Annotated in this window: 102 protein-coding genes and 2 tRNA genes (2 of these 104 only partly in view); 60 read left to right on the forward strand and 44 right to left on the reverse strand. The window is 51.4% G+C overall.

Annotation, left to right across the window (positions count from 1 at the left end):
- The 6 genes from ACFOE0_RS06045 to ACFOE0_RS06070 all read left to right on the forward strand — a co-directional run.
- Window positions 1-871: the end of a family 20 glycosylhydrolase gene (locus ACFOE0_RS06045; RefSeq protein ID WP_248935020.1), read on the forward strand. 1775 nt of this gene lie to the left of the window's left edge; only the last 871 of its 2646 coding nucleotides appear in the window; the start codon falls outside the window, past its left edge; it ends in the stop codon at window positions 869-871.
- Window positions 872-1150: 279 nt separating this feature from the next.
- Complete coding sequence (gene nagK, locus ACFOE0_RS06050) at window positions 1151-2050, forward strand: N-acetylglucosamine kinase (RefSeq protein ID WP_248935019.1); 900 nt, start codon at window positions 1151-1153, stop codon at window positions 2048-2050.
- Window positions 2051-2075: 25 nt separating this feature from the next.
- Window positions 2076-3074 (forward strand): glucosamine-6-phosphate deaminase NagB-II, encoded by a 999-nt coding sequence (gene nagB-II, locus ACFOE0_RS06055; protein WP_248935018.1) that lies wholly within the window; start codon window positions 2076-2078, stop codon window positions 3072-3074.
- A 51-nt stretch (window positions 3075-3125) separates the two neighbouring features.
- Window positions 3126-4253, forward strand: coding sequence for an N-acetylglucosamine-6-phosphate deacetylase (gene nagA, locus ACFOE0_RS06060; protein ID WP_248935017.1), 1128 nt, complete (start codon window positions 3126-3128; stop codon window positions 4251-4253).
- A gap of 36 nt (window positions 4254-4289) precedes the next feature.
- The gene (gene nagX / locus ACFOE0_RS06065; protein ID WP_380711586.1) at window positions 4290-5456 is read left to right on the forward strand and encodes a transmembrane glucosamine N-acetyltransferase NagX; all 1167 of its coding nucleotides are present in this window, start codon (window positions 4290-4292) and stop codon (window positions 5454-5456) included.
- A gap of 256 nt (window positions 5457-5712) precedes the next feature.
- The gene (locus ACFOE0_RS06070; protein WP_380711588.1) at window positions 5713-7035 is read left to right on the forward strand and encodes a sugar MFS transporter; all 1323 of its coding nucleotides are present in this window, start codon (window positions 5713-5715) and stop codon (window positions 7033-7035) included.
- Between the two features lie 269 nt (window positions 7036-7304).
- Here ACFOE0_RS06070 and ACFOE0_RS06075 read toward each other — a convergent pair.
- The 4 genes from ACFOE0_RS06075 to mutY all read right to left on the reverse strand — a co-directional run bounded on the left by ACFOE0_RS06075 (window position 7305) and on the right by mutY (window position 9008).
- Window positions 7305-7380, reverse strand: a tRNA-Thr gene (locus ACFOE0_RS06075).
- A gap of 7 nt (window positions 7381-7387) precedes the next feature.
- A tRNA-Phe gene (locus ACFOE0_RS06080) sits at window positions 7388-7463 on the reverse strand.
- 188 nt (window positions 7464-7651) lie between these two features.
- Window positions 7652-7927: an oxidative damage protection protein gene (locus ACFOE0_RS06085; protein ID WP_115135716.1), complete on the reverse strand. Its 276-nt coding sequence runs from the start codon at window positions 7925-7927 to the stop codon at window positions 7652-7654.
- 10 nt (window positions 7928-7937) lie between these two features.
- Window positions 7938-9008 carry an A/G-specific adenine glycosylase gene (gene mutY, locus ACFOE0_RS06090; RefSeq protein WP_248935015.1) on the reverse strand — a complete coding sequence of 357 codons (1071 nt, stop codon included), beginning with the start codon at window positions 9006-9008 and terminating at the stop codon, window positions 7938-7940.
- A 265-nt stretch (window positions 9009-9273) separates the two neighbouring features.
- Here mutY and trmB point away from each other — a divergent pair, with 265 nt between their 5' ends.
- From trmB to ACFOE0_RS06115, 5 genes are all read left to right on the forward strand, one after another.
- Window positions 9274-9990, forward strand: coding sequence for a tRNA (guanosine(46)-N7)-methyltransferase TrmB (gene trmB, locus ACFOE0_RS06095; protein WP_115135714.1), 717 nt, complete (start codon window positions 9274-9276; stop codon window positions 9988-9990).
- Between the two features lie 94 nt (window positions 9991-10084).
- Window positions 10085-10411, forward strand: a complete 327-nt coding sequence (locus tag ACFOE0_RS06100; RefSeq protein ID WP_248935014.1) for a 50S ribosome-binding protein YggL — start codon at window positions 10085-10087, stop codon at window positions 10409-10411.
- A complete protein-coding gene (glsB, locus tag ACFOE0_RS06105; RefSeq protein ID WP_248935013.1) occupies window positions 10411-11325 on the forward strand; it encodes a glutaminase B in 915 nt (304 codons plus the stop codon). Before ACFOE0_RS06100 ends, glsB begins: the two co-directional genes overlap by 1 nt.
- Before the next feature lie 200 nt (window positions 11326-11525).
- A complete protein-coding gene (locus ACFOE0_RS06110; protein WP_248935012.1) occupies window positions 11526-12308 on the forward strand; it encodes a YggN family protein in 783 nt (260 codons plus the stop codon).
- 406 nt (window positions 12309-12714) lie between these two features.
- Window positions 12715-13656 carry a LysR family transcriptional regulator gene (locus tag ACFOE0_RS06115; protein WP_248935011.1) on the forward strand — a complete coding sequence of 314 codons (942 nt, stop codon included), beginning with the start codon at window positions 12715-12717 and terminating at the stop codon, window positions 13654-13656.
- Window positions 13657-13723: 67 nt separating this feature from the next.
- On the opposite strand, the gene ACFOE0_RS06120 is transcribed toward ACFOE0_RS06115, so the two are convergent.
- The 8 genes from ACFOE0_RS06120 to ACFOE0_RS06155 form a co-directional block, all read right to left on the reverse strand.
- Window positions 13724-15574 (reverse strand): DUF885 domain-containing protein, encoded by a 1851-nt coding sequence (locus ACFOE0_RS06120; protein WP_248935010.1) that lies wholly within the window; start codon window positions 15572-15574, stop codon window positions 13724-13726.
- A 185-nt stretch (window positions 15575-15759) separates the two neighbouring features.
- On the reverse strand, window positions 15760-16893 hold the full coding sequence (gene hemW / locus ACFOE0_RS06125; RefSeq protein ID WP_248935527.1) for a radical SAM family heme chaperone HemW: 1134 nt from the start codon (window positions 16891-16893) through the stop codon (window positions 15760-15762).
- Window positions 16894-16910: 17 nt separating this feature from the next.
- A complete protein-coding gene (rdgB, locus tag ACFOE0_RS06130; protein ID WP_248935009.1) occupies window positions 16911-17510 on the reverse strand; it encodes an RdgB/HAM1 family non-canonical purine NTP pyrophosphatase in 600 nt (199 codons plus the stop codon).
- Window positions 17511-17634: 124 nt separating this feature from the next.
- Window positions 17635-18066 carry a DUF4426 domain-containing protein gene (locus tag ACFOE0_RS06135; RefSeq protein WP_115135954.1) on the reverse strand — a complete coding sequence of 144 codons (432 nt, stop codon included), beginning with the start codon at window positions 18064-18066 and terminating at the stop codon, window positions 17635-17637.
- A gap of 78 nt (window positions 18067-18144) precedes the next feature.
- Window positions 18145-18432, reverse strand: a complete 288-nt coding sequence (yggU, locus tag ACFOE0_RS06140) for a DUF167 family protein YggU (protein ID WP_248935008.1) — start codon at window positions 18430-18432, stop codon at window positions 18145-18147.
- Entirely contained in the window at window positions 18433-18981 is a 549-nt protein-coding gene (locus tag ACFOE0_RS06145; protein WP_115135705.1) for a YggT family protein, read from the reverse strand.
- 45 nt (window positions 18982-19026) lie between these two features.
- Entirely contained in the window at window positions 19027-19845 is an 819-nt protein-coding gene (gene proC / locus ACFOE0_RS06150) for a pyrroline-5-carboxylate reductase (protein ID WP_248935007.1), read from the reverse strand.
- Window positions 19846-19905: 60 nt separating this feature from the next.
- Complete coding sequence (locus ACFOE0_RS06155) at window positions 19906-20604, reverse strand: YggS family pyridoxal phosphate-dependent enzyme (protein ID WP_248935006.1); 699 nt, start codon at window positions 20602-20604, stop codon at window positions 19906-19908.
- Between the two features lie 35 nt (window positions 20605-20639).
- Between ACFOE0_RS06155 and ACFOE0_RS06160 the strand changes: the two genes are divergently transcribed.
- The 4 genes from ACFOE0_RS06160 to hemH all read left to right on the forward strand — a co-directional run bounded on the left by ACFOE0_RS06160 (window position 20640) and on the right by hemH (window position 24640).
- Complete coding sequence (locus ACFOE0_RS06160; protein WP_248935005.1) at window positions 20640-21677, forward strand: type IV pilus twitching motility protein PilT; 1038 nt, start codon at window positions 20640-20642, stop codon at window positions 21675-21677.
- Between the two features lie 9 nt (window positions 21678-21686).
- Window positions 21687-22799, forward strand: a complete 1113-nt coding sequence (locus ACFOE0_RS06165; protein WP_248935004.1) for a PilT/PilU family type 4a pilus ATPase — start codon at window positions 21687-21689, stop codon at window positions 22797-22799.
- Window positions 22800-22914: 115 nt separating this feature from the next.
- Window positions 22915-23445 carry a glutathione peroxidase gene (locus ACFOE0_RS06170; RefSeq protein ID WP_248935003.1) on the forward strand — a complete coding sequence of 177 codons (531 nt, stop codon included), beginning with the start codon at window positions 22915-22917 and terminating at the stop codon, window positions 23443-23445.
- Window positions 23446-23626: 181 nt separating this feature from the next.
- Window positions 23627-24640: a ferrochelatase gene (gene hemH / locus ACFOE0_RS06175; RefSeq protein WP_248935002.1), complete on the forward strand. Its 1014-nt coding sequence runs from the start codon at window positions 23627-23629 to the stop codon at window positions 24638-24640.
- 49 nt (window positions 24641-24689) lie between these two features.
- Here the strand turns inward: hemH and ACFOE0_RS06180 are convergent, their stop codons facing one another.
- The 4 genes from ACFOE0_RS06180 to yciH form a co-directional block, all read right to left on the reverse strand.
- The gene (locus tag ACFOE0_RS06180; protein WP_248935001.1) at window positions 24690-25415 is read right to left on the reverse strand and encodes a hypothetical protein; all 726 of its coding nucleotides are present in this window, start codon (window positions 25413-25415) and stop codon (window positions 24690-24692) included.
- 214 nt (window positions 25416-25629) lie between these two features.
- Window positions 25630-26049, reverse strand: coding sequence for a Holliday junction resolvase RuvX (ruvX, locus tag ACFOE0_RS06185; protein WP_248935000.1), 420 nt, complete (start codon window positions 26047-26049; stop codon window positions 25630-25632).
- Between the two features lie 53 nt (window positions 26050-26102).
- A complete protein-coding gene (locus ACFOE0_RS06190; protein WP_248935526.1) occupies window positions 26103-26666 on the reverse strand; it encodes a YqgE/AlgH family protein in 564 nt (187 codons plus the stop codon).
- Between the two features lie 26 nt (window positions 26667-26692).
- On the reverse strand, window positions 26693-27022 hold the full coding sequence (yciH, locus tag ACFOE0_RS06195; RefSeq protein WP_248934999.1) for a stress response translation initiation inhibitor YciH: 330 nt from the start codon (window positions 27020-27022) through the stop codon (window positions 26693-26695).
- 264 nt (window positions 27023-27286) lie between these two features.
- Here yciH and ACFOE0_RS06200 point away from each other — a divergent pair, with 264 nt between their 5' ends.
- Window positions 27287-27856: a DUF4136 domain-containing protein gene (locus tag ACFOE0_RS06200; protein WP_248934998.1), complete on the forward strand. Its 570-nt coding sequence runs from the start codon at window positions 27287-27289 to the stop codon at window positions 27854-27856.
- A gap of 59 nt (window positions 27857-27915) precedes the next feature.
- On the opposite strand, the gene ACFOE0_RS06205 is transcribed toward ACFOE0_RS06200, so the two are convergent.
- The gene (locus ACFOE0_RS06205; RefSeq protein WP_248934997.1) at window positions 27916-28794 is read right to left on the reverse strand and encodes a LysR family transcriptional regulator; all 879 of its coding nucleotides are present in this window, start codon (window positions 28792-28794) and stop codon (window positions 27916-27918) included.
- A 113-nt stretch (window positions 28795-28907) separates the two neighbouring features.
- On the opposite strand from ACFOE0_RS06205, the gene ACFOE0_RS06210 reads away from it, so the two are divergent.
- From ACFOE0_RS06210 to ACFOE0_RS06220, 3 genes are all read left to right on the forward strand, one after another.
- Window positions 28908-29357, forward strand: a complete 450-nt coding sequence (locus tag ACFOE0_RS06210; protein WP_248935525.1) for a PACE efflux transporter — start codon at window positions 28908-28910, stop codon at window positions 29355-29357.
- A gap of 113 nt (window positions 29358-29470) precedes the next feature.
- A complete protein-coding gene (locus tag ACFOE0_RS06215; protein ID WP_248934996.1) occupies window positions 29471-30028 on the forward strand; it encodes an OmpA family protein in 558 nt (185 codons plus the stop codon).
- Between the two features lie 34 nt (window positions 30029-30062).
- Complete coding sequence (locus ACFOE0_RS06220; protein WP_115135692.1) at window positions 30063-30887, forward strand: mechanosensitive ion channel family protein; 825 nt, start codon at window positions 30063-30065, stop codon at window positions 30885-30887.
- Between the two features lie 75 nt (window positions 30888-30962).
- Here the strand turns inward: ACFOE0_RS06220 and ACFOE0_RS06225 are convergent, their stop codons facing one another.
- Window positions 30963-31604 carry a trimeric intracellular cation channel family protein gene (locus ACFOE0_RS06225; RefSeq protein ID WP_115135691.1) on the reverse strand — a complete coding sequence of 214 codons (642 nt, stop codon included), beginning with the start codon at window positions 31602-31604 and terminating at the stop codon, window positions 30963-30965.
- A 281-nt stretch (window positions 31605-31885) separates the two neighbouring features.
- On the opposite strand from ACFOE0_RS06225, the gene ltaE reads away from it, so the two are divergent.
- Window positions 31886-32893 carry a low-specificity L-threonine aldolase gene (gene ltaE / locus ACFOE0_RS06230; RefSeq protein ID WP_248934995.1) on the forward strand — a complete coding sequence of 336 codons (1008 nt, stop codon included), beginning with the start codon at window positions 31886-31888 and terminating at the stop codon, window positions 32891-32893.
- Between the two features lie 200 nt (window positions 32894-33093).
- Entirely contained in the window at window positions 33094-33462 is a 369-nt protein-coding gene (locus ACFOE0_RS06235; protein ID WP_248934994.1) for an acyl-CoA thioesterase, read from the forward strand.
- A 21-nt stretch (window positions 33463-33483) separates the two neighbouring features.
- Here the strand turns inward: ACFOE0_RS06235 and ACFOE0_RS06240 are convergent, their stop codons facing one another.
- The 10 genes from ACFOE0_RS06240 to ACFOE0_RS06285 form a co-directional block, all read right to left on the reverse strand.
- Window positions 33484-33687 (reverse strand): hypothetical protein, encoded by a 204-nt coding sequence (locus ACFOE0_RS06240; protein ID WP_248934993.1) that lies wholly within the window; start codon window positions 33685-33687, stop codon window positions 33484-33486.
- A gap of 97 nt (window positions 33688-33784) precedes the next feature.
- Window positions 33785-34879 (reverse strand): phosphodiester glycosidase family protein, encoded by a 1095-nt coding sequence (locus ACFOE0_RS06245; RefSeq protein WP_248934992.1) that lies wholly within the window; start codon window positions 34877-34879, stop codon window positions 33785-33787.
- Window positions 34880-35025: 146 nt separating this feature from the next.
- Window positions 35026-36303 (reverse strand): glycosyl hydrolase family 18 protein, encoded by a 1278-nt coding sequence (locus ACFOE0_RS06250; RefSeq protein WP_248934991.1) that lies wholly within the window; start codon window positions 36301-36303, stop codon window positions 35026-35028.
- A gap of 406 nt (window positions 36304-36709) precedes the next feature.
- Window positions 36710-38101, reverse strand: coding sequence for a glycosyl hydrolase family 18 protein (locus tag ACFOE0_RS06255; protein WP_248934990.1), 1392 nt, complete (start codon window positions 38099-38101; stop codon window positions 36710-36712).
- 160 nt (window positions 38102-38261) lie between these two features.
- Window positions 38262-40505, reverse strand: coding sequence for a GH92 family glycosyl hydrolase (locus ACFOE0_RS06260; RefSeq protein ID WP_248934989.1), 2244 nt, complete (start codon window positions 40503-40505; stop codon window positions 38262-38264).
- A complete protein-coding gene (locus ACFOE0_RS06265) occupies window positions 40502-42760 on the reverse strand; it encodes a GH92 family glycosyl hydrolase (protein WP_248934988.1) in 2259 nt (752 codons plus the stop codon). The genes ACFOE0_RS06260 and ACFOE0_RS06265 overlap by 4 nt, the downstream gene beginning before the upstream one ends.
- Window positions 42757-43956, reverse strand: a complete 1200-nt coding sequence (locus ACFOE0_RS06270; protein ID WP_248934987.1) for an AGE family epimerase/isomerase — start codon at window positions 43954-43956, stop codon at window positions 42757-42759. The genes ACFOE0_RS06265 and ACFOE0_RS06270 overlap by 4 nt, the downstream gene beginning before the upstream one ends.
- Window positions 43953-44951, reverse strand: a complete 999-nt coding sequence (locus ACFOE0_RS06275) for a carbohydrate kinase family protein (RefSeq protein WP_248934986.1) — start codon at window positions 44949-44951, stop codon at window positions 43953-43955. Before ACFOE0_RS06275 ends, ACFOE0_RS06270 begins: the two co-directional genes overlap by 4 nt.
- A gap of 1 nt (window position 44952) precedes the next feature.
- Window positions 44953-46194, reverse strand: a complete 1242-nt coding sequence (locus tag ACFOE0_RS06280; RefSeq protein WP_248934985.1) for a sugar MFS transporter — start codon at window positions 46192-46194, stop codon at window positions 44953-44955.
- A 19-nt stretch (window positions 46195-46213) separates the two neighbouring features.
- The gene (locus ACFOE0_RS06285; RefSeq protein WP_248934984.1) at window positions 46214-48577 is read right to left on the reverse strand and encodes a GH92 family glycosyl hydrolase; all 2364 of its coding nucleotides are present in this window, start codon (window positions 48575-48577) and stop codon (window positions 46214-46216) included.
- 261 nt (window positions 48578-48838) lie between these two features.
- On the opposite strand from ACFOE0_RS06285, the gene ACFOE0_RS06290 reads away from it, so the two are divergent.
- From ACFOE0_RS06290 to ACFOE0_RS06330, 9 genes are all read left to right on the forward strand, one after another.
- On the forward strand, window positions 48839-49846 hold the full coding sequence (locus ACFOE0_RS06290; RefSeq protein WP_248934983.1) for a LacI family DNA-binding transcriptional regulator: 1008 nt from the start codon (window positions 48839-48841) through the stop codon (window positions 49844-49846).
- A 261-nt stretch (window positions 49847-50107) separates the two neighbouring features.
- Window positions 50108-53071 (forward strand): TonB-dependent receptor, encoded by a 2964-nt coding sequence (locus tag ACFOE0_RS06295; protein WP_248934982.1) that lies wholly within the window; start codon window positions 50108-50110, stop codon window positions 53069-53071.
- A gap of 61 nt (window positions 53072-53132) precedes the next feature.
- Window positions 53133-55880, forward strand: coding sequence for a discoidin domain-containing protein (locus ACFOE0_RS06300; protein WP_248934981.1), 2748 nt, complete (start codon window positions 53133-53135; stop codon window positions 55878-55880).
- 55 nt (window positions 55881-55935) lie between these two features.
- Entirely contained in the window at window positions 55936-56889 is a 954-nt protein-coding gene (locus ACFOE0_RS06305) for a BadF/BadG/BcrA/BcrD ATPase family protein (protein ID WP_248934980.1), read from the forward strand.
- Window positions 56886-57869: a N(4)-(beta-N-acetylglucosaminyl)-L-asparaginase gene (locus ACFOE0_RS06310; RefSeq protein ID WP_248934979.1), complete on the forward strand. Its 984-nt coding sequence runs from the start codon at window positions 56886-56888 to the stop codon at window positions 57867-57869. The genes ACFOE0_RS06305 and ACFOE0_RS06310 overlap by 4 nt, the downstream gene beginning before the upstream one ends.
- Complete coding sequence (locus tag ACFOE0_RS06315; RefSeq protein ID WP_248934978.1) at window positions 57866-58642, forward strand: copper homeostasis protein CutC; 777 nt, start codon at window positions 57866-57868, stop codon at window positions 58640-58642. The genes ACFOE0_RS06310 and ACFOE0_RS06315 overlap by 4 nt, the downstream gene beginning before the upstream one ends.
- Before the next feature lie 10 nt (window positions 58643-58652).
- Window positions 58653-61220 carry a beta-mannosidase gene (locus tag ACFOE0_RS06320; protein WP_248934977.1) on the forward strand — a complete coding sequence of 856 codons (2568 nt, stop codon included), beginning with the start codon at window positions 58653-58655 and terminating at the stop codon, window positions 61218-61220.
- On the forward strand, window positions 61217-63004 hold the full coding sequence (locus ACFOE0_RS06325; RefSeq protein WP_248934976.1) for a sodium:solute symporter family protein: 1788 nt from the start codon (window positions 61217-61219) through the stop codon (window positions 63002-63004). The genes ACFOE0_RS06320 and ACFOE0_RS06325 overlap by 4 nt, the downstream gene beginning before the upstream one ends.
- Before the next feature lie 11 nt (window positions 63005-63015).
- A complete protein-coding gene (locus tag ACFOE0_RS06330; RefSeq protein ID WP_248934975.1) occupies window positions 63016-65259 on the forward strand; it encodes a GH92 family glycosyl hydrolase in 2244 nt (747 codons plus the stop codon).
- A gap of 49 nt (window positions 65260-65308) precedes the next feature.
- On the opposite strand, the gene ACFOE0_RS06335 is transcribed toward ACFOE0_RS06330, so the two are convergent.
- Window positions 65309-66610, reverse strand: coding sequence for an NAD(P)/FAD-dependent oxidoreductase (locus ACFOE0_RS06335; RefSeq protein WP_115135687.1), 1302 nt, complete (start codon window positions 66608-66610; stop codon window positions 65309-65311).
- 477 nt (window positions 66611-67087) lie between these two features.
- A complete protein-coding gene (locus ACFOE0_RS06340) occupies window positions 67088-67444 on the reverse strand; it encodes a cytoplasmic protein (protein WP_115135686.1) in 357 nt (118 codons plus the stop codon).
- 221 nt (window positions 67445-67665) lie between these two features.
- On the opposite strand from ACFOE0_RS06340, the gene ACFOE0_RS06345 reads away from it, so the two are divergent.
- Window positions 67666-68811, forward strand: coding sequence for an efflux RND transporter periplasmic adaptor subunit (locus ACFOE0_RS06345; RefSeq protein WP_248934974.1), 1146 nt, complete (start codon window positions 67666-67668; stop codon window positions 68809-68811).
- Between the two features lie 12 nt (window positions 68812-68823).
- Entirely contained in the window at window positions 68824-71964 is a 3141-nt protein-coding gene (locus ACFOE0_RS06350; protein ID WP_248934973.1) for an efflux RND transporter permease subunit, read from the forward strand.
- A gap of 70 nt (window positions 71965-72034) precedes the next feature.
- Here ACFOE0_RS06350 and yiaY read toward each other — a convergent pair whose 3' ends face one another.
- From yiaY to xseB, 4 genes are all read right to left on the reverse strand, one after another.
- Window positions 72035-73183 (reverse strand): L-threonine dehydrogenase, encoded by a 1149-nt coding sequence (gene yiaY / locus ACFOE0_RS06355; RefSeq protein ID WP_248934972.1) that lies wholly within the window; start codon window positions 73181-73183, stop codon window positions 72035-72037.
- A gap of 324 nt (window positions 73184-73507) precedes the next feature.
- Window positions 73508-75382, reverse strand: a complete 1875-nt coding sequence (gene dxs / locus ACFOE0_RS06360; RefSeq protein WP_248934971.1) for a 1-deoxy-D-xylulose-5-phosphate synthase — start codon at window positions 75380-75382, stop codon at window positions 73508-73510.
- A 21-nt stretch (window positions 75383-75403) separates the two neighbouring features.
- Window positions 75404-76285, reverse strand: coding sequence for a (2E,6E)-farnesyl diphosphate synthase (gene ispA, locus ACFOE0_RS06365; protein ID WP_115135681.1), 882 nt, complete (start codon window positions 76283-76285; stop codon window positions 75404-75406).
- A 2-nt stretch (window positions 76286-76287) separates the two neighbouring features.
- On the reverse strand, window positions 76288-76527 hold the full coding sequence (xseB, locus tag ACFOE0_RS06370; RefSeq protein WP_248934970.1) for an exodeoxyribonuclease VII small subunit: 240 nt from the start codon (window positions 76525-76527) through the stop codon (window positions 76288-76290).
- Window positions 76528-76821: 294 nt separating this feature from the next.
- Between xseB and pomA the strand changes: the two genes are divergently transcribed.
- The 9 genes from pomA to ACFOE0_RS06415 all read left to right on the forward strand — a co-directional run bounded on the left by pomA (window position 76822) and on the right by ACFOE0_RS06415 (window position 86161).
- Window positions 76822-77589: a flagellar motor protein PomA gene (gene pomA, locus ACFOE0_RS06375; RefSeq protein WP_115135679.1), complete on the forward strand. Its 768-nt coding sequence runs from the start codon at window positions 76822-76824 to the stop codon at window positions 77587-77589.
- A gap of 3 nt (window positions 77590-77592) precedes the next feature.
- Window positions 77593-78519 (forward strand): flagellar motor protein MotB, encoded by a 927-nt coding sequence (locus ACFOE0_RS06380; RefSeq protein ID WP_248934969.1) that lies wholly within the window; start codon window positions 77593-77595, stop codon window positions 78517-78519.
- 178 nt (window positions 78520-78697) lie between these two features.
- Window positions 78698-80152, forward strand: coding sequence for a tRNA uracil 4-sulfurtransferase ThiI (gene thiI / locus ACFOE0_RS06385; RefSeq protein ID WP_248934968.1), 1455 nt, complete (start codon window positions 78698-78700; stop codon window positions 80150-80152).
- A gap of 250 nt (window positions 80153-80402) precedes the next feature.
- Window positions 80403-81314: a transcriptional regulator GcvA gene (locus ACFOE0_RS06390; RefSeq protein WP_115135676.1), complete on the forward strand. Its 912-nt coding sequence runs from the start codon at window positions 80403-80405 to the stop codon at window positions 81312-81314.
- The gene (locus ACFOE0_RS06395) at window positions 81295-81975 is read left to right on the forward strand and encodes an alpha/beta fold hydrolase (protein WP_380711612.1); all 681 of its coding nucleotides are present in this window, start codon (window positions 81295-81297) and stop codon (window positions 81973-81975) included. Before ACFOE0_RS06390 ends, ACFOE0_RS06395 begins: the two co-directional genes overlap by 20 nt.
- The gene (locus ACFOE0_RS06400) at window positions 81968-82354 is read left to right on the forward strand and encodes a DUF423 domain-containing protein (protein WP_115135674.1); all 387 of its coding nucleotides are present in this window, start codon (window positions 81968-81970) and stop codon (window positions 82352-82354) included. Before ACFOE0_RS06395 ends, ACFOE0_RS06400 begins: the two co-directional genes overlap by 8 nt.
- A gap of 166 nt (window positions 82355-82520) precedes the next feature.
- Window positions 82521-83606: a 23S rRNA (cytidine(2498)-2'-O)-methyltransferase RlmM gene (rlmM, locus tag ACFOE0_RS06405; protein WP_248934967.1), complete on the forward strand. Its 1086-nt coding sequence runs from the start codon at window positions 82521-82523 to the stop codon at window positions 83604-83606.
- 257 nt (window positions 83607-83863) lie between these two features.
- Window positions 83864-85459, forward strand: a complete 1596-nt coding sequence (locus ACFOE0_RS06410) for an ABC-F family ATPase (RefSeq protein ID WP_248934966.1) — start codon at window positions 83864-83866, stop codon at window positions 85457-85459.
- A gap of 102 nt (window positions 85460-85561) precedes the next feature.
- Window positions 85562-86161, forward strand: a complete 600-nt coding sequence (locus tag ACFOE0_RS06415) for a glutathione S-transferase family protein (protein WP_248934965.1) — start codon at window positions 85562-85564, stop codon at window positions 86159-86161.
- Between the two features lie 103 nt (window positions 86162-86264).
- Here ACFOE0_RS06415 and sodC read toward each other — a convergent pair whose 3' ends face one another.
- Window positions 86265-86786 carry a superoxide dismutase [Cu-Zn] SodC gene (gene sodC / locus ACFOE0_RS06420; protein WP_248934964.1) on the reverse strand — a complete coding sequence of 174 codons (522 nt, stop codon included), beginning with the start codon at window positions 86784-86786 and terminating at the stop codon, window positions 86265-86267.
- A 244-nt stretch (window positions 86787-87030) separates the two neighbouring features.
- On the opposite strand from sodC, the gene ACFOE0_RS06425 reads away from it, so the two are divergent.
- The 11 genes from ACFOE0_RS06425 (at window position 87031) to ACFOE0_RS06475 (ending at window position 98490) form a co-directional block, all read left to right on the forward strand.
- Window positions 87031-87663, forward strand: a complete 633-nt coding sequence (locus ACFOE0_RS06425) for a DUF998 domain-containing protein (protein ID WP_248934963.1) — start codon at window positions 87031-87033, stop codon at window positions 87661-87663.
- Window positions 87664-87801: 138 nt separating this feature from the next.
- Entirely contained in the window at window positions 87802-89109 is a 1308-nt protein-coding gene (locus tag ACFOE0_RS06430) for a DUF2157 domain-containing protein (RefSeq protein WP_248934962.1), read from the forward strand.
- The gene (locus ACFOE0_RS06435) at window positions 89099-89656 is read left to right on the forward strand and encodes a GDYXXLXY domain-containing protein (protein ID WP_248934961.1); all 558 of its coding nucleotides are present in this window, start codon (window positions 89099-89101) and stop codon (window positions 89654-89656) included. Before ACFOE0_RS06430 ends, ACFOE0_RS06435 begins: the two co-directional genes overlap by 11 nt.
- A 503-nt stretch (window positions 89657-90159) precedes the next feature.
- Entirely contained in the window at window positions 90160-91683 is a 1524-nt protein-coding gene (locus tag ACFOE0_RS06440; RefSeq protein ID WP_248934960.1) for a TerC family protein, read from the forward strand.
- A gap of 249 nt (window positions 91684-91932) precedes the next feature.
- Window positions 91933-93408 (forward strand): peptidase A1, encoded by a 1476-nt coding sequence (locus ACFOE0_RS06445; protein ID WP_248934959.1) that lies wholly within the window; start codon window positions 91933-91935, stop codon window positions 93406-93408.
- Window positions 93409-93441: 33 nt separating this feature from the next.
- Complete coding sequence (locus ACFOE0_RS06450) at window positions 93442-93987, forward strand: GNAT family N-acetyltransferase (RefSeq protein ID WP_248934958.1); 546 nt, start codon at window positions 93442-93444, stop codon at window positions 93985-93987.
- 55 nt (window positions 93988-94042) lie between these two features.
- Window positions 94043-94891: an SAM-dependent methyltransferase gene (locus tag ACFOE0_RS06455; protein ID WP_248934957.1), complete on the forward strand. Its 849-nt coding sequence runs from the start codon at window positions 94043-94045 to the stop codon at window positions 94889-94891.
- A 60-nt stretch (window positions 94892-94951) separates the two neighbouring features.
- Window positions 94952-95179 (forward strand): hypothetical protein, encoded by a 228-nt coding sequence (locus ACFOE0_RS06460; RefSeq protein WP_248934956.1) that lies wholly within the window; start codon window positions 94952-94954, stop codon window positions 95177-95179.
- A 140-nt stretch (window positions 95180-95319) separates the two neighbouring features.
- On the forward strand, window positions 95320-95556 hold the full coding sequence (locus ACFOE0_RS06465) for a hypothetical protein (RefSeq protein ID WP_248934955.1): 237 nt from the start codon (window positions 95320-95322) through the stop codon (window positions 95554-95556).
- Between the two features lie 31 nt (window positions 95557-95587).
- The gene (locus tag ACFOE0_RS06470; protein ID WP_248934954.1) at window positions 95588-97345 is read left to right on the forward strand and encodes a sensor domain-containing diguanylate cyclase; all 1758 of its coding nucleotides are present in this window, start codon (window positions 95588-95590) and stop codon (window positions 97343-97345) included.
- Window positions 97346-97623: 278 nt separating this feature from the next.
- A complete protein-coding gene (locus ACFOE0_RS06475) occupies window positions 97624-98490 on the forward strand; it encodes a hypothetical protein (RefSeq protein WP_248934953.1) in 867 nt (288 codons plus the stop codon).
- 36 nt (window positions 98491-98526) lie between these two features.
- On the opposite strand, the gene ACFOE0_RS06480 is transcribed toward ACFOE0_RS06475, so the two are convergent.
- From ACFOE0_RS06480 to ACFOE0_RS06495, 4 genes are all read right to left on the reverse strand, one after another.
- Window positions 98527-99102, reverse strand: coding sequence for a DUF1415 domain-containing protein (locus ACFOE0_RS06480; RefSeq protein WP_248934952.1), 576 nt, complete (start codon window positions 99100-99102; stop codon window positions 98527-98529).
- Window positions 99103-99105: 3 nt separating this feature from the next.
- Window positions 99106-99702: a LysE family translocator gene (locus ACFOE0_RS06485; RefSeq protein WP_248934951.1), complete on the reverse strand. Its 597-nt coding sequence runs from the start codon at window positions 99700-99702 to the stop codon at window positions 99106-99108.
- Between the two features lie 64 nt (window positions 99703-99766).
- Window positions 99767-100717, reverse strand: coding sequence for a lipase chaperone (locus ACFOE0_RS06490; protein WP_248934950.1), 951 nt, complete (start codon window positions 100715-100717; stop codon window positions 99767-99769).
- 25 nt (window positions 100718-100742) lie between these two features.
- On the reverse strand, window positions 100743-101687 hold the full coding sequence (locus tag ACFOE0_RS06495; RefSeq protein ID WP_248934949.1) for an esterase/lipase family protein: 945 nt from the start codon (window positions 101685-101687) through the stop codon (window positions 100743-100745).
- A gap of 732 nt (window positions 101688-102419) precedes the next feature.
- Between ACFOE0_RS06495 and ACFOE0_RS06500 the strand changes: the two genes are divergently transcribed.
- A complete protein-coding gene (locus ACFOE0_RS06500) occupies window positions 102420-102803 on the forward strand; it encodes a cupin domain-containing protein (RefSeq protein WP_248934948.1) in 384 nt (127 codons plus the stop codon).
- Between the two features lie 105 nt (window positions 102804-102908).
- Here the strand turns inward: ACFOE0_RS06500 and ACFOE0_RS06505 are convergent, their stop codons facing one another.
- Window positions 102909-103730 carry a DUF2797 domain-containing protein gene (locus tag ACFOE0_RS06505; protein WP_248934947.1) on the reverse strand — a complete coding sequence of 274 codons (822 nt, stop codon included), beginning with the start codon at window positions 103728-103730 and terminating at the stop codon, window positions 102909-102911.
- A 274-nt stretch (window positions 103731-104004) separates the two neighbouring features.
- Between ACFOE0_RS06505 and ACFOE0_RS06510 the strand changes: the two genes are divergently transcribed.
- Together ACFOE0_RS06510 and ACFOE0_RS06515 are read left to right on the forward strand one after the other, a co-directional pair.
- Window positions 104005-104256: a hypothetical protein gene (locus ACFOE0_RS06510; RefSeq protein WP_346347853.1), complete on the forward strand. Its 252-nt coding sequence runs from the start codon at window positions 104005-104007 to the stop codon at window positions 104254-104256.
- A 187-nt stretch (window positions 104257-104443) separates the two neighbouring features.
- A complete protein-coding gene (locus ACFOE0_RS06515; RefSeq protein ID WP_248934945.1) occupies window positions 104444-104785 on the forward strand; it encodes a DUF805 domain-containing protein in 342 nt (113 codons plus the stop codon).
- Between the two features lie 64 nt (window positions 104786-104849).
- Here ACFOE0_RS06515 and ACFOE0_RS06520 read toward each other — a convergent pair whose 3' ends face one another.
- Complete coding sequence (locus ACFOE0_RS06520) at window positions 104850-105344, reverse strand: glycine cleavage system protein R (RefSeq protein WP_248934944.1); 495 nt, start codon at window positions 105342-105344, stop codon at window positions 104850-104852.
- 206 nt (window positions 105345-105550) lie between these two features.
- Between ACFOE0_RS06520 and ACFOE0_RS06525 the strand changes: the two genes are divergently transcribed.
- The 5 genes from ACFOE0_RS06525 to ACFOE0_RS06545 all read left to right on the forward strand — a co-directional run bounded on the left by ACFOE0_RS06525 (window position 105551) and on the right by ACFOE0_RS06545 (window position 111775).
- A complete protein-coding gene (locus tag ACFOE0_RS06525) occupies window positions 105551-107803 on the forward strand; it encodes an ABC transporter permease subunit (RefSeq protein WP_248934943.1) in 2253 nt (750 codons plus the stop codon).
- Between the two features lie 45 nt (window positions 107804-107848).
- Window positions 107849-109501: a phosphate ABC transporter permease PstA gene (gene pstA, locus ACFOE0_RS06530; RefSeq protein ID WP_248934942.1), complete on the forward strand. Its 1653-nt coding sequence runs from the start codon at window positions 107849-107851 to the stop codon at window positions 109499-109501.
- Window positions 109502-109534: 33 nt separating this feature from the next.
- Window positions 109535-110353 carry a phosphate ABC transporter ATP-binding protein PstB gene (pstB, locus tag ACFOE0_RS06535; protein WP_248934941.1) on the forward strand — a complete coding sequence of 273 codons (819 nt, stop codon included), beginning with the start codon at window positions 109535-109537 and terminating at the stop codon, window positions 110351-110353.
- Between the two features lie 73 nt (window positions 110354-110426).
- The gene (phoU, locus tag ACFOE0_RS06540) at window positions 110427-111137 is read left to right on the forward strand and encodes a phosphate signaling complex protein PhoU (protein ID WP_248934940.1); all 711 of its coding nucleotides are present in this window, start codon (window positions 110427-110429) and stop codon (window positions 111135-111137) included.
- Between the two features lie 158 nt (window positions 111138-111295).
- The gene (locus ACFOE0_RS06545) at window positions 111296-111775 is read left to right on the forward strand and encodes an energy transducer TonB (protein WP_248934939.1); all 480 of its coding nucleotides are present in this window, start codon (window positions 111296-111298) and stop codon (window positions 111773-111775) included.
- 117 nt (window positions 111776-111892) lie between these two features.
- On the opposite strand, the gene ACFOE0_RS06550 is transcribed toward ACFOE0_RS06545, so the two are convergent.
- The 3 genes from ACFOE0_RS06550 to ACFOE0_RS06560 all read right to left on the reverse strand — a co-directional run.
- On the reverse strand, window positions 111893-113536 hold the full coding sequence (locus ACFOE0_RS06550) for a BCCT family transporter (protein ID WP_248934938.1): 1644 nt from the start codon (window positions 113534-113536) through the stop codon (window positions 111893-111895).
- A gap of 252 nt (window positions 113537-113788) precedes the next feature.
- Entirely contained in the window at window positions 113789-114538 is a 750-nt protein-coding gene (locus tag ACFOE0_RS06555) for a 3'-5' exonuclease (RefSeq protein WP_248934937.1), read from the reverse strand.
- A protein-coding gene (locus ACFOE0_RS06560; protein WP_248934936.1) for a DUF294 nucleotidyltransferase-like domain-containing protein crosses the window boundary here: on the reverse strand, window positions 114535-115343 show its 3' portion. The gene runs 1081 nt beyond the window's last position; only the last 809 of its 1890 coding nucleotides appear in the window; the start codon falls outside the window, past its right edge — the gene reads right to left on this strand; the stop codon is at window positions 114535-114537. The genes ACFOE0_RS06555 and ACFOE0_RS06560 overlap by 4 nt, the downstream gene beginning before the upstream one ends.

Raw genomic sequence — 115343 nt, forward strand, 5'->3', positions numbered from 1 at the left:
CATTGAAGTCGCGGGCTGGAGCGATGGTATGGGCCATACCCGGGTAGAGAAGATGCCTGCTGAATCTCAAACTCACTTGTGGGACACCCTGGCCAGTGGTGGTCATAAGAACGCCCATAAGCAGGTTAACTATGGCTGGGATGCCGTGTTGTCATCGCCCGATGTGCTTTACTTTGACTTCCCTTACGAGGCAACACCCAAAGAGCATGGCTACTATTGGGCACAGCGCCGCAACAACAGCCAGCGGATATTCAACTTTATGCCGGATAATCTGCCTGCCAATGCTGAGCAGTGGACAGATCTTGAAGACCTTGCTTATGAGGCCGACGACACCTTAAAGAAGGATGAAAAGGGCAATGTGCTGTCAGCTCCTATCGCCAAAGGCAAAGGCTTTATCGGCATGCAGGGGCAGTTGTGGAGTGAGACGGTGCGCAGTGACCAGATGGTTGATTACATGTTGTTCCCCCGGACGCTGATGTTGGCAGAACGAGCCTGGCATAAGGCTTCCTGGGAAGTGCCATATCGTCATCAGGGCGCTGTTTATAACCAATCCTCAGGCTACTTTACACCTGAAATGCGAGCAGCGCAGGCTCAGGATTGGCAGCGCGTTGCCAATATCCTGGGGCAAAAGGAGCTGGCAAAGCTGGATATCGCCGGAGTCGAGTATCGATTGCCTACACCTGGGGCTGTAGTCAGGGAAGGGAAGCTGTTTGCCAACACCATTTTCCCCGGCCTGAAGGTTGAATATCGCAGTGGGGAAGGGGAGTGGCAGGTTTATACTCCCGGCACCGAGGTCAGCTTGCCTGTCGCCGTTCGTTCTGTTGCTCCGGACAATAATCGCCGCAGTCGTACAGTCTGGGTCGGCCAGTAATAGCCAAGTCGTGCTACTGAGTATTGAAGATAAAAGCCCATCTCTGGATGGGCTTTTTTGCCTCCAAAGTCATTGTTGCTGTTGTTGTGGTCAAATATTAACGTTAGGTTAAAATTATTAATGACAACGCTGTCATTTTTTCGGTAACATGCTTAATCAGGATATCTAAAGGGCTGGGTATGGTTTAAAGCCATTCCCATTGCGGGAGCGCCGCGGCGAAGGGAAGACACTGACGCCGTCAGAGCCAATAACAATAAAGCAAACCCGAAGAGGAATTTCATGGGGGCAAGCCAGACAGCATCTAAGCCGACTTATATCGGCATCGACGGCGGCGGCAGTAAGTGCCGGGCCAGTATTTACACGGAAGATCTGGTTCTGTTGGGAACCGGGGTTGCCGGACGGGCCAACCCATTGCATGGCCTGGAGCAGGCGTTCCAATCTATTGAAGAGTCAGTACAACTGGCGTTGGCTGATGCCAATCTCAAGCCAGAGGGCGCTGCAGAGCTGATCGCCGGTGCCGGCCTGGCTGGCGTAAATGTACCCAGCCTGTTTGAGAAGATGGCGGCCTGGCAGCACCCTTTCAAGGCGATGTACCTGACGTCGGATCTGCACACCGCTTGTATAGGTGCCCATGAAGGGGAAGATGGCGCCGTTATTATTACCGGTACGGGGTCATGCGGATATGCCCACGTGGGTGAAGAAACCCTGTGCCTTGGCGGTCATGGCTTCGCTTTGGGCGATAAGGGCAGCGGTGCATGGCTTGGGCTGAAGGCCGCAGAACATGTGCTGCTCAGTCTGGATGGGTTCGCACCGGAAACACAGCTGACGCCTGTACTGATGGCGCAGTTTGGGGCCAGTGATACCACCGCCATAGTGGAAAAGCTGGCCGGTAAGTCCTCTTCAGTTTATGCCACTCTCGCCAGATCTGTGCTCGAGTGCGCGGCGGCCGGAGATAAGGTAGCGCTGAATATTGTCACTGAGGGCGCTGAATATATAAGTCAAATGGCCCGTGCCCTGCTGGCGGTTAATCCTCCCAGATTCTCAATGATTGGCGGCCTTGCTGAGCCACTGCAGCCCTGGCTGGATAAAGATATCGCAGAGGCAATCGCCCCTACGCTGGCACCGCCAGAAGTGGGTGCAGCCCTGTTTGCCAAACACAGTCATGATGACAGACACTGAAATTGCCAGAGTTTAAGGTGAAGAAATGACCAATACTATTATGGAACTGGAAGCGCGCAGCGCTCCTGAAAAAATTGCCGAGCAACTGACCCATAACGCTGCTAAAGCCGAACAATTGGGCCATGCCCTGCGTGAACTCGACCCTAAGTTTGTGATGATTGTCGGTCGCGGCTCTTCCGATCATGCTGGCGTTTTCGCCAAGTATCTGTTTGAAATTGAAGCGGGTGTTCCTACTTTCGCTGCTGCACCATCTGTTGCCAGCGTCTATGGCAAGTCTTTGCGTCTCAACGATGGTCTGGTGATTGTTATCTCCCAGTCTGGTCGCAGCCCTGACATCCTGGCTCAGGCAAAAATGGCAAAAGATGCCGGTGCATATTGTGTTGCTCTGGTGAATGATGAGTCTGCACCAATCAAAGATATTGTGGATGTGGTGCTGCCGCTGAAAGCCGGTGAAGAGAAAGCCGTTGCCGCTACCAAGAGCTACCTGGCAACTCTGTCAGCCCTGTTGCAGCTGGCTGCATACTGGACCGAGAGTGACAGTCTCAAGCAAGCGTTGGCTCAGCTGCCTGCTTCTTTGCAGGCTGCAGTCGATGCGCAGCCACAACTGACTGCTGAAGCCCTGGGTGATGTTCGTAATCTGGTGGTGCTTGGCCGTGGTCTGGGGTATGCCATTTCCAAAGAGCTGGCGCTCAAGATGAAAGAGGTATGCGGCATTCACGCAGAGGCTTTCTCCAGTGCAGAATTCCTCCATGGACCTGTAACTCTGGTGGAAAGCAAGCTGACAGTGATCGACGCCTGTGTGGCGGACGAGTCCTACGCCAGCCATATTGAGCAAATTGAGAATGTGGCCGGTCGTGGCGCTGATATGATTCACCTTAATCAAACCGCCGCAGAAATCCACCCGCGTGTGGCACCTTTGGCACTGTTGCAACGTTTCTATATTGATGTAGCCGCTGTGGCAGTGGCCCGTGGCATTGACCCGGATAACCCGAAAGGGCTGAAGAAAGTTACACAGACCCTGTAATCCAATAAAATCAATAACAAGAGTAGCAGCGACAGAACAGGAATAGATGGCATGAAATATACCCTGATAGCAGACAATGTATTTGATGGTGAGCAATTCCTTGGCTCTGTCCCTGTGAATATTGAAGAGGGTCATGTGCTGGCGCTGGATGGTGAAAGTCGTTTTGCCGAGAAGCGTGTCAGTGGCACTTTGGTCCCTGGTTTTGTTGATGTACAGGTAAATGGTGGCGGTGGTGTACTGTTCAACAGTCAGACCGACAGAGCCGGTATCGAGGCCATAGGCAAGGCACATGCCGTCTATGGGACGACCGGCTACCTGCCAACCTTGATCACTGATGATGCTGAGGTGATGGCCAGGGCCGCGGATGCCGTAGCCGACGCGTTGGCTGCAGGCAGTGCTGGTGTGCTGGGTGTTCACTTTGAAGGCCCGCACCTGTCGGTGCCCAAGAAAGGTGTACATCCTCAGGGGCACATTCGCAGGATCAGTGATGCTGAACTGGCGATATTCAGCCGTCAGGATCTCGGTGTGAAAGTCGTGACTCTGGCCCCCGAAAATGTCTCCCCGGATGTGATCCGCGCCTTGGTAGACGCCGGTGTAAAAGTGTGTCTTGGCCATACCAACGCAGATTACGACACTGTGATGGCTGCCATTGATGCCGGGGCCTCAGGTTTTACCCATCTGTATAATGCCATGTCGCCGCTGACCTCCAGAGAGCCTGGTGTAGTCGGCGCCGCCATTGATGATGAGCGAACCTGGTGTGGCCTGATTGTTGATGGCCACCATGTTCACAGTGCTGCGGCCCGTATTGCGATTAAGGCCAAACCCAGAGGCAAGATGATGCTGGTGACAGATGCCATGCCGCCGGTAGGGATGCCTGAGGGTGAAAGCTTTGAATTGTTTGGCACTGAAGTGGTTCGTCGGGGCGACAGATTGAACGCAATTACCGGTGAGTTGGCCGGCTGTGTGCTGGATATGGCGAGCGCTGTGCGCAATACCGTGAATGACCTGCAGCAAAGCCGTGAAGAAGCACTGCGTATGGCATCTTTGTACCCGGCTCAGTATCTGGGATTGGACAAACAGATTGGCCGTATAGCCGCAGGGTATCGCGCAGACCTGGCATTACTGGATCAATCTCTGAGCAACAGCGCAAGCTTTATCCGCGGAGAACGTGTATTTTAACGTGCTGATAAAACAAGAATAATAATAGGAGGCATCATGCCGGAACTCAGCAAGGAAGCCCCGCCCGGGTCGCTGGACAGTGAATCAAACCGGACAAAACCGCCCAGGCTGATGTCGCTGGATGCACTGCGTGGGTTTGATATGTTCTGGATTCTGGGCGGCGAAAAGCTGTTTGCCGCTCTGTTTGCTCTGACCGCCTGGTCTGGCTGGATGGCAGCCGACGCCCAGATGAAACACACCCAGTGGCATGGCTTCACCTTTTACGACCTTATTTTCCCTCTGTTTATTTTCCTCTCCGGTGTCGCACTCGGGCTGTCACCCAAACGTCTTGATCATCTCCCCATGTCACAGCGCATGCCCAAGTACCGGCATGCAGTAAAGCGTCTGTTGCTGCTGTTGGCCTTTGGGGTACTTTACAACCATGGCTGGGGCACAGGTATCCCAGCCGACCCTGAGTCCGTTCGCTATGCCAGTGTACTGGGCCGTATCGCCTTTGCCTGGTTCTTTGCCGCCATCATTGTGTGGCACACCTCGCTGCGAACCCAAATCATCATAGCCCTGGGTATATTGCTTGGATATGCCGCCATGCACCTTTGGCTTCCTTTACCCGGCGTACCGGCAGGGAGTCTGGGCGCGGATGTGTCAATCAATGCCTGGGTAGACCAGCACCTGCTGCCCGGGATCAGTTATCAAAACCGGCCGGTGGATCCTGAAGGCATATTGTCCACACTGCCTGCTATCGTGAATGCGCTTGCCGGCGTCTTTACTGGTCATTTGATTGTGTCTCCCCGCAGTGGCTGGCAGAAGGCCGGTATCATGGCTGGGGCAGGCGCTTTGAGCCTGTTGCTGGGGTGGGGGACTGATATCGTCCTGCCGGTAAACAAAGAGCTGTGGACCAGCAGTTTTGTGCTGGTGACTGTGGGATGGAGTCTGCTGCTGTTATCCCTGTTTTATGTGCTGGTGGATCTGCTCCAGTTCAGACGCCTGGCTATGCCCTTTGTGGTTATCGGTTGTAACGCCATCATCATCTATCTGGCGTCCAGCCTGGTGAACTGGGACTATGTCTCCCTCAGCGTATTTGGCGGAATAGTCAGCACAGTGACGCCATCCTGGCAGCCTTTGCTGGCCGTTATTGCATTCTTGGCAGTACAATGGGCGCTGCTGGTGTGGATGTACCGACGCAATATCTTTATCAAGGTATAAGTCGACTCTGTTAGCGGAGTGTTTTAAAAATGACAGCGTTGTCTTTTTTGAAACCTTGCATTAACATCAAAAATCAGGGCTTGCTGAAAAAACATCAGATGCGAAGATGTCACAACCCCTGAGCGGCAGGCCCTGCTTGTCGAAATCCCGATACTTAAGCTATCGGAATCGGTTGCCTCTCCCGTTGAGAGGAAGCCAGGGAACGGCATGCACTGCCGAATAAATTCACATTATTACTATTATAAGAAGCAGGACTATGACAATGACAGTTGCGAGTAAAGTCGACGGCCAGTCACGTTCCAGCGTGTTGCCAATGACCATCATTGGGGTGTTGTTCTTCATCTTCGGTTTCGTTACCTGGTTGAACGGTTCACTCATTCCTTTTTTGAAAATTATCTGTGAACTGAATGAATTCCAGGCTTTGTTTGTTACCTTTGCCTTCTACATTGCCTACACAGTCATGGCGTTGCCCATGTCATTTATTCTGAGGCGTACCGGTTATAAAAATGGCATGGCTCTGGGCCTGGGTATCATGGTTGTTGGTTCGCTGCTGTTTATCCCGGCGGCGCAAAGTGCCAACTATATGGCATTCCTGGTTGCCCTGTTTGTGCTGGGTACTGGCCTGACCATTCTGCAAACCGCCTCCAATCCTTATGTTGTGCATATCGGCCCCCGTGAAAGTGCAGCAATGCGTATCTCCATTATGGGCCTGATCAACAAAGGCGCCGGCGTTATTGTGCCCATTATGTTTACCGCACTGGTGCTGTCCGGTCTGGAAAACTTCAACTCAGACACACTGGCAGCGCTGAGTGAAGCAGAGCGTCAGGCACAGATTTCCGAACTGTCTTCACGCCTGGTGATGCCATATGTCTACATGGCTGGCGCGTTGTTGTTCCTGGTTGGCCTGGTTAAGTTTTCCTCTCTGCCCGAGCTGGACTTCGAAGAAGAGGAAACCCAGCACAATAAGAAGGGCAGCATCATGCAGTTCCCTCAGGTGGTATTGGGTGCCATTGCCCTGTTCGCCTATGTTGGGGTAGAGGTTATCGCCGGTGACACCATTGGTCTGTTCGGTGAGAACCTTGGCGTGGCCAACTTCGCCTCGCTGACCTCTTACACCATGGTGTTTATGGTATTTGGTTATCTGATTGGTGTGACCTGTATTCCCCGCTTTATGAGCCAGCAAACTGCGCTGCTGTTGTCTGCCGTAGCCGGTGCACTGTGTATTGTTGGTGCTGCAACAGCGTCCACTGAAAGCACTCTGATTGCCGATGTGATGTGGGGCTGGACCGGTATTCCTGTTATCCCGGATGCGGTCACCTTTGTAGCCCTCATGGGTCTGGCTCATGCACTGGTGTGGCCAGCGGTATGGCCACTGGCATTGGAAGGTTTGGGCAAATTTACAGCTCAAGGCTCGGCGCTGCTGATTATGGGTATCTCTGGTGGCGCAATCCTGCCATTGGCATTTGGTAAGATGGCCCACTATTTTGACAGTACTCAGTTTGCTTACTGGATTGGCCTGCCATGTTATCTGTTTATCCTCTTTTATGCGCTGAAAGGCCATAAGATGCGTAAGTGGTAAATCCGGTCTCAGGACCGAAGAACACCCGGATAGCAAAACGCCCGCATGAGCGGGCGTTTTTTTATGCTCAACGAAAAGGCTTGGCTCTCTATAGCTCCAGATGTATAAGCACGCGATCTGGATGCGTAAAGGGCTGATAGCTCGTTGGTCGCTCTGACGCCGGAGACGGGCATGCCTGGTAGCCCGGATATTGCGACAAACTGAGTGAAAGGAGTTTCGGATAGGTAAAAAGCAAAAAAGCCGCCCAAGGGCAGCTTTTTTACTTTTTATGGTGCCGGCACCAAGAGTCGAACTCGGGACCTACTGATTACAAGTCAGTTGCTCTACCAACTGAGCTATGCCGGCTTAATTGTGGTGCCCGAACCCGGAATCGAACCAGGGACACGCGGATTTTCAATCCGCTGCTCTACCAACTGAGCTATTCGGGCAACTGAACTGAGTGTCAGTCTGCTACTTCAGAACCGGCGTTGCCGTTTCGAAGTGGGCGTATCTTAGCGAGTTAGAGATCGGGTTCGCAAGTGATTTTTCCCTGTAAAAGTCTGACCGTTCAATATTTGCACTCGAGCGAATAAAAAGGGCGCACGCGGCGCCCTTAAGTATCATGATTGAAGCAGAATCAATCTTCGCTTGGAGGCACATAGCCTTCAATTTCAACATCCTGCCCTTGGAACAGGAAAGCTTCCATCTGCTCTTCCAGCAGCTTGCGGTCATCAACATTCATCATGTTGAGCTTCTTTTCGTTGATCAGCATGGTCTGCTTTTGCTGCCACAGTGCCCAGGCTTCTTTGCTGATGCTGTCAAAAATGCGCTTGCCCAGCTCTCCTGGATAAAGTTGAAAATCCAGGCCTTCTGCTTCTTTTTTCAGATAGGCGCAGTTTACGGTACGAGCCATGGTTACTCCTTTAGTTTCCTGCTGAAAGTCCGGTCAACAAGCGTTCGGTTGCTGCGGCCAGACCCACTTTTTCGGGTTGACGAAGGTTATACCAGAGACTCTTGCCGGATTCCATGATTTGAGACTCGACTGCGGTATTGGCCGGGATATGCCAGGCACTGATATCCAGATGGTAATGACTGAAGGTATGGCGGAAAGCATCAAACTCAGTTGGCGCTGTGGTGAAGCCCTGCGCTTCTATATAAGCCTGCATATCTGATTGAGTATCAAATTGAGGAAAACACCAAAGTCCGCCCCAGATGCCCGCAGGAGGCCGCTTGTTGAGCAGCACGGTATCGCCGGATTGAACGATCAGCATAAATGCGTTTTTCGCCGGGATCTGTTTCTTCGGCTTTTTACCGGGAAACTCGGTTTGCCGCCCCTGACGCTGGGCGCTGCAATCTGTTGCGACCGGACACAGTTCACACCAGGGTTTGCTGCGGGTGCAAATGCTCGCCCCTATATCCATCATGGCCTGGTTATATTGTTGAACCCCGACAACAGGAGTGTATTGGCCGGTTAGCTCCCAAAGGCGGGTTTCTACGGCCTTCTCGCCGGGCCATCCGGCAATCGCACCATGACGGGCCAATACACGCTTCACATTGCCGTCCAGAATTGGATGATGCTGTCCCAACGACAGAGATAACACTGCGCCTGCGGTAGAGCGGCCTATGCCGGGCAAAGCCAGCACCTGTTCAAAATCATCGGGGAACACGCCATTGAATTCGTCACGTATTTTTTGTGCGGCTTTGTGCAGGTTACGGGCCCGGGCGTAGTAACCCAGACCTGTCCAGTGATGAAGCACCTCATCAGTATCGGCATCGGCAAGGCTGACCACATCCGGGAATCTGGCCATAAACTTTTGATAGTAAGGGATAACCGTCGCAACCTGAGTTTGTTGCAACATGATCTCTGAAATCCACACCCGATACGGCGTTTTATCTTGCTGCCAGGGCAGATGTTTTCTGCCATGTTGTCCGTACCACTCAATGATTCGGTCAGAGAAGGGGGCGACTTGTTGCTGCCTTGCTTGCTGTGTCATAGTGTTCCGATTGCTGCTTGTGCCAATGGTGCGGGGGCAGTGTAGCCAGCCCCGACAGGTCAGACAATACCAAATGTCCGCACTGAATACCTGTGATGGCAATAAGAGGATCACTCTTGTCGGCTATTGTCTCCGGTTCGCAGGAATACGCAGTAATTTGTCCACAAAATTTCCCATGTAAAGGCTGAAAAGCTTGCGCTGTGGGGTGAACTTTGGATAATGCCCTTCTTTTCCGTTTTTGGGCGTCAAATCAGGCGAGGCAACAATGAGCGAAGTGACCACCGCTGAGTTTAATGAAGAAGGCAAATATCTGCGTAAAATCCGCAGCTTTGTATTGAGAGAAGGCCGTTTGACCAAAGGTCAGGAACAGGCTCTGGAGGCCTATTGGCCGACGATGGGGCTGGACTATACCCCTGACAGTATCGATCTGAACACAGTATTTGGCCGCGACGCGGACACTGTGTTGGAAATCGGTTTTGGTATGGGCGCATCTCTGGTGGAAATGGCTGCTGCTGCTCCTGAATTGAACTTTATCGGTATTGAAGTTCACAAGCCCGGCGTTGGTGCTTGTTTGAGTGATGCCGGTAAGGCTGACGTGACCAATCTGCGTGTATATCACCACGATGCCATTGAAGTGCTGGAAAACAGCATTGCTGATGGTTCTCTGGCACGCGTTCAGCTGTTCTTCCCTGATCCCTGGCACAAGAAGCGCCATCATAAGCGCCGTATCGTGCAGGGCGAATTTGCTCAGCTTATCCGCCGTAAGTTGAAAGTTGGTGGCGTATTCCATATGGCTACTGACTGGGAAAACTATGCCGAGCATATGCTGGAAGTGATGAGCGCGGCAGAAGGTTACCGCAACCAGTCCGGAACCAATGACTATGTTCCCCGTCCGGATCACCGTCCTCTGACCAAGTTTGAAGCCCGTGGCCACCGTTTGGGTCATGGTGTTTGGGATCTGATGTTCGAGAAAGTGGACTAATCTTCCACTGAGTCTCAGCTTTCTGTCCGGCGCGCCCTGGGTGCGCCTTCCCCGGAGGGCAGATCTTCTGCCTTTCAGAAAATAAGGAGTCACTATGGCAAGCAATCGCAGCCGTCGTCTGCGCAAAAAGTTGCGCGTTGATGAGTTTCAGGAGTTGGGCTTTGACGTTCACTGGACGTTCGAGGACAGCGTTTCCGAAGAACAGATCGATCAGCTGGTTGATAAGTTTATCGACGAAGTGATTGAGGCACGCAAGCTGGGCTTCCACGGTGGTGGACATAAGAGCTGGGAAGGCATAGTTGCCACTCAGAAGCTGGGCAAGTGCAGCGATGACGATCGCAACGCCGTGTTGGCTTTCTGGCAAGCTCAGCCTGCATCCAACGTAGAAGTCACTGAACTTTACGATCTCTGGTGGGATTAATGCCAGAGCCACAACTGCTTGAGCAATTGGTGGAGCAAGCCCGGCCTTTATTGGGCCGGGGTAAAGTGGCAGATTACATTCCTGCACTGGCCAAAATCAGTGGCAATAAACTGGGTATAGCCGTCACCACGCCCGATGGCGTCACCATAGGTGCAGGTGATTACCTTGAGCCATTTTCCATTCAGAGTATTTCCAAGGTCTTTAGCCTGACACTGGCTCTGACACTCTACGAAGAGCCTGAAATCTGGGACAGGGTAGGGAAGGAGCCTTCGGGTCATTCATTTAACTCTCTGGTTCAGGTGGAGTTGGAACGGGGTATTCCCAGAAATCCGTTTATTAATGCCGGTGCGCTGGTAATTGCTGACCTGTTGCAGGGCAGACTCAGTGCGCCCAAGCACAGAATGTTGGAGTTGGTCCGCAATCTCAGTGGTAACCCTCAAATCTGTTATGACAAAGAGGTTGCCCGATCTGAGTATGAGCACAGTGCCCGTAACGCCGCCATTGCTTATTTGATGAAGTCCTTTGGCAATTTTCACAATGATGTGGATACCGTGCTGCGTAGTTACTTCCACTATTGCGCACTCAGAATGAGCTGTGCAGACCTGTCCCGCGCCATGATGTACCTGGCCAATAAGGGACAGTCATTGGCCGGTAAGCAGCTGATATCACCTGTACAGGCCAGACAGCTTAATGCTTTGCTTGCAACTTCGGGTTTGTATGATGGTGCAGGAGAGTTTGCCTACAAGGTAGGTATGCCGGGCAAGAGTGGTGTTGGTGGCGGTATCATTGCCGTTATTCCCGGCGATATGTCGGTATGCGTCTGGTCGCCTGAGCTGGATCTGCAGGGTAACTCAGTTGCCGGAACCGCCATACTCGAAGGTCTCAGCCAAAGTCTGGGGCGCTCTATTTTCTAAGGACTGTCCGGGCTTTCCCCCTTTGTTGAGATAATCACCAATCAGTGGGCAATTTCACCATTATGCTGTGGAATTGCCTATCCCTGTTTTCGGGGGATATCCTGGCTAATCATTTATTTTCTTTTCTTATCAATTGGTTATTAGCTTTGGCACAGCATTCGCTATGTCTTATTTATATCCACAAGGAAAAGGACAGAACAATGAAAGCACTCAAGCAATTTACCGCAGCAATGACACTGACTCTGGCTGGCTGCTCACTGGCGATGGCCGCAGATCAGTGTGATATTTCCATTAACTACGATCTTATGGTTGAGCCTAATCAGGTAGTGGTCACTCAGGAAGATGACACCAAGTATCAATTCCGCTCCGGTGAGCTGTTTGTTGATGGTGAGGCGGTTGAACTGAGTGCTTCTCAGCGTAAGTTGGTTACCCAGTATGAAAATGAGTTGGCGACTCAGGTGCCAGAGGTGATTGGCCTGGTGAACGACACTATTGTTCTGGCTGGCGAAGCTATAGGTATGGCTATGACCCCGTTGCTGGGTGAGAGCAGCGCTCAGCTGGCTGAGTTGATGGATAACGTCCGTGACCGCCTCGATGATGTAGCTTCCCGTAATGGTGACACCTACTACCTTGGCGCCACAGACTCAACCATCGAAGCGGCGTTTGACGAAGAGTTTGAAAAGGAGATTGAGCAGCTGATGATGCAGTCCATAGGGACCATTATGATGAATGTTGGTGCTCAGCTGGTGAACTCAGATGGTGAAAACTTTGACGATAAGATTGAAGCTTTCAGCCAGAAAATGGACAACATAGGTGAGGAGATTGAACTGGCGATGGAAGCCCGTGGTGAAGCGATTGAAGCCCGTGCCACTGAGATGTGTAACGAGTTCCAACAGATTGCCAAACTGGAAGCGAAAATGCGTAAGGCTATTCCCGAACTGGCCAGTTTCAGATTGACCGAAGCCGACAGCAATCAGATGTAAAACTTTCGAACTTTGATTTTTATTCCGATACTCCCGTTCTGACATTTGGACAATACATCCCGCTTTCCCCTGCATCCATTGGGTGTCAGGGGATTTTTTTACTCTCCCAAAAGTCACGCAGCTGATTTCTTAAAGCCAACAATCAAACTTCTCCGAACAGGAAGTTACTGACTTTTATCTGGTTATATTAAAAATAGACAGAATGTCTGCTATACTCCCGCCAAAATGTCCACAGATGGCGAATGTTGAGCAGTAGCCTCGGAAAATCTGGATAGTTTTTCTCTTGGCTTGATTGTTCGCCGAATTATTCTCATAGTTTTAAAAACAAGACCGTAGTCTCTGTGCGTTCGCGCTCAGTTTGACCGGCGGAATAATAATAACAGCGAAGCGAACGAAGGCGATTCCCATGTTAGAACTCTTAGAACCGATAGCTATCTTCACCCATGTAGCCAGGGCAGGAAGTTTCAGTGCTGCCGCCCGTCGTTTGGGAATTTCCAAATCCAAGGTGAGTACTCAGGTCGCGGATCTTGAGCACAAACTTGGGGTACAGCTTATTCAGCGAACGACCCGAAGCCTCAGCCTTACAGAAGCTGGCCACCTGTTGTATGTGCAGGGTGAAGAGTTACTCAGAGATGCTGACCAGGCTGTGGCCAGTGTTCACAATCTCAATGATGCCACCCGTGGTGTATTGAAGGTGGGTATCTCCCAGTCTTTCGGTACCATGCATATCATTCCTGCGCTGTCTGAGTTTATGACGACCCACCCGGAGCTGGAGCTTCAGGTGAGCTTGCTGGACCATAAAGTGGATGTTGTCAGTGAGGGGCTTGATCTGCTGCTCACCATGTCTGAGCAATTACCTCTGGGTATGGTCGCCAGACCTTTGATGAAGTGTCAGTTTATGTTGTTGGCTTCACCTGACTATATCGCCCGTCACGGCGCGCCTGAGCGTCCGGAGCAATTGGTTGACCACAACTGCTTGGTGTATCACGGCGAGTGGCATGAGCACAGTGTGTGGCAATTCCGTAAGGGTGATGACTATTGTGAGATAGGGGTAAACGGTAACTTCCGGGTAGATAATGCCCCCGCGCTTAAGTCGGCCGCCATCAATGGCCTGGGTGTGGTTTACCTGGCCAGCTATCTGCTGGAAGGCGAGATAGAGAAGGGTACACTGGTGCCGCTGCTGCGCGATTGGCAGTTGAGCCATCATCTGCCATTGCAGGCTGTGTATCCTCGCCGTAAGCACCTGGCACCCAAGGTCAGTGCCTTTATCGACTTTATCAAAGACAGAATCGGCTCCCCTCCATATTGGGACAAGCCATACACTGAGCTTTACGCCGAACGTAAGTAATTAGCTTTAGCCAATAAAAACGCCACCTCAATGGGTGGCGTTTTTGTTTTTGGTGTGACTGGGGTAATTAAGCCTGACGGGCCTTAACCTCAGCCACCCAAAGGTCAATCTGCTCTTCCAGTACATCCAGCGGCAGTGGACCATTCTTCAACAGCAGGGTATGGAATTCACGGATATCAAACTGATCGCCCAGACTGGCTTTGGCGTTTTCTCTCAGTTCCAGAATCTTAATCATACCAACTTTGTACGCGGTAGCCTGAGATGGCATCACAATGTGACGCTCCACCATTTTGACCGCATCCGACTTGGCGTTAGGGGTATTGTTTACATAGTATTCAATGCCCTGTTCACGGGTCCACTTCTGGCTGTGAATGCCTGTGTCCACCACCAGGCGACAGGCGCGCCACAGCTCCATCGCCAGTCGGCCGAAGTCTGAATAGGGGTCTTCATACAGGCCCATCTCTTTCGGGAAGTACTCTGTATACAGTCCCCAGCCCTCGGTGTAGGCGGTATAGCGACCAAAGCGACGGAATTTTGGGATACCTTCCAGCTCCTGAGCAATGGCAATCTGCATATGATGGCCCGGTAAACCCTCATGGTAGGCCAGTGCCTCAGCCTGATAGGTTGGCATGGCCTTCATGTCATACATGTTGGCGTAGTAGGTTCCAGGGCGCGAGCCATCCGGTGATGGCTGGCTGTAGAAAGCCTTACCGGCAGACTTTTCACGAAAGGCTTCTACCGGCTTTACTATCAGGTTGGCTTTGGGCTTGATGCTGAACACTTCATCCAGGCGCGAATCCATATTGTCGATATAGGCTTTCGCTTTGGCGATATAGGCTTCACGGCCTTCCTGAGTGTCAGGGTAATAGAACTGAGGGTCGTCACGCATAAAGGCGAAGAAAGCCTGCAGATCGCCCTTAAACCCAACCTTCTTCATAATGGCGCGCATTTCATCGTGAATACGGGCAACTTCTTTCAGACCCAACTGGTGAATTTGCTCAGAGGTCAGATCGGTTGTGGTGGTCTGAGCCAGTGCCATGTTGTAATACTCATCGCCCTGGGGCAGCTTCCAAACCCCGTCCCGGGTATCGGCTTTCGCCTGCAGCGACTCAACATAAGTGATCAGTGAGGTGTAAGCGGGCTCTACCGACTTTAGCAGTGCTTCATTGGCCTGGGCAATCAGTTGCTGCTTTTCGGCCTTGGAGATCTCCAGTTTGCCTACCTTACGTTTAAAGTCGGCCAGCAAGGTTGAGTCTTCGCCTTCGGCAAAGGGGGCACCCTGAATGATGTTTTTACTGTCAGACAGCACATGGTTGAATACAAACTTTGGCGCGATAATACCGCGGTCAGCTTTTAGCTGCAGATCGGCAATCAACTGCTTGAAACGTTCATCTATACCATTAAGGCGACTGATGTAAGCCTGAGCGTCTTCAACACTGGTGATGGCGTGCTGGTTAATCAGGAGTGCCGGTGTGGTGGAATGTACACCGTACATCTGATTGACCGGGTAGCTGTGATGACGCCATTTAAAGTTGGCAATCTGATCCTCCAGGCCTTGTTTGGCCAGAGAGTATGAGATGCGCGTCTGATGGTCCAGTTGCTCAGGATCTATGGTGTTCAGTTGGGCAAGATGTTTTTTGGTGCGGTCCAGATCCTGCTGACGGGCAGATTCGCTGATCTCATCCCATTTGCCATAGTCCTGTTTAATACCCAGATAGGTTTGGGTAATGGGGCTGGCCATGACATTTTCCATAAAAATGGCTTCAAACAGCTCATTGGCACGTGCTGATTCAGCCTGGATTTGGGCACTGGTGTACTCCCTGGCTGGCTCAGATACCGTGGAAGAAGGGGCGGTGGCACAGGCTGACAGCAATAGGGCAGACAAGGCTGCTGCAACAAGTGTCTTTGTTGTTTTCATTTTTTGGGCTCCTTGATCGAATCTGTGCATCATCCTAAAGGAGCTCGGGTTAAATTTCTGATCTTTTTGTTAGTGAATGTTTCTATGAGGGTTTTGTCCCGTTTTTGATTTGGGATTTGGCGTATCAGCACAGGCCATTGTGGGGGGCAGATAAGAAAGCGGTCCTGAAGACCGCTTTTTACGACTCAGCAGAACTGAGACAGCAGGTCATTGACAAAGAAGTGGCCTTTATCAGTGAGCGTCCAGTGAGTGTCCGAGACTGTCACCAGGCCTCGATCTGCCCCTGACGCCATACCCTGCTCAACCACAGCTGCCGACATTCCAGTTCTGGCTTCAAACTCCGCCTTTGGAATGGGAGTCATTAGCCGCAGACGATTCATCAGGTACTCCAGCGGTCTGTCTTCGGAGTCGACTTCAACAGTGTCATAGTTGTAATCATCAGCATCCAGATAACCCCTGGGATGCTTAATCTTAACTGTGCGCACCATCCTGTCAGTTTCCGGCAGAGTGATTTTTCCATGGGCGCCGCAGCCAATCCCCAGATAATCACCAAACTGCCAGTAGTTAAGATTGTGACGACACTGAAATCCCGGTTTGGCATAGGCCGAGATTTCGTACTGTTCATAACCCAGCTGGCGCAGCTTCTCCTGTCCCTGGCGATAGATGTCCCACAGGGCCTCATCATCAGGTAGCTGAGGTGGGCGCGAATGAAACAGGGTGTTGGGCTCAATGGTGAGCTGATACCAGGATAGGTGCGGTGGATTAAGCGCTGCTGCCGTGTCGATATCAGCCATTGCCTGTTCAAGGTTCTGATCCGGCAGACCATGCATCAGATCCAGGTTAAAGCTCTGATAACCGGCTTTTGCGGCCAATCTGGCAGCTGTTTGCGCTTCGTCTCTGTCGTGGATGCGTCCCAGCAGATTGAGCTTATCTGAAGCGAAGCTCTGCACGCCGATAGACAAACGGGTCACGCCTGCAGCGCGATACGCAGCAAAATCATCATGTTCCAGAGTACCTGGATTGGCCTCCATGGTGATCTCAATATCCGCTGCGAATGGAATACGGGATTCCACACCATCCAGCAGCTGCTTAATATGCTGAGCATCAAACAGTGAAGGCGTGCCACCACCGATGAAAATGCTGTGCAGCGAACGCCCCTGCACATAATGTAAATCTGCGCTCAGGTCTCTGAGCAGTGCCTGAATGTACTCAGCCTGAGGCAACTCACCGTGCTGGCCATGGGAGTTAAAGTCGCAGTAAGGGCACTTCTGTACGCACCAGGGAATGTGCACGTACAGGCTCAGTGGTGGTAATTCCATAGAGAAAGATGCACTGCTCAAGCCAGTTGTCCTTTTTCAGACATGGCTTTCACCAGCAGCTCAAGGGCCTTACCTCTGTGACTGACCGCATTCTTTTCGTCGGCTGACAGCTGAGCGGCCGAGCGGGTTTCATTTTCAGGGATAAACACAGGGTCGTAGCCATGGCCCTGTTCACCAACAGGTTCAAAGCCAATACGGCCTTCCCAGCTTGCCTGGCAGATAACCGGCGTAGGGTCTTTGGCATGACGCATATAAACCAGCACGCACTGGAAGCGGGCAGAGCGTTGCTCAACGCCCTCAAGATTGGTCAGCAGTTTTTGATAGTTACCCACTTCAGTCGCATTGTCGCCACTGTATCGGGCTGAATAGATCCCCGGTGCACCATCCAGAGCATCCACTTCCAGACCTGAGTCATCGGCAATCGCTGGCAGACCAGTGATTTCGGCGGCGTGACGGGCCTTGATAATGGCATTTTCCACAAATGTTGTGCCGGTCTCAGCGACTTCCGGGACATCAAACTGACTCTGGGGCAGCACTTCTACCTTAAAGTCCTGCAGCATCTCGGCGAATTCTTTGAGTTTTCCTTTATTGCCGCTGGCAAGCACTATCTGTTTCATTAGGTTTATCCGGTTGAATCGAGTTGCCGAATAATACCGAATCACAGGCGGGGAAGGTAGTCAGGGGATACTGTGCAGAATAAAAAACAGCGCCGAAGCGCTGTTTTTTTGGATGGGTTAGACCCTAGTCTACATAAAACCTTTGCTGAAATTTGAGCGTGGTATTCAGCTCGCGTCCATGCTTGATGCCAATTTGAAAGTGCATGGTTTCATCATTGCGGTAGGGCACTTCAGCGATGTAGTACACAGCTTTGCCTTCGCGGATCTCTTTGAACTCAAGTTGGATACTGCTGTCGAGCAGGTTTTTGGCAACGCCGGATATCTCCACAGGGACACCGGTTGGCACCTTATCTTTGCTGTTTAAGACAGAGATATTAACTATGCCTGTGTAGTTACTGCGGGTGAGTCCATAGGCTTTGGCAATGGCCGGGGTCAAAAAGGTACTGCCAAATGCCTGGTAGTGAATGGTGTAGTCACCAACCGTTTGTTCATCTGCTTGGGCCGGAAACCATACTGAACAGGAGAGCATGACCAGGGCCAGGACGAGTCGAATCATATTAGGTACCTCTGCAGAAACGGGCTTCCAAGTATAAATTTTGTTAAATCCAGACACCAGCAGATTTGAACTCAACAGCTACAACAGAGCCTGAATACTGTCCGGGATCAGTTTCGGGGAGGGGATACGTATCTGTTTGTGCCGACCCAACTCCCCTTTGAGGATACATACGTCGCCTTTGGGGACTTTGAACAATTTGGCCAGATATTTGGTCAAATGGGCGTTGGCTTTACCGTCTACAGGCGGGGCAGTAATTGCCACTTTAAGTTCTTCACCATGCAGACCAACAATCTGGTCGCGACTGGCTTTGGGCTGGATATAAAGATTAAGCAGCAGGTCGCCCTGCTGCATACTGACTGCTGCCATTTACACGTTGGCCCAGAATGGGATGTACTGGCTCAGCAGCAGGTTCAGGAAGTTCATACCGATAAGTACCAGCATGACAGACAAATCCAGGCCGCCAATAGGAGGAATGATTTTGCGTACCGGCGCCATAACAGGCTCTGTCAGCTGTTCAATCACCATAACGATAGGGTTGTAACCGTTGTTAAACCAGCTGAGGATAGCCCGGATAATCAACATCCAGAACAACATAAAGCCAGCTTTCTTGATTACAGCAACCAGAGAGAACAGGGCAATGACAACAGGGTCAATCGCAGCTCCGGCAACCAGAGAGATAGCGATCAGTTTGGCCACGACGACCAGAATTGCCAGCACCACGGAGGCGGTATCCAGTGAGCCTATGGCTGGTAGTACCCGACGCATGGGAGCTACCAGTGGATGAGTTGCCTTCACCACAAACTGGCTCAATGGGTTGTAGAAGTCTGCTTTGGCCAGCTGCAGCCAGATACGCAGAATCACGACCATCAGATAAAGTTCAAACAGGGTGTTGATAAGAAAAATCGATGCATTCATGCAGTTTTATACCTTTTAAAATCAGGAGTATGACCTAAATAAAATTTAGAATGTGTCAGCCATCTCTTCTGCGCGTTTGATGCAGTTTACCATGGCGCGCTCCACCAGATTACGCAAGTCACCCTCTTCAAACGTGGCCAGTGCCTGAGCCGTGGTGCCCCCTTTGGAGGTCACGTTTTCCCTGAGGTTTGCCACACTGAGTTCTGGGTTTTGTATCACCATTTCGGCGGCGCCCAGGGCTGCTTGTTGCGCCAGTTGTCTTGCCTGGGCTTCATCCATGCCCAGATTCTTACCGGCATTGATCATGGATTCAATAAACAGGAAGAAATACGCCGGTGAACTTCCCGCCAGGGCAATCACCAGATTCAGGTCTTGTTCGCGGTCAACCCAGGTGATGTCGCCACCGGTTCGCATCATCTGCTCAGCGAAGGCTTTGTCTGTGTCAGACAGCTCTGGATGGCTAAGCAGTCCGGTCATACCCGCGCCAATTTGAGTTGGCGTATTAGGCATGGTGCGGATCAATCGCAAAGGCTGCTTCAGATAGTCACTGTATCTGTGGGCAGGAATACCGGCTGCTATGGTCAGAACCAGTTTATTGCTGAAATCAATATCGGCCAGTTGATTACATACCTGCTCCATTAACTGGGGCTTAACTGACAACACCACGACATCAGCCTGTGAAGCTGCTTCATGGTTATCCTGAGTGACCCGAATACCAAAATCCTGCTGCAGTGCGTCCAGTTTGCCCCTGGATGGGTTACTGGCAGTGATCTCCTGCGCCGGATAACCACCGCGAACCAGGCCACTGATAATTGAACGGGACATATTGCCCGCACCGATAAAACAAATTCTTCTGGATTCCATGTCGCTCTCTTTGTTGATTGCTTGATGTTGTTATTGGGGCTGGGTGACAAAAAACAAGCCTTAGCCTGTGTAATCCCGGGCGCCGAAGATGGCACTACCGATACGTACCATGGTGGAGCCATTGGCAATGGCTTGCTCCAGATCACCGCTCATTCCCATCGACAGAGTATCGACCTGGGGGTAACGCTCTTTCAGCTGGTCATAGCAGGCCTTCAACGCGGCGAATTCCCGGCTTTGCTGTGCGATATCGTCGGTATCTGTTGGAATTGCCATCAGACCTCTCAAGGTCAGGTTGGGCAAGGCTGCGATAGACTCAGCCAGCGCCAGCATACCATCGGCGTCTATGCCTGATTTGCTGTCCTCTTCACTGATGTTTATCTGAATACAGACATTCAGAGGTGGCATCTGCGCCGGGCGCTGCTCATGCAGGCGTTGGGCAATTTTGTCGCGGCTGACGGTATGCATCCAATCGAAGTGCTCAGCCACCAGACGGCTTTTGTTGGATTGCAGTGGGCCGATAAAATGCCACTCGATATCCGGGTACCGGGATTTGAGTTCGGTGACCTTTTGGACGCCTTCCTGAACATAATTCTCGCCGAAAGTGCGTTGGCCTGCTTCATAGGCTTCTATAATCTGACTAATCGGCTTGGTTTTGCTGACCGCCAGGAGCTGTATATCCTTGGTTTGACGGGCGCATTTTTGCGCAGCCTGCTCAATCCTTTGCTGGGCGGCCGCCAGTCTGTCTGCTATTGTTATCATGGTGTAATTAATAAGTCTAAGGGACGTCCAAAACAATGGAAATCACTGAGTTACTAGCCTTTAGTGTAAAGCATAATGCCTCGGATCTACACTTGTCTTCCGGTGTTCCACCCATGATTCGTGTGGACGGTGAAGTGCGTAAGATCAATGTTCCTGCTTTGGATCATGAAGGGGTGCATCGTCTTGTCTACGACATTATGAATGACAAGCAGCGCAAAGACTACGAAGAACATCTGGAAATCGACTTTTCCTTTGAGGTGCCGAACCTGGCCCGTTTCCGTGTGAATGCCTTTAACCAGTCCCGTGGTGCGGCAGCGGTATTTCGTACCATTCCCAGTGATATCAAATCGCTGGAAGAGCTTGGTGCCCCTGAGATCTTCAAGAAAATCTCCTCTTTCCCCCGTGGTCTGGTGCTGGTAACCGGCCCGACTGGCTCGGGTAAAAGTACCACGCTGGCGGCCATGATTGACTATATCAACGAGAACCGCCACGACCATATCCTGACCATTGAAGACCCGATCGAATTTGTTCACAACAATAAGAACTGTTTGATTAACCAACGGGAAGTTCACCGTCATACCCATAGCTTTAATGCTGCACTGCGCAGTGCGCTGCGTGAAGATCCTGATGTGATTCTGGTGGGGGAGATGCGTGACCTGGAAACCATTCGCCTGGCGATGACTGCTGCTGAAACCGGTCACCTGGTATTCGGTACCCTGCACACCACCTCGGCAGCCAAAACCATTGACCGTGTGGTCGACGTATTCCCGGCAGGAGAGAAGGACATGGTACGAACCATGTTGTCTGAATCTCTGCAGGCTGTTATCTCTCAGACCCTGATTAAGAAAGTGGGTGGAGGACGTGTGGCGGCCCACGAGATTATGATGGGCACACCGGCGATTCGTAACCTGATCCGCGAAGATAAGGTTGCCCAGATGTATTCAGCCATTCAAACCGGTATGGCGCACGGTATGCAGACGTTGGAGCAGTGCCTTCAGAATCTGGTTAATCGTGGTTTGATTACCCGTGAAGACGCTCAGTCCAAGAGCGGCAACAAGCAAGCGACTTTCTAAGGAATTAACATGGACGTTCGCTCATATTTAAAAATCATGGTGGAGCGTAAAGCCTCTGATATGTTCGTCACCGCAGGCTTCCCACCCAGTGCCAAAATTGATGGTGAGTTGCAGCCCATAGGTGAAGACAGACTGACTCCCCAGCAGTCGGTGGCCTTTGTCGAAGCTTTGATGACAGATGCGCAGAAGCAAGAGTTTCGTGACACCAAAGAGTGTAACTTTGCTTTTGCTGCCAAGGAGCTGGGACGTTTTCGTGTCAGCGCTTTCTGGCAGCGTGAATCGGTTGGCTGCGTGATGCGCCGTATCGAAACCAAGATCCCCGATGTTGAAGACCTGAAGTTGCCACCCATCCTCAAAGATCTGGTGATGAGTAAGCGCGGATTGGTGATCATGGTGGGTGGTACAGGTACTGGTAAGTCGACCTCTTTGGCTGCGCTGGTGGGTTATCGTAATGCTCACTCCCGGGGGCATATTCTCACTATTGAGGACCCGGTGGAATTTGTGCACAACCACAATCAGAGCATCATTACCCAACGTGAAGTGGGGATCGATACCGAGAGCTTTGATGCCGCTCTGAAAAGTTCGCTGCGCCAGGCTCCTGATGTGATTCTGATTGGTGAGATCCGCAGTCAGGAAACCATGGAGTTTGCGCTGTCCTTTGCTGAGACTGGTCACCTGTGTATGGCGACATTGCACGCCAACAACGCCAACCAGGCGCTGGACCGTATCATGCACCTGGTGCCTGAAAGTAAACACCATCAGTTGCTGTTTGACCTGTCACTCAACCTGCGTGGTATTGTGGCTCAGCAGCTGGTGCCGCGTATTGATGGCAATGGCCGTCGGGCTGCGATTGAAGTGCTGATCAACACCCCAAGGGTTTCCAGTCTGATCCAGAGTAATGAGCTGCACTTGCTGAAGGACACTATGGCCAAGTCCAATGAACAGGGGATGCAGACCTTTGACCAGGCGCTGTTCAACCTGTATCAGGAAGGGGAGATCAGCTACGCCGATGCGCTCCACTGTGCGGATTCACCAAACGATCTGCGTCTGATGATTAAGCTTAACAGCAATGAACCTACCAGCAGTGGCCTGATGGACAATGTGACCATCGACCTGGATTGATCAGCGTCGATTACAGCAATCTGCTGAGATAAATAAAAACGGGGATCATTATGATCCCCGTTTTGGTATATTTCGTAATTGGACTCGGACAGAGAAATAAGGAAAGGTATCTGTAATGAAAGCAAAATTGGTGGCGTTGGCGCTGGGATTAGTGATCACTGGCGCATGGGCAGATTGCCCCGAGTACCTGAACTATGAGGCCAAGCGCCTGCATTCCAGCGAGCGGGTAAATCTGTGTGAGCTCACTCAGGGGAAACCTGTACTTATCGTCAACACTGCCAGCAACTGTGGTTTCACTCCCCAGTTCAAGCAGTTGGAAGCTCTCAATCAAAAGTACAAGGATAAAGGGCTGGTGGTGATTGGCTTCCCATCCGACGACTTTTTTCAGGAAGAGGATGACGAGAAGAAAACCGCTGACGTTTGCTATCTCAATTACGGCGTGAAGTTCACCATGCTTTCACCTTCTGCAGTGCGCGGCGGTGATGCCAATCCGGTATTCAAGTACCTGACCGACAAGTCAGCTTCACCCAAGTGGAATTTCTATAAGTATGTGGTCAGTGGCGATGGTCAGCAGGTACAGCAATTCAACTCCAGAGTCACACCTGACAGTGAAGAGCTCACTCAGGCTATTGAATCTGTGCTTTAATCCTGGCCGATTGCGGTTTCTGCCTGCAATGGGTCCCGAATTCTGACCTCAATCAAGTTTTTCTGTATTAGAGTTGTGATAAACCATTCCCTTCCATGCAGGGAACTTCAACGCCGGAGCTGGGTCTCCGGCGTTTGAATGAACAGCAACACCCAAAATTTATTAAGAGAAAGAGGCTGTTTTGGCAAACTATATTGGAATAACCAAGGAACAGGGCCATGCCGCCCGGGGTAAAACCGGGGTTTTGTTGGTTAACCTGGGGACTCCTGACGAGCCGACCACACCGGCGTTGCGACGTTATCTGGCTGAGTTTCTGTCTGATCCCCGTGTGATTGAAGTACCTCGTCTGATCTGGAAAGCGATTCTGCACGGCATTATCCTGCGTACCCGTCCGGCCAAATCCGCTGAAGCTTACCGCGAAGTCTGGACAGAAGCGGGTTCGCCCTTGATGGATATCAGTGTGCGACAGAAGGTAAAGTTGCAAACTCTGCTCAGTGATTCCGGCTCAGAGGTCAGTGTGCATCTGGCGATGCGTTACGGTAATCCATCGGTCGCCAGCGTGATGCAGGATATGCAGCGACAGGGCATAGATAACATCGTTGTTTTGCCCCTGTATCCTCAGTATGCCGCGCCGACCACAGGGTCGGTATTTGATGCCATCGCCCTTGAGTTGATGAAGTGGCGCTATGTGCCTTCATTGCACTTTATTCACACCTATCACGACAGCAGCGAGTATATCGACGCACTGGCGGCATCAATTCAGCGTGACTTTGAGGCCAATGGCAAACCGCAGAAGCTGGTGTTGTCTTATCACGGGATGCCGGAAGATTATCTGAAGAAGGGTGATCCCTATTACTGCTTCTGTATGAAGACCAGTCGACTGGTCGCAGAAAAGCTGGGATTGGCTGATGATGACCATATGACCACGTTCCAGTCCAGATTCGGTAAGGCTGTGTGGTTGCAGCCCTACACGGATGAAACCATGAAGTCACTGCCCGCAAAGGGAGTGAAGGATGTGGCTGTGGTGTGCCCGGCATTCAGTGCCGACTGTCTGGAAACTCTGGAGGAGATCGCCGGTGAAAACCGTGAGTACTTCGAAGAGTCCGGTGGTGAGACCTTCCGCTATATTCCCTGCCTGAATGATGACGACCAGCACATCAGCATGATGGCGAGTCTGATAAAAGCTTACCTTTGATAACCCCTGGGCAGCCATTGCAGTAATGGCTGCCTTCTCCTGATACCCGTTAACTTCTCGGCTGGATTAGCTCAAGATAAAGCTGATTTTGCTGTTTCAAAGCCTGCCTGTCATTTCCCGGGTTTGATTGATGAAAGGCGTCAAATGCAGCCTGATTCTTCCATTCTGTGATCATGGTGACCTGGGGTTGATAGAGATAACCAAACAGCGAGTGTCCCTGATCCAGGTTCAACTTAACTTTCCCGCCAAATTTATTAATCCGGTCCAACTGTTGCTCCCGGAAGGTTGCAAATTTCTTATTATCTTTTGGCCAGTAGGCACTCAGTACATATATTTTTTCCGGGTTAAACTGCATGGTGATGTTCCGGGGAACATAGTAGTGAGTCATATTAAAGGTTGACCAGTGGTCGAATCGTCGGGAATGGAGGTCGGGCACAGCCTGTTCCAGGGTATCCAGATATCCGGCCCTGTCAGTCATATCCCCCGGCCAGCTTGCAATCGCCAGGGTATCCGGGAAGTAATTACCACTGATAGGCTTTCGGTTGATACGGAAAGCAATGACTGGCTCATACCCCATGGTTCGGGCCTTGGGGCCTACATCCCTGAAATACTGTTTCTGGTCTTGTCTGGTGCTTTCTATTGTGTTGAGAAACAGCAGGTCAATGACGTGATCTTTTTTCAGTATTACATTTGTTTCTGCGTAAGCCTCGGTTGTGCCCAGAAGCATGAGCAGTGGTAACAGCGTTGAGATGGTTTTGGTTGCAATTGAACGCATAATACATTTCCCCGTTTGACAGTCTGAATGTGAAATACAGGCCTTTTCCATGCTGGAAAGCAGGGTTTAAGCTAGCGCTTGCGGGGAAGGGGAGCACTAAGGTTTTGGTGAGAAAAAGGGTTAGTTTGTATCAGTTTGTAATACTGTAAAGAGGCGGGGCAGTAGTTATTTGCGCTGAGTGGCTGCCCCTGTCGAGTTTATTAATCAACAGCCCCTAATACTGACTTTCAAAATAGCTTTCGATAATCAGCACTGCGGATACGGCATCGACCTGATCTTTGGTCAGAGCTTTATATCCGCCCAGTTCAAACAGCCGGGCCTTGGCATCGGCGGTGGTCAGGCGCTCATCCTGAGTGGCAATTTTTACGCCGAAACGACCATTGATGCGGTTGGCAAATTTGCGCGCTCGCTGGGTCATCTCCTGCTCTGTACCATCCATATTCAAGGGCAAGCCAACCACCACCAGATCCGGTTGCCACTCTTTGAGCAGGGCTTCTATCTGTTCCCACCTGGGAATACCATCAACGGCTTTGAGTGAAGTCAGCGGCGAAGCGCTGCCGGTTAGCTGCTGGCCAATGGCGACACCAATGCTTTTGGTGCCATAGTCAAAGCCCAGAACGGTTTGTGTACTCATCTAACTCTCTTACTTTGTGAGATGGCAGAAAATATATTCCGCCCTTTAAACTGTTACGCGTGCCCGGTTTGTTGTGACATCTGCCAAACATCAAACCCCAGAGAACGGGTTGCCTGTTGCCATCTGTCTTCAAAAGGGACATTGAAAATGATTTCATTGGTTGCGGGAATGGTCAGCCAGGAGTTTTCTGCCAGCTCCTGCTCCAGCTGGTCTTTACTCCAGCCGGCATAGCCCAGAATAACCATCGCCTTATCCGGGGCCTTGTCTGTACCCAGGGAAGTCAGAATGTCTCGGGAGGTGGTCAACATCAGATCGTCGGTCAGACGTTCACTGTTGCTCCAGTTTGGCTGTGGCGTATGCAGTACAAACCCTCGCTCGGGATTGACGGGGCCACCGACCATGACTGGGTGATCCAGGCTGTCGTGATGCCTGATAACCGGTGCCTGCAGTTCCATCTGTTCCAACAGGTCAGCGACAGGGATCTCAAATGGGCGGTTGATAACCAGGCCCATGGCGCCTTTGCTGTCATGTTCACAGATGTAAACCACAGTGCGTTCAAAGAAGGTGTCTTCAAGGGACGGCATAGCAACCAGGAAGTGGTTGGTAAGACTTTGCATCATCATAAAACCCCCTTTACCGGTTATCAGCCGCCGGCAAGTTTGACCTGATAACCCAGCTTTTCGAGCAGTGATTTAAGTTGCTCACGGTTATCGGTCTGAATCTCGATATCAAACTCTTTGACTGTGCCACCACAACCACACTGCTTTTTCAGCTTTTGAGCCAGTGGCTTAAGCTCCTCTGAGCCCAGTCCCAGTCCTTTAATGACGCTGACTCCTTTACCTTTGCGGCCCTTTGAATCCCTGTGGATACGGACAATGCCATCTCCCTCGGGAACAACTTCTGCTTCAGGCTCAGGTTCGATGCGGCCCTTATCAGTGCTGAAGACTAAAGCGATATTGGGATCGATTCTCATAATGCTGCTTAATAGGGAATGATTGACTCAGCAGTGTAGCAAATTCACAAGCTTTCAGATACTGACTCATCAGTCATTCAGCGACTTGTAGATTGATGCCTAAAGTTTTAAGGTGAAAGGAGTTTTTATCTGGTTGCCCTGAAATCTGACCCGGTGTTTAAATAAATTTGCGCAAACTTCGGTCGATTTGCTGCACTTTTTCGTAATTCTATGGTCGAAGGGGGAACCGTTCCAATTTTCTGCATCGAATCAGGTGGGATATTTATGAAGAATATTATGCTTGCCGCTGTTGTGCTGATGCTCAGCGCCTGCAGCTCAATCAATACCAACTGGGATTACAACCCGGATGTTGATTTTAATCAGTTCAAAACTTTTGCCTGGGCGACATCTGTTAATGATGGCTCAGAGTATCACCTCGATGGCTTGATGGACGCCAGAGTCCGTAATGCTGTGGATGATCAGCTTGAGCTGAAAGGGATGAAGCAGGTGCCGATGGAAGAAGCTCAGCTGCTGGTGAACTACCTGACCAAGGTTGATACCAAGGTGGATGTGGACACCTTTACCACCAACTATGGTTACAACCCTTACTACCCATACTATGGTCCCGGTTGGGGCTGGGGTGGCCAGTGGGGACAAACCCACACTCAGGTGCGTGAATATAATGTCGGCACCTTGATTGTGGATCTGGTTGATGCCAAGACCAAACAACTGGTTTGGCGTGGCAGCATTGCTGACACCATTAAAGACCACAAAACGCCCCAGGAGCGTACCGCCTTTATCAACCAGGCTGTGGCTGACATTATGGCCAACTACCCGCCAAAGCCTGAGCAGTAATGCTCTGATAAATATATTGAAAAGCGACCTCATGGTCGCTTTTTTGTTTTTTGAAGGAGTCAGTCCAACATGCCCTGAATTAACTGCCTGAGTCTTCTGCCTGCCAGAGTTGATGCATCTGACCCGTGCTGGATCAGATCGACATTGGCGTGCCAGCTGAGGTTTTCCGCCTCTAAAGGGACCCTGACAAGTTTACCTGTGTTTACCGCTTCAATAGCTATATGTCTGGGCAACATGGCCCAGCCGAATCCTGAGATAGCCAGTTCATTCAACACATAGTAGTTATCCGCATACCAGACATCCGGTGACAGCGGCATATTAAAGGTGCTGCCAACCTCATTACGGGAACCTATCACCAATTGCCTGTGTAACTTGAGCTGCTCAAGGGGCACAGCCTCGCTGCTTGCCAGCAGGTGTTCCCGGCCAACCAGAACATCAAATACCACTGTCCCTATGCTGTCGAAGTGCAGGGCGGAGGGGTACTCGAGAGACGAGAACACCAGGCCGGTTCCTGCCCTGCCATGTTCAACCAGATCTATGATGTCGGAGCTGGAAGCCGCCAGCATTTCTATGGCGATACCGGGAAACTCCCGGGAGATTTCATCCAGTGCATGCAGCAGTTTTCTGACCGGAATGCCTTCATCCAGTGCCAGTGTCAGTTTTGCCGGCTGTTGACTTCCCAGTAACTGTATCTGCTGCTCCAATTTGCGCTGTTGAGCCAATACGGCTTTGGCATAGGGCAATAGCTGCCTGCCGGCGTCGGTCAGGACAGGGTAGCGTCCTTCGCGAATAAACAGGTTTTGGTCTGCATCGATTTCCAGGTTGATCACCTGTTGGCTGACGGCAGACTGCACCTTGCCCAGAGCTCTGGCGGCAGCAGAAAAGGAACCATGCTCAACAGTGGCGACAAAGCAGGCGAGTTGTTCAAGGCTATACATATCGATAAACCAGATGGTATCTAACTTTTAAGTATCATTATGCATGATGATAATGACAGGGTCTTGTGAATTTCCCTGTTTATGGAGTGATTGATATGCAACAAACCAAGGTGATGGGCACCAAAGAGAGAGTCTTTCATGCTGTGCTGTTTGAAGCGCTTGCTCTGTCCCTGATTATTCCCCTGACGGCGCTGATCACCGGCAAGGGGACCGGCTCTCTGGCTATGGTAGGTGTGGGCCTTAGCTTTTACACAGTTATCTGGAACTACATCTATAACGTCTGGTTCGATAAGACCTGCGTGGTGCCAAGGGACCAGCGCAGTCTTAAGACTCGTATTGCGCACACCATGGGGTTCGAGGGCGGTTTGGTATTTGTCACTGTACCGGCAGTTGCCTGGTTCCTGGATATCAGTCTGTGGGCAGCATTGGTGCTGGAAGCCGGGTTCCTGGTGTTTTTCTTTTTCTACGCCATGGTATTTAACTGGAGTTACGACAAAGCCAGAGCCAGATATCTGGCATCCAAAACAGCTGCTATCCAAAGTCGCAGCAAGGCAGAGTGTTGATTTCAACGGCATGGATGCCGTTTGTTTACCTGATTGAAAAATCGACGATTCCTTTGCACTCTCCCCGGGATTAAGCTATACCGGATTAAGGAGTTTTTCAGGAGACAAAAAGGATGAGTAAGTGGCCTCTGGCGCTGCTGTTATTCAGTTGCGCTCACAATGTACTTGCATGGTCAGACACAGATCTGGATGGTGTGCCGGACCTCAAGGATGCCTGTCCCGGAACGCCTAAAGGCCTGGCGGTACTGGCCAATGGCTGTACCAAAGAGCCCTTGAGCCAACTTTGTCTTCCCACCGACAGTGGCAATAAATATCCCTCAGATTGTGCAGCCGCTGCCCGGGTGGCCGTCCATTTCCTTACCGGCAGTGCTCAATTACCCCAGAATCAATGGGCGACACTGGCCGATATCGCGCGTTTTCTTAAAACCTATCCTGATACCCATATGCTGCTGGCCGGGCATGCAGATACTCAGGGGGGCGACAAGATCAATTTGCCCCTGTCGCTGGCGAGAGCCGAAACCGTCAAGCAGGTATTAATCGCGGACTATGACATTGGTGCAGAACGATTAATGGTATCCGGAGAGGGAAGTAGCATGCCTGCGGCAAGCAACCGGGATAATAAAGGCAAATATCTCAATCGCCGGGTTGAGTTTGTTATAAAAAGCAATTAGCTTTGTAACATCTTTTTACATGGTGGAGTAAATCATGAATGATCTAAATGGATTGATGGAGCAAGCTCCTGACTTAATTATGACTTATGGCATTAAGCTGATTTTTGCCATTATCATTTTTATAGTTGGTAAGTACTTCTCCAATCTGGCCCGTAAAATAACAGTTAAGCTACTGAAAAAGCGTAAGATAGATGACACGGTAGTCAGCTTTGTCGGTAATATTTCATGGGCGCTGGTATTTACCCTCACCATTATTGCCACTCTGGGGCAAATCGGTGTACAAACCGCTTCTCTGGTCGCTGTGGTGGGTGCCGCCGGTCTGGCTGTTGGCCTGGCGCTGCAGGGTTCACTGGCCAACTTTGCTGCCGGCGTGTTGATGGTGCTGTTTAAGCCATGCCGTGTGGGTAACTATATCGATGCAGCCGGTGTATCGGGCACTGTGGATGAGATCACCATCTTCTCTACCCGTTTGTTGACCCCGGATAATAAGGTTGTCGTTGTGCCTAATGCCGCCATTATGAGCGGTTCTATTACCAACTACTCTGCCATGGACACACGTCGTGTCGATCTGGTCATTGGCGTTTCCTATGATGCTGATATCAAACAGGCGAAGCAGATCCTGTGCGACATTCTGGAAAACAACCAGTACGTGCTGAAAGACCCTGCCTATACAGTAGCTGTGTCTGAATTGGCAGACTCTTCAGTAAACTTTGTGGTTCGCCCATGGGTGAAGACAGGCGATTACTGGGGAGCGTATTTTGAGCTGACAGAAACCATTAAGCTGGCGCTGGATGAGGCCGGTATTGGTATTCCATATCCTCAAATGGATGTGTATGTCAAAGAGACTCCTGCTGCATAAGATGTGCTCAGATAACGAAAAGCCGGCGATGACGCCGGCTTTTTTGTGTCCTCTGATTGGGCAGCAGTGCTGTAATCAGTGACCGTGTGTGTCTATCTCTGCCTGATAGTCAAAGGTAGGCATAGACCACTTGTATTTCAGGGCCAGCATGCGGAAGCTGAAGCCAAAGCTCAGACACATGATTAGATTCACCCACTCGGTGACACCCAGGTAGCTCAGGCCGATATAAAGACTGGCCGTCATCAAAGAGATAATGGCGTACAACTCTTTACGGAAGATCAGTGGCACCTGATTACACAGAATATCGCGGATAACCCCGCCAAACACACCGGTTACCACACCCATAACAACCGCGACCACAGGGCTGAAGCCAAGCGCCAGGGTTTTTTGAGCACCAATAATAGAGAACACTGCCAAGCCCAGCGCATCGATCGCCAGAAACAGTTTGGACAGATAACGCATCAAAGGAGCGATAATGACTGTCAGCAGCGATGCAAAAGCGATAGCGATCAGATAGTGGACATTCTCCACCCAGATAATGGGATAGTTGCCCAGCAGGATATCTCTCAGGGTACCGCCACCGATCGCTGTGGCACAGCCGATAATGACAACACCAAACAGGTCCATCTGCTTTCTGCCGGCCGCCAATGCGCCGGTCATAGCTTCGGCGAGAATACCGATTAACCAAAGAAGGCTGATGAATTGTGCTTCTTGCATGAGTACAGGACCTGTGACCAAAATGGAGGAGAATTTTGCCTTAAAATCTGCGACTCTCCAACAGATAAAATATAAAAATATACATTAGATTAACTAATCTAAATTATTTCGTTTGTTGGCGTTTTGTGCTGTTTTTATGGGTGTCTTGAGTAGTTGCAGATGCTTGGTTTATTGATGTGGCTAATGCTGTTGGTATTTTTATTTGCAATTATTGTGACTTGATCGCAAATTCGATGTTTGATTGATGTTTTTCCATGAATGCAACATTTACGGAACCCGAAATGATAGATTTTCGCAGTGATACAGTAACCCAGCCCACTGAGGCAATGCGTAAGGCGATGTATGCAGCCGAAGTCGGCGACGATGTTTATGGCGATGACCCCAGTGTCAATGAGCTGCAAAGCTATGCCGCCGGTCTGCTGGGCTTTGATGATGCCCTGTTTGTTTGCTCTGGTACCCAGGCTAATTTGCTGGCCCTGATGTCGCACTGTGAACGCGGCGATGAATATATCTGTGGTCAGCAGGCTCACAACTACAAATTTGAAGGGGGCGGCGCAGCTGTGCTTGGCAGTATCCAGCCTCAGCCACTGACTAATCTGGCTGACGGCACTATTGCCCTCGATTGTATTCGCAATGCCATTAAGCCTGACGATATTCACTTTGCCCGTACCAGACTGATCAGCCTGGAGAACACTATAGGTGGGATAGTGCTGCCGGAGTCTTTCCTGGCGGATACTCAGGCGCTGGCTTTTGAACACAGACTCAAAACCCACCTTGATGGTGCTCGCCTGGCCAACGCCGCAGTAGCCAGTGGCCGCAGCATGGCGCAGATCAGCGAGTACTTCGACTCGGTTTCTCTGTGTTTGTCCAAAGGGCTGGCGGCTCCCGTGGGTTCACTACTATTGGGTGATGAGAGGTTAATCGCGAAAGCCCGTCGCTGGCGTAAAATGTTGGGTGGCGGTATGCGTCAGGCCGGTGTCCTGGCTGCGGCAGCGAAACTGGCACTGACAGAGCAGGTTGAGCGTTTGGCTGAGGATCACGATAACGCCCGATTGCTGGCTACTGAGTTGGCGCAGATTGATGGCTTTGAGTTGGATATGGGGCGGGTGCAGACCAATATGGTATTCGCCAAAGTCGCCGAATCCATAGATGTGAAAGCGTTGGCGGCCGGTCTGCGGGAGCTGGGAATTTTGATCACCCCGGGCGCAACCTTGAGACTGGTGACTCACAAAGATATCAGCCGTGAAGATGTGGTTAAGACAGTACAGGCGATTAAATCCTGTCTGTGAGGTAGAGTCGGGGGCCAGTGGATTAAAGTGACTCCCGGTACTGACTTGGTGCAAGCTTCACCCTCACAGTGCAATAAAGCCAGCCTGAAATCGAGGCTGGCTTTTTATTTTATTGATTATATTGAGATTTAATCATTGGCACTGTTTCTGCAATTCCTTTACAGCAAAAGCAAGACTGCTGGTTTGTAAAGGAGGTCAAAATGAAGTTTTACAGTCGACACTGGGTTAAACCCGAGCATCTGAACCCTGCCAATACCTTGTTTGGTGGACAGATCCTGGCGTGGATTGATGAGGAGGCGGCGATATTTGCAGCCTGCCAGATGAAGAGTGAGCGCCATGTCACCAAGTTGATCTCAGAGATTAATTTCCTCCAACCCGCCCGTCAGGGGGATGTACTGGAGTTTGGTTTTGAGCTGGTCAGTATGGGGTCAAGCTCGATAACTGTGGCTTGCCTGGTGCGCAATAAAGTGACAGGGGAGCCCGTGGTGGCGATAGACAAACTGGTATTTGTCCACGTAGATGAACAGGGTAAACCGGCTCCCCATGGGATTAGAGCCAATGCTGCCTGATATCAGAGGCAGCAAATAGCATTACTGGCTCTTAACCTCTTCTTTAACTGATTTGACTGCGTCCCGGGATGCATGGCCAATGGCTTTGGTGGCATCCCGTGTCGCATGACCGATTTCCGTGGTCGCCTCTTTAGTGGCATGACCAATCTCTTTTCCCGCTTCCTTGAACTGGGCGCAGGCGGATAGGCCAGCAATCAAAAGCACAGGAATAATGATTTTCTTCATGGGTTCTCAACTCCTTCGAAAGTGATATCGCAGGAATATACCACTTTACTCACTGGCCTGATGGCATTAACAGCACAAAACCTGAACTGAAAAGCTGTCAGTCGGGCATAACCAGTATGGCATTGGCAATCGCTCGAGGCTTTCCTGAAGACGGCCGGTTTATTACCTTGTTATTAAGCCAGAGTGTGGATGAGCCACCACCGTCCAGGTTAATCGCATTCCATACGCTCAGCGTTAACAGCAGTGCCCTCAGGTCAGTAATACTGATCCCTGTGCTGTATCCCGGCTGTCTGCCATCAATAACCATCAGGATAATAGTGCCGTTTTGAGTTTGGGCGATGGTGCTGCGTGGATGCATGCCATCAATCCAAGAGGTAAGGTGCGCCTCTGGCCAGCCTTGCTCTGCTTCATACTGATTGCCGATGCCCTGTCTAATTAAAGTGGGGCCACTGCTCAGCACGTTTTCAGGAAACTGGTGCGCTCTGAGTATGGCTGCTTTCTTGCCAATGTATTGTTCCAGCTGTTCCCTGAAGAAACCCATAGCCAATATCAAAGGTTGAGAAACCCCCTCTGGTAAAGGTGATGTATCAAGACGGGAGAGCTGACCTTGTTTGATTTGATAAGCATCGACATCGGCTGGCAGGGCATCAACAGGAGTGTGCCAAAGTACCAGCTCATTGCTCTGCCTGCAGGTCATATCATGGCGGACTTTAGATGGCTGTGGGCCACAGTTGCGAACCAGGCCTGGTTTACGGTTGATACCGGTAAATTCAAGCTGGAGTTCGCCTCCCAGCCTGAGTCTGACAGGGGGCGCAGGCTCGGCGATGAAACTGATATTATCCTCGGGGCCTACAGCCACAGACGCCAGTGCGCCATTGGCTTCGCTGAGCAACTGGCCATCCAGAACCAAGGCTCCGACAGCATCGCCGGGAGTTCCATCCTGGCTTTGCATAACAAAGAATCCACCATTGATAGCAGCCAGTGCCCCGTGATGTTCGGCAATCTCAGGAAGAGTAGCCAGAGCTGGATAGGTATCGGCTGCCCCGGCCAGCTTGAGTCGACCTGTGAATTGAGCTGGTTCAAGCGCCAGCATATGCAGCTGCAAAGCTTGAGGGTTCTCAGAGCGCGCTGAAATCCCGGTTAAGCCGGGGCGGATATGAGAAACCTGCTGCAGTTGCCAACCTGATTGCACCAGTTGATCTGTCAGGGAAATGGGAGAAGCCTGCAGGTTAGTAGTAAGCAGAAGTAATATCAGCAGCGGAACTATCAAGGAAGAAAAAATGGGGGGCAGAGCCAGCCCCCCGAAGGCACAAGATGTGCAAGGGATAGAAACCGAGTTCATTTTAAACAGTTGGGTTTGGAGCTCACGCCTCTCCAGATGGATTGCAGATAACCTGTAGAGTCTTTGGAGACATTGAAAATCATCATGCCGCCTGTATAACCCCTGTCCATCGCGCATTTGGCAAGCTCTTTGGCGGTGGCTGAAGGCGTGCTGACCGTGCTTGCGCCAACGCCCAGTTTGGTTTTACTTACCCCAGCCTCAACATAGGGAGCCAGTCGTGACTCACAGGAGTTACCCCAGTAACTCATCTCCCAGCCATAGTCCAGGTTGTCGCCAAGCTTGTGGCCCTGCCAGTTGTTCTCAAAGTCATGTATATCGCGAAAGAGCGCCTTGGTGATGAGTTTGTCCGGCATCTTGCCCTTGATAACCCTGGTCACCATGGCAAGGGAGTCTCCATAGGTGTTGTCGCACTTGGAATACTCATCATCTATGTCTATGCCATCCAGACCATACTGGTCGACGGCGTCTTTCAGCACCTGGGCAAAATCGTTGGCCTGCTGCTCATTGGCAAAGCAGCTCCAGCCAGCATTCTGGTGATTTCCAAGGACATCTAGAATCACCTTGGTGCCCTGATCCTGAACCGCCCGCACCTTGTGCAACTGATTGTTGAGTAACTCTGAGACCTGTTGATTAAAGTGCAGAGAGGCTTTACGGGTATCTGCGTCAAAATTGATGTTGGCGGCAAAAATGACAGCAACATCAAACAGTGGCTCATTATCTTCCTGGTAGCAGGCGATATTGCCAAAGTCATTGCTGTTAACTTCAACATAGGCAACTTTCTTTTGGTTACGGCCGTCCAATCCGTCGCTGCCGCCGTCTGAGTCTAGTTTGGTTTTACACAGGGAAGACCCCAGAGTTCTCAGGTCGTAGCCGCTGCTGCTACAGCCATATCCTGAACCATCCATTGAAGCCTGGGCTGACAGTCGGCTTATCTCCCATGTCTCCAGCATGTCGCAAAGATTGCTCTGGCTGCCGTGGTGGCTGTCATTGGCTTCTTCATAGGTGACATGTTCTGTGCCGGAAGGGCAGGTGCCACCGTTGACTTTGTGGACGATTTTACAAACTGATTCACCCATTGTCTGGGATTGATTGGTTTCAACTTTACAGCCGTACCCCTTACCGTAGATACCTGCATTACCTCCCAGTCTGGAGATATACCAGTCGCCAAGTTCATCACAGATAGCCTCTTTATTAGCTTCTGCTTCACTGACGTTGACGTGGATAGAGCCTGCCGGGCAGGTCTCTCCCTGAGCCACAAAAAAGCTGGCTGCCATGGAGGAAGCCGTGAAACAACTAAGAACAAGATACATCGCGGATATTATTGATTTCATTATATTGTCTCCGGAGTAAGCGGATTTCTTAAGTGTACCTGATTATTCCCCATCAAAATGTAATCGATTACATTTTGATGGGGAATAATCCCTGAAACATCAGGCATTATTAATATTGCCGATTAGCTACTCACAATCAATAGTTTTGGATGAGAAATAATACACTTTTGTAACATTAATTTCCCAAGACTTTGGTTTTCAATTACTTGAGTATTTCCAGTCAAGCCTTATCCGGGTAAGTCTTTGGCTACATGACTTTGGGGATTAATGATTACTGTCGTAAGTGGCTGCCTCAACCTGTCAACGGGCTGGTGTCAGACCCGGGACGCAGTTGAGGCAACCTGTCACCTTATTTAAGGCAATTTGGTACCTGCTCGACTCCCTGCCACACTGACTGCAAGTAACCGTAGGAATCTTTGGTCAGGTTGAAGATCATCATGCCGCCCTCCAGATTATTGTCATCAAGACACTGGGCCAAATTTTTTGCCCTGGCAGAGGAGGTGATGATGGTGCTGGCGCCCACGCCCAGCTTGGTGTCAGACATGCCAAGCGTACGATATGCGCTGAGTCTGGCTTCACAATTACCACTCCAGTAACGCATGTCCCAGCCAAAGTCCAGCTGATCTCTCAGCTTATGGCCATTCCAGTCGGCCTGGAAATCCTTGAAGTCGGCAAACAGGGCTTTGGTGAGCAGCTTGTCCGGCATGGCATCGCGGATCGCTTTGACAACCATAGGGACAGACTCTTCATAGGTGTTGTCACACTTGGAGTATTCATCGTCAATATCGATGCCATCAAGGCCATACTTATCGACGGCGTCTTTTAGCTGGCCTGCAAAGTCTCTGGCGGAGTCTTCGTCGGCAAAGCAGGCCCAGCCGGCATTCTGATGATTACCCAGAATATCCAGCACCACTTTGGTGCCTTTGGCCTGTACCGCGCGGACGGTTTCAATATTATTCTCAAGCAGGTCAGTCACCTGATCATTGAGGTGCAACACAGCCTTTTGCTCACTACTGTCGTAATTAATATTGGCGGCAAAAATCACGGCAATATCAAACAGGGCTTCACCGTTTTGCTCAAAGCAGCCGACATTGCCAAAGTCATTATTATTGACCTCTACATAGGCAACTTTTCGTTGGGATGAATCGATACCTGAGTCTGCATCCACTGCGTCCAGTTTGTTTTTACACAAAGAAGCATTCAACTCGCCACTGCTTTGCCCAGTCGTCTTACAAAATCCTGTGGGACGGCTCATGCTGGCGTTGGCTGCCAGTTGAACCTCATCATCCCGGTTGAGCATGTTACACAGATTGTCAGCATCACCTTTGCTGTTGTCATTGGCTTCAGCGAGAGTGACGTGCTCTGTGTAAAATGGGCAGGCCTGGCTGTCTACCTTATAAACGGTTTTACAGGCGGAATTGGCCAACTGTTGTGGTTGATTCTGTTCGACCTTACAGCCATAGCCGTTACCAAAAATGGCGGCATTTTCACCCAGACGGGTAATATCCCAATCACCCATTTCGTCACAGATATCACTGCGGTTGGCGAGTGCTTCGCTAATATTGACGTGGATTGAACTCTCAGGACAACTTTCTCCCTGATTCAAAAAGAAGCCGGCTTCAGCCTGAGGGAAAGCCTGTGGCTGTGGCGCAGGCAGTTGCGCTGGGTCGTCGTTATTGTCTGAGCCGCAGCCAAATAAGCCAAGGGCCAGAATAAGTGGCGGTAGGGTTTTGAGTGTCATTTTTGTTGTTCTCCATTTCTGTCTCTTTTCATTCGTTATCAACTACAAATGAATGTAATCGATTACATTTTCTCCTCTGATACGGCATTGAGGTTTGTTTCTTCTGCGGCTCTGCTGATTGCTTAAAGCAGAGCCGGAATTTCAAACTCCATTTTTAGTGTTAAGGCTGGGGATTGGGCGGCTGAAGCTCTCCTCCTTTCACCAGCTGACTATGGCGGATGAAAGGTGAGGGCAGGGGGTGGCCGTTGAAGCTGAAGTCCCGGGAAGGGGATGATGAATGTTTTATTGTCAGAGTCTTGCCTGAGTCTTTCGGCTCAAGTTGCAGGGTGATCTCATCGAATGTCGGTTGGAACAGCGCATATTCAGGCACACCCGGAGTGACAGGGTAAAGTCCCATCATGGCGAACACCAACCAGGCTGACAGGGTACCTGCGTCGTCATTGCCCGGCAGTCCGCCTGCACTGTTGGTGTAATGCTCTGCTATCAGGGATTTGACCCTTGCTGAGGTGAGCGACTCCTGCCCTTCCAGATAGTTATAGAGAAACGGATAGGCAATATCCGGCTCATTGGCCATATCGAAATTATTGGTTGAGAAGGTGGCATTGAGCCGGTTCAGAAACTCAGACTCTCCTCCTGAAAGTTCAATCAGCCCGGGAATATCATGAGGTACATAGAATCTGTAGTTCCAGGCATTACCCTCGATATAGCCGGGAGCCGGTTCAAAGTTGCGGCCTAATTCAGGATCGTAGGGGGACAGCCAGTTCCCCTCGTTGTCTTTGGGTCTTAACATGCCTGTTGCAGGGTCATACAAGTTACGATAATTGAGTGACCTTTGATGGAAGTCGCGGGCAATGTCATCTTTGCCCAGGGCGCTGGCCAGCTGCGCAATGTTAAAGTCAGCCAGATAATACTCCAGGCTGGTGGACACACTGCCATCCCAGGGGCCTTCATTATCGACAGGTACATATCCCAGCTTCAAGTAGTCAGCGTTGTCCGGGCGCAGCGGGCTTTGGCGACTGTTGGCAGCTTTCAACATGAGTTCAAATGCCGTCTCTGAGTCAAAGTCTGTCAGGCCTCTCAGGTAGGTATCTGCCAGCATAATGGAACCGGGGTCCCCCACCATCACGCCGGTTTCCATGGCGGCCAACTCCCACTTGGGCAACCAGCCACTATTCTTGCCCATATTGACGGCACTGCGCGCCATCTGCAGTTGCAGCCCGGGATACACCAGGCTCAGCAAAGGATGCAGGTTTCTGTGGGTGTCCCACAGGGAAAACACACTATAAACCGGTTCATCACTCTGGCCTTTGCCTTGCTGTCCCATCAGGGGGTATTCACCATTCACATCAGATATCACGCTGGGGTGGATCAGAGTGTGATACAGGGCGGAATAGAACAGGGTTTTATCTTCCTCTTTGCCCTTTACCTTGATTCTGGACAGCAGCTTATGCCAGGCCTGCTTCGCCTGTTGATGGGTCTGCTGAAACTCAAAACCGGGTTGCTCGGCGTCAAGGTTTTCCCGGGCATTTTCGATGGATACAAAGGAGAGGCCGACTTTGACTTCCAGCGTCTGCTCAGGCAGTTGGTCAAAACTGAAGTAGGCTCCGAGGTTGTCACCGGCCATAGGGTAGGTGTAACCGGGGTAGGGCTTGTAACTGTCATTGAACTTCACCCAGTCGGCTTCCACATTCCTGTAGGCGGGCATCTTCTTAAAGGTGCCGAATTCAGTGGCGGCTTGACTGAAGCGAGCGACGAAGTAAACAGGGCGAACATCCTCTGCGTTGTAGCAGAAGGTGCCAACGGTACGTATCCCTTCTACTTCGGTGGCTGAGTTGATCTTCACCATGGCGCCGGTTTCGTTGGTCAGGCCCGCGCCTAGATTGAGCAGCACATTGGCCTTGCCTTCCGGGAAGCTAAAGCGGCTCAATCCTGTTCGCCGGGTGCTGGTGGCCTCTGCTTTTATGTCGTATTTATCCAGCATCACACTGTAGTAGCCGGGAGAGGCTTGCTCTTTGGACATTGGGCTGCCGTAGTTCTTGCTGTCCAGCTCAAGCTCCCCTGAGGTAGGCATAAGCTGAATCACACCAAACTCAGGGCAGCCGACACCACTTAGATTCAGGTGGCTGAAACCGGTAAGGAAGCGATTTTCATGGATGTAGCCTCTGGAATTCCAGGCATCGTCCTGCTCAGTTGGATTCAGGCCATCGCCGTGTCCGGCCACATTGTAGGGGGATACTGACACCAAAGAGTGCGGATATTGTGCACCCGGATGGGTGGCGCCGAAATTTGAGGTACCGATGAAGGGATTGACATAATCTACCTCCTGTTTCGTTTCGGAAGCTTGTGCCCACAGGGATATCTGCAGGCAGGAGGCAATGAGAATAGGCCGGGATTGCTTTTTCATTGTGGTTCTCCGGTCATGATAAACAGCAGTTCTCCACCTTTCATAATCTGGTCGTGGCGAAGGATAAAGCCCTTAAGAGGTTCACCGTTGAGCAGCACAGATTGAACATACACATTGTCCGGGCTTTGATTACGGGTGCGGATAGTAAAGTATTGGCCATTTCCCAGATCTATGTCGGCTGAGTCCACTTCAGGACTGCCCAGTACATACTCTCCTCCGACGGGATTGACCGGATAGAAGCCAAGGGCGCTGAACAGATACCAGGCTGACATCTGTCCGGCATCTTCGTTGCCAGCCAGACCGTCGTGTGACGGACGATAAAGCTCATCCATAATCCTGCGTACCAGCTTTTGGGTTTTATGGGGCTGGTCCAGGTATTGATAAAGGTAGGGCACATGGTGACTGGGCTCATTGCCATGCACATACTGGCCGATATAGCCTGAGATCCACTCTGGCATCTCGCCGCGCTGTTGGGCGTTGAACATTGCATCCAGCTTAGTGTCTACCCGGTTTGCTCCCCCCATCATGGTGATCATCCCGGGAATGTCCTGAGGCACGAAGAAACTGTACTGCCAGGCATTGGCTTCACAATAATCTTCAGGGTGATAGGCATCGGCATTAAAGGGGGTTTTAAAATGCCCATCTCTGCCTCTGGCCCGCATAAATCCTGATTCGGGGTCAAAGTGGTGGCGATAGTTGTTGGCGCGGCTGGCAAACTCACGGGTGATATCAATCTTGCCAAGGCCTCTGGCGAGCTGAGAAATAGCCCAGTCGTCAAAGGCGTACTCCAGTGTCAGCGACACATTCCAGGTCCGCTCCTCATGGGGGACATAACCAAGCTCTTTGTAGCTCTTTACTCCAAACTCATCCTGCATGGCACTTTGCAGTGCGGCGTTCAGTATGGCATCTCCGGACTCATCAGTAAGGCCTTTCATCCAGGCATCCACCAATACAGGTACAGAGTGATAGCCCATCATCATATCTGTTTCCTGCCCCTGGAAATTCCATACAGGTAATCGCCCGGCCACTCTGTAGTGCTGCATCAATGAGCTCATCATTTCCCGGGTCCTGTCGGGAGCTGTGATCGTCTTCCAGGGGTGAAGGGCCCTGAAAGTATCCCACAAAGAGAAGAACTCATATCTTGGGTGAGCAGAGGATTGGTGAATGCCACCATCCGGTCCCCGGTAGCGTCCATCTACATCCGAATAGATCCGCGGAGCCAGCGCAGCGTGGTAGGCAGCGGTATAAAACTGGGTCAGGTTATCCGGGCTGGCTGTAACTGTGACCCGGGACAGCTCCCGCTGCCAGGCCTGCTCGGCAGTTTGCTTTACCTCATCAAAGCCGGGAAAGGTTTTGTTTTCAGCCAACAGGTTGTGCATGGCTCCTTCAACACTGACAGAGCTCAGGGCTGTCTGAACCAACACCTCTTTGTCATGGCGGGTATTGAATTCAAACCAGGCATTCAGCTCTTTGGCTGAATAGCTCGGCCTGTGGGGCAGGGCCTGGTCGCCATCAAATACAGAGACCTGAGTGAAAGGTCTGGAGAAACGACTGACAAAGAAAACTTTCTGATCTTTGGCCCAGCCTGTAGAGAATCGATAACCGGCTATGGTTCTGTCATCCAGCAGTTGCAGCTGGGTGGCTGTGGTGTCGTCCCAGTTGCGACTGTAACCAAGGTCGAGCCTGACCGTCCCATCATCTGCAGACGCCGGAAAACGGTACTTTTGTAATCCGGTTCTTGGCCCGGCCGTCAGTTCGACATGGATATCATAGCTCTGCAGATAGACCTGATAGTATCCCGGGCTGGCGGATTCTTTGTCGTGAGTGAATCTGGATACCAGGGTTCCGGATTCCGGGCCCTCTTGGGTTATCTCCCTGTATTCAGGCCGGGTCAGTGGCATAAAGGAGATATCATAGAGATCCCCTGCACCTGTGCCGGACAGATGGGTATGGCTGAAGCCTGCAATGATATTGTCCGGATAATAGTAACCTGCTATCCAGTCCCAGCCGCCACGGCCATTATCCGGGCTGAGCTGCACCATGCCGTGGGGCACAGTGGCTCCGGGAAAAGTGTTGGCCTTACCTCCGGTACCGATAAAAGGGTCGACCCATTGCAACAGTTCATGTCCTGCAGAAGAGCCTGAGGGGAGATTCACCTCTTTATGGCTGCCATCACTGTCTTTGGTCTCTGTACCGCATCCACTCAGCAGTAACAGGAATGACAGAGACGCAGTTACAAGAGCCGACGGATTCATGCCTGTTGCTCTCCCTGTTGCATACGATTGAGACTATGCAGCACTTCAAAACAGGCACCCAGAGTGTGGTAATCGCACTTGGCACCAGCTGAACTTTTCTCATCGGAGAATTTAGTGTTGTTGCGCAGTAGCAGTCGGTACCAGGCTCCATAGGTGTGGTCGATCATATAATCCCAGCTGTATTGCCAAAGGGCGTTATAACGCTCCATCCAAACAGCTTCGTCTGTGACTTCATAAAGTAAGGCGGCGGCCGCAAGGCTCTCAGCCTGAACCCAGAAGTACTTCTCGTCATCACACCAGTCGCCATCGGGAGAGAAGCCGTATATTAAGCCTTTAAACTTGTCATCCCAGGCCTGCTCCCAGGCATGGTGAAACAGCATTTTGGCTCTATCCAGCAGCCAGGGCTCCGGGGAGTGGCGATGTAACTGCAGCAGCAACTTGGTCCACTCTGTCTGGTGGCCTGGCTGAAACCCCCAGGGACGATACAGGTTTTTGGGGTCATCTTTGTTGTAGTCCCAGTCTATATCAAAGGTATCTGTATAGTGTTCCCAAATCAGCCCCTGGGTGAGGTTGGCTTGTCTGACGGCGATGTTGTGGGCCAGAGTGCGGGCCCGGTCAAGATAGTGTGCTTTGCCTGTCGCTTCATAGGCGGCAATCATGGCTTCACAAAGGTGCATATTGGCATTCTGGCCGCGGTAGTTGCTCAGCACACCGTCCGGGCTGATCTCGTCGGCATACAGGCCATACTCTGCCTGCCAGAACCTCTCCTCCAGCAGCTCCCAAACCTGTTGCAGTTTGATATCAGTGTCGATAATTCCCGCCTTAAGCACTGAAGCATATGCAAGCAGTACAAAAGCGTAGCCATAGGCCTGCTGGGTCATATCCAGAGGTTGATGGTTATCCAGTGTCCAGGCATAAGTTCTGCTGTCTTTTTGCCAGTGAACCTGCTCCAGATAATCCAGCCCATGTCTCGCGATGTCGCGGAATGAATCTTGGTTGAACACCATACTGGCGGTGGCGTAATTCACTATGATACGGGTACTGCTCACCAGCTGTTTTAATGAGGTGTTGAACAGGCTGCCATCATCCTTGAAGTTCTGATGATAACCACCGGTTTCATCAACCACCTTGTCTGTGTAAAAGTTGAGGATCTCCTGACAGTGGGAAATCAGGAACTCTTTGCTGTAAAAATTCATTGTTGATTCCTCAGGGCCGTCAGGGAAGACACGGTTTCATTACCTGACAGAGCTTGTTGTATTTCGTTCAGCACAGCTAATGCCGGGAAGGCCCCGGGACGGGTAACGGCAAGCGCGCCGCAATGACAGGCAAAGGTCAGCAGTTCAATCAGTTTGGTTTGCAATGCATCCTGTGGCTCGGGTTCAGCCGCCAATGCGAACAGCAGGCCACCGATAAAACCATCACCTCCAGCTGTGGTGTCCACCGTAGTGACCCGGGGAGGATAGATAATGCCGCTGGTGTCCGGAGTGAAATACTCCAGCTCTTTACCTCCGTCGGTAATCATCAGCAGACGACAGTTGCCTTGGAAACACTGTTTGATAAAACGCTGAGGTTCGTCACCGGCGAGATATTCAAACTCTTCCCGGGAGAACTTAAGCAGGTTGGCACTGAGGACCAGTTCGTTGACCCGTTTTATATCCGCTTTGCCCGCAGGCCAGAGATTGTGGCGCAAATTGACATCAAAGCTGACCAGACAACCCTGATGTTTGGCCAGCTGCACAAATTGGCGGGTACTTTCAGCAATCTCTGATGTGGTCAGGGTGTTGCTGCAAAAGTGCACTATGGGTTGATTGCTGAACCATTGAGGTGACACCTGCTCTGGTTTGAGTACCATATCGGCGCTCTGATCCCGGTAGAAAGCAAAGCTGCGCTCGCCCTCTTCATCCAGGGTGACAAAGGCCAGTGCGGTTTTTGCCCTTGGATGGCACAGTAGTGCCTGTGTATCCACTCCATAGTGGTTAAGGGCTTCGCCAAGGAAGCGACCGAAACCGTCATTGCCCACCTGACCTGCAAACCGGGCTTTACCGCCCAACTTGGCGATAGCCACTGCGGCATTGGCAGGTGCTCCCCCTGGATATTGACGAAACTCATTCAGAGTCAGACCATCCTGCTCTGTCTTGCCCGTATTGAGAAAATCGATCAGGGCTTCACCAAAACACAGTACTTCTTTCATTTTACCTGGACTCCGGAACTTGGCCTTTGTTGCAGCCTGACAGCGCATACCATCCAATATAGAGATAACAAACTATCGGCACGAGAAAGCTGAGTTGCACACCGGCTGAATCAGCCACAAAACCCTGCAACAAAGGCAAAATGGCGCCCCCGACGATAGCCTGGCAAAGCAGGCCTGAGCCGCGACTGGTTAATGTACCAAGCCCACGAATTGCCAGCGTAAAAATCGTCGGGAACATAATTGAATTAAAGAAACCCACAGCAATGACGCTCCACATTGCCAGGCTGCCGCTACTGGATATTGTGGTTATCAGTAGTGTGATAGCGAACAGGGCATTGCCTGCAAGCACATAACGGGGGGAGACATATCGGGTTAGCGCTGCACCGACAAAACGACCGGCCATGGCGCTGCCCCAGTAGTAGGACACCAGCTGGCTGGCTTCATGCTCACCCAGCCCTCCCAGTTCAGGTGTGGCAAAGTAGTTCACCAGAAAACTGCCCACAGATACTTCGGCACCGACATATAGAAAGATACCCAGAGCCCCAAATATCAACCCCTTGTGTTGCCAGATGCTGCCTTGGGCATTGGTCTGTTGATGTTCGGAGTTCTGAATAACCGGCAGCTTGAGAAACGCGAAGCCAATCGCGGTGATCACCACAGCACCAGCAAGCAGCAGATAGGGAAGCTGAACTGATTTGGCATCAATATCGTCTGTGGGAACGGCACTGAAGATTAGCGCAGCGCCAAACAAAGGAGCCAGTGTATGCCCCAGAGAGTTAATCGCCTGGGCCAGATTCAGACGGCTGGCGGCCGTGCGTTCAGGGCCAAGTATGGCAACATAGGGATTAGCCGATACCTGCAGTATGGTAATGCCGGACGCCAGCACAAACAGACCCACAAGAAACACTGCGTAGATCTCTACCTCGGCGGCAGGATAAAAAATCAGACATCCCACAGCTATGGTGCCAAGTCCTGTAAGTATCCCTTTGATGTAACCTATCTTTTCAATCAACTTGCCCGCAAAGGGCGAGATGATGAAGTAAGCGCCAAAGAAGCAGAATTGCACCAACATCGCCTGGGTATAGTTAAGCTCGAATGATGCCTTTAAATGAGGGATCAGGATGTCATTCAGTGCGGTAATAAAGCCCCAGATAAAGAACAGTGTGGTCATTGCGGCAAATGCCAGTTGGCTGGCGGAGCCTTTGACCTGAGTAGACTGCTCGCTTGTTTGCATCATAGCCATGGTCGGAGTCTCTTGGTTGTTATTCTCGGTGAGTGTCTGCAGACGCATCTGTGGAGGACACGTTGGACATCGAATAAGGCAGATCCCGGGTTGAGGTGCCTCTTTGTTTATTCGGGGTATCAGACATGGTGAATGTCAGCTCGCCCCCCTGCAGCAGCTCCCTGTGAGATAACCAGTTGTGGCTGTAGGCTCTGCCATTGAAAGAAAGTGACTGAATATAGGGGGTTGTTGCTGAGTTGCCTGAGGCAGAAATTGTCAGCTTCTTATCACCCGGCAGAGTCATGGTGACCTTGTTGAACAGGGGAGAGCCGATAACGTATTGATCTGTGCCTGGAGTCACTGGGTAGAAGCCCAGCGCGCTGAAAACATACCAGGCCGAGGTCTGGCCATTGTCCTCATCGCCGCAATAACCGTCGGGTGTCGGGGCATATAAGGTATCCATTACCCTGCGCAGCTTTTGTTGCGCTTTCCAGGGCTGAGCTGCGTGGTTATACAGGTAGATCATATGTTGGATGGGCTGATTGCCATGGGCATAGTTCCCCATATTGACTATCTGCATCTCACGGATCTCATGGATGGTGAAACCATAATAGGAATCGTCAAACAGCGGCGGCATCTCGAACACCTGATCCAGCTTTTGAGCAAATTTATCCCGGCCACCCATCAGGTCGATCAATCCCTGAGTGTCATGAAATACCGACCAGGTGTAGTGCAGGGCATTGCCTTCGGTAAAGGCATCTCCCCACTTAAGTGGATTGAAGGGCGTCTGAAATTCGCCATTCTGGTTCTTGCCCCGCATCCAGCCGGTTTCAGTGTCAAAAAGGTTTTTGTAGTTGAGGGATCTTTGCTGGAATAGCTCGGCGTCTTCCGCTTTGCCCAGTGCCCGGGCGAGCTGATAGAGATTAAAGTCAGCAAAGGCATATTCCAGGGTGCGGGCGGCATTCTCATGGATGCCAACATCATAGGGAACATAGCCCAGGGTGTTGTAGTAATTAACCCCTTCCCGGCCGACAGAGGTCATGGGGCGGTCGTCATTCACTTCGGCGTTTTTCAATGCCGCTTCATAGAGGGTTTCAATATGTGGGTGCCCCACTCCTTTAAGGTAGGCATCGGCAATATTGATAGCTGAATTGGAGCCTATCATCACGTTTCTGTGGCCCGGACTGGCCCATTCAGGCAACCAGCCCGATTCCAGATAGGTGTTGGCCAGCCCCTCCATCACCTTCTCATTCAGCTCAGGATACATAAGGTTGAAAAAGGGAAATACGGCGCGAAAGGTGTCCCAAAAGCCGTTGTCCGTGAACATGTAACCGGGTAGCACTTTGCCGTTGTAGGGGCTGTAGTGAATCACTTTGCCCTGAGCGTCATACTCATAAAAGCTGCGGGGGAACAGCAGTACCCGGTACAGTGCCGAATAGAAGGTACGCTTGGCATCGAGGTTGTCGTCCTCAATCTCAATTCGCCCCAGCTCTTGCTGCCAGCGTTCAGCGCCTTTTTGTCGTGTCACCTCGAAGCTGTCGTTTGCCAGCTCCCGCTTCAGATTCAGCAATGCCTGATCGTGACTGATAAAAGAGGAGGCGACTTTAACACCCACCTGTTCGCCCCTTTCTGTGGCGAAGCGCACTATGGCCCCGGTGTGGTCACCTGATTGCTCAAGCGAATCTTTATCCAGTTGCCAATCGTCGGTCCAAGTATGAACCTGCTCAAAATCCTTATCAAATTCCAGCACAAAGTAGTTGTGGAAGTTGTCTGGCACACCGCCGTGATTATTGCGGGAGTAGCCTATAATCTGGCGTTGCTCAGGTAAGATCTTCACCATAGAGCCTTTGTCGAAGGCATCCAGCAAGATATAAGCAGCATCTGTTTGGGGGAAAGTAAACCTGAATTGTGCAGCCCGCTCAGTAGGGGTGACTTCGGCCGTCACATCGTAATCGGCCAGATAGACACTGTAATAGTTGGGCCTGGCGACTTCGGCTTTATGGGAAAACCAGGAGGCCCGGGCGTCTTCCTGAAACTTCAGCTCACCTGTGACCGCCATCAGTGAAAAGGCACCATAGTCATTCAGCCAGGGACTGGGTTGATGGGTTTGCTTTATGCCGCGGATCTTGTTGTCATCATATTTGTAGGTCCAGCCATCCCCCATTGGAGCGGTCATCGGCGTCCAGAAGTTCATCGCCCACGGCAGAGCTATGGCGGGGTAGGTGTTGCCATTGGACAGCTCAAAGGTTGAGTCTGTCCCCATCAGTGGGTTCACCAATGACAGTGGGCTATCTGGCTGCTTTTGTTCAACCTGCTCGCTGCAACCTGTACAGGAAAAAAGCCAGATAGCGCCAACCAAGGCGCTTTTAATCAATGGCTTGTTGGATAAGACTGGGTTCAACATGACATTCCTTTTGTGTCGTTTTTAAGTGTCAAATGTTACGCAGTTATTAAAAAGTAACCGATTACATTTTGTGATACCAGCTATATTTACAATTTGCAAACAGGTCGGGCTTGTGTAATATCGCCCTTGGATTGATAAAACCCCCGTCACATCTGGATTTTGAAGGGGTAAAGCTTTTCAGGTTGCGATTTCCTTGATCATGAGGAATATTCGTCAACTTAAATGGATGTAACGTTTTCATAATATGGAGGAGGTTGCTAAGTGCCTAATATTAAACAGGTAAGTCAGTATGCTGGCGTGTCTACGGCAACAGTATCCAGAACTCTCAAGAACCCTGAGGTTGTTAGCCCCAAAACCCGGGAAAAAGTCCTTAATGCGGTCAAGGCTGTGGGTTACCGCCCCAATTGGTTGGCTGCCAGCGTTAAGAGTGGACGCTCCAACTCAATTGTGGTGCTTGTCCCCAACCTGGTTAATCCCTTCTTTATGAGGATAGTTGAGGGAATTGAAAAAACCGCACAGGAGTACGGATACTCTGTGCTGCTGGGGGATACACAGGGCAATGCAGAGCTGGAGCACCAATATGCTTCTATGGTGCTCAGCAACCGTGCTGACGGCCTTATTCAGTTGGACCATTCATACCCTTTTTCTGAGCTGGATGCGGAGTTGGGGGCCGATATCGCCATGGTCAGTGTGTGTGAAAGAATCAAGGGAGACCATGGATTTCCCTGCATCGAACTGGACAACCATGGCGCCTGTCGGGCCTTAACCCACCACCTGATTAACTATGGCCATCGCAGCTTTGGGGTGATAGCCGGACAGATTGACAGCCAGATCCACAGAGACAGATTGGCCGGGATTAAAAGCGTTCTGGACGAAGAGGGCATCATCTTTACTGACCAGATGTTGGTTGGCTCCAGCTACAGTATTGAAAACGGTATCAAAGGCGCCCGGGAATTGATGGAACTGGAGCAGCCTCCAACGGCGATAGTCTGTTTCAATGACGATATCGCTATCGGTGCGATTCATGCGCTAAAGTCTATGGGAAAGCGGGTTCCAGAGGATGTTTCCGTCGTGGGGTTCGATAATATTCCTGTCACCCCGTACATGGATCCCCCTCTGACCACCGTGGACCAACCCGCTTTGGAAATGGGTAGAAGGGCGATGGATATGTTGCATCAAATGATGAGTGACAAGCCTCTCAGCCGGCGTCGAGAGCTGCTTCCTTTCCGGTTGCTGGAACGAGCCAGTTCGGGTCCAGTGCCTCAATAGATTGATTTAATTAACGATAAAAGCCCCACCGCTGAGTGGGGCTTTTTATTTTTACGGATTTGTTAAAAAAAAGTTGACGCCGTTAATTTTGGTTATTTATCATCCAAGGGCTGATGTAAACGATTACAGTTTGTTTGCAGAGGGATGAAACATACAGCAGGTACTAAGCTATCTAGTTGTTGAATAGGTGTTTTGGACTCTGTAGACGCGTATCCGTTGTTGCGACTGGATAACTCGAACCAAGAGAACGGAGAAAAGCAAATGGCGATCTGGCACCAACAAAAGCGGAAAAGTTCGCGGTGCGCCTTGGTAAAAAGCACACTTTGCCTGGCCATACTGACGGCCATGGGCAATGTCCATGCTGAAGAAACCAAAGCCGATAACACCAAAGCCGTAGAAACCCAGAAAAAGAACGATAAAGATATAGAAGTGATTGAGGTGCGCGGTATTCGCGCCAGTATGGCCCAAAACCTCAATATCAAGAGAATGTCCAACGCTGTAGTAGATGCCATCACCGCTGAGGATATCGGTAAGTTTCCCGATAAGAACGTCGCTGACTCTTTGCAGCGTGTCCCCGGCGTGATTATCCAGCGTGATGGTGGCGAGGGTGCCACTGTCAGCATTCGTGGTCTTTCTTCTGACCTGACATTCACCCAGTTGAATGGCAATTTTATCGCCTCCAGCCCGGGTGACCCTTCCCGTTCATTTGACTACTCACTGCTTCCTTCCGCCATGATCTCAATGGTTGAGGTATTTAAGTCTCCTGAAGCGCGCCTCGATGAAGGCGGTGTGGGGGGAACTGTCATTCTGCACACCCGAACCCCATTTGCCATGGAGGCCAATTCAGGTCTGGTGAATGTTGAGTACACCTATGCGGATGTGACTGATAAATATGAGCCTCAGTTCGCCGGTGTATATTCCTGGAAGAATGAAGACGAAGATTTCGGTCTGCTGGTGGGGTACACCCGTCAACACAGAACCAACAGAACCCTGTCAGGCGGTACCAATGCCAATATCTGGCGTTGGAACGGTGATGATGCTAATCCACCTGTCGATGTGAATGGTAACCCGGTTGATAATAATAACGGCTGGGGCAAGATTACTGACGCCAGAGGCCAGCAGTATCAGGGGATCTGGTTCCCTCAGGTCGTGCGTACCGCCGTGGTTAAAGAGCAGCGTGAGCGGGATGGTATTCAGGTGACCGGTCAATGGCGTCCTGCCGATGACTGGGAAGTCACCGCCAACTACTTCCATTTTAATCTTGGTCAGGACAGAACACTGTCAGCCGTGGATATGCCTGAATGGCTGCTTTCTCCGGACTTTTTGACCGCTATTCATCTTGACCCAAGTGGCACTATAGCCACAGGGATGGACTTCAGTGCCGGCGCCGGCGGAGCGCCTGCAGATATGCAGTTTCCCTGGATACGGGGTACCTATGTGCGGGAAGAGTCCTCCTCAGATACCTTTGACTTCAAGATCAACTATGAAGGCGATGACTTTACTGCCCGTTTGATTGCCGGCCATACCTCGTCTGAAGGTGGCCCGGCAGAAAGCTGGGAGGCGGCGTATAAGAGCTCCAACTGGGGTGAAGAGCGGGACAGCATCTCCAATGCCGCCCAGTACGCTGGTTGGTCGCTGGGCTCCGATAGAGTTTCCATGTATATGGATCCCAACACTCTTAACAATCTGCTGGCAGGTGCCGGTGGTGGTCGCGACCCGGGTTCCTCCAACTCCAGCTTTGTGCGCAGTACACTGGAAGAGACCTATGTGCAGCTGGATACCGATTTCTATGTAGAGTGGGGGCTGATTGACAAGGTAAGCGTGGGTGCCAAGTACCGACACGCCAAACTGCACAGAGAAACAGGTAATAACTTCTTTATCTCTCCGGATTTGGATGTAGAGGCAAGATTGGCTGCGGGCGAAGAGATTACCCGGTTTGACAGCTATCAGTGGAACGGTGGCATGCCCTTGGCTATGGACATTCTTAACACATCCGGTGAAGGCAATATTGCCGGTGGTTTCGATATCAATCTGATGCCGACCATTGATTGGGAAAAGTACCGCTCACTGATCCTGCAAAACTATGTCCCCTACACCCGTATTGAAGATAACTTTGTCTATGACATTGAAGAAACCATCAGTGCCATGTATCTGCAGGGTGATTTCAGCTTCAGTGACTTCCGCGGTAACCTGGGTGTACGTGTAGTTCGCACCGAAACCCTGAGCTCATCTACCGACCTTTATACTTTCTTCCTGGATCACACAGATGATGCAACCGGAGAGCCGGTTACCGGCGACGATCGCTTTGTAGAGAACTATGACCTGATCTCCAGAGAAACCTCGGATACCCATGTATTGCCAAGTTTCAACCTGGCGTGGGATGCAACCGATAATCTGGTGGTTCGTACCGCAGTGGCCAAGGTGATATCCCGTCCCGGTTACAACGCCATGGGCAGTCAGGAGCGCATCTCCTGGGTATCTGAGGAGTGGGCTGATGACCGTAAAGAGTTTAATGTCCTTCCCGGGTTCCGTGGCAGTGGTGGTAACAAGGACTTGAAGCCATTTGAGTCATTGCAGGCTGACCTCTCAGTGGAATACTACTATGGGGAAGGCTCCGCTGTCGGTGCCGCGCTCTTCTACAAAAAAGTGGATAACTTTGTGGTGCCTTTGGTGATTGAATCCACCCGTTTTTATCAAGGTATGCCGGGCATTATCGAGCCGGGTGAGATCACCGTAAGCCCATACAGCACTACAGGTAATGGTACCGATGCCAAGTCTCAGGGCTGGGAGCTGTTTATGCAGCACTCATTCGAAAGTGGCTTTGGTCTCTATGCCAACTACACACGTAACGACACCAACCAGGCTGGTATCAGTGTTGACGGTCTGGAGGTCGGTGAGTCGCCTTTGGTTGGCAGTGCCGACTATCAATACAACCTTTCTGCTTACTACGAAAACGATGACTTCAGCATCCGCGGTTCCTACAACAAACGTGGGGAAGTGGTGCAGGGCATCAACAGTGGTTTGAACGTCTATCAGGACCCTTACGACCAGCTGGATGTGAACGCTTCTTACAGCATCACAGAAGCGCTGACTCTGACCGGCTCGGTGATCAATCTGACTGAATCTGAGCAAACTTCCCGGGTCGGTAACGACACAACGGCGAGATTGCTGAACACCAGTTATTCAGGTCGTCGCTTCTACGCGGGCATCAGTTACAAGTTCTGATTATTGCAATCCGGTGGTTGAAACGCTCAGCCACCGGGAAAGACACAGAAAGGATTTTATTATGAAAAGGCTGATTAAAACGCCAATTGCACTGGCAACAGTGATAACGGCCACAGGCTTGGTAGGTTGTGGCAGCGGTGATGACCCGGACCCACAGAATGTTCCTCAGATTGACAATACCAGTGTTGAGCTTGAGGGCAGCGTGATTAAAGGCACCATGGATAACGCTGTGTTAACTGTGCTTCCCCTCAATAAGTCCAAAGTGACCCTGACTGGCGGCGGCAGAACTGACGATAACGGCCAGGCTCTGGTGGCTTTGGTGTCAGAAGATGGGTTTGCCTTTAAAGGCATCCATAAGGTGGTGGCTACCGCGGATAAAGATACCGGCATGATGTGTGACGCCTCAGTATGTGGCAGCGCAGCTCTGGGCGAGATGACGCCGGGTGATGAGCTGGCTGGCGTCAGTTTGTCCTCTCTGGTATGGGTTGAAGCCACGCTTGGCAATCCAGCCGGTGGTGATGCCGAGGCGGAGTTTCAGGTTAATGCTCTCACTACTTTGGCGACAGCATTGATTGAAGATGCCATGGCTGCGGGTAAGAACATCTCAGGTAAGTCGACGTTTGAGCCCGCCCAGGAAGAGTTTTCCATTCTGGTGATGCGAATTCTGGGCCTGGATGTGAAAGCAAACCTGTTTGCTCTGCCTCTGGTCAGTGCTGAGTCTGCCGCCAATTTTGAGGGGGTGGATGAGCTGACCCGAAACCTGTCTTTGATTAACGGTATGTTCGCCGGGTTCGCCAAGGATTCCACCCTGGCGGATTCCTTTTCTCAATGGCAAAACCTGGCCAGTCTGGCTGCCAATGGTGATCAGGATGCGCTGGAAGATCTGCGTCAGCGTCTGCTTAATCGTCTGGCCCTGAGCTCTGTTCTCACTGAGCTTGAGTTGGCGCCTGAAGACATTGTTGATATTAAACTGCCTTTAGTCGTCGAGGAGAGTGCGACTGGCGCAGTGGTTGAGTACACCACTGCCGATAATGTTGCTGCTGCCACAATTACCTACCGTAAGGCGATCAGTGATGGCGAAAATGGCCTGAAAGCCTTTGATGGTGAGAGTGGAACCAAATGGCTGGACAACGAAAGCGTGCCATCTGAAGAGGAACCATCCTGGATTCAGATCGATTTTGCCGAAGCTTATCCGGTGAGCATAGTGTCACTGACCAGCGCCAATGATGCCCCGGAACGTGACCCTGAGAACTTCAATCTGGAAGCTTCCAACGATGGCGGCGAGACCTGGATTAGTCTGGGTGCCTGGGCTGGAGCCGCGTTCAATGAGCGCTTCGAAACCCAGGACTTCCGTCTTAATAACTCGCTGGCCTACTCAAGCTATCGCTTCAACATCACCAAAAATAAGGGTGACAGCAGTTTGATGCAGGTGGCCGAGATTGAACTGACAGGTCCAGTCCATGCCGATGTAGTACATCAGGTAGACGCTGCCAATGTCACTGTCAGAGCGGCCATCAGCGATGGCGAGTCCGGTCCTAAAGCGTTCGATGGCTCAGCAGATACCAAGTGGCTTGATAACGCAGGAGCCCCTTCAGATGAAGACCCTTCCTGGGCCCAGGTGACCTTTGCCGACGCAGTAACCGTGAGTGCGCTGGCGCTGACCAGTGCCAACGATGCCGACAGCCGTGATCCGGAAAACTTCAACCTGCAGGCCTCCAACGACGGAGAGTTCTGGGTCACTCTGGGTCAGTGGGCGGGTGAAGCCTTTGATTCACGCTTTCAGCGCAAGGTGTATCCCTTGACTGCCGGTGCGGCCTATAAGCAGTTCCGCTTCAATATCACCAAGAACAAGGGCAATGATGGCCTGATGCAGATTGCTGAAATTGAGCTGATAGGCCCCTCTCAGGCGTTTGCCAACCATGCTCTGGGCGGTAGCTTCGAGGCTCGCGGTGCCATCAGTGATGGTGAGTCTGCGCCCAAAGCCTTTGACGATAACCACGAGACCAAGTGGCTGGACAACACAGGGGTTCCTTCCGATGAAGAACCATCCTGGGTGACTGTGACTTTGGCAGAGCCAAAAGCGGTGGGCACCCTGGCCCTTATTAGTGCCAACGATGCGCAGGATCGTGACCCTGAAAACTTCAATCTGCAAGCCTCCAACGATGGCGAGCAGTGGGTGACTCTGGGGAGCTGGAACGGTGTGGTTTTCAACGACAGGTTTGAGTATCAGAGCTTTGGTATTTCCAACACTCTGGCGTTCTCTCAGTACCGCTTCAATATCAGTAAAGACAAAGGTGACAGCAGTCTGATGCAGGTGGCTGAAATTGCGCTTATCGGACCTGATTATGCCTCGATTGACCATACTAATGGTGGTGAGGGTATCGAGGTGGCTGTTCGCGCTCAGATAAGTGATGGTGAAAGTGGCCCCAAGGCGTTTGATGACGATGCATCAACCAAGTGGCTGGACAATGGCGGTGTGCCGTCAACTGAAGACCCTGCATGGGTCACAGTGAGCTTCGCCGATGCCAAAGCCGTTAACTCCCTGGCTATTACCAGCGCCAATGATGCACCTGAGCGTGATCCGGAGAACTTCAGGCTGCTTGGTTCAAACTCTGACGGTGATGACAAGAGCTGGACTCAGGTTGGTGCCTGGGTGGGTGAGGTCTTTGATGAGCGCTTCCAGCGCAGGGAGTTTACCTCTGCCAATGGCCGTGCGTTTAAGCATTATCGGGTGGAGATTACCAAGAACAAAGGTGATTCCAACCTGATGCAGCTTGCTGAAATTGAGCTGATAGGTCCCGAGCTTTAACCCGGAACGGATGGTCGCTTCGGCGACCATCTCACTTTCTGAACAGGAGAAAGCAATGAAAGGTGTCGCTTCGAAAGGCATTGCTGCTCAAGCTGACTGTGATAAGCAGGGTTTACTCTTTCTTGGTGTGGATGGCGGCGGCAGTCGATGCCGAACGCTGTTGAAGAACTTTGATGGTGAGGTGCTTGGCCAGGGGGAAGGCAAGTGCGCCAATCCTGTGATTGATTATGTTGCCACCATCTCATCCATTACTTCAGCTGCCAGACAGGCGCTGGCCAATGCCGGACTCGGATATTCACATATCAGTCGTCTGGTTGTTGGAGCAGGTTTGGCCGGTTTGCATCTACCCGCCGCGAGACAGCAGATGTCTCAGTGGCAACACCCATTTCACCGCCTCTATCTGGGTACAGATCTGGATGTCGCCAATTTGGGCGCTCACGATGGTGAAGATGGAGGCTTGATTATTCTGGGGACAGGTTTTGCTGCCATTGCCAGGCATCATGGCAAACAGATGTCATTGGGGGGATACGGTTTCCCCATTAATGCCACCGGTTCCGGCTCATGGCTGGGGTTGGAAGCGGTAAAAGCTGTGTTACTGGCGGTGGACGGTCTGGGGCCGGAAACCAGTTTAACTCAATGTCTGATGCCAGATGATGACCCATTAAAACTGGCAACTGAGTTTCAAAACTCTTCTCCTACGTCTTACGCCACTCTCGCCCCCCATGTGCTGACTGAAGCAGAGAAGGGGGATTATGTGGCGGGACAATTGATGCAGGACGCTGCTGAGTTTGTCAGCAAGGTGATCAGACGAATGCGCTTTATTGGCGTCAATCAAATTGTGCTCTCCGGCAGTATCAGCCGGTTTGTTATGCCTTATCTATCTGATTCCGACACAGGGGCACTGACCCTGGCCAGATACTCACCCCAGGAGGGAGCCATCATGATGGCAATGCGACATTTGTCTCTGGAGTCTGAATCATCCAACAGCAAGGCCGGGGGCAAAGTATGACAAGCAGAAGAGAGTTTATCTCCGGCGCCTTGGCTATGGGGGTAACAGGTATTCCGGAAAGTCTGGGCTCGACCTTAAACAGGAATACCAGACAGGCTCAGGTGACGCCCGTGGTGGTATCTACCTGGGACCATGGTTTGGCGGCGAATCAGGCGGCGTGGGAGCTACTGAACCAGGGTGGCTATAGTTTGGATGCCGTCGAAGCAGGGGTACGGGTGTCAGAAGCTGACCCCGGCGTCCGCACCGTGGGTTTGGGAGGCTATCCGGACGCCAGTGGAGAAGTGACACTGGATGCCTGCATCATGAATGAAAAAATGGATTGTGGCTCAGTGGCATTTTTGCAGGAGATTAAGCATCCCATCTCAGTTGCCAGAGCTGTGATGGAACGCACTCCCCATGTGATGCTGGTTGGGCAGGGGGCGCAGGACTTTGCCCTGACTCAGGGGTTCGCTAAAGAAAACCTGCTGACACCCCAGGCCTATAAAGACTGGCAAGTCTGGCGCGCTCAAGGGGAGCGACCCAAAGATATCAATATCGAAAATCATGACACCATTGGCATGTTGGCGCTGGATAAGGACGGCAGGCTCAGTGGTGCCTGCACCACAAGCGGGGCGGCCTACAAACTCCATGGCAGAGTGGGGGACTCGCCTATTATCGGTGCCGGTTTATATGTCGATGGTGCCGTTGGCGGTGCGGTGGCCACAGGCATGGGAGAGTTGATGATGAAAACCCTCGGCTGCTTTTTGGTGGTGGAGCTGATGAGGCAGGGGGCGACACCCATGCAGGCTTGTAAAGGCGCTGTGCTCAGGATTGCAGAAAAGTTGGGTGATTTTGCGGCATTTCAGGTGGGTTTTGTTGCCCTCGATTGCCTGGGAGAAAGCGCCTCTTATTGTATTCAACCCGGGTTCAGTTATGCCCGTCATGACAAGCAGGGAGCCATCCTCACCAAGTCAGAAGCCCTGCTGGGAGAAGCCCCATGACCCGCAGATTACCAACACTGGAGATCTGTTTATCTACAGATGATCTGGGCAGGCTTCCCCGTAATGTGATGGCGGCCCAGTATGGCGGCGCCAGGCGTATCGAGCTGTGTGGAGATATGGAACAGCATGGGCTGACTCCCTGTAAGCGGGCGGTTAAGACTGCCAGAGAGTTCTGGGGACCAACCCGGGGAGTGCTTGCCATGATTCGCCCCCGGGGGGGCGATTTTAACTACTCAGAGCATGAAGTCCGGCAGATGGGCAAGAGTATCAGGGAACTGGCCGATGCCGGGGCTGACGGTGTGGTATTTGGCGTGCTTGATAGTCGGGGACAGCCGGATATCAAGGCCAATGAATATCTGTTGGATATTGCTGAGCAGTTGCAGCTGTCAGTGACATTTCATCGGGCTTTTGATGCAGTACCAAGCCCGTTGGAGGCTGTTGAATGGCTTAGAACATCCACTGTGGACAGAGTTCTGAGCAGTGGCTGTCACTGGCCTGAGGCAGAGATGAACTCAGATGCCCGTTCACGATTGTCCTGGTTACTCGAACAACTGCAGGGACAGCTCGAGCTGGTGATTGGTGGTGGCGTAAATGCCAACAATATCAAATCTATTTTGGATGAAATGCAACCGCAGGGCTTGCCCTATTCAATTCACTGTCACTCCGGCGTACTGCGGGAGGGCAATACCGAATGCAGTCTGGTTTCACGTTTGAACCGGATCACCCTTATGACGGCGGCAGATACCTGTCTGCAAGAACAACAAAGAAAATAAAGTGAACTTAATGACAAGAATTATCAGAGATCGTGCTGAGCAGGGAACCTCTGTTAACAGAAGCATGATCCGGCGACAAACCCTATGTGGCGACTGGCTTTTTTCCCGGCAGGATGAAGTCGATTGGCTTCCTGCCCGGGTACCGGGTTGTAACTATACCGACTTAATGGCTGCCGGCGTTATCCCTGATCCCTTCTATCGGGACAATGAACAAAAAGTGCAGTGGGTTGCAGAGAAAAACTGGGTTTACCGCAAAGCTTTCATCCTCGACAAAGCGCTTTTCGACAAGCCGGCGATCCAGCTTGTTGCTGATGGTCTGGACACCTTTTGCGAGATCTTTGTTAATGGTCAGCCTTTAGGTAATACCAGGAACATGTTCCTTGGTTACCGCTTTGATTGCAAAGCCCTGTTGAGGCCCGGAGAGAACGAGATTGAACTTGTATTCCGTTCGCCACTGACAACAACCCGCCCTTTTGTGGAAGCCGCCGGTTTTGTATACCCGGCAGAGAATGACAAGTCGGACGACAAGCTCAGTGTTTATTGCCGTAAGGCCCCCTGTCAGTTCGGTTGGGACTGGGGCCCACGTTTGGTCAGCAGTGGCATCTGGCGGGATATCTACCTGGAAGGACATGAGTTGGGCCGAATTGCAGATGTGCAGTATGTACAACATGCACTGAATCCCAGACTCGCAGAGTTTGCGTTCAAGCTGGACACTGAACTGGCTGTTGATCTTCCCGGTGAAGACTGTCTGATGCTGCAATGCTGGGAAAACCCAGAACTGGACAGAGAGGTGAGCTTTACTGCCGGGGCCAGAGCCCAGATAGAGCTGGTGATGGAAGACCCTGAACTATGGTGGCCAAATGGCGCGGGCGACCCGTTTCTGTACCATTTTGAACTGCGCTGGTATCGCGGAAACAGGCTGGTGGACAGCCATGAAATTGCCATCGGACTGCGCACCATAGAGGTGATAAACCGTCCCGATGGGGATGGTGAAAGTTTCCTGTTCAGGGTCAATGGCCGGGATCTGTTTATGAAAGGGGCCAACTATATACCGGCTGATGCATTTCCCCACAGGGTTGGCAAACAGGAGTATCTTGCCAGCTTTGACGCTGCTCTTGATGCCAATATGAACATGCTGAGGGTATGGGGCGGCGGTATCTATCAGGACGATGAGTTTTATCGACTTGCCGATGAAAAGGGCATTCTGATCTGGCAGGACTTTATGTTCGCCTGCTCCCTTTACCCTGCGGATCGCGAGTTCCTGAGTAATGTTCGAGCCGAAGCTGAGTACAACATCAAACGCCTCCGCAACCATGCTTGTATCGCGCTTTGGTGTGGCAACAATGAAGTGGAAATGGCCATCGAACACTGGCAGTGGCCCGAAAAGTTTGACTATGGTCCTGAGTTGTATGAACGCCTTAAAGCTGATTATCTGAAGCTGTTTGACCAGTGTCTTCCCCGAGCCTTGCAGGAGCTGGACCCCGGCCGCTTCTACCTGCGCTCCTCGCCCATTGGTTATTGGGAGAATGAGGAGTTTGGCAAAGCCAACCATCATTATTGGGGCGTTTGGCATGGTGAGCAGGCCTTCAGTGAGTACCGCCGCTGTGTACCAAGATTTATGAGTGAATTTGGCTTTCAGTCATTCCCCATTCTGGATTCGGTCAGCCAATATACCCAGGCTGGCGATCATCAACTGGCATCGCCTGTGATGGTGAATCATCAGAAACACCCCAGAGGCAATCAACTGATCCTGTCTTATCTGGCCGAAGACTACCCTGAAGCCAGAGATTTCGAGTCTTTACTGTATCTGAGCCAGGTTCAGCAAGCTGAGGGCTTGCGTCAGGGCTTTGAGGCTCACCGAGGCAATACACCTTTCTGTATGGGTTCGCTCTATTGGCAGTTCAACGATACCTGGCCCGGTGCCTCCTGGTCTGGCATTGATTACTTTGGCCGGTATAAGGCGCTGCACTATCAGGCGAGGCGGAGTTTTGCCTCTGAGTTGGTGTTTGCGGAGCTGAGCGGAGACGAGATGAGCATCAAGGGGGTATCCGATGGCCGGGAGACCTTTTGGGGCAAGCTGTGCGTCAGCCTGATCAATTTTGATGGTGACCTGTTGTGGCAGCAATCAAGCCGCATCAGCCTGGCTGCGGGCAGGGCTCGTGAACTGATGACCTTGAATCCATGGCAGCTATGGCCGGAACTGCAACCCAGAAATAATCTGTTGGTAATGACGCTGGTCAATGACGAAGGGGAGATCAAAGCGGAGAACCAATTCTACTTTGTGAAGCCCAAACATCAGATGCTAAAGCCCGCAGATATTCAGGTGACGCCGATTCTCAGGTACGGGGAGTTAACCGTGAGGCTGGCCAGTGACACGTTAGCCAGACAGGTGTACCTGTCGTTACCCGGCCTGGTTGGTAACTTCTCCGATAACTTCTTCGACCTGCTGCCGGGCAGGAGTAAAGAGGTCAGCTTCAAGCTGGCGGGCGCAGACAGGGATGCCATGCTAGAAGAGGTGGAGAATCTTAGCTGCCGCACCTTGCAGACAAGTGTGATATGGCCGGAGGACAGGGAATGAACCTCAGTACACTGGATATGGTCATTATCTTTGGGTATCTGGCGGGAACCCTGGCTTTGGGTTTGTATATTTCCCGCCTGGCCAGCCGGGATATGAGTGCCTATTTTCTGGGGGGGAAAACCATTCCCTGGTGGGCGCTTGGGGTATCCAATGCCTCGGGGATGTTTGATATCACAGGCACCATGTGGCTGGTTTCCATGTGTTTTGTCTACGGCCTTAAAAGCGCCTGGCTACCCTGGATTTGGCCCATCTTCAACCAGGTGTTTCTGATGGTCTACCTGTCCATCTGGCTCAGACGTTCCAATGTGATGACAGGGGCACAGTGGCTTAACACCCGCTTTGGCAAGGGCCGGGATGCTGAGCTTTGTCAATTGGTGGTAGTGGTATTTGCCCTGGTCAGCTCCATAGGGTTTATCGCCTATGCATTCAAAGGTATTGGCAAATTTGCCGCAATCTTTTTCCCCTGGGATCTGGCGCCTGACACCTATGCGCTGATTATCTTTGCTGTAACCACCCTCTATGTGGTCAAAGGTGGCATGTACTCGGTGGTGTTCACCGAGATACTCCAGTTTGTGATTATGACCATAGCCGCCATAGCTGTTGGTGTGATTGCCATGAGTCTGGTGTCTCCTGAGCAGTTGGCTGCGGCGACTCCGGAAGGCTGGGCTGAGGTTGGTTTCGGCTGGCAGTTGGGGCTTGATTGGTCCGGAGTCATCGACAGTGTGAATGACAAAATAAGCAGTGATGGGCTGGAACTGTTCGGCATTATGGTGATGATGATGCTGTTTAAAGGTGTGTTGTCCAGCATGGCAGGCCCAGTTCCCAACTATGATATGCAGCGTATTCTTGCGGCAAAAACGCCGTCTGAAGCCGCCAAGATGAGTGGTCTGGTGTCTTTGGTGATGTTTTTCCCCAGATACATGATGGTCACAGGTTTGGCGGTACTGGCGCTGGTATATATGGGGCCGGAAATTCAGGCCGCGGGGGGAGAGTTCGACTTTGAACAGATCCTGCCCTACGCCATTAACCGCTTTGTTCCAGTGGGGCTAACAGGTTTGCTGATAGCCGGTCTGCTGGCGGCCTTTATGTCCACCTTCGCCGCTTCACTGAATGCTGCTCCCGTCTACTTTGTGAATGATATTTATCGCAAGTACTTCAACCCGGATGCGGCCCCTGAAAGGTATGTCGCCCTGAGCTATCTGGTCTCTTTTGTGCTGGTGCTTATAGGTATCGCCGTTGGCTTTATGCTGGACAGCATCAACGACATCATGCAGTGGATTTTCGCCGCACTGTTTGGCGGCTATGCAGCTGCCAACCTGCTCAAGTGGCACTGGTGGCGCTTTAATGCCTATGGCTATTTCTTCGGTATGCTTTCCGGGCTGATGGCATCACTGGCTTTACCCCTGTTACTGCCTGACACCCACCCTTTGATGGCGTTCCCCCTGTTGCTGCTTATCAGCCTCACTGGCTCTGTAGGAGCGGCATTACTGACCCCGGCTCAGGACGATGAGGTATTGAAAGCCTTTTACCTGCAGGTTCGCCCCTGGGGTTTCTGGGGCCCGGTCAGAGATAAGGTACTGACTGAAACTCCTGAGCTGGAGAAGCCTCCCATGGGCCGGGATATGGCCAACATACTGGTGGGGATCTTCTGGCAGCTGAGTCTGGTGCTTATCCCGATTTATCTGGTTGTGCGGGATTATCAGGGCGTGCTTTGGTCTGTCGCACTCTTGGTGGTTGGCAGCGTGTTTCTTAAGTTTTTCTGGTACGACAAATTACAGGACTGACGGATAATAAAATGACTACAAGGATATCCTTTTCCAAATACCTTACTTCTGCATGTATGCTTTTCAGTCTGACAGCCTGTGCCAATCTGGCTGAGCAGGAGCATGTGAATATCGACGGCCAGTATCCGTTGAGCTTGGTTGACCCCTTTATCGGCACTGGTGGCCATGGCCACACCTTTCCCGGGCCTTTTGTGCCCTTTGGCATGGTGCAGCTCAGTCCGGATAATCCCTCCAAAGGCTGGGACTGGACCTCGGGTTACCACTATTCAGACAATGTGCTGGTCGGCTTCAGTCACACTCATTTGTCAGGCACTGGTGTAGGCGACCTTCTGGATGTGCTGGTGATGCCGTTTCGTGGCGATTATCTTGAGCGGCAGCGGGATGACAAAGGCCGGATTTTCACACATTACAGTCATGATGATGAGCAGGCTTCTCCCGGTTACTATCAGCTGGGGCTGCCGGAAGAGGCGGTTAATGTTGAGCTGACGGCGTCAGAGCGTGCCGGGTTTCACCGTTACCAGTTCAGGGGTGATAAAGACGCCCAGCTGTTGGTGGATCTGGGCTATGCACAAAACTATGACAAGCCGGTTTCAACCCTGTTGAGAGTTGAAGATGACTACACTTTATCCGGCTATCGTCTGTCCACCGGCTGGGCCAAATATCAACCCATCTATTTCACCGCCAGATTCAGTCAGCCTTTTACGCACACTCTCTATACCCTGAATGAGCACAAACCTGAATCAGGCCCTGAGCCGGTGAAAGGTGATCAATTGCTCAGTAAAGAGGGCAAAATCGTACTGAACTTTGGTGATATCAGCGATAAGCCCCTGGAGGTTGCAGTTGGTATCTCTTATGTGAGTATTGATGGAGCTAAAGCCAACCTTATAGCTGAGAATCCGGGGAGTTTCGACCTGGCGCAGAGCCGGGCGGAGCAGAGCTGGCGCAAGCAGTTGGGTAAGTTCACTGTTGAAGATAACAACAGGGTTAACAAGACCAAGTTTTATACCGCGCTTTACCATGCTTTTACGGCGCCACAAATCTTCCATGATGTAGATGGCAGTTACTTCGGCGCAGATGGCAGCAGCCACGCAAATCCCGGCTATGGCAAGTATTCGCTGTTTTCATTGTGGGATACCTTCAGGGCTTTGCATCCTCTGTTGACCATAACCGATGCCGACAGAGTGGATGATATGGTCAAGTCTATGCTGGGCTTCTATCAGGAGACCGGGCTGCTGCCAACCTGGGATCTGATGTCCAATGAGACTGATGTGATGATTGGTTACCATGCAGTGCCTGTATTGGTGGATGCCTATCTGAAGGGGTTGACCACAGCAGACCCTGAACTGCTGTTCGAGGCCTGCAAGGCCTCAGCTATGCAGGATAGATTTGGTATAGATCTGTTCAGGCAGTATGGCTATATCCCCTCAGAGCTCGAAGTCGAGGCGGTGTCCAAGACGCTGGAATATGCCTATGACGACTGGGCCATCGCTCAGTTGGCCAAAGCTCTTGGTAAGCAACAGGAATATGATTACTTCAACCAACGCAGTCAGGCCTACCGTCAGATGTTTGATAAAAGTACCGGTTTTATGCGGGGCAAAACTGCTCAAGGCAACTGGGTCGAGCGTTTCAATCCCACCTATGTAGAGCACAGAAATACTGATTACACAGAAGCCAACGCCTGGCAGTACAGCTTCTTTGTTCCCCATGATGTTCCCGGCCTTATCTCTCTGTTTGGCTCTGAAGCCGCCTTTGTGGAAAAGCTGGATAAGTTGTTCACTGTCAGTTCTGAAATGCAGGGGGATGTGTCACCGGATATCTCGGGTCTGATTGGCCAGTATGCCCATGGCAATGAGCCTGTACACCATGTGACCTATCTGTATGCCTACACCCGGGATAAATGGAAAGGGGAGCAGCGTATCCGGGAAATTCGGGACACCATGTATCTGGCCGCGCCTGATGGTCTGGCGGGAAATGATGATCTGGGTCAGATGTCCGCCTGGTATGTATTCAGTGCATTGGGCTTTTACCCCCTGAACCCGGTTGGTGGCGTCTATGTATTGGGTACGCCTCAGTTTGAGCAGGTAAAACTCGCCCTGCCTGACAACAAGCACCTGAACATACGCCGCCTTGGTGCCGCCGATGGCTATGTCTCTCGAGTGCTGTTTAACGGTATTGAGCTTGAGGTGCCAGAGATTGACCATCGAGACCTGATGCGGGGAGGGGAGTTGGTGTTTGAAATGACGCCTACACACTAGATAGCAAAAAGCCCGGCTGCATGCCGGGCTTTTCTATGCTTTCAGCGCATCAGTGCAGTTTCAGATGCGGGTGAATGATGCGGCTGATGCCTTTGGCCAGCATCAGCAGGGTGCCACGCACCACACCGTGCAGTTCGATCAGGTGACGACGGTACAGTGAGGTGTAAACGAAGCGGGCAATCTTGCCTTCAACCAATACACCGCCACCAATAAAGGACATCAGGTTACCCACGGTATGGAAGCGGGACAGGTTCACCAGAGAACCCAGATCCTTGTACACATACTCATGACGCGGTGCCTGACCATCGATCATTAACATGATGTTGTCAGCTGTCATCAATGCCATCTGACGGGCGCTCTGACCACGTGGTGGAACAAAGCTGCCATCGGCCTGAGGACAGGCGGCACAGTCACCGATTGAGAAGATGCGCTCGTCCAGCGTGGTTTGCATATTCTGCTTAACCATCACCTGGTTGATGTTGTTGCTCTCCAGGCCACCGATATTTTTCAGGAAATCAGGTGCTTTTACGCCTGTTGACCAGATCACCATATCCGCAGGCAACTCAACACCTTCGGAGGTGGTCAGACTATTGCTGTCGACCTGGGTAATACGGGTATTGGTCATGACGTTAACACCCAGCTTTTCCAGCTCACGGGTGACAGACTCTGAAATGCCCGGCTTTTCTACCTTAGGCAGAATTCGGTCGTCGGCTTCAATCAGGGTCACTTCCAGCAGGCTGGTGTCGATCTTGTAGCCGAAACCGCGCAGCTGCTCAACGGCGTGATGCATCTCGGCAGACATCTCTACACCAGTGGCACCGGCGCCAACCACTGCAATCTTGATCTTGTCTTCCAGCTGTTCCTGGCTGGCGTAGCGCATAAACTTGTTCAGCAGACGCTTACGGATAGCCATGGCTTCTTCAGTGCTGTCCAGAAATTCGCAGTGCTCGCGAACGCCCGGGATACGGAAATCATTGGCAATGGAGCCAATAGCAATCACCAGGTAGTCATAGTCGATATGACGGGCTGGCAGCAGTTCTCGACCGGCATCGTCAAAAATAGGGGCCAGAATCACCTGACGCTGCTGACGATCGATATCTGTCATGGCACCTTGTTGAAAGTGGTAGCCGTGAGCCGCCGCATGACTGCGGTAGTTGAGGGCGTCAATACCCACATCCAGTGCGCCGGTGGCGACTTCGTGCAGCAGAGGTTTCCATACATGGCTGTCGGCACAGTCAACCAGAGTGACTTTTGCCTTGCCTTTGCGGCCCAGTTTATGGCCCAGTTTGGTAGCAATCTCCATACCGCCAGCGCCACCGCCGACGATAACCACATTGGGTTGCGTTTGCATAAATGCATGCTCCTTGAAGGAAAATAGAAATCGGATTCCGGGATGCTTTGTTATGGGAATTGTTGTTGCAGTGTCCGGGACAGTCTCATCTGAGCTGTGAATTGGGCGGAATCATATCAGTGTGGTAAAAATACGACAATTTGCATTTCAGAATATGTGTCTTTCATAAAAACACGTAATCATTAATAACCCGTTGATTTTAATTGTTATTTGAATTCCGTTTCTGGTGGTTTTGTCCGCTGGCTTTGATGGGTATTTCTTCAGTATGTGATCTATAACCATTTGTTAAGTGTTTTAATATCATTGGCTTAGGATATTTATGCTAAAGGGAGAGAAAATCAGCTGCAGCTGGCGGTCTTGCTGATTCGCCTGGACATTTACCGCTATTCTCTGGCGATTTCCCGGACCATAATAAAACAGCCCCGGGGAAGACCGCGGGGCTGATTTGCTAAATTCTATATGGCAGTTGATTGCGCTTTACTGACTGATCTTTTGTTGAAAGTCAGTCAACATATGTTGGAAAACTTCACCGACATCCACATCTTTGTGGTTCGGATCCTGGATTAGTTTGAAGGTTGCCAGCACATGGTTGTCACTATTGACTCTTTCGTGCAGCAGCGCGTAATAGATTGGCCTGTCGGCTTGCTTTTTGATTAGCAAGGCGCCCAAATCCAACGCCAGTTCGCCTCCCTGATTGTGCCAGCGATAGACTCTGTCCAGAGCGATTTCACTGGAATGGTTCATCTCAACATGGGTATGCCAATCAAAAGACTCCACATCTGATTGAGTCACAACCCTTACCGTGTAGTTGTACACCTGAGTGATAGCTGTCATCGCTCTACTCCCTGAATAGTGGTTTTTTTCATCATGGTGAGCTTTTGACTGAGGGTCAAGCCAAAGCCTGAGGAAGTGTGAGTTGAAACCGGACAAATAATTCGGAACTTTAGAATATTTGTATAAACATCAGCCAATTGAGTGGTTGGCTGGTTGATTAATTGTTACTCTGCATAGCGAAAAATAAAAGTTTATAAATTCCGTTTTTGCAGGAGGCAAATATGGTCCGGATTTTTTCTGGTCGAGTTGGTTTGGTGTGGGGAGCAGCATTACTGCTCTCTGCCTGTGGAGAAAATCAGGCGCCGGCACCGAGGGCGATGCCCAGTGTAGTGGTCGCCAAAGCTGAAATTCAACCGGTTCAGCCTCAGGCGGACTTTGTGGGACGGACCCAGGCATCAGAGGATGTCAGCATCAATTCCCAGGTGCAGGGGCAACTGCTTAAACGTCACTTTGTGGATGGGGATGATGTTGAGTCCGGCGCCTTACTGTTCGAAATCGATCCTCAAACCTTCGAAGCACAGGTGCAGCAGCAAAGAGCCATGCTGAGCCAGGCCGAAGCCTCCCGGGATGTGGCCATTATGAACTGGGAACGTGGCAAGAAGCTGCTGCCCGATGGCATGATCAGCGCTCAGGATATGGATGAGCTGACCAGTCGTAAGCTCACCACTGCAGCTGCGGTAGTGCAGGCGCAGGCAGCACTGGAGGCCGCTCAGGTGCAGCTTGGACACACCAAAATCTATGCACCTATCTCGGGCCGTATCAGTGACGCCAAGGTCAGTGTCGGTGACATTATCTCTCCCCAAACCCAGATGGCTAATCTGGTCCAGCTTTCCCCTATGTGGGTGACGTTCCAGGCTCCTGAGCGAGCCTTAATCACAGCCCAGCAAAAGTTCCGCGAGAATCAGATGGGTGACTTAACGCTGGAAGATTTGATTGTCCGTCTGGAGCTGCCCAATGGCACTACTTTCGATGAAACCGGCAGCATAGATTTCGTCTCGAACAGGGTAGACGCCGCCACGGGAACTTTGGGCCTGCGAGCCAAATTTGATAACCAGAGTAAGCTGTTGTTACCTGGCCTGTTTGTCACTCTGATGATTGAATCGCCGATGAAAGATGAAGCCCTGCTTGTTCCCCAAAGTGCGGTGCAGGAAGACCAACAGGGTCGCTTTGTGATGGTGCTGACTGCTGAGAATAAAGTACAGAAGCGTCTGGTGGAGCTGGGGGATCGATTTGGTATCAACTGGTTGGTGATTTCAGGTCTGGAGGAAGGTGAAATGATCGTGGTGGATGGATTGCAGAAGATCCGTCCCGGCATTGAGGTCAAGGCGGTAGAGCAGGACGTTAAACCCTTCTCTGACACCCAGTAGCAAGGAAGCACTATGATCAGTCAGTTTTTTATCAAAAGGCCCAAGTTTGCCTTTGTGATTTCGACCGTGCTGACGCTGGTGGGGTTGATTTCAATCCCTCTGCTGTCGGTGGCGGAGTTTCCCGATATCGCCCCCCCTCAGGTGAACGTCTCAACCAGTTACTCGGGTGCCAGCGCCGATATTGTGCGCGACACCATTGCCCAACCGCTTGAGGCTGAGGTGAACGGTGTGGAGGGCATGTTGTACATGTCGTCCAAGAGTTCCAACGACGGCAGCTACTCATTGAGTGTGACCTTCGATGTGGGTACTGATGCCGATATGGCTCAGGTGAAGGTGCAAAACAGGGTGCAGCAAGCGACCCCTCGCTTACCGGAAGAGGTGAAGCGTCAGGGGGTTAAGGTTGAGAAGCAGAGCCCCAATATTCTGATGGTGGTGAATCTGGTGTCGCCGGATGAGACCTTCGACTCTCTGTTTATTACCAACTATGCCGGTTTGAATATCAAAGATGGCCTGTCCCGTCAGGACGGTGTTTCCAAGGTGCAGATTATCGGTGCCCTGGATTACGCCATGCGGGTATGGTTGGATCCAGACAAGATGGCCAGCTTTGGCATTACCGCCAAGGATGTCATTGGCTCATTGCAGGAGCAGAATATTCAGGTGGCGGCCGGTCGTATCGGCGCAGCACCAGTGAATCCGGATCAGCAGTTCCAGTACACATTGCAAACCCAGGGACGATTGCAGACGGTTGAGGATTTCCAGGCTGTGGTGCTCAGGGCCAATACCGATGGCTCCATGGTGATACTGGGAGATGTGGCCAGAGTCGAACTTGGCTCTCAAACCTACGATGCCCAGGGCAAGCTGGATAACAAGCCATCGGCGATTATCTCCATCTATCAGGCGCCGGATGCCAACGCGCTGGAGGTGGCTCAGGGGATTCGTGCCGAGATGGAAAGACTGGCCCAGAGCTTCCCCAAAGATCTGGAATACAAGGTGCTGTATGACACCACAGAGTTTGTTGAGACCTCTATCGATGAGGTAGTGCAGACCCTGTTTATCTCGGTGGCGCTGGTGATTCTGGTGGTATATATCTTCCTGCAGGATTTCCGCTCCACACTGATCCCTGCCATCGCGATTCCTGTCTCTTTGATTGGTACCTTTGCCTTCCTGCTGGCTTCAGGTATGAGTATCAATACCGTATCCCTGTTCGCCCTGATTTTGGCCATTGGTATCGTAGTGGATGATGCCATTGTGGTGGTGGAGAACGTGACCCGACTGATGCAGGAGGGGATGGAACCGAAAGAGGCGACTGCCAGGGCGATGCAAGAGGTAACTGGCCCCATTGTTGCCACTACCCTGGTACTGCTGGCGGTATTTGCACCTACGGCAGTGATGCCCGGAATTACCGGGCAGATGTACGCCCAGTTCTCTGTTACCATCTGTATCTCTGTGCTTATCTCTTCAATCAATGCGTTGACCCTGAGTCCGGCACTGTGTGCCACTATTATGCGTCCGCCAAAGGAGCATACACAGGGCTTCCATGCGACCTTCAACCGTTACTTTAATCGCCTGACAGATAGTTATTCAGGTGTGGTTGCTACTCTGGTGCGTAAAACGACTCTGGTGATTATGGTATTCGCCGCCTTGATGGCCGCTACGGCTATTCTGGGCAAGACCCTGCCCACAGGCTTTGTGCCCATGGAGGACAAGAAAGCCTTTATGGTGGATATTCAGCTGCCGGATGGGGCTTCGCTGAACCGTACAGAAGCTGTAATGCGTGACCTGGTTGAACTGACGCTGAAAGAGCCCGGGGTGGAACATGTTATCCACGCCTCCGGCTTCAGTATTCTGACCGGCTCGGTATCCTCCAACGGTGGTTTGATGATTGTGTCCCTGTCTGACTGGAGCGAGCGGGATACGCCGGATATGGAAGAGAGCGCCATAGTTGCCAGGTTGCAGGCGAAGTACGCCGCCAATCCATCGGTCAATGCCATGGCCTTCTCGCTGCCGCCTATTCCAGGTGTAGGCAGTGTCGGCGGCTTTGAGTTTGTACTGCAGGACACTCAGGGGCGCTCGGCTCAGGAGCTGTCATCTGTGATGCGGGCTCTGGTGATGCAGGCCAATCAGCAACCTGAGATCGCGATGGCGTTCAGTAACTTTAGAGCCGATGTGCCGCAGATGTATGTGGATGTGGACAGGGCAAAAGCCAAAGCGCTGGGCATTCCGCTGACAGAAATCTTCACGACTATGCAGACCATGCTGGGCTCCATGTATGTGAACGACTTTAACCGTTACGGCAAGGTGTTCCGGGTGATGCTGCAGGCAGAAGGGGAGTTCAGGGATTCCGACAAGGATATCGCCCGTTTCTATGTGCGCAGCAGCAGCGGTGAGATGATCCCCTTGAGTACTCTGGTCAAGGTGACCCCGATTTTGGGGCCGGATGTGATCAACAGCTACAACATGTTCTCATCCACCACCATTAACGGCTTCCCGGCTCCAGGGTACAGCTCAGGTGACGCCATTGCCGCCATGGAAAGAGCCGCCGAAAGCCTGCCTGCGGGCTACAGCTTTGAATGGACAGGCCAGACCTTCCAGGAGATCCGGGCCGGTAATCTGGCGCCACTGATTTTCGGTCTGGCGCTGGTATTTACCTATCTGTTCCTGGTGGCTCAGTACGAAAGCTGGACCATTCCTTTTGCGGTGATGTTTGCAGTGCCTGTGGCGATTCTGGGCGCTTTTATCAATATCGCCCTGGTGGGCTCTGAGCTTAACCTCTATGCCCAGATTGGTTTGGTGCTGCTGATTGGCCTGGCCAGTAAAAACGCCATCCTGATAGTGGAGTTTGCCAAACAGCTCAGAGAAGAGGGCAAGTCGATTCTGGATGCGGGGGAACTGGCTGCCAGGTTGAGATTCCGCGCCGTATTGATGACGGCTTTCTCCTTTATTCTGGGGGTTATGCCTTTGGTGATGGCCACAGGTGCCGGTGCCGGCTCCCGTCAGTCGTTGGGTTACTCTGTGTTTGGTGGCATGTTGGCAGCGACACTGGTGGGAACTTTATTGGTGCCAGTGTTCTACGTGATTTTGCAGCAGCTGAGGGAAAAGCTGAAAGGTCAGGGAGGAAATCTCCCCGCCGATGAATCCAGGTCAGCATCCTGAGATGGAGTGAATGATAGGTAAAAAAAGAACCCAGCTCAGGCTGGGTTCTTTTTTAGCTGTTTATTTGAAGTTACAGCGCATTTTTGAAGATCTGACAGATCTCTTCATGGGTTGCCTGTTTGGGGTTGGTCAGGCCGCAGGCATCTTTCAGGGCATTCTCTGCCAGCAGTGGGATATCCGCTTCCTTCACACCCAGCTCAGTCAGGCTGGCGGGAATATTGATAGAGGCTGCCAGAGCCTTAATGGCGGTGATGCCAGCCTGAGCACCTTGCTCATCAGTCATCTGAGCCACATCTACTCCCATGGCTTTGGCCACATCTTTTAAGCGACCAGCAGCGACCTGAGCATTGTACTCCTGCACATAGGGCAGCAGCAGGGCATTACAGACACCGTGTGGCAGGTCGTACAGGCCACCCAGTTGGTGCGCCATGGCGTGTACATAACCCAGAGAGGCGTTGTTGAAAGCCATACCTGCGAGGAACTGGGCGTAGGCCATCTGCTCACGGGCATTGATATTACTGCCATCTTTCACCGCGTGTTCCAGATGCTGGTGGATAAGCTCAATGGCCTTGATAGCGCAGGCATCAGTAATCGGGTTGGCGGCAACAGACACATAAGCCTCAATGGCGTGGGTCAGCGCATCCATACCGGTCGCAGCAGTCAGGCTGGCTGGCTTTTTCAGCATCAACTCTGGGTCGTTGACCGACAATATTGGTGTGGTGTGCTTGTCCACAATGGCCATTTTGATATGACGCTCTTCATCGGTAATGATGCAGAAACGTGTCATCTCACTGGCGGTACCGGCTGTGGTGTTAATGGCAACCAGGGGCATTTGTGGTTTGGCGGATTGGTCTACGCCTTCATAATCTTTGATGGAGCCGCCATTGGTAGCCACCAGAGCAATACCCTTGGCGCAATCGTGTGGCGAGCCGCCGCCGAAGGAGATAACAAAGTCACAGCCGTTGGCTTTCAATAGTGTCAGTCCGGCTTCAACATTGCCGACGGTTGGGTTTGGCTGCACGCCATCAAACAGAGTGGATTGCACGCCACCTGCGCCCAGCTTTTCAATCAGCTCACCGGCCAGGCCAATATCTACAAGGGGTTTGTCAGTGACGATCAGCGCGTTTTTGAAGCCCAGGGCATTGATGTCGTTGATGGCATCGTCCAGTGCGCCCTGACCCAAAGTGTTCACGGAAGGGATAAAGAATTTAGCGGCCATAGGTCACCTCTCAAGTCAGTAAAAATTCACATAAGTCGTGTCTGACAAAGGGCATTAATAGCCTTGATAAGCAACGAGTTATGCAAACTCTCCTGTTTCGGTTTCTGCTCGTTTCGGTAATAAAATTACCAACCACAGACCGGAATTGATGTGATCTGGCGCAAGAAAAGCGCCGGGCTTTCTGTGAAATCAGTGAAAAGTTGGAACCGGCTTACAAAAAACCGGAAACCTTGCGTTACTTCAGGGATTTAGAATGTAATCTTGAATAGACAACAAAAAACCCGGCAGTGCCGGGTTTTTAATGGGTGTCTTATCTGAATGAGATCAGTCGATAAATGCGCGGATCTGCTGCTCAATACCTTTGGCATCAAGTCCCAGTTCTGTGGTGATCTCTTCCGGTGCACCGTGCTTGATAAATTCGTCGGGCAAGCCAATTTGCAGAACCGGCTTGAGCAGACGTTTGCTGGCCATAAACTCCAGCACGCCACTGCCAGCACCGCCTTTGATGGCGTTCTCTTCCACTGTGATGACGAAGTCATATTCCGAAGCGAGCTGCTCGGTCAGAGCCTCATCCAGCGGTTTGACAAAGCGCATATCGGCCACAGTGGCATCCAGAGCCTCTGCTGCTTCCAGCGCTGCCGTCAGAGTGGTGCCAAAGTTAAGAATGGCAATTCGCTTGTCACCTGAGGATTCACGGACGATTCGGCCTTTGCCTATCTCCATGGCGGTCATCTCTTCCACCTGCTCGGCGCCTGTGGCACTGCCACGTGGGTAACGAACGGCAGTTGGGCCATCGTTATAGCAGTAGCCTGTGTAGAGCATCTGGCGACATTCGTTTTCGTCACTCGGCGCCATAATCACCATGTTTGGAATACAGCGCATAAAGCTCAGGTCGAATGCACCCTGGTGCGTTGGACCGTCAGCACCCACAATACCGCCACGGTCGATGGCAAACAGCACAGGCAAACGCTGCAGAGCTACATCGTGGATCAGCTGATCATAACCGCGCTGCAGGAAGGTGGAGTAGATTGCCACCACAGGTTTAAAGCCTTCACACGCAAATCCGGCGCCCAGGGTGACTGCGTGTTGCTCAGCAATCGCGGCATCGAAATACTGTTTCGGGAAGCGTTGGGAGAACTCCACCATGCCTGAACCTTCACGCATGGCAGGGGTGATACCCAGCACTTTTTCATCTTTGGCGGCGATATCACACAACCACTTTCCAAACACCTGAGAGAAGGTCGGCTTGCCGGGTTTGCTGGCAGGCTTGGCAAAGGTGCTTGGGTCAAACTTGGGCACAGCATGCCAACCAATAGGGTCGCGTTCTGCCGGCTCATAGCCTTTACCCTTTTTGGTCATGATATGCAGGATCTGCGGCCCTTTCAGGTTGCGCATATTGCTCATGGTCTCGACCAGAGCATTGACATCATGGCCGTCGATTGGGCCGATATAGTTGAAACCCAGCTCTTCAAACAAGGTGCCGGGAACCACCATGCCTTTCAGGTGCTCTTCGGTACGCTTGGCCATCTCTTTGATAACCGGCATACCCTGCAGTACCTTTTTACCGCCTTCACGAATGGTGGTGTAGAAACGACCTGACATGAGTTTAGCCAGGTGGTTGTTCAGAGCACCCACGTTTTCAGAGATGGACATCTCGTTGTCGTTCAGCACGACCAGCATGTCGTTGTGCAGATCACCTGCATGGTTAAGTGCTTCAAACACCATACCACCGGTCATAGCGCCATCACCGATCACGGCGACCACTTTACGACCTTCGCCCTCTTTTTCGGCGGCAACAGCCATTGCCAGCGCTGCAGAGATAGAGGTACCTGAGTGACCCACACTGAAGGTGTCGTATTCACTCTCTTCGCGCCATGGGAAAGGGTGCAGACCATTCTTCTGACGAATGGTGGGCATGCGGTCACGACGTCCGGTCAAAATCTTGTGGGGGTAAGCCTGATGGCCCACGTCCCAGATCAGACGGTCGAACGGGGTGTTGTATACGTAGTGAAGTGCCACAGTCAGTTCGACTGTCCCCAGGCCGGAAGCAAAGTGGCCACTGGAAATGCCCACGGACTTGAGCAGGAATTCACGCAGCTCATCGGCTACCTGAGGCAACACTGATGGGGGCAGCTGTCGCAGCTCGTCCGGGGTGTTGGCCTGTGCCAACAAGGGGTAATGCGATATGTCCAAACTCATAATGAGCAACTTTATCTCTTGTTATACTCTCCGCTCGATAATGTATCGGGCGAAGTCTGCAATTAACTGGCTATTGTACGGCAAAGTTTTCAAGGCTGACAGAGCATCCTCGACCAGCTGTTGTGCCGTCTCCTGCGCACCTTCAAGCCCAAGTAGTTGAGGGAAGGTACTCTTGTCGGACTGGGTGTCGGAACCCTGAGGTTTACCCAGTTCTTCAGTGGTGGCCGTGATATCCAGAATGTCGTCCTGCACCTGGAAAGCCAGCCCAATGGCATCGGCATATTCCAGCATGGCGGCGCTGTCTTTATCGCTGGCATCGGCACAAATCAGAGCCATCTCTACGGCGCATCGGATCAGTGCGCCTGTCTTTTTATTGTGCAACCGGGTCAGGGTTGCCAAATCAATACGTTTACCTTCACTGGCCAGATCGATTGCCTGTCCACCACACATGCCCTGATAGCCGGAGGCTTTGGCCAGAGTGGCAACCAGTTTCAACTGCTGCTGTGCAGTCAGGCCTTCAATAGGCTGACTGAGAATATCAAACGCCAGCGTCTGCAGCGCGTCACCGGCAAGGATGGCACTGGCTTCATCAAAAGCGATATGCACAGTCGGTTGGCCACGTCTTAGGTGGTCGTCGTCCATCGCCGGCAGGTCGTCATGGATCAGTGAATAGGCATGAATACATTCGATGGCCGCAGCGCAGGCATCGAGTTTGTGCAGGGGCACATTCAGCATGGTGCCAACACTGTATACCAGGAAGGGTCTTATTCTTTTACCGCCAATCAAAGCACCATGGGTCATGGCTGCTTTCAGGGTAGCTGCATGGTCATCCAGCCCACTCAGGTGCTGTTTGAGCTGAGCATCAACACGCTGTTGATACTCGATAATGGCATCGGCTAACACGCTTATTCTACCTCGGTGTTGTAGCTCGACAGCGGGGCTTGGTCATCGGGTTGCATCAAAATGGCAACTTTTTGCTGTGCCTGTTCCAGCTTGGTCTGGCTGCTGCGTACCAGGGCTATGCCCCGTTCAAATTGCTTGAGTGCATCGTCCAGCGGGATCTCCCCGCGCTCCAGCTGAGCAACAATCTGCTCCAGCTCGGCAAGGGACTCTTCAAAACTGAGATTTTCCGGTTTTTTGGCCACTTTGTCTTTCCTAATATTCAGGCTTGCACAAGGTATCTCAGGGCGTTGTTTGGGTCAAATCAGGACGTTGGATATTTGCACAACAGCACGCTTTATTGGGGATTTTTTGTTAGAAAAAATAAAAAGAAGCTAAACTTGCCTTGAAGTTGTCCGATAACTGAGAATAGGTGACATCCGGTTAGCGGGCAGAATCAAAGTCAGCATTTGGACTGACAATAACCCGGCTAACGCAGCGGTGGGTGCATTTCAGGGATTCAGGCGCAGGTTTGTGCCTTGTTTATTTAGGAGCGTTAAGTGGATTTAGCAACACTCATCGGCATTCTCGGGGCATTTGGCTTTGTTATCGGCGCCATGGTCAGTAGTGGCGGCCTCTCTATTTTTATCGATGTTCCCTCCATTCTTATCGTAGGCTGTGGTTCCCTTTTCGTGGTAATGATGAAGTTCAATCTGGCATCGGTCATAGGTGCGGGTAAGATTTTCGTCAAGGCCTTTATGTTCAAGCTGGATAAGCCGGAAGAGCTGATCGAACAGTCAGTGAACATGGCTGATGCTGCCCGTAAAGGTGGCTTTCTGGCACTGGAAGAGGCCCAGATTTCCAATCCGTTTATGCAAAGAGCCGTGGACATGCTGGTGGATGGTCACGATGGCGATGTCGTGCGCGAAGCGCTGGAAAAGGACATAGGCTTGACCGAGGAGCGACACAAGGCGGGTGTAAGCTTGTTCACTGCACTCGGAGATGTGGCACCAGCCATGGGTATGATTGGTACTCTGGTTGGTCTGGTGGCCATGCTGTCAAACATGGATGACCCCAAGTCCATTGGTCCTGCGATGGCGGTTGCATTGTTGACCACACTGTATGGTGCAATGCTGGCAAACATGGTGGCAATTCCCATTGCCGATAAGCTGGCGCTGCGTATGACCGAAGAGGTGATGGTTAAGAACCTGATTATGGACGCGGTACTGGCGATTCAGGATGGCCAGAACCCCCGCGTCATTGAGACCTTCCTCAAGAACTACCTCAACGAAGGTAAGCGGCAAATCGATACGACCGGCGGGGAGTAGATTTTGGCTGAGAAGAAGTGTGAATGTCCCCCACCAGGCGCACCCATGTGGTTGGCAACCTTTGCTGACCTCATGTCGCTGCTGATGTGCTTCTTCGTACTGCTGCTGGCCTTCTCTGAAATGGACGTGGTTAAGTTCAAACAGATTGCCGGTTCCATGAAGTATGCCTTCGGTGTGCAGAATAAGGTTAACGTTAAGGACATCCCCAAAGGGACCTCAGTGATCGCGCTGGAGTTCAGGCCTGGTCGTCCGGACCCTACGCCCATTGAAGTCATTACCCAGCAGACCAACGAGATGACCGAGCAGGTGCTGAATGTACAGGCCGGTGATGATGACAGCAGTGGTGGTATTCAAAGCCAGGATGGTCAGCAACGGGGCGGTCAATCATCTGCTACATCTGTACAAAGTTCCGCGGCGGCGTCAGACAGTCAAACTGAGTCTGAGCAGGAGCAGGTCAACGAACAGGTGAAGAAGCTGGCTGAGCAGTTGGAAAAAGAGATTATTGATGGCGCGGTGGAGCTGGAGTCTTTGGGGCAACAGATCATTATCCGTATCCGTGAGAAAGGCTCTTTTGCATCCGGCTCTGGCTTCTTGCAGCCAAGGGTTAAGCCTATTATTCGAACCATAGGCGAGACGCTTAAGGATGTTCCCGGCGTGATTACTGTGGCGGGTTACACCGACGATATGGTGATCAGCAATGAGCTCTACAGCTCTAACTGGGATCTGTCGGCAACCAGAGCTGTTTCTGTGGCTCAGGAACTCTCCCGGGTAAGAGGCATTAATCAGGGACGTATGAAGGTGGTCGGTATGGCGTCCAATAACCCACTGGTGCCCAATACCTCGGCTGCCAACCGGGCCCGTAACCGCAGGGTAGAAATTGCGATAGAGCAGGGCAAGCCCAAAGAGTCCGATGAGATTTCTGTGCAGTAGCCCCAGCCCCCGGCAAGGTTCCAATAAACAAAACGCTCATCTTTGATGGGCGTTTTTGCTTTTATTTGCATATAGGAACTAACAGGAGTTAATTCAAATTGGGTGCGCCACTCTAATCCAATTTGATATAATGGCCGGATTGCTATTTGAAACTGAAATACTGTCCTCGGGATAACCCATGAAGTTTATCGTTAAGTTGTATCCGGAAATCATGATGAAGAGCAAATCGGTAAGGAAACGCTTTACCAAGATGCTCGAAACCAATATCCGCAATGTGCTCAAGAAAGTTGATGAAGATATCAAGGTTCAGCACCTGTGGGACAAGTTGGTGGTAGTGGTGCCTGAGGGCAAGGCAGATCTGGGTGACCGTATCGCCGAGCGTCTGCAGTGCATTCCGGGTATTGCTCACTCCCTCAAGGTTAACGAATACAGCTTTGAAACGGTAGATGACATCTATCAGCATGCACTGCCGGTTTACAGTGAACAACTGAAGGGCAAGACCTTCTGCGTACGTGTAAAGCGCGTTGGCCAGCATGATTTTAAATCCATCGAAGTGGAGCGCTATGTTGGCGGTGGTCTGAACCAGAACACTGAAGCTGCTGGCGTTAAGCTGAAAGATCCCGATATGACCATCAATCTGGAGATCGATAAACAGAAGCTTTACATGGTGGAAGAACGCATCCAGGGTTTGGGCGGCTTCCCTATGGCGACTCAGGAAGATGTACTGTCACTGATCTCCGGTGGTTTTGACTCAGGTGTATCCAGCTTCCAGTTCATCAAGAAGGGCGCTCGTACTCACTACTGTTTCTTTAACCTGGGCGGTGCTCAGCACGAGATTGGTGTTAAGCAGGTGGCTTATCATTTGTGGAAGACCTATGGTGAATCCCACAAGGTGAAGTTTGTTTCAGTACCGTTTGAGCCTGTTGTTGCTGAGATTCTGGAGCGTATCGACAACGGCCAGATGGGCGTTATCCTCAAGCGTATGATGATGCGTACTGCAGCCCGCGTGGCTGAGCGCATGGGCATTCAGGCCCTGGTCACCGGCGAGAGCCTGGGTCAGGTATCCAGTCAGACACTGACCAACCTGAACGTGATTGACCGCTGCACTGAGCTGCTGATCCTGCGTCCGCTGATCACCATGGACAAGCAGGACATCATCAACGAAAGTCGCCGTATCGGTACTGAAGATTTTGCCAAGTCCATGCCTGAGTACTGTGGTGTAATTTCTCAGCGCCCGACTGTTAAGGCGGTACTGTCCAAGATTGAAGAAGAAGAGAAGAAGTTTTCAGAGGACTTGATCGACAAGGTTCTGGAAGACGCCAAGTTTATCGATATCCGGGAGATTGCTGCCAGCATGGATACCAAAGTCACCGAAACTGAAACCGTTAATGCCGTCTCTGCACAAGAGATTGTGGTTGATATTCGTGCTCCTGAAGAGGAAGAGAACAACCCGCTGGAGATTGATGGCGTGGAAGTGAAGGTGATCCCTTTCTTCAAGCTGGCCACTCAGTTCGCCGATCTGGACCGCAGCAAAACTTACCTGCTGTACTGTGAGCGTGGTGTCATGAGCAAGCTGCAAGCTCTGTACCTGCAAGAGCAGGGCTACGACAACGTTAAGGTTTATCGCCCTTAATTGTAGTGAGAATCTACTTCCGGAGCCGCGTCGTTTGACGCGGCTTTTTTATGTCCGCTCGTTACAGTTTCCAGAGACTTAGGTGTAAATACTAAGGTTAGTGGCTGGTATGTTTGCCCGAGAAAATGTCACAATAGCGATTAGAAAAACTAATCCTGTTAACCCGTGCAGCATTTTCAGGTGAAACCCTGGAAAATCGGCGTCACGGGTGAAGGCCTGTGTTGGCATACAAACAAGGGAAGTGACCAATATGTCCAGACGTTTACCTCCTCTCAATGCAGTCAAAGCGTTTGAGGCGGCGGCCCGTCACCTGAGCTTTACCCGTGCAGCAGAAGAGCTGTTCGTGACTCAGGCGGCGGTGAGTCATCAAATTAAGGCGTTGGAAGAGTTTCTGGGACTGAAGTTGTTCCGCCGCAAAAATCGCTCATTGCTGCTGACAGAAGAAGGGCAGAGCTATTTCCTCGATATCAAGGATATCTTTGTGCAGCTGGGTGAGGCGACGGATCGTCTGTTGGCCCGGGGAGCTATCGGTTCGCTTACCGTGGCCATGTCCCCCAGTTTCGCGATTCAGTGGTTGGTGCCGCGTCTGGCTAAGTTCAGTGAGAAAAACCCTGATATTGATGTTCGTATCAAAGCGGTGGACTCAGATTCTGCCAGCCTGGCAGATGATGTGGATGTGGCCATCTATTACGGTCAGGGCAACTGGCCAGGTGTACGTGCCGACAAGCTGCGTAACGAAGTGCTGATCCCCGTGTGCTCCCCTTTGTTACTCAACGGTCCCAAGCCACTGGAAAAGCCCGCTGATCTCAAGTTTCACACCCTGTTGCATGACTCCAGCCGTCAGGATTGGCAGGCCTGGTTTAAGCAGTGTGGGGTGACAGATGTCAATGTGAATCAGGGCCCTATTTTCAGTCACTCCTCTTTGGTGCTGCAGGCTGCTGCCCATGGTCAGGGGGTGGCGCTGGGTTACTCAGTGCTTGCCCGTCCTGATATCAAAGCAGGGCGTCTGGTGTGTCCATTTCAGGAAGTGCTGGTGAGTAAAGATGCCTACTATCTGGTGTGTCAGCAAAGCCATGCAGAGCTTGGAAAAATTGCGGCATTCAGAGAGTGGATGCTGGATATGTTTGCAGAGGAGTCACGCAGTGAATTGCTTCCAGGCTGAGATTGATGCCGGTCATGCGATACTTGATGGCGAGCTGAAAGCTGGCGGGGATCTGGTGTTACTGGCCCATGGTGCCGGTGCCGGTATGGACCACGAGTTTATGACGGCCATGGCTCATGGTTTGGCCGCCAAAGGCGTGGCCGTGGTGCGCTTTAATTTCCCCTATATGCAGAAACGCGCCGAAGATGGCAAGCGTCGTCCACCGGACAGAGCGCCCAAACTACTGGAGTGTTTTGGCCAGTACCTTGAACTTGCCAAAGCTTCCGGCGTTGGCCGCATCTGGTTGGTGGGTAAGTCCATGGGGTCGCGTATGGCGGCGATATTGGCCGGCGATGAGCAAGCGGCAGAGGCGGTCAATGGGGTGGTTTGCCTGGGATATCCCTTTATAGCTATTAAACGTAAAGGCGTAGAAGCCGAGCCCAGACTTGAGCCTTTGCAGCAATCCAGAGTCCCAGTGTTGGTGCTGCAGGGTGAGCGTGACAGCTTCGGCAGCTACGAGAAAAGCAAAGAGTGGGAGTGCGGCGACAACACCCGCATTGAACTTATCCCTGATGGTGATCACAGCTTTGTCCCCCGCAAGTCGTCCGGCACCACAATAGAGGCTAATCTGGCATTGGCCATAGATTATTGTGTTGGTTTTTTTGGAGAAGAAAATGCGTAAAGGCTGGCTGTTGTTGGCATCACTGAGTGGCTTTCTGGCTGTGGCTCTGGGCGCTTTTGGGGCCCATGGTCTGAAGCATATTGCCGCCCCTAAAATGATTGAGATTTTTAACCTTGGGGTGGAATACCAGTTCTATCACACCTTCGCCATTATCGCCGTGGCTTTCGCCGGTCACTGGATGAAGAGCAGATTGCTGGACTGGGCGGCTTGGTGTTTTGCCGGCGGTATCCTGCTGTTTTCCGGTTCTTTGTATCTGTATGCTTTGCTCGGCACCAAGTGGACAGGACCAATCACGCCAATGGGAGGCGGACTGTTTCTGATAGGCTGGTTGCTGATTGCGGTCGCTGTATGGCGTGACAAAGTGGTTGAGCAGAACTGACCCTGCCTTAACCAGATTAAGTGCGGCATCGTCAAATGACATGCCGCACTTTTTGTTTGTGCTGGCACTATGTGCAAGATACAGAGATACATCTTCACAGGGTTTGGGTATATACTGCACACCGTTTTGCTATGGGGCATCTTGCCCGGATTGACCAGGGTTCCTGATGAAGAATCTGTTTTTGTTTTGTCGTGCAGGCTATGAAAAAGACTGTGCGGCTGAAATCCAGCTGCGTGCTGGTGAATTGAATGTCGGTGGTTTCGTTAAAGCCAACCGTGATGACGCCTATGTGATTTTCCAGTGTTTTGCCGATGGTGACGCCGACCGTCTGGCCAAAGAGCTGAGTCTGGACTCACTGGTGTTTGCCCGCCAGATGTTTGCGGCATCTGAGCTGCTGTCGGACCTGCCACAGGAAGACAGAGTCACACCTATTGTTGAAGCCCTGAGCCAGGTGGAAAATGGTGGTGAGCTGAGAGTGGAAACCCCGGACACCAATGAGTCCAAAGAGCTGTCGGCTTTCTGCCGTAAGTTCACTGTCCCCCTGCGTCAGAGTCTGCGTATGCATGGCAATCTGTTGCAGAAGGAGAACTCTCGCCGTCCAATAATCCATGTGTGTTTTGTGGCACCGGGTCAGGCCTATGCCGGTTACTCCTACAGCAACAACTCATCGCCTCATTTCGGTGGTATTCCCCGCCTGAAGTTTCCGGCTGATGCGCCAAGTCGCTCGACTCTGAAACTGGATGAAGCTTTTATTCACTTTATCCCGAAAGAAGATCAGGAAACCCGTCTGCGCAGTGGTTTGAATGCCGTCGATCTGGGGGCTTGTCCCGGCGGCTGGACCTATCAGCTGGTACGCCGTGGCATGATGGTACATGCCATCGACAACGGCCCAATGAACGACAAGCTGATGGAAACCGGCCAGGTGAAACACCATATGGCTGATGGTTTCCGTTGGGAGCCGCCACGTAAGAATATCTACTGGCTGGTTTGTGACATGGTAGAAAAGCCAAGCCGAGTGGCCGAGCTGATGGAAGCCTGGGCGATCAATGGCTGGTTTAAAGAAGCGATCTTTAACCTGAAATTGCCAATGAAGAGCCGCTTTAAAGAAGTGCATCAGATTCTGGCAACCATGGATGAAATTCTGCGTGAAAACGGAGTAGAGGACTTCCGCATCAACTGTAAGCACCTGTATCACGATCGTGATGAGGTGACAGTACATCTCTGGTTGTACCCGGAGCGTGGCTGGAACTAAGCACCAATCAAAAGCACCTCACAGAGGTGCTTTTTTGTCTCTGATGGTTTGCCTGACTCATGACATCTTGACGGGTTTTGGTTGCTGCTCAGAGAGTGCGCCGCATTTGATTTTTGTGGTGCGACTAATCCCGCTCATTTCATGACATCGTCAACTCAATTTGATATAGTGCCGCGTTTGATTTTTGCGGCATAAGTTTTGGCCAGTTTGCGCCAGAGATTTGGTCCGCCACACCCACAAATATTTGGAACTTCACATTGATCACTACAGCGAATATCACCATGCAGTTTGGCGCCAAGCCACTGTTTGAAAATATCTCGGTTAAGTTTGGCGGCGGTAACCGCTACGGTCTTATCGGTGCCAACGGCTGCGGTAAGTCCACCTTTATGAAAATTCTCAGCGGTGAACTGGAGCCAACCAGCGGCAACGTGTCTCTGGATGTGAATGAGCGTCTGGGTAAACTGAACCAGGATCAGTTCGCCTACGAGCAGTACAGCGTAGTTGATACCGTGATCATGGGTCACAAAGAGCTGTGGGCTGTGAAGCAGGAACGTGACCGTATCTACTCTCTGCCAGAAATGACAGAAGAGGACGGCATTAAGGTTGCTGAGCTGGAGATGGAATTTGCCGAGATGGACGGTTACACCGCCGAAAGCCGTGCCGGTGAACTGCTGCTGGGCGTGGGTATTCCACTGGAGCAGCACTTTGGCCCGATGAGCGAAGTGGCGCCCGGCTGGAAACTGCGTGTGCTGCTGGCGCAGGCATTGTTCTCAGATCCTGATGTACTGCTGCTCGACGAACCAACCAACAACCTGGATATCGACACCATTCGTTGGTTGCAGGATATGCTGAACCAGCGTAACAGCACCATGATCATCATCTCTCACGACCGTTACTTCCTGAACTCTGTATGTACCCATATGGCGGATCTGGACTATGGTGAACTGCGCGTTTACCCAGGTAACTATGACGAGTACATGACTGCTGCGACTCAGGCTCGTGAGCGTCTGCTGGCTGATAACGCCAAGAAGAAAGCTCAGATTGCCGAACTGCAGACCTTCGTATCCCGATTCTCTGCCAACGCGTCTAAAGCCAAGCAGGCCACTTCCCGCGCCAAGCAGATTGATAAGATCAAGCTGGACGAGATTAAGGCCTCAAGCCGTGTCAACCCATACATTCGTTTCGAGCAGGAAAAGAAACTGTTCCGTAATGCGCTGGTGGTTGAGAACCTGGCAAAAGGTTTTGACGGTGAGTCTCTGTTCAAAGGCTTCAACCTGATCGCTGAAGTGGGTGAGCGTATTGCCATTCTGGGTGAGAACGGTGCCGGTAAAACCACTATGGTTCGTACCCTGATCCACGAACTGCCGCAGGATGAAGGCACCATCCACTGGTCTGAAAACTCCACTATCGGTTACTACGCTCAGGATCACGCTGCTGATTTTGAAAACGATATGACTGTATTCGACTGGATGAGCCAGTGGAAGAAAGAGGGGGACGACGAGCAGGCTGTCCGCGGTATTCTGGGTCGTATGCTGTTTGGTGCCGATGACATTAAGAAGTCTGTCAAAGTACTGTCTGGTGGTGAGCAGGGTCGTATGCTGTTCGGTAAGATGATCATGCAAAAGCCAAACATCCTGGTGATGGACGAACCGACCAACCACCTGGATATGGAGTCTATTGAGTCTCTGAACAACGCTCTGGAAATGTACGAAGGTACTCTGTTCTTCGTATCTCACGACCGTGCGTTTGTATCCTCTCTGGCGAACCGCATCATCGAGATCACTGCCAATGGCGTGACCGACTTCAAGGGAACCTACGATGAGTTCCTGCGCAGCAAAGGTATCGAAGAGTAATCTGGCCTGTGTTGCAGTCTTGAACAGAAGTCAGTTGACTTAACCCAAAGAGCCCACGAAAGTGGGCTTTTTTGTATCAGCATTTCAGCGAGGGAGAGCAAGATGAAGATTTACGGCGATATCAGTTCTGGCAACTGTTACAAACTTAAGCTGGTGTGCGCGCTTTTGAATATTGAGCATGAGTGGGTCAATGTGAACGCCCTCAAAGGTGAAAACAAAACCCCTGAATATCTGGCCATTAACCCCAACGGCAAAATTCCGGCTATGCAGCTTGATGATGGGCGCTGCCTGAGTGAGTCCAACGCCATTCTTAATTATCTTGCTCACGGCTCGCATCTATTGCCGGAAGAAGCTTTTGAGCTGTCCCGGGTCGCCCAGTGGCAGAGCTTTGAGCAATACAGCCACGAACCCTATATCGCCGTGGCTCGCTTTATTCAGCTGTATCTGGGGCTGCCGGATGATCGCAGGGCCGAGTATGACGCCAGGCATGTTCCGGGTTACAGAGCTCTGGATGTGATGGAGCAGCAACTGCAGAGGACGCCATATCTGTGTGGCGATAGCGTCACTTGTGCTGATATCTCTTTATATGCCTATACCCATGTGGCTCACGAAGGGGGCTTTGATTTGGTCAACTATCCCGGTATTCAGGCCTGGATAGCAAGGATGCAGGCCCAGCCGGGCTATGTGGGCATGCAGGACTGATTGCCGTCTCTAGATATATCTTTTATAAACAAAACGCCGGGTCAATTAACCCGGCGTTTGCTTACCTTACGCCAATCTCACTGGCTTTCCCTGCAAGGTTCGCTTATTGGATCACACCACAGGCCATGCGCGCACCACCACCGCCCAGAGGGGCCGGGTGATCTGAGTGATTGTCACCACCCACGTGCACCATTATCGCCTTGCCTTTCACTTCCGACAGGGTCAACTTGGGCGCGAGAACCGGATAATTGGCACTGCCATGGTGGTCAACATACAGGGCTGGCAGATCGCCTTTGTGGTTGCCGGTATCCCAGGGATGACCGTGCTTACCCGAGTTGTCCGGGTCATAGTGACCGCCGGCCGCTCCTGCCAGAATGGTTTTGCCATCCTTGGTTGAAGGTGCACAGCTGCCTTTGGCATGGATATGGAAGCCGTGCAGGCCGGCGGTTAAACCGTGAATTTGTGGAGTCAGTACCAGGCCGTAATCAGATTGGGTCAGGGTGATAGTACCTATGGCTTTGTTGCCTTTGGCCGTCATCAGTTCCATATCAACTGTGGCGTTGTCGGCGGCGAAGGTTGAGGCGCTTGTCATCAAGGCGAGCGATGCTATCAGAGTCTTGTTCATATTCTTTCTCCATGTGGGTACAGCGGCAGCTGTGTGGATATCATCATGGCATCCTGAGGCTCTTGAGTCTGTGAGCCAGATGCCTATAAACAGAGGAATAATTCGATTGGCTTAAACGGTTTATTATTTTAAAAACAATGCTGTATTAGACATCTGTAGAGTATGGTTCCCGGCTGGACAGAGGGCGTGACACTTCATTACTATTGATTGATTTTACATCGAAAATGGACACAGGGAGTGCGTTATGTTGGGCCAGTTTCTGATCTTTTCCCGCCACGAATGGATCCGCCGATTGCCGCTGATCAGTTACCTGTGGCTGGTATTCACCGTCTTGATAGGCGGGCTGTTTTATCCTGACTACAGCCATATATCTCAGTATATGAGTGAGCTGGGTGCCACAGGTGCGCCCCATGCCTGGCTGGTCAATTATCTGGGGTTTGTTCCCACTGAAATTTTGCTGTTGGTTTTTCTGGCCATGGCATTGCCTGTGCTGCCACAAAGCGTGCCCACACGCCTTGGCATTGGCCTTATTGGTATCTATGCCCTGTTGTTGATTGGGGCCAGTATCTTTGCCTGTGACTTTGAATGTCGACCGGTAGAGCAGGCCAGTTTTTCCCATGGCTTGCATATTACCCTGGGCACTTTTGCCTATCTTGCGGGGATTTCCGGGGTGCTGGTGACCTCTGTATCCGCCCGGCAATGGCCCGGCGGGTTTACCCTGATGATGGCGGGTGTGGTGGTGGCGATACTGGCTTTTGGCTTACTGCTTAATCTTAATCCGGATCTGCGTTTTGTGGGGTTGATGCAGCGTACCATGGAAACTCTGATGTACCTGTGGTTTATGCTGCTGGGCCGCACAGCTGCCCGTATGGCATAGCAGACTGACGGTCCAGGTTGAGCATAACAAAGGCACTGGTCGCTTGATGAGGTCACTCCGATGGCTTAAGTTGATGATTAATCACTAATCAACAACCTGCTTCAGCTGCCTCGGCTCTGGATGCAGTAAAGGGAACTGATGAAAGGGTTCAGGTTTTTCAGGCGGGACAGTGTACGTGAGCTCAAGTCCTGGGTCGATGACGGATTGATCTCCGCCGAGCAGGGAGAAGCCATTCTCAGTCGCTATGGAGCCAGCTGGCAGGATGCTGAGGGACACAGCTTTGGCTACTTCCTGTTGACGGCCATGGCGGCCTTGTTTGCCGGTCTGGCGCTTATCCTTATTATGTCCCATAACTGGGATGAGATCCCCAGAATGGCACGGATGCTGGGGCTGATACTGCTGACCCTGGTGGTTAATCTGCAGGGGGCCCGGGTATTTCTTGCCGGTAAAGAGCAGGCCGGGGTTATCTGGCTGTTCTTTGGCGGCCTTTGCTATGGTGCTTCCATTATGCTGATTGCCCAGATTTACCATCTGGGTGAGCACTATCCCGACGGCATATTCTGGTGGGCGCTCGGCATACTGCCTCTGGCGGCTTTGTGTCGAAGTCGATTGCTGGCATTGCAGGTGTTGGCGCTGGCCGTAATCTGGATGTTTGTTGAATCCTTTGAAGACTTTTTCCCGGCACTCTTCCCTCTGTTTGCGCTGGTGACTTTGTGGGTATCCCTGGTCGCCGGCAGCAGCCGACTGCTGTTCCTGCTCAGTATTTTGAGCTTACTGCTGTGGCTGAATCTACTGATGAACTGGTATCTGGGTGACTGGTGGCAATACCATTGGGAGCCGGATACCCTGGCCATCAATATCGCCTTGGGTTTGATGTTGGCCGGCGGCGCCTGGCGCATGATGAATACAAATCGCTTTCATCTGAAAGAGTATGGTCATGCACTGCAGCACTGTATTCTTTTGCTCGGTATTCTGACGCTGATCGTACTGAGTTTTGATGGTATGTGGCGAGAGTTGAGGACTGAGCTCACCTGGTCGGGCTCGATTCTGACTATGATTGTGGGGGCTGCCAGTATCTGCGCCATCGCCCTGAGTTGGCACAGTTCCATCTTTGCCCGTATTGCTCTGGGGGCCAATGGCCTGTTTTATACTCTGGGGTTTCTCAACACCGAGATGATGCTGCTGCCCGATCAGGCGATGACAGTCCTGACCAATCTCATGTTGGTATTTACCGGTATTTACAGTATCCGTCGCGGTATAGACGAATCCAATGGCACAGCTTTTTATACAGGAGTGAGTGTGTTGTTGCTGACGGCCTTGCTCAGATACTTCGATCTGGTGGGTGACTATATCGGAGGGGCCATGCTGTTTATGTTGTGTGCGGCAGTGCTTTATGGCGCTGCCCGATACTGGCGTTATCGCAGGGAGGCTGCCCATGAAGAGTAATAAAACAGCTCGTCCCAGATGGCTTGTGACCGGGATATTCCTGACCATAGTGCTGCAAACCGGCGTACTGGCAGTGGAGTATTTAAGTTCGGTAGCACCTTTGTGGTTTGGTAAGCCAGTGATGCTGCCGACCGAGCCTTACGATCCCCGCAGTTTATTTCGTGGCAACTATGTGCGCCTTAACTACAGTATTTCACGGGTGCCCACTGATATCGCCGATGGTAAATTCAAAGATGGGCAAAAGGTTTATCTGACTCTGAACATGGATGGTCAGCAGCCTGTGCCGGTGAAACTGTCAGCTACTAAACCGGGAGAGGGCACTTTTATTGGCGGCCGGATCCGCTTTGTCAGCAGTGAATACTATCGATTGGATTATGGGATTGAAGCCTTCTTTTTGCCTAAAGAGAAGGCATTGGCAGCCGAGCGCAAGCTCACCTCGGATAAGGTGAGTGCTCAAGTCTATCTGTCATCCGATGGCAAAGCGGCGTTAAATGCCCTTTATTGCAATGGTGAGCCCTGTGACCTGAGTGAAGAGTCTGGTGATTGATTCACGATAACAGCTCTTAAACTCCTGTGCCGATTAATATGAAAGGCCGCTCCAATCCCCCAGGACCTGGGAGCTGAATGGAGCGGCCTTTTTCTCAACAAGACAGTTAAACTCCACCGCAAAGATGAAGCGCTTTAGTCTGGTAAGTTACTCCTGTATCTGCTCGGTATCAGTGAACAATCCAACATAGAACAGAAATATCAGTAGAGGCTGAATCTGAATTGGGCAGCCGCCGGGATTGAAAATCATGATGCTATCTGCCGTAAACCGGGCTCATTGCATGTATTAAACATTGTTTAACGCTTTTGCCGGGAAAGCGGCAGTTACCTGAGTTGAACATTAAAAACCCTCATAAAATCATCAATACAACCCCTTGTCTGTATCAGGCTGTATCCTTTATTAACTTTCGTTAATTACATCGGAATTCCCGATTTTGTGATGGCATCATCTGCAGGTAATTTATGGCCTGCTCACTTCCGAGCGTCGTCTAAAGAGGTTTCCCCATGGAGTTCCTGACTGATCCCCAAATTTGGGCCGGTCTTGTTACCCTGATTATTCTTGAGATTGTACTGGGTATCGACAACCTGGTATTTATCGCCATCCTGGTTAAAAAGCTGCCCCCACATCAGAGGGACAAAGCACGTACTATCGGTTTGACACTGGCGCTGCTGATGCGTCTGGGTCTGCTGAGCATCGTTTCCTGGCTGGTCACGCTTACTCAGCCCCTGTTCAGTATCGGTACGCTGACCTTCTCGTGGCGGGATATCATTCTGATTTCCGGTGGTCTGTTCCTGCTGGCCAAGGCCACTATGGAGCTGCACGAGCGTCTGGAAGGCGAAAGCCACCAGGCCAGTAAAACCAATGTGTATGCCAGTTTCGGTGTGATCATCGCCCAGATCCTGGCACTGGATGCTGTATTCAGCCTGGACTCCATTATTACTGCAGTAGGTATGGTGGATAACCTGACGGTGATGATGATTGCCGTAGTGGTTGCCATGATAGTGATGTTGGTGGGCTCCAAGTGGATTACCGACTTTGTGAATGCTCACCCTACGGTTGTGGTGCTGTGTTTGAGCTTCCTGCTGATGATTGGCTGTAGCCTGGTGGCCGAAGGTTTTGGTTTCCATATTCCAAAAGGCTATCTGTATGCCGCCATGGGCTTCTCGATTTTGATTGAGGCCTTTAACCAATTGATTCGCCGCAACAGCCTGAAAAGGGAAGAGCACACGCCGCTGCGTCAACGCACTACTGATGCCATTGTTAAACTCATGGGTGGCCGTATTGAGTTTGATGCCGATGAGCCTGTGACACCGGAAGGCTTGACGCCGGGCTTTGATGCCCATGAAAGAGAGATGGTGACAGGTGTACTGTCGCTGGCTGAACGGTCTGTGCGTACCCTGATGACGCCTCGCAATGAGATTTGCTGGCTGGATATTCAGGATGATGCCGATGCGCTTAAACAGGAGATCCGCACGAGTTCTCACCAGCTGTTCCCTGTGTGTAATGGCTCGCTGGATGAACTGCTGGGCGTAGTACGCAGTAAAGATATGTTGCTGGCTCTGGAGCAGGGCGAAGATATTCAGGCGCTGGCCCGCAGTCAACCGGCCATGGTGGTGCCTGACAGCATTACCGCCATGCGCTTGCTGCAGGGCTTCAGGTTGAACCGCACCAATCTGGCGATTCTGACCGATGAATTCGGCAGTGTGCAGGGACTGGTGACACTGCACGACTTGCTGGAATCCATTGTGGGTGAGTTCCCTGATGCCGATGAGCTGCCGGAGATTATCCAGACCGGAGACAGCTGGCAGGTTAAAGGCTGCACTGCGCTGCACGATCTGGAGCATAAGCTGGAGATCACAGGTCTGGTTGATCCTGAGGAAGAATACGTAACGGTCGCCGGTATGCTGTTGGCTGAGTTTGGATCTTTGCCCAAAGCCGGTGACAGCGTGGAGCGAGAAGGCTTCCGTTTCGAAGTGATACAGGTGGATGAACTCAGGATTCTGGAGGTTAGTATCCACAGACTGTAATCTGCAGTCAGTTGTCCAGCCCCCTGATTCAATATTATAAAAGGCCACAGGCGACAGTCGGTGGCCTTTTGTTTGGGGTCCACGCTTGCAATATCCGCCGCCATGACGTCAGGGGGCAACGGCTTTATCTCATAAGCTGTCGTCGTGAGCTGTTTGTACCATTGACGCCTGAATATACTAAAGGGCACAATGTTGCAAAATTTATAACAATAATAATGCGTTATGTATCATGGGCAGACCGTTTTAAGGTTGGCCAATCTACTGGCCAATGGCGGCTTTTGTGCCTCTGTGCGTCTGGGCAGTGAACGAAGCCGCGTCAACCTGATTGTCGATACTGGCAGTTCCACATTGGTGGTACATGAATCAGCTTATCGGGCCAGTATGGATAAATGTCTGACACCAACCAGCTGGGCTCAGGAAGTGAGGTATGGTATTGGGGGCTGGCTGGGGGCCGTGGTGCACACCAATATCACATTGGGTGATGGCGCGGATGTGAAATCCCTGACCATGCCAGATACGCCGCTGGCGCTGGTGCATATCGAGGAGGGGCATACCTTTCTGCGTGCCGATGGATTTTGGGGCCTGGCCTATCATGAGCTTAACCCCGGCTATGATATGGCGGCATACCTCACCAGCCACGGCGTTCAGCCTGCCAACACCTACCCCTGGCCGCAACCTTGGTTTTTTGGCAACCCGACTGAGCCCAGCTACAAACCACACTCTGGCAATACCTCTCAGTCTGATAACTCTGTTGATGAAAACCGAGGTTCAGTAGTTAAGCAGTTGGATGAGTTTCATCAACTCAAAAAAACTCTGCCACGGCAGGACATAGCCACCTGCTTTACCCTGATGCAGGCGCGTGGGCTGGTGGCCAATCGGTTTGCGCTGCTGACCCGTCGCTCCAGCATACATTTTGCTAAGCCCTCGTTAAGCCTAAGCGACGATTTTCAAATGCTTAAAGATGACCCCCTCAATCAGGGGCTGCTGGTGCTGGGGGAGCGTGAAGGCCAAAATCAGCTGATAGCCTCCGAGGTATTGCAGCGCACAGCATTTGAACACTTGCTCGACAGCGAAGTCCTCACCCAGGCACACGCCAGAACCCTTAAGGTGGTACACGACAGATATTACAACCTCAATTTAAAGGCGGTGCGCTGGCAAGGGGGGCAATCGATTGAGGTGGCGGATGCTGCAGCCGCTCATATTAACCGCGGCTCCAGCAATGCCATTCTGGACTCAGGTGCCAGCTTAATCAGTTTGCCTGAGGCGGTATTCGCGCCCCTGATGGCCCAGTTGTACCAACACCTACCGGGTGCAAAAACTATCTTGCCAGAACTGATTAAAGATATGCAGGCTGTGGTTGATGCTCAGCGCTCAGGTATTGATATCGCTGCACTGGCAGCCTTGAGCGATACTGAAAACCCCTTATCAGCTTGGCCTGTGTTGGAGTTTTTGTTTGAAGGTGTTGAGGCGGAGAAAGGCACTTCCGAAGCTGATAAATACGATAGCGACAGTTCATTGGTGTGTATCCAATGTGCCCCTGAAGAATACTGGCAGCTCAACTCACCGGCTTTTGGTAAGGCTGTGTTCAAATTGATGGGGCCCATTCCCAACTGGCCTGCTCAGGCGGTATTGGGTCTGCCTCTATTTAACGGATATTGCGTCGAATTTCGTCGCGACCTGGGTGAGCTCGGTCAGGTGAGGTTTATTCCTTTAAAGTCATCTTAATCGATACGGATAGAGTAAGAGAGTGGCAATAGCATGGATCAAATCATGACGACATCAGAGACCAACAGTCGATATTTTAATACGCCACGGCTGCTAATCCGTGCCATGGCAAAGCAGGATGAGGCACTGTTTTGTGAGCTATTTTGCTCTGAGCGGATCATGGCCAATATTGATGATACTTTTGGGTTGGACAGAGCAAAAAATGCGTTCAAATGCACCCTCAGAGAGTCCGATAAGCCAGATTCCAGCACACTGTGCTGGGTGATCAGCTATGGAGGTCAAGAAGTCGGCTTGGTGAGTTTAAACAATATCTGTACAGGCGCAGGAGCAGACGTTGGCATCATGCTGTTAAAAGTCGGGCAGGGCAATCAGCTTGCAGATGAAGCCATCGACTGGCTGGCAAAATATGCGTTTGGCGAGTTGGGTTTGAATTGTTTACATGCAGAGTTTACCGCTAAAAATTTAGCCACAAAAAGAATTACCAGGAAGTTCGGTTTCACTAACCCCCACCAACATCCTGAAAAGCGCGCTTGGCAACAGTGTATTCTTCAGAAACGTGATTTTAAGTCGATGTTTTAAAAGTGTTTAAAACTTGATAAATTCGCGTCAATTACAATCAAAAAGCCATGGCGAAATGTCAGGAAGTCTCACCTGTGTAGGCACAGGTATTTTACTGGGCGGGCATTTAAGCCCTTTGGCCCAAAGTCATATAGAGCAAGCGGATGTGGTCTTTTCTGGCATGTCCGATGGTTTTACTGAGCAGTGGGCGCTGGGCATGGCGGCAGATGTGCGCAGCCTGCAGTCCCTGTATGGCGAGGGAAAATCCCGCAATACCACCTATGATGACATGGTGAATGCCATGCTGGATGAGGTGCGACAGGGCAAAAAGGTGGTGGGCGCCTTTTATGGTCACCCGGGTATCTTTGCCAAGGCGTCACATCTGGCAGTCATCAAAGCCCGCCAAGAGGGCTTTGATGCGCAGATGATCCCGGGCATTTCAGCCGAAGCCTGTCTCTATGCCGATTTGGGGCTGGATCCGGGCAAAACCGGTTGCCAGCATTTTGAAACCACCCAGCTGATGCTGTATCAGCGCCGCATCGACCCCAGTGCTTTACTGATTTTATGGCAACCTGCATTGGCAGGGGATTTGGCCATGGGCATTCGCACTACCGGCCGCGCCGAGCGTCAGCTGTTGGTGGAGCTGTTAAGTCAGGACTATCCGCTGGATCACGAGTGTATTCTGTATGAAGCCGCCACCACGGCGCTGCATGACACCCGTATGGAGCGCATTGTGTTAAGCGAGCTGCCCTTTGCCCGGCTTGAGCTGCACACCACGCTGGTGTTGCCGCCAAGCCAGAGACTTAAGCCGAATCAAGGCATGCGTGAGCAGCTGCAGGCGCTGGCTGTACGCAGCGAGTTTGAGCGTCAAAAGGATAACAGCGCCGAGCTTTTGCCGTTTTCGAAAAATACCGTCTCTTTATAAGACAAACCTGGAAATAACCAATTCTTACCACAACATAAGGAAGCCAAGACGCAACAAGTAATGGAACTACTGTCAAAAATGGGCGCAAACGCCACTCCGGCAGAGGTATCACTGGAAAGTCTGCCAGTTCACATCGCTGCCATGATTGAAGCCAAAGATGTGCAGGCGCTGAGCCGTGAACTCGATCTGGTGCCGGAAATTGTATGTGCTTTTTTCGTGCACGAAGATGAAGAAACCCAGGTTGACAGTGAGAGCGAAAAGGCTGCTGATGCGGCAGTAGCGGCCTGAACATCAGTTTTAGCTGCGCCATGCAAAGCTTTGCTGTTATGAACTTTGCTGGGCGCAGCTCACAGCCAGTCTCTTTTTCTGAGTCTGTTATAGAGTTGGTAACCGTGAATAATAATAACCATCACAATAAGGAAGTTAGTATGCATCAAGCCCTGGAAATATTGGCAAAACTGGGACGTAACGAGCCTGTGTCTTTGGATACGCTCCCTGCCCACATCGCCGCCATGATTGAGGCCAAAGATGTGCAAGCACTGAGCCGCGAGTTGGATCTGGTGCCGGATATTGTTTGTATGCTTCTACCTGCTGAAGATGAGAAAGAAGAGGAAGAGGAGCAAAAAGAAGCACCCGCAAAAGATGATTGGTCAGCTTGTGCTTAACGTTCTAATTAAGCTGGTAGCCGGGGTTTTCTTGGTTACCAGTAATATTTGCTTTGCAGAGGGTTATTACAATCTTTTAAAAGAGATTGATAGTCTGCGATCGATTGATCCTCTACTATTTTCTGAAAAATTTAGAGCGATTGGTGAACATAAATCAGAATTTGATCGTGAAGAGTCAGATTTTTATCGCTACCTAGAAGGTTATCATTTAGCTTATCGAGGACGATTGGCGGAAGCTTTATCCTTACAAAAACAACTTTCACAACAAGCTATTACAAAGGAAATGAGATTTAGGGCTTTGCTGACAGTCATTAATATCGAAGCTATTAACCAGAACTGGAATGGTGGACTTAAATCTTTGAATAAAGCTTTGGAGGTTTTGCCTGCCATAAGAGAACCAAAGCTCGAAGCTTTGGCTCTAGGAATTATCAGTGTTTTTTACAACCAGCTAGGGCAATATGAATTAGGACTTGAGTATAGTCGTCGTCTAAAAAATAGTTTTGATGACCCCCGAAGCCTTTGTATTGGCGAGTTACATCAATTTGAAGCATTGCTAAATCTTGCCTCTACAGAAAGCACATTGGCTAACTCCTATAAGAGTGCTTTGACTCTTTGCCAAAAGGCAGAAGAGAGATTACTAGAGTTGAATGCACATATTTTATTTGGGAGATTCCTTTTAGAGACGAAAAAAACTCCTCATTTAGCCGCTGAGTTATTTGCCTTACATTATCCTCAGGTAAATAAAGTTGGTTATGCGCCCGTGATCTTGGCGTATCAAAGTCTGCAGGCCAAGGCCTACTGGCAGTTGGGGATGAGCGAGCCAGCCTTTGAGTTGGCACAAGCGGTCAGTCAGTCCCCCGCGGCAGCCAATACCCTGGAGGCGCTTATTCGCGCCAATAAAGTGCTGTTTGATTATCACAGTGCCAACGGCAATAGTGAGGCTGCATTAGCCGCCTATATCAAGTATGCCGAGGCGGATAAAGCCTATCTGGATGAGGTAAAAACCAAAACCCTGGCGTTTCAGCTTGCTCAGCATCAGAGCATGGAGCAGCAAAATAAAATCAATTTGCTGGATGAAAAGAACAAAGTGCTGATGGTGCAGCGCCAGCTGGATAAGGTGGAGCAGTTTAACAGTCGGATTATGATCGTGGTGTTGTTTTGCGTGATATTAGGACTGGGCACCTGGGGTTGGAACTCGCTAAAGGCGCAACGCCGATTAAAACAGATGGCGGAATATGACAGCCTCACAGGGTTATTTAGTCGCGGCCACTTTTATAACTTGTCTGAGAGCGCCATAAGCCATGCGCTAAAGCTTGGGGCACCTGTGAGTTGTGTACTGTTCGACGTTGACCGATTTAAGGGGATCAATGATAAATATGGCCACAGCACAGGAGACTGGGCGCTCAAGCAGGTGGCGAAACAGTGTAGAAACCAGTTAAGAGAGTATGAGATTTTTGGCCGTATTGGCGGCGAGGAGTTTTGCCTGATATTGCCTGAATGTGATCTGGAAAGTGCATACTCGGTGGCAGAAAAGCTGAGGAAAACACTGGCAGAGAGCGACACCCTTGAATGCGGTTATCAGTTTGCTCTGACGGCGAGCTTTGGCGTCACTGAATCATTGTTTGCAGGCTACTCGTTGGACAATTTGTTGGCCCAGGCTGATAAGGCGATGTATAAGGCTAAACATAATGGCCGTAACCAGGTTCAGGTGTTTTGCCCGGCAAGTGACGTCGCAGGTACCAAGACGGCACCTCCCCAGGTCAGTCAAGCCACTTTGGAAGCCAGCTAGTGGTTGGCACGGGCTTTTTGGGGCCCTTACTGGTTTTTCTTTAGCGGGTCGATTGCAATCATTCAGAAGTAAACGCCCGGCATTGCCGGGCGTCGTTCTTTACCTCTCTTTGATGTTGAATTTGCATCCAAATTGGTTTACCGATGAAGCCGCTTGCTCATCCAGAGCTGAGTTCGCTCCAAAATATTCTCACCATCATTTAACCCGAAAGAGTAATTCAGTCGCCGCTTACGGTTCCGTATCTTGGGTGTAATCAACAGCGACTCAGGGCTAAGCCTATGACAGAAGATGATTTACGGGAGATTGAAGCCAGGCGAATTCTTGCAGAAATCGCCAGAGAGGAAGCGGAATTGAGGAAGCTGGAGTTGGAAACCCGGCTACTCGATTCGGAGGTAAATCAATCATTTTTCTTCAGCCGGAAATTCCTGAGACCTTTGGCTGCCGGTGTGTCTTTGGCGTTGATATTTGCGGCTTACATTCAGTATGTGTTTCTTCCCTCTCAGCTCAGCTTGAATCAAAAAATTGAAACCGCCGAATTCACACTGCAACAAAATACCGTCCGTCATGATGCTCAGGTAGCCAAACTTGAACTGATCACCACCCGAATAGAGGAAGACGCCAGGCGGGCAAAAAGCGAACTCGAACTGGCTGAAGTCAGGTTGAAAGAGGCTGGTGATCAAAATGGTATATTGCTCGGCCGTATCAAGGAATTAACCCTGAACTCAGGATCAGATCAGGCGCTGGAAAAGCTGGGAACCGAAGTGGAAGCCAGTGGCGAGAAAATTCAGGGGCAACTCGCCAGCATACAGGAGCAGAAGGTACAGCTTGAGATGCTGGAAGATACAGCCAAAGAAAAACGGCAGGTAGCCCAGGACTCAGAAGGTTGGATCTACATAGGCTACTTCCCCGGTGACCGCTGGCAATTCCGGACTATCGATATTGATCAGGGAGAACCGATTTCGGGCACTGAATATACGGTCAAAGAAAGTGTCAACCTCAGAACCAAATCACCTGTGTTTACCCTGTTGGGATACAGATACGGTGACTCCCTGGGTTTTCTCGTTCCTGGACAAAAAGTGGTTATTGAGGAAATTACTGAAGTTGGACTGAGTAAGATATGGGCCAGAGTCACCGTTGCTGACTGACTGTTTGGGCTGGTGGTACTCAGTCCAGCCCTGTATTCAATCTGCTTTTGAGGCTTTGCATGCCTGCAGTATCAGTTCGAAGAAGTTCGCGCCTTTGCGGCGGGTGAACTGAATATTGCGCTCAGGAATGGATTCAGGATCTTTGTATTCAGCCAGGGCTGCTGCCAGTGCCGATTCGCGAATAATGTGCAATACAGGCAGCGGCGCGCGGTTGGTATAGTTGGCAGCATCTGACTCCTCTTCCCCTTCAAAGCAGTAATCCGGGTGGAAGCTGGCCAACTGGTATGTGCCTTCATAGCCCTGAGCCTGCAGCAATGCATTGGCGATATCCAGAAGATCCAGATAGTCATCAAATTGCTCAAACCCCTCCGGCAGAATAAACAGGCTGGTGTTTACCTGGGGATTGCTGTCCATAAATACGCACTCTTCCACCAGTGACATCAATACCGTCTCCAGATCGCTTGAATGTGCAACACAGTAGCGCATATTGTTCGCGTCCAGATCAGGACGGGCGAAAGGGCAGATGTTGTACTTCACAATGAAACTGCGCACCCAGTTGGCGATCTGCTGTTGGGCGACATCAGCCGCTGATTTGGATTGAGGGGCGTTCATAAGTTACTCCGGCAGGATAATCGGAACGATGGAAAGTACCAGCAGGCTGGCCATCAACAGATTGAATCTGCGTTGTCTGTGGGGGGCGTTGAGAAAACGCTTGAGCGATAATCCCAGACCCAGCCAGAGCAGGGCGGTAGGGACACCGATAAAAAAGAATACCGAACTGATTTTAAGAACCTGGGGAGTAAGAGGGTCATTCAGGCTGGTAAAAGCCCCCATGGCGCCAATGGCCATCACCCAGGCTTTGGGGTTTACCCATTGAAACGCCGCGGCCTGGAAGAAGCCCAAAGGCTCAGGACGATTGCGGGTTTCGATTTCGCTCCGACTTATCACCAGCCGATATGCCATATACAGCAGGTAGCAGATACCCAGAGTCTTAATGCTGGTGTGCATCAGCGGGAAGCGCTGAAACACTTCGCTGAGCCCCAGTCCCACAGCGAGTACCATGGAGGGAAACCCAATACAGATCCCTGAGATCAGCGGCAGGCTGCGACGAAACCCAAAGTTAACTCCTGAGCTCATCAGCAGAATATTATTGGGGCCGGGAGAAACAGCCGTGGTGAACACAAAGGTACACAGGGCGAGCAGCAGGTCCATTGGGTATGATTGGGCTCATTCAGCATTTTAAGGGACGCTAATTCTACCTATCCCTGTTGGCTTGTCACTCATTACCCTGCAAATTCAGTAATTCGGGGTGACGCAGGAATACATCCAGCCTGCGACGTTCGGCAAGGGTAAATCCGCTCGCGAGATAGTCAGCTAATATCAGATCGGCATCCTGAGTGTCAGCAAGTTGTTGCTGCAACTTAACCACGGCTTCCACCCTTTGCTGCCACTTCAGGTTTTGATGTTGAAAGTCCTGGAGTTTTTGCTGCTGCTCAAAGGTCAAATCGGCAGGTGCTTGCTGACCAGACAAGGATTCTGTCAGGGCCAGTGCTTGTACCGAAGGTAACAGAATCTCTCTGTCTTGCTCAGGTAGACTGTCCAGCTGCTGTTTAAGGCTTGATGCATCATGGCCCGCTTGTGCCGTCATGCGTGCCAGAGCCTGCTGATCATAACGGTTGGCATCACCAAAGAAGGCGGCTATTTCCGGGTCAGAGAAAAATTCGAACTGGAGAGCGTGGGCCCGGCGCAAAAAGCTGCGGGTATCATCAGCGCTGAGCAGGCTTTCAGTGTTCACTCCCTGTTTGAGTTCAGCAACTGCCATCAGGTATTGGCGGTAGCGGCTGAACAAGTCCATGAGATTCAACTCTGCATCGTCACTGAGATTAAGGCTTAAGGCCAGTTCACCCAGCAGTTTAGGGAGTTTGGTGTCGTCGCCATCTGCTGAATGGATCAGGTCATCAAACTGCCATTTCAATTGTTCATTTAACACCAGCGGGTTACCGGGTTGTTGTTGGGAGTCTGGCTGGGTGGTTTCCATCGCAGGTTTGGGCAGGGCAGTTACGGATGAAGTTACTCTAACCCCCGAATCTGCATCCGTTAAAGCCGGCGGTGGGGTTTGCTGCCTGGTAGAAAGTCCGAGCCAGATAAGCAGCAACAGGACAACAGCAGCCGCAATCCACCAGGGTTTGTACTGCCAAATATCAGAGGATTTGGGCTGCTGCATCATAGTTATCGCTCCTTACCGCTTGTGTTTACAGGCCGTGCTGGGCCAGACGATTGGCATGCTGCCGGAACAGGGTCAAAGGGTTGGTCTCAAACCAGCTGACAAGACCAAATACCTGATTCACTTCATCCATATGATTCATGCGGTAGTTATTGCGGATAACCTGCCCAAGATGGGTACTGCAGCTGGCAACCAAACCATCGTTGGGTTCATTGAAAACCAGTGCCGTCAGGCTCAATGGGTAATCGGACAGATCAAAGCCATTGGTAAATACGCCGGAGCCGGACCAGGAGAAGTAGGCAACGCCATTGACCCATTTACGTCCCTGACCGCAGTAGGAGGCAGGCATGCCTTCAGGGTACCTCTGGTTGAAAGCGACTGAGCCTCTGGTGGTGAGTGACTCTGCCATCGCCAGGGCGTCCTGAGGTGTTGCCGGGTTACCGGAAAGAGTGGCTATGGCTCTCGCCAGACCTTCCATACCGATACGTACCATCCACTCGGTCCAGGAGTCCGGGCGAATATGGCCTCGCAGGAAATCGGCAAAACGACTGCCCCAGTTGACACCGCCAATGGAGGTCACAGACGCCACCATCTCAGGGCTGACACTGGCGACATATCTGGCGGTTGGGCCACCGTGACTGTGGCCGATAATATTGACCTTACTGGCGCCAGAGTGGGCCAGCACGCCTTGAATGTACTGTCTTAACTGTTCACCCCTGACTTCGGTACTGTTGGCCTGGGAGACCTGAGCTACATAGACCTTTGCACCCATGGCGCGCAGGGTTTGCGGTACCCGGTAAAAGTAATCTATGCCCAGAAGGGCATCAAATCCATAAATGCCGTGGACGAGCACGATAGGGTGCTGGGGGGCGGCTGCCTGAGCCTGTGGAGTTAAGGTTAGTGTGAGCAGCAGGGCTGCAAACAGGGATTTTGCGGGATTGAGTTTATTGCTGAGCTTGTTGGCAAAATTCACTGATTTGTCCTCTTTGGATTGTTTTTGGACGCTGAGCCTTATTGGCACGTGAAGCACCATCGCAACCAGAGGTCTATCAAGCCACACTGCAATGACTGGTTGTAACGGTTGTATCCAGCAGTAAAGCAATTCCTTTATGGCTGCAATGCCCTGACATTACAGTGGCCTGGAGTTTTGCCTTATCCGGAAATTGTTTTAAACGCAGGTATGAATATTTTTCTATGGCTGTAAATCAGTTGAGACTGAATCTAAATTTGCCTTATATCAATTGGTTGTTTTTAGAACAATTTGGAATTAAGACAGAGAAATCTCAATGGATTCAAAAGGAAATATCAGGTCTAACCAGGAGGGAACGTCATAACTAATTCAAAAGTATGGTATTTACTGTTTATTGGCTATTTGAGGATAAAGTATTCGATATAGGTGAAGCGAAAAGAACCTACTTTCCTGATTATTCATAGAACAAAACACGGGAATCGATTCCAAGCGTGTCATTCTAATCGAGTGATAGGGCTATCGTGGCAGTTATGTATTTTTGTTGTTCACTAACGACCGCAGAGTTTGTCAATAATGTTTACAGTTCATTGTATTCAATCAGCGCTGGCTTGCTTTTCTTTTGCGCATCCATATGTGTTTTGTGCCCTGGCTCAAACTGTTTTGATAAGTGTGGCTTGATCCTGAGGAAGGGCTGAGGAATGCTGCCTCGATTATTGCCCTACTGCAGAGAAAACAATGAAAGAAGCCGTACATCATCAGGGTTTGACCACAGAGTTCTGGACTCCTGAGCTGTGTTATATCGTTGAGCATTCAAATTCCGACAATGACCCTGAAGCCTCTATTGCCCGTGCGCGGGTTGAACCGGGCGTGACGACCCGCTGGCATATCGTGCGCGATATTACTGAGCGTTATTACATTCAGGAAGGCAAGGGATTGGTGGAAATTGGTGATATGGCGCCGGTGGAAGTTAACCCGGGTGACGTGGTCGTGATCCCGCCATCCTGTCCCCAAAGGATCACCAATACAGGTGATTGCGATCTGATCTTCCTGGCGATCTGCACCCCAAGATTCCTGGTCGAAGCCTACGAAGATATTGAAGAGCAGATGGCTGCGCGCTGAAACAGACCAACTACTAAATGAAATTGGCATAACACAGATTTGAACAGTATTAAAAAGCCCCACAGGCTATGCCGTGCGGGGCTTTTTTGTCTCTATTTAATCGGCTTAATCGTGCTGAATCGTCACGTCGTAAGAGGTGTACTTACGAATATTGATTACCCCGGTATCAAAAATCAGGTACTGGCCTTTAATGCCCATCAATACGCCACCGGCGATAGGATCTTTGTCCAGGTTGAATGATTTCACCTTGGTTGGGAAGGTCTCAACCGGGTAGCCGATCTCCTGGCTGCCGGTATCCAGTACTTCAATGGCATCCGGGCCTTCTTCGGCGGCCAGCTCATCCAGACGTGATTGGATTTGCGGCAACAGCTGTTTGGCTTGTTCCTGCAGATCCATATCATCGGCGTTGCCCTTGAGCATCGCCTGCCAGTTGGTTTTATCTTTGATCAGTTTGGCCAGCTCAATTTCCACCTTACCGGACAAGCGACGGTTAGCCACCTTGAGGATTGGCAGGCCCTGGGTAGCACCCTGATCTATCCAACGGGTCGGGATCTGGGTGTGGCGGGTAATGCCCACCTTAATGCCAGAGGTGTTGGACAGGTAAACATAGTGGGGCACAAAGCAGTGACTCTCGGCCCACTCAGGCTCGCGGCAGGTACCAGCATCGAAGTGACAGGTCTCTGGCTTCATAATGCACATGTCGCAGCTCGCCAGCTTTTGCATGCACACATAGCAGTGCCCCTGGGAGTAGCTTTTCCTGGTCTTTTTACCACAGTTGCAGCAGTAGATATTGCCGGAGTGGATAATCGACAGCGACTTGCCGATCAAAGGATTGAGTGCCAGCTCTTCATCGCCAACCGGCAGTCGATACTGAACTTGCGCCTGGTCATCCAGACTGGCGCGCATCTTGGAAAGGGTTCCTTGCATATTGCTCACTCTCGGTATTTACAGAGCCCATCGAATGCGGGCCTTTTCAATGTCTTGGGAGTGTACCAGAGTTAGTCCATCAGCTATGAACGCTTTTATCGATTAAGAGTACCGACTGTCTTAGTGGAAACACTGCAGGATTAATCGGTATTAATCCTTTTGTGTGCTACCTATTTGGGAGAATAGCGCTGGCAAAAAGGAGGCGTAGAATAGCTGCATATTTCACCACCCCATCTTATGCACTATGACCCAAAAGCCCGATAGAATCACCGCAATGCAGCAGATTATCGATGCGGTAAAGCAGGAGTTTCCTCTGTATGAGGAGGATACTTTTGTATGTGGTCCGGATAACTCTTGTATAGGTTGCCCCAAAAAATTGATGGAGATGGTGGACTCTGAACTCAGCTACTGGCAGCACAGTATCAACAGAGGCATTGCTCCGGGCTTTGATGACCTTAACCGTTTTGGCAAAATGTGCCGAAATGTCCGCAGGGCTCTGGTTAGAAATGGCAGATTGGCCGCATAAACCCGGTGACTATCACTGTGTAGTTAGACTTTTGTTGGTACGACCTCTACAGCTTAATGCTTTAGGGTGATTGGCAATTGTTATCTTTGTGTTAAGTTTGCAGCGATTTTACATTGGCCGTCGTTCGGTTTGGGGGTTGCTGACTCCTGCTGATGCCTGCCATCCAAATAAATACAAAGGAGTCGCTATGGAATATTACATCGGGGCGTGGAAAAAGTTTGCTGAGTTCAGTGGCCGGGCCCGTCGTAAAGAGTATTGGATGTTTGTGCTGATTAACGTCATTGTCTCTGCTGTACTTGGCTTTGTTGATGGACTGCTGGGCATGATGTTGCTGGCTAATCTTTATTCTCTGGCAGTACTAATCCCTTCTTTGGCCATTGGTGCCCGTCGTCTGCATGATACTGGTCGCAGTGGCTGGTGGCAGTTGCTGTGGCTTGTTCCTGTTGTTGGCTGGATTGTAATAATCGTGTTCCTGGTCCAGGACAGCCATGATGAAAATGATTATGGCGCCAACCCCAAGATGGCATAATCATGCCTGATTAAATAACAAAAGGAGGCATTGGCCTCCTTTTTTGTTCCTGAGTAATTTGGTTTTAGATTTTATCCAGCACTACATCATCACCCAGCTCATACAAAGATTGGCGCAGGGCTTCTTCCTGTTCTTCATTGGCCATTCCCAGGCCTAAATTTGCTTTAAACAGCGGAACCCCGGTATGACCTGCGGCATCATACTGGCTGCTGAATTGCTCGATATTAATGCCAAGTTTGTTGATTTTATTCGAAATATCCAGTACTAATCCCGCCCGGTCATAGGCGACAAACTGAAAGTCGCTACGGTATTGTGGGGTTGGGCCTGCAGAAATCTTACTGTGGGTCATTGTCAGACCATCGATACACTCAAGGTTTTCCTGCAAGGCGTCCCATTTCAGGGCAGGTACTTCAACGACCATCATGGCGGCAAAGGTGCCGTCTATATGTCGCATCTCAGAATCCAGCCAGTTGCCCCCGTGACGACTGACCGCGTGTGCCAGTTGTTCAACCAATCCTTGTCTGTCAGGTGCTTGCAAAGTGATGAGGTATCGCAGCATAGAGGTACTCCTGTGGCGAAATCATGCGCTATGTAACAATGCTGTCATATTGACGTCATATACTTCCGGCCACAACTAAAAAGGATTGAATCCGGGCTGGGGCCGCTGAGGAATAGTGGTAACACAGCAATGGCTGTAAGCCCAGAAAAAAGCGATGAAAATCATTAATCAGAACGTTTGCTGATACCTAAACACAGAGGTAATGAATGGAACAAAGTTTGCCAGGGGCTGCCCATTCCATCTTGAAGGCAGGTCACAGAACCAGCCGCAGGGCATTCACCGACAAAGCTACTGCCGTAGGAGTCACCGTAGGTGGCATCATGGTATTTGTGGCCTTGCTGTTGATCTTTTTCTACCTCTTGTACGTGGTAAAGCCGATTTTTGACAGTGCCGAAGTCGAGCCTGTGACTGAGGTCAGCTATCAGCAAACCCAATCAAAGGCCTTGATGGTTGGTAGTGATGAGCAAAATGAAATTCTCTACCGGGTAGCCGACTCCGGTCTGGTGGAGTTTTTCCGGGCTGTCGATGGCAAATCACTGGGCGAGTTCAAGCCAACGCTTCCTGCTGGTGTGACTGTCACCAGTGCAGCAGTGGCAACGGCTGCTGAGCAGAAATATGCTTTGGGGCTGAGTGATGGCTCAGTACTCCTGGTTAAGGTCGATTTTGGTGTGACCTACCCGGACAACGTACGTTTGATTACGCCAAGGCTCAGATATCCGGAAGGGCAGCAGCCAATGGCCGTGACCAAAGATGGCTCAGAGGTTAGGGACCTCTCCTTTGGCTATGCCAGCGACAAGATGACATTCAGTTACCGTGACAACAATGGTAACTGGGCTATCACCCGTATGAGTGGTGAGGAGAACATGCTGACTGAAGAGGTTGAGTGGGTCAGCGAGCATGAGACGATTCCGGATACTCCCAGGCAGGTGACTCAGCAACTGATGACGCCTGATCAGAGACAACTGCTGCTGCACAGTGGTAACCGAATTTTTGTTTACGATATTCGTTATCTGGACGAAATCAGCCTGATGCAGGTGATTGAGGTTACTGAGCCAAACACCAGTATTACCAATATCAGTCTGCTGGCAGGGGCCAGTTCTATTCTGGTCAGCTTTGATGATGGTCGGGTCGCCCAATACTTCCAGGTCGCCAGCGACAAAGGGCGTTTGTACCGTGAAATACGCGACTTCAACGCCGGTGGTCAGGTTGCTGCCATCGCCCCTGAATTCTTCCGCAAGAGCTTTGTTACCATCACCCCGGAAGGTGAATTGTCGCTGCACTACACCACCAGTGAGCGCGACCTGTTCGATAAAACTTTCGATCTGAAAGACACCAAAATAATGGGTTTCAGTCCCCGTGCCAGCGCGTTGGTAGTGGATGCGGGCGAAAAACTGCATCTGTTCAGGGTTGAGAATGATCACCCTGAAGTTTCCTGGAGCGCACTGTGGCAGAAGGTCTGGTATGAAGGCTACCCTGAGCCTCAATATGTATGGCAGTCCACCTCAGGTTCAGATGACTTTGAAGCCAAGTTAAGCCTGATGCCTCTGGTGTTCGGCACCATGAAGGCAGCCTTCTACGCCATGCTGTTTGCTGTGCCTCTGGCCATCGCCGGGGCAGTCTATACCGCCTACTTTATGTCTCCTAAGGTGCGGGGCTTTGTTAAGCCAACGGTTGAGATTATGGAAGCGCTGCCGACTGTGATTCTGGGCTTCCTGGCTGGTTTGTGGCTGGCCCCGCTGGTGGAGGAAAACCTGCCGGGTATGGCGCTCTTGCTGATATTGCTGCCGCTGACCATATTGGCGACCGCTGTGATTTGGCAGGTGCTGCCGGCAGCCATCAAACTCAAGCTGCCAGAAGAGTTTAAAGAGTTGTTCCTGGTGCCGATTTTGTGTCTGGTGGGCTGGGCGGCATTTGAATTCAGTCTTGTGCTGGAACTCTGGCTGTTTGACGGTGACACCCGTCAATACATTACCAATGAATTGGGAATCACTTTTGACCAGAGAAACGCGCTGGTTGTGGGTATCGCCATGGGCTTTGCCGTTATCCCGACCATCTTCTCCATTGCCGAAGACGCAGTGTTTTCTGTGCCTCGTCATCTTTCCAATGGCTCGCTGGCACTGGGTGCTACCCCCTGGCAAACCCTGACCCGTGTTGTGTTGCTCACTGCCAGCCCGGGTATCTTCTCCGCTGTGATGATGGGCCTTGGCCGCGCGGTAGGGGAGACCATGATTGTGCTTATGGCTACAGGCAATACGCCGATTATGGAGTGGAGCGTATTTGAGGGCATGCGTACCCTGGCCGCCAATATCGCGGTAGAAATGCCTGAGTCCGCCATTGGCAGTACCCATTATCGGGTGCTCTTCCTGGCGGCATTCGTGCTGTTTGTATTCACCTTCTGCTTTAACACCCTGGCAGAGGTGGTGAGACAGCGTCTTCGTGAACGTTACAGTTCACTGTAAGTAACAACGAATAACAACTCGATTTCGAGGTTAAGGAAATGGGCAATGAATAAGTGGTTTAAGTCTGGCTCTCCCTGGATTTGGATGACAGGGGGCGCTGTCAGTCTGAGTTTGATTGCGGTATTGGGTTTGTTGCTGCTGATCGCCTGGCGTGGACTGAGCTACTTCTGGCCAGCTGAAGTCTATGAGTGGCAACTGCGTGACAGCTCTGGTAGCGAGTCCACTCTGATTGGCCAGTTGTATGATAGAGAGCAAGTGCCTACGGCGCGTCTGGAATCCGCCGGTTACGAGTTCAACCCTTATCCCGGGGAGTTCGTTACCCGTTACCTGGTCAAGACAGGTAACCGGGAGTTTGTTGGCCTGGACTTCCGCTGGGTGCTTGGTACCGACATTGTCAGTGAAAGTTTGCCCAAAGATCTGGCCGTATTTGAACGTACCAAAAATGGTAACTTTTATGGCTATCCGGTCGCTGTGATTGAAGATGGTAAGCGATTGCCCGCTGACAACCTCAGGGTGATGCTGGAGGAGCATGTTCAGCGTGCAGTTGACCTGAATGACGACGCCATGACGTTGCAGAAGCAGGATATCGGCTCCATCAATTATGAGCTGGAACGTCTGCGCCTGAAAGAGCGTGGTTACGAGTTGGATGATGAGCTGACTGATACCCGCAAAACTGAGCTGGAGCTTGCCAGACAGGCGCTGAACGATAAATACAAAGTGCTTGAGACCGAACTGTTTGCATTGCGCGAGGCTGCTGGGCGCGACGGCGTGGTTGTGCGTGATATGCGTGGCCAGGAAGTTACCCTGAACCTGTCTCAGGTGCTGGACGTGACCTATCCAAACGATATGGGGCTGATGACCAAAGTGGGTCACTGGTTTAAGAGCGTTGGCGGTTTCATCATAGACGACCCAAGGGAAGCCAACACTGAAGGCGGCGTATTCCCGGCTATTTTCGGTACCGTATTTATGGTGATGCTGATGGCGGTGATTGTGACCCCATTCGGTGTCATCGCAGCCATTTATCTGCACGAATATGCGAAGAAAGGCCCGGTGACCAAGATGATCCGCATTGCGGTGATTAACTTGGCCGGTGTGCCTTCTATCGTTTATGGGGTATTTGGTCTGGGTTTCTTCGTCTATATGTTGGGCGGCTCCCTTGACCAACTGTTTTACCCTGAAGCGCTGCCGGCACCAACCTTTGGTTCGCCCGGTGTTATCTGGTCAGCCTTAACCCTGGCAATTTTGACCCTGCCTGTGGTGATAGTGTCTACCGAAGAGGGCTTGTCCCGCATTCCAAGTGCGGTGCGTCAGGGCAGTTTGGCACTGGGCGCCACCAAGGCAGAAACCCTGTGGCGTATTGTTATCCCTATGGCCAGCCCGGCGATTATGACAGGTTTGATTCTGGCGGTGGCCCGTGCTGCCGGTGAGGTAGCCCCTTTGATGTTGGTGGGCGTAGTGAAACTGGCACCGACACTGCCGATTGATATGAACTTTCCCTTTGTGCACCTTGAACGCAAGTTCATGCACCTGGGTTTCCATATTTACGACGTGGGTTTCCAGAGCCCCAATGTAGAAGCGGCACGCCCCTTGGTTTATGCCACCTCATTCTTGCTGGTGACTGTGATTGTTGCACTGAACCTGACAGCAATCAGCGTGCGTAACCACTTGCGGGAAAAATTCCGCTCTCTGGAACACTAATAACAGCCGTATTCTCAAGTGATGGTAGAGCAAATGATTTCAATAGATACTCAAGCAATTAACACCGACGCAAGGGACCTGAGTAACCTGGCTCCGGCAGAGACAGCATTGGAAATTCGCAATCTGGATCTGAAATATGGCGATAAGCAGGCGCTGTTTGACGTTTCCATGCTGATCCCAAAGAATCAGGTGACCGCATTTATCGGGCCTTCCGGCTGCGGTAAATCCACGTTGCTGCGTTGCATTAACCGTATGAATGACCTGGTTGATCACTGCCATATTTCCGGTGAGATCCTGCTGCAGGGACAAAATATCTATGACAAGAGCGTTGATGTCGCCGCCCTGCGTCGTAACGTCGGTATGGTATTCCAGCGTCCCAATCCTTTCCCGAAATCCATTTATGAAAACGTAGTCTATGGCCTGCGTCTGCAGGGCATTAACGACCGTCGCAAACTGGATGAAGCCTGTGAGCGCTCACTGCGCGGCGCGGCTATCTGGGACGAGGTGAAAGACCGTCTCCATGACAATGCCTTCGGTCTCTCCGGTGGTCAGCAGCAGCGTCTGGTGATTGCCCGCGCTATTGCCATTGAGCCTGAAGTGCTGCTGCTTGATGAGCCAACATCGGCACTGGATCCCATTTCAACTCTGACGATTGAAGAGCTGATCTCGGAGCTCAAAGCCAAATACACAGTGGTGATTGTGACCCACAACATGCAGCAGGCGGCCCGGGTTTCGGATCAGACTGCCTTTATGTATATGGGTGAACTGGTGGAATATGCTGATACCAACACCATATTTACCACGCCGAAGGAAAGACGGACTGAGGACTACATCACAGGTCGTTACGGCTGATTGCCGACGGGTGGGCTGATGTCTGGCCGCTTTCAATAATCTGGAGTAGATTAAGCAAAAGGTTTAAGCGTCAATGGAAAATATGAATCTTAACAAACACATCTCTGGGCAGTTCAGTGCTGAGCTGGAAGATATTCGTAACCGGGTCCTGGCTATGGGCGGTCTGGTTGAACGTCAGCTGGAGCAGGCGTTGGATGCCTTGGGCAGCCTGGATGCTGAATTGGCTCAGAAAGTGATTGAGGGTGACCACAAGGTTAATGGTATGGAAGTCGCCATTGATGAAGAGTGTACCCGCATTATTGCCAAGCGGCAGCCAGCGGCCAGTGATTTGCGTCTGATTATCGCCATCACTAAAACCATTGCTGATCTTGAGCGTATCGGCGACTCCTGTGTTCGTATTGCCAAAGCTGCTGTTGAGAAGCGCGCTAATAATCAGCGTCCACTCCTGGTCAGCATTGAGAATATGGGACGCCATGCAACTCGCACCTTGCACAACACCCTGGACACTCTGGCCCGTATGGACGCCGAGGCAGCGTTTGAGCTGCATAAACAGGACGCAGTCCTGGACAAAGAGTATGAGGGCATTATTCGTCAGTTGATGACCTATATGATGGAAGACCCACGCTCGATTCCTGAGGTGCTGGATGTACTCTGGGCAGCGCGGGCAGTTGAGCGTGTTGGTGACCGTTGTAAGAACATCTGTGAGTACGTGATTTACTATGTGAAGGGTAAAGACGTGCGTCATACCTCTTACGAGGATATGGAACGGGATATTCGGGACTGATTTGTTTCAAAGCCTAAAAAGGAGCCGTTTGGCTCCTTTTTAATTGGCCTGGCAATAACCCGGGTTATCACCCGAACCGGTGATTGTTTGTTCAATTGCCATGGGGTAGCCTAATGTTTTGATTTATATCGACGTAATTTGTCTGACAAGGAGGTTTTATGAAATACGTAATGTCTGCTTTTGCCCTGCTGGCGCTGACGGCCTGCCAAAGTACAGGTTCATCGGATAACCCGGAATACGCAGGGCTGACAATGACAGACGGTGAGATGAGCAAAGCAAAGTGGCGCCAGTTGGAGCGTTATGAGCCTATTTATCCTAAGTCGGATGCCAAGAATAGACGCGTTGGTTGTGCGACGCTTGAGTATGTCATCACCCCAGACTATCAGGTTCAGAATATTGAGGTGATTGATGCGTCCCGTAGCTCCTTTGCTAATGCGGCGCGCAAGAGTATTCGTAAATGGAGTTGGCAGCAGGTACCAACAGGTAACTTGCAACAGCCGATCAAGACCCGCACCCGGTTTGAGTTTTGTATCAATGACGGTAGTGGTAACTGCGCTAATGAAAAGCTTCTGAACAATAGCCAGTGCTCGGGTACTGATGTGATTTCAGTCGTGGGGACGCTTATCAGAGCAAGCTAAACGCCAGCAGTGAAGTAAAACAGCTAAAATAAAAAAGGGGCCAACCGGCCCCTTTTCAAATTTTTCTCTATCTACCTATTGGGCGCTGACATTCATCTGCCCAGGGTGAGTAATAGATTACTTTTTCGCTGGCCTTGGCTCGCTTATCAGTCCCTTCAACAGGGACAGGGTTGCGACCAGCAGAACCAGGGTAAACGGCAGACCTGTTGTTACCGCCATCGCCTGAGCTGCAGCCAAACCACCACCCAGCATCAGGGCAATGGCCACCAGGCCTGCAAAGCTGCACCAGAAGATACGCTGAGGCATAGGCGCGTCCACCTTGCCGCCGGCAGCAATGGTATCAATTACCAGAGAGCCTGAGTCGGCTGAGGTGATGAAGAACACCACGATCAGGATAATACCCACGAAAGAGGTGATTTCAGCCAGCGGCATCACATCCAGCATAGCGAACAGTTTAAGCGGCAGATCTGCGTCAAATACGGCTTTGTAACCATCATTCACATACTGGCTGATAGCTGTTCCGCCGAATGCTGTCATCCACAATACACACACAGTGGACGGGATCAGGATTACACAGGTAATGAATTCGCGCACGCTGCGGCCACGGGATACCCGGGCGATAAACATACCCACAAATGGTGACCAGGAGATCCACCAGGCCCAGTAGAATGCTGTCCAACCCTGAGAGTAGTTCAAGTCTTCACGGCCAAATGGCATAGACAGAGAAGGCAGATATTCAAGGTATGACACGATATTGTGGAAGAAACCGCTCAGAATCGCTGCGGTTGGACCCACAACAATCACGAACAGCAGCAGCAAGGCTGCCAGCCCCATGTTAATTTCAGACAGGCGCTTTACACCACTGTCCAGACCGGCAATCACAGAGACCAGCGCCAGCGAGGTGATGATAACGATCAGCACGACCTGAGTCGTTTCTGTCACTGGGATACCGAACAGGAAGTTCAGACCAGTGGCCGCCTGAGAGGCACCGTAACCCAGAGAGGTCGCCAGACCAAACACGGTCGCGACAACCGCCAGAATATCAATGATATGACCTGTCCAACCCCATACACGCTCACCAAACAGCGGGTAGAAGATAGAGCGCATGGTCAGTGGCAGGCCCTTGTTAAAGGAGAAGATTGCCAAGCCCAGTGCCAGCAGGGCGTAGATAGACCAGGGGTGCAGTGCCCAGTGATAAATGGTGGCAGCCATACCCAGAGCCTGAGCAGTGGCGTTGTCACCTACCGCGCCATCCAGCGGTGCCCAGTCGGTACGTACCCCATTTTCCATGGTCACGCCGCCCAGAGCTGCACTGAAGTGGGACATAGGCTCGGATACACCGAAGAACACCAGGCCAATACCCATGCCAGCAGCAAACAGCATCGCCAGCCAACCGGCGTAGCTGTAATCCGGGGTCGCTTCAGTCCCCCCAATACGCACACGGCCCAGCGGGGTAACAATCAGTGCCAGACAAACCACCACGAAGATGTTGCCGGCAGACATAAAGAACCAGTCCATATTGGACACCAGCCAACCACGGAGACCGGAGAAGAAAGGTTCCACACTTTCACGAAATGCCAGGGTAAGCACCACGAAAAGCACAACCGACAAGCCAGAGATGGCAAAAACCCGGTTGTGAATGTCGAGTCCAAGAGGACCGACTTTCAGGGCAATATTGTCCTGCCCGATTTGGTAATCAGTATCAATTGCCTTGACCTTGCCGTCAGGGCGTTGAATACCGCCATTGTTATTGTCGCTCACGTTTAACTCCTCAAAGACGTGATCAAAAAAAAAGCCAATCCTGAAATCATTGGGAACTGTGTCGCAGTTTCGCAGGCTATTCTGCTTGATTGTTATCAGTGCGGAACGGAAACGTTGGAGGTTTCTATCATGATTGGGGGCGACCAATCATATCCCTGTTAACATCAAAGTAAAGCCATACCCATTACAAAATTATGGTTTTCTGGCACATATGAGCAGGCTTTGCACAACCTGCTGTTTACACTGTTCAAATTATTGCCAGATTTCGCTGATAGGCGTATCCGGCGAGTAATGCCAGGCCAATTGTGCCTGCAGTAATTCTGCGGTTGCCAGTGCGTCTGTCAGGGCATGATGGGGTTGATAAGCGGGTAAACCGTATCTTTCCCTTGCCCGACCCAGTCTGACTGAACCGGGCTTCTTGCCCTTGAGCCGATTAAGCCATCCCTGACAAGCCCTGCGTTGCACTGCAGCCTCGATATCCAGCGTATCCACTACAGGAAACAGGATGCCTTCACCCAGCCGGCTTTGCAGCGCCTTATCCATAAACTGGCGTTCTATCTGTTTGTAATGAACAACAACGATTTTGCCGGCGAGCGCTGCCAATACCTGATCCAGAATAACCAGGAGATCCGGTGCCTCTTCAACATCAGAATGGGTGATCCCGTGAATGACCACTGACTCTTCATTCAGGGGACGTTTTGGGTTCACTATCCAGTGGGCAGAGCCCCGGCAGTGGATCCTTTGCTGGCTAAAGGGTACCAGACCTATGCTGATAATTTCATCTTTCTCAGGATTTAATCCTGTGGTTTCGAAATCCAGCGCCACAAACTCTACCTGACTGACAGGTGTATTGCCGGTCGCTGGTGGTGTCTGATAAAAGCGCTGCAGTCTAGTGTCCTTTGCAGTCTGCTTAAGCTCTGCAAACAGGGCAGGCCAGTCTGGCGTACTGCTGGTGTCCAATAGACTGTCACTGTGAGGTTCAGCCCGTAGCAGGGAGATCATGAATGACTCCTTTGATAGCGGAACTTAATAAAGCTTTGGGCATTGCTGAGGATCTGGAAAGCGGCTTTCAGGTTGCGGCGCTCAAAGTCAGACATGTTCTCAGGTTCAACACTGTTATCCGGCTCTTCACCCTGCTCGATATCCAGCGCCTGATGTCGGATCCGTACGGTATAGATAAGCTCCATGGCGTCACGTAAATCCTGAGCTCGCCCTTTGGGCAGGATACCGGCGGCGATAATATCGTCCAGGCGTTCAAAGGAGTTGCGGGCGGTTGAGCCAACGGCCAGCGCGTGTACCCGTACCAGATCTGCCAGTGGTGCAGTACCTCGACGTTTGAGGTTTATAGAGTTTCTGTGACGGCCATCTTTTTCCATCACAAAGTCTTTAAAGAACCCCAGTGGCGGTGTGCGGTTAATGGCGTTGTGGGCCATGCATGCCAGGAAGCGATTATTGCGGCGGGCACGGCGTACCACAAACCCCCTCAGTTGTTCGGCCCACTTGAGGCGGCCATACACACCATCGATATCGAAGAAGATGGAGGAGTTAAGTAGAGTTTCGGGATTGGGGGCATCTATCCACTGGGCAAAACAGGCTTCCCACTGGGCCCGGGTCATACGCCATTTGGGGTTGGAGCACATGATGTCACCACTGCAATAGGCGTAGCCACAGGCATTGAGGCCATCACAGACAAAATCAGCAAAGCGCCTAAAGTAGTCGCCGTGCAGGGCCTCATCGTAACTGTCATCCAGAATAAGGGCGTTATCCTGATCTGTGACTATCAGTTGTTCATCCCGGGCCATGGAAC

This window comes from Shewanella submarina (genome assembly GCF_042646185.1).
Lineage (GTDB): Bacteria > Pseudomonadota > Gammaproteobacteria > Enterobacterales > Shewanellaceae > Shewanella > Shewanella corallii.

Coding starts and splice junctions, on each gene's coding strand:
- trmB (WP_115135714.1), top strand. CDS start 9,274: ATGAGCGAAGTGACCACCGCTGAGTTTAATGAAGAAGGCAAATATCTG.
- ACFOE0_RS06285 (WP_248934984.1), bottom strand. CDS start 48,577: ATGTTGAACCCAGTCTTATCCAACAAGCCATTGATTAAAAGCGCCTTG.
- ACFOE0_RS06510 (WP_346347853.1), top strand. CDS start 104,005: ATGCAGCAGATTATCGATGCGGTAAAGCAGGAGTTTCCTCTGTATGAG.
- ACFOE0_RS06120 (WP_248935010.1), bottom strand. CDS start 15,574: ATGAAAACAACAAAGACACTTGTTGCAGCAGCCTTGTCTGCCCTATTG.
- ACFOE0_RS06235 (WP_248934994.1), top strand. CDS start 33,094: ATGAAGTTTTACAGTCGACACTGGGTTAAACCCGAGCATCTGAACCCT.
- ACFOE0_RS06490 (WP_248934950.1), bottom strand. CDS start 100,717: ATGATGCAGCAGCCCAAATCCTCTGATATTTGGCAGTACAAACCCTGG.
- ACFOE0_RS06390 (WP_115135676.1), top strand. CDS start 80,403: ATGTCCAGACGTTTACCTCCTCTCAATGCAGTCAAAGCGTTTGAGGCG.
- ACFOE0_RS06545 (WP_248934939.1), top strand. CDS start 111,296: ATGAAATACGTAATGTCTGCTTTTGCCCTGCTGGCGCTGACGGCCTGC.
- ACFOE0_RS06085 (WP_115135716.1), bottom strand. CDS start 7,927: ATGGCTCGTACCGTAAACTGCGCCTATCTGAAAAAAGAAGCAGAAGGC.
- phoU (WP_248934940.1), top strand. CDS start 110,427: ATGGAAAATATGAATCTTAACAAACACATCTCTGGGCAGTTCAGTGCT.
- ruvX (WP_248935000.1), bottom strand. CDS start 26,049: ATGAGTACACAAACCGTTCTGGGCTTTGACTATGGCACCAAAAGCATT.
- ACFOE0_RS06400 (WP_115135674.1), top strand. CDS start 81,968: ATGCGTAAAGGCTGGCTGTTGTTGGCATCACTGAGTGGCTTTCTGGCT.
- ACFOE0_RS06240 (WP_248934993.1), bottom strand. CDS start 33,687: ATGAAGAAAATCATTATTCCTGTGCTTTTGATTGCTGGCCTATCCGCC.
- mutY (WP_248935015.1), bottom strand. CDS start 9,008: ATGACACAGCAAGCAAGGCAGCAACAAGTCGCCCCCTTCTCTGACCGA.
- ACFOE0_RS06325 (WP_248934976.1), top strand. CDS start 61,217: ATGAACCTCAGTACACTGGATATGGTCATTATCTTTGGGTATCTGGCG.
- ACFOE0_RS06440 (WP_248934960.1), top strand. CDS start 90,160: ATGGAGTTCCTGACTGATCCCCAAATTTGGGCCGGTCTTGTTACCCTG.
- ACFOE0_RS06165 (WP_248935004.1), top strand. CDS start 21,687: ATGGACGTTCGCTCATATTTAAAAATCATGGTGGAGCGTAAAGCCTCT.
- ACFOE0_RS06295 (WP_248934982.1), top strand. CDS start 50,108: ATGGCGATCTGGCACCAACAAAAGCGGAAAAGTTCGCGGTGCGCCTTG.
- ACFOE0_RS06280 (WP_248934985.1), bottom strand. CDS start 46,194: ATGGCTATGATGCAAACAAGCGAGCAGTCTACTCAGGTCAAAGGCTCC.
- ACFOE0_RS06330 (WP_248934975.1), top strand. CDS start 63,016: ATGACTACAAGGATATCCTTTTCCAAATACCTTACTTCTGCATGTATG.
- ACFOE0_RS06340 (WP_115135686.1), bottom strand. CDS start 67,444: ATGACAGCTATCACTCAGGTGTACAACTACACGGTAAGGGTTGTGACT.
- nagB-II (WP_248935018.1), top strand. CDS start 2,076: ATGACCAATACTATTATGGAACTGGAAGCGCGCAGCGCTCCTGAAAAA.
- sodC (WP_248934964.1), bottom strand. CDS start 86,786: ATGAACAAGACTCTGATAGCATCGCTCGCCTTGATGACAAGCGCCTCA.
- ACFOE0_RS06190 (WP_248935526.1), bottom strand. CDS start 26,666: ATGCAAAGTCTTACCAACCACTTCCTGGTTGCTATGCCGTCCCTTGAA.
- ACFOE0_RS06415 (WP_248934965.1), top strand. CDS start 85,562: ATGAAGATTTACGGCGATATCAGTTCTGGCAACTGTTACAAACTTAAG.
- ACFOE0_RS06265 (WP_248934988.1), bottom strand. CDS start 42,760: ATGAATCCGTCGGCTCTTGTAACTGCGTCTCTGTCATTCCTGTTACTG.
- ACFOE0_RS06160 (WP_248935005.1), top strand. CDS start 20,640: ATGGAAATCACTGAGTTACTAGCCTTTAGTGTAAAGCATAATGCCTCG.
- ACFOE0_RS06260 (WP_248934989.1), bottom strand. CDS start 40,505: ATGAAAAAGCAATCCCGGCCTATTCTCATTGCCTCCTGCCTGCAGATA.
- ACFOE0_RS06305 (WP_248934980.1), top strand. CDS start 55,936: ATGAAAGGTGTCGCTTCGAAAGGCATTGCTGCTCAAGCTGACTGTGAT.
- ACFOE0_RS06070 (WP_380711588.1), top strand. CDS start 5,713: ATGACAATGACAGTTGCGAGTAAAGTCGACGGCCAGTCACGTTCCAGC.
- ACFOE0_RS06135 (WP_115135954.1), bottom strand. CDS start 18,066: ATGATTCGACTCGTCCTGGCCCTGGTCATGCTCTCCTGTTCAGTATGG.
- ACFOE0_RS06430 (WP_248934962.1), top strand. CDS start 87,802: ATGAAAGGGTTCAGGTTTTTCAGGCGGGACAGTGTACGTGAGCTCAAG.
- ACFOE0_RS06270 (WP_248934987.1), bottom strand. CDS start 43,956: ATGAATTTTTACAGCAAAGAGTTCCTGATTTCCCACTGTCAGGAGATC.
- ACFOE0_RS06145 (WP_115135705.1), bottom strand. CDS start 18,981: ATGAATGCATCGATTTTTCTTATCAACACCCTGTTTGAACTTTATCTG.
- ACFOE0_RS06525 (WP_248934943.1), top strand. CDS start 105,551: ATGGAACAAAGTTTGCCAGGGGCTGCCCATTCCATCTTGAAGGCAGGT.
- ACFOE0_RS06310 (WP_248934979.1), top strand. CDS start 56,886: ATGACAAGCAGAAGAGAGTTTATCTCCGGCGCCTTGGCTATGGGGGTA.
- rdgB (WP_248935009.1), bottom strand. CDS start 17,510: ATGAAACAGATAGTGCTTGCCAGCGGCAATAAAGGAAAACTCAAAGAA.
- ACFOE0_RS06115 (WP_248935011.1), top strand. CDS start 12,715: ATGTTAGAACTCTTAGAACCGATAGCTATCTTCACCCATGTAGCCAGG.
- ACFOE0_RS06250 (WP_248934991.1), bottom strand. CDS start 36,303: ATGGCAGCCAGCTTTTTTGTGGCTCAGGGAGAGACCTGCCCGGCAGGC.
- proC (WP_248935007.1), bottom strand. CDS start 19,845: ATGGAATCCAGAAGAATTTGTTTTATCGGTGCGGGCAATATGTCCCGT.
- ACFOE0_RS06315 (WP_248934978.1), top strand. CDS start 57,866: ATGACCCGCAGATTACCAACACTGGAGATCTGTTTATCTACAGATGAT.
- ACFOE0_RS06170 (WP_248935003.1), top strand. CDS start 22,915: ATGAAAGCAAAATTGGTGGCGTTGGCGCTGGGATTAGTGATCACTGGC.
- ACFOE0_RS06450 (WP_248934958.1), top strand. CDS start 93,442: ATGGATCAAATCATGACGACATCAGAGACCAACAGTCGATATTTTAAT.
- thiI (WP_248934968.1), top strand. CDS start 78,698: ATGAAGTTTATCGTTAAGTTGTATCCGGAAATCATGATGAAGAGCAAA.
- ACFOE0_RS06275 (WP_248934986.1), bottom strand. CDS start 44,951: ATGAAAGAAGTACTGTGTTTTGGTGAAGCCCTGATCGATTTTCTCAAT.
- ACFOE0_RS06505 (WP_248934947.1), bottom strand. CDS start 103,730: ATGCAAGGAACCCTTTCCAAGATGCGCGCCAGTCTGGATGACCAGGCG.
- ACFOE0_RS06460 (WP_248934956.1), top strand. CDS start 94,952: ATGGAACTACTGTCAAAAATGGGCGCAAACGCCACTCCGGCAGAGGTA.
- ACFOE0_RS06350 (WP_248934973.1), top strand. CDS start 68,824: ATGATCAGTCAGTTTTTTATCAAAAGGCCCAAGTTTGCCTTTGTGATT.
- ACFOE0_RS06475 (WP_248934953.1), top strand. CDS start 97,624: ATGACAGAAGATGATTTACGGGAGATTGAAGCCAGGCGAATTCTTGCA.
- ACFOE0_RS06320 (WP_248934977.1), top strand. CDS start 58,653: ATGACAAGAATTATCAGAGATCGTGCTGAGCAGGGAACCTCTGTTAAC.
- ACFOE0_RS06200 (WP_248934998.1), top strand. CDS start 27,287: ATGAAGAATATTATGCTTGCCGCTGTTGTGCTGATGCTCAGCGCCTGC.
- ACFOE0_RS06485 (WP_248934951.1), bottom strand. CDS start 99,702: ATGGACCTGCTGCTCGCCCTGTGTACCTTTGTGTTCACCACGGCTGTT.
- pstB (WP_248934941.1), top strand. CDS start 109,535: ATGATTTCAATAGATACTCAAGCAATTAACACCGACGCAAGGGACCTG.
- glsB (WP_248935013.1), top strand. CDS start 10,411: ATGCCAGAGCCACAACTGCTTGAGCAATTGGTGGAGCAAGCCCGGCCT.
- ACFOE0_RS06465 (WP_248934955.1), top strand. CDS start 95,320: ATGCATCAAGCCCTGGAAATATTGGCAAAACTGGGACGTAACGAGCCT.
- yiaY (WP_248934972.1), bottom strand. CDS start 73,183: ATGGCCGCTAAATTCTTTATCCCTTCCGTGAACACTTTGGGTCAGGGC.
- ACFOE0_RS06335 (WP_115135687.1), bottom strand. CDS start 66,610: ATGCAAACGCAACCCAATGTGGTTATCGTCGGCGGTGGCGCTGGCGGT.
- ltaE (WP_248934995.1), top strand. CDS start 31,886: ATGATAGATTTTCGCAGTGATACAGTAACCCAGCCCACTGAGGCAATG.
- nagK (WP_248935019.1), top strand. CDS start 1,151: ATGGGGGCAAGCCAGACAGCATCTAAGCCGACTTATATCGGCATCGAC.
- ACFOE0_RS06100 (WP_248935014.1), top strand. CDS start 10,085: ATGGCAAGCAATCGCAGCCGTCGTCTGCGCAAAAAGTTGCGCGTTGAT.
- ACFOE0_RS06480 (WP_248934952.1), bottom strand. CDS start 99,102: ATGAACGCCCCTCAATCCAAATCAGCGGCTGATGTCGCCCAACAGCAG.
- ACFOE0_RS06435 (WP_248934961.1), top strand. CDS start 89,099: ATGAAGAGTAATAAAACAGCTCGTCCCAGATGGCTTGTGACCGGGATA.
- ACFOE0_RS06345 (WP_248934974.1), top strand. CDS start 67,666: ATGGTCCGGATTTTTTCTGGTCGAGTTGGTTTGGTGTGGGGAGCAGCA.
- dxs (WP_248934971.1), bottom strand. CDS start 75,382: ATGAGTTTGGACATATCGCATTACCCCTTGTTGGCACAGGCCAACACC.
- ACFOE0_RS06515 (WP_248934945.1), top strand. CDS start 104,444: ATGGAATATTACATCGGGGCGTGGAAAAAGTTTGCTGAGTTCAGTGGC.
- ACFOE0_RS06425 (WP_248934963.1), top strand. CDS start 87,031: ATGTTGGGCCAGTTTCTGATCTTTTCCCGCCACGAATGGATCCGCCGA.
- yggU (WP_248935008.1), bottom strand. CDS start 18,432: ATGGCAGCAGTCAGTATGCAGCAGGGCGACCTGCTGCTTAATCTTTAT.
- rlmM (WP_248934967.1), top strand. CDS start 82,521: ATGAAGAATCTGTTTTTGTTTTGTCGTGCAGGCTATGAAAAAGACTGT.
- hemW (WP_248935527.1), bottom strand. CDS start 16,893: ATGGAATTACCACCACTGAGCCTGTACGTGCACATTCCCTGGTGCGTA.
- ACFOE0_RS06220 (WP_115135692.1), top strand. CDS start 30,063: ATGAATGATCTAAATGGATTGATGGAGCAAGCTCCTGACTTAATTATG.
- ACFOE0_RS06520 (WP_248934944.1), bottom strand. CDS start 105,344: ATGCTGCGATACCTCATCACTTTGCAAGCACCTGACAGACAAGGATTG.
- ACFOE0_RS06215 (WP_248934996.1), top strand. CDS start 29,471: ATGAGTAAGTGGCCTCTGGCGCTGCTGTTATTCAGTTGCGCTCACAAT.
- yciH (WP_248934999.1), bottom strand. CDS start 27,022: ATGAGAATCGATCCCAATATCGCTTTAGTCTTCAGCACTGATAAGGGC.
- ACFOE0_RS06205 (WP_248934997.1), bottom strand. CDS start 28,794: ATGTATAGCCTTGAACAACTCGCCTGCTTTGTCGCCACTGTTGAGCAT.
- ACFOE0_RS06455 (WP_248934957.1), top strand. CDS start 94,043: ATGTCAGGAAGTCTCACCTGTGTAGGCACAGGTATTTTACTGGGCGGG.
- ACFOE0_RS06225 (WP_115135691.1), bottom strand. CDS start 31,604: ATGCAAGAAGCACAATTCATCAGCCTTCTTTGGTTAATCGGTATTCTC.
- pstA (WP_248934942.1), top strand. CDS start 107,849: ATGAATAAGTGGTTTAAGTCTGGCTCTCCCTGGATTTGGATGACAGGG.
- nagX (WP_380711586.1), top strand. CDS start 4,290: ATGCCGGAACTCAGCAAGGAAGCCCCGCCCGGGTCGCTGGACAGTGAA.
- ACFOE0_RS06155 (WP_248935006.1), bottom strand. CDS start 20,604: ATGATAACAATAGCAGACAGACTGGCGGCCGCCCAGCAAAGGATTGAG.
- ACFOE0_RS06210 (WP_248935525.1), top strand. CDS start 28,908: ATGGGCACCAAAGAGAGAGTCTTTCATGCTGTGCTGTTTGAAGCGCTT.
- ACFOE0_RS06300 (WP_248934981.1), top strand. CDS start 53,133: ATGAAAAGGCTGATTAAAACGCCAATTGCACTGGCAACAGTGATAACG.
- ACFOE0_RS06110 (WP_248935012.1), top strand. CDS start 11,526: ATGAAAGCACTCAAGCAATTTACCGCAGCAATGACACTGACTCTGGCT.
- ACFOE0_RS06180 (WP_248935001.1), bottom strand. CDS start 25,415: ATGCGTTCAATTGCAACCAAAACCATCTCAACGCTGTTACCACTGCTC.
- ACFOE0_RS06500 (WP_248934948.1), top strand. CDS start 102,420: ATGAAAGAAGCCGTACATCATCAGGGTTTGACCACAGAGTTCTGGACT.
- nagA (WP_248935017.1), top strand. CDS start 3,126: ATGAAATATACCCTGATAGCAGACAATGTATTTGATGGTGAGCAATTC.
- ACFOE0_RS06255 (WP_248934990.1), bottom strand. CDS start 38,101: ATGACACTCAAAACCCTACCGCCACTTATTCTGGCCCTTGGCTTATTT.
- ACFOE0_RS06555 (WP_248934937.1), bottom strand. CDS start 114,538: ATGATCTCCCTGCTACGGGCTGAACCTCACAGTGACAGTCTATTGGAC.